This is a genomic window from Affinirhizobium straminoryzae, from assembly GCF_007004135.1.
In the GTDB taxonomy this organism is placed as follows: domain Bacteria; phylum Pseudomonadota; class Alphaproteobacteria; order Rhizobiales; family Rhizobiaceae; genus Neorhizobium; species Neorhizobium straminoryzae.
Window position 1 is genome coordinate 1 of record NZ_VJMG01000011.1, and the last position, 112,518, is coordinate 112,518.

Consider the following 112,518-nt stretch of genomic DNA (forward strand, 5'->3'; position numbering starts at 1 on the left):
ACGACGGCATAGGTGGTGGCAAGCGGCACGACGAGCGTGACGCGGGCCACCACCTATGCCGTCGTCGGCCTCATCGGCCGCCTGATCTTCAACCGCGATTTCGGCGTCGCCAACTGGTTCCTCGATCTGTTCGGGATCGGCGCGCTGGACTGGCTGGGCTCGCAGGCCGGCGCCTTCGCAGCGATCGTCATCATGGATGTCTGGCAGTGGACGCCGTTCTGCGCGCTGATCTTCCTCGCCGGCCTCTCCATGGTGCCGGGCGAGATCGAGGAGGCGGCCCGGCTGGAAACCTCGTCCAAATGGGCGCTGCTGAAGCATGTGCAGCTTCCCTATCTGATGCCGGGGTTGACCGCGCTTTTGATCCTGCGCTCCGCCGACGTGCTGAAGTTGTTCGACATGGTGTTCGTCATGACCCGCGGCGGCCCGGGTTCGGCGACCGATCTCGTCTCGGTCTATATCCAGCGCGTCGGCTTCCGCGTCTTCGATCTCGGCACGGCCTCGGCGCAGGCGATCCTGCTGCTCATCCTCACCATCCTGATCAGCCGTCTTTATATCCGCGTTCTCTACAAGGAAGTGAACTGATGCGCGTCTCGTCGGACAAGATCCTGCACGCCCTCGGCCTCACCGCCGTCATTCTTTTCACGCTGTTCCCGTTCTACTGGATGGTGTCGGCGAGCTTCAAGACGCAGGCCGATATTCTTGCCTCGCCGCCGGTCTGGCTGTTTACTCCGACGCTCGATCACTACCGCGAGATTTTTGCGGATTCGAAGGTGCTGGGCGCGGTCGGCAATTCGTTGATCATCGCCACCGCCACGACGGCGCTCGCCGTGCTGCTCGGCGCCCCCGCCGCCTTCGCACTGGCCCGCTATGACTTTCGCGGCAAGTCGGATCTCTGGTTCTGGTTCATCTCCAACCGGATGACGAGCCCGATCGTGCTGGCGCTTCCGGTCTATATCCTGGCGCTACAACTGAAGATGCTCGATACGCATCTGGTGCTGATCCTCATCTATCTCACCTTCAATCTGCCGATCGTGGTGTGGATCTGCACCGACCAGTTCAAGTCCATTCCGCCGGATCTGGAGCAGGCAGCGCGTCTGGATGGCGCCGACCAGTTCACCATCTTCCGCAAGATCTATCTGCCGCTCGGGGCGCCGGGCATCGCGGTCTCGGCGATCTTCTCCTTCATATTCTCGTGGAACGAGCTGCTCTATGCCCTTGTTCTGACACGCCGTGACGTTCAGACGGCGCCGGTCGTCGCCACCAGTTTCATGTCCGGCTACGAACTGCCCTGGGGCAAGATCATGGCCACCGGCACCGTTATCGTCCTGCCCGTCACCATCTTCGCGCTGATCGTCTCACGACACATGGTGCGCGGCCTGACCATGGGAGCGACCAAATGACCGCCTCTTCTCCGCTCGGCATCAATCTTTCCTTCTGCGTCAAGCGCTGGGTGACGCCTCAGCTTTGGGCACCGGTGGTGCGCGATCGCCTGGGCCTTGACCTTGTGCAATTCTCCTTCGATCTGGTCGATCCCATGTGGCCCGCCGCGATCCTGTCACGTCATGCGAAAGACGTGCGGCAGGCGGCCGATGATCATGGTATCGCCATCCACAGCGCCTTCATCGGACTGGCCCACTACACGTTCAACCAGTTGCTGCATCCCGACCCGGATGTGCGCAGTTATGCCGAACACTGGCTGGAACGCGCCTATGGCTTTGCCGCCGAAGCCGGCATTCCGGGCGTCGGCGGGCCGCTTGGCGCCATCGCGTCCCGGACGGATGGGACCGAGGCGGATACGCTTGATGACCGCGACTATGCGGATCTTATCGAGCGCATGCTGCGGCTTGGCGAAAAGGCCCGCGCGGCGGGACTTGATGCGCTGTATGTGGAGCCGACGCCGATGCGCCGCGAATGGCCCTGGACCATCGGTCAGGCGAGGCGGATGATGCAGGATGTCTCCGGCAGCGCAACACGCTGGCAGCTGTGCGTGGACTGGGGGCATGGCACCATCCTGCCGCTCTACGGCCCGGCGGCGGATACGATGGAGCCGTGGTTCTCGAGCCTCAGCGATGTGATCGGTGCGATCCACATCCAGCAGACCGATTTCCAGTTTGACCGCCACTGGGATTTCACCGAGCCTGGTCGTGTGGACCCGGCCGAGGCGAAGGCGCAGCTTGCTCGCACGGGGCTTGCACAATCTCCGGTGTTCCTTGAAGTGTTCTATCCTTTCGAACGGGATAGCGCATCCATTCTGGATGCCCTGACGGCATCGGCCTTGTCGCTCCGGCAGGCCTTTGCCTGAGCCAAGGAGACGAGCACGCAATGGCCACCAAGGGAACCGACACCGCAACGACCGGCATCGAGGATCTCGACGCGCAGCAGATCCGCGCGCGCGTTGCCTGGCTCTATTTCATCGGTGGCCTGACCCAGCAGGAAATCGCCGATCAGCTGGGCCTGACGCGCCTGCGGGTCAACAAGACCCTCGGCCAGTTGCGCACCGATGGTTCCGTGGTGGTGGATATCCGTCTGCCGATGGCCAATTGCATCGATCTCGAAAACCGCATGAAGGAGCGGTTCGGCCTGGATGACGTGTCGGTCATCCCGACGCTGCCCGATGATTCGGAAAACCAGCGGGCGGTCGGCGATGCGGCCGGCGGCATGCTGGACAGGCTGCTGGAAGATGGCATGGGCCTTGGCGTCGGCTGGGGCAAGACGCTGACGGCGGGGCTCAAGCGTCTCACGCCCCGCCCTCTTCCCGGCAGCTGGGTGACGTCCGTGATGGGCGGGCTGACGCGCGGCTCGGGATCGAGCACCTTCGAGGTTGCCACCGGTTATGCGCGGGCCATTTCGGCCGAATGCTATTATCTCACGGCGCCGCTCTATTTTCCCTCGGTGGAAAGCCGCGAGGCCCTGCTCTCCCACCACGGAATCCGCGAAACCATGCGGCGCGCACGGTCCGTCGATGTCGCGCTCGTGTCCTGCGGTGATATGACCGCCCGCTCGCTGCTCGTGCAGACGCCGACGGTGTCTGAAAATCTCGCGACCCTGCAGGCGGCCGGCGCCGTGGGCGACCTCCTCGGCGTCTTCCTCGACGAGGCCGGACGGCCGGTGGACCATCCGCTCAACGAGCGCGTGTTGTCGGTCACGCCGGAGCAGCTGAAATCCGTTCGCCATTCCATCCTCGCCTCGGGCGGCTGGTACAAGGTGAACATCATCCGCGCCATTCTGCGCGGCGGTTATGTCACGCGGCTCGTCACCGACGAGATGTGTGCCGCCGCCATCCTTGACGACACGGGCCAGACCCCAACCAACAGCCAACAGACATGACGTGACGCCGGCGGCCTGGCCGCGGCATCGCCGGATCGGGAGTAACGAGAGCATGACCTTCCTGCAGCTGGACAACATCAAGAAGACGTTCGGGGAACTCAGCGTCATCAAGGGTGTCGATATTTCCGCCTCGCGCGGCGAGTTCGTGGTGTTCGTCGGTCCGTCCGGCTGTGGCAAGTCCACGCTGCTGCGAATGATTGCCGGACTGGAGGATGTCTCTTCGGGCATGCTCTCGATCGACGGCAAGGACGTAACCTATGAAGAGCCCGCCAAGCGCGAGGTCTCCATGGTTTTCCAGTCCTATGCGCTCTATCCGCATATGAGCGTGTTCGAGAACATGGCCTTTGGCCTGCGCATGGCAAAGCTGCCGGAAGACGAGATCAAGCGCCGGGTCGCGGAAGCTGCCCGCATTCTGCAGATCGAAGCGCTTCTGGAGCGCAAGCCGCGGGCGCTGTCCGGTGGCCAGCGTCAACGCGTCGCCATCGGTCGCTCCATCGTGCGCAACCCGAAGATCTTCCTGTTCGACGAGCCGCTGTCGAACCTCGACGCTGAGCTGCGCAGCCAGATGCGTGTCGAGATCGCCAAGCTGCACCGCAATCTCGGCGCAACCATGGTCTATGTTACCCATGATCAGGTCGAGGCGATGACGCTGGCAGACCGGATCGTCGTGCTGCGCGCCGGGCTTGTCGAACAGATCGGCACGCCGACGGAGCTTTACGATCGCCCCGCCAACACCTTTGTCGCAGGCTTCATCGGCTCGCCCAAGATGAACTTCCTCACCGCCTCCGTCACCGCCACGGACGGCAGCAGCCTGACCTTGCGACACTCCGCTTTCACCGATGGAGCGATGACGCTCGCCCATGCCGCCGCGACCAAGGTCAAGGCGGGCGATGCCGTGACCGTTGGGTTGCGGCCGGAGCATCTGGATGTGGCAAGCGCTCGTCCGCTTCTGCGGCTGACACTGGATTTCGCCGAAAACCTCGGCGGGTCGACCCAGCTTTATGCCCGCACCGACACCGATACCGTAACCATTCTGGCGAATGGACGGCCGGAGATTCGCCCGGGCGACGCCATGGTCGCCGGCATCGACCCGCGCCATATCTATCTCTTCACCCCCGCAGGCGCAGCCCTCTGACCACAGGAAGACGAACATGAAAGCCCTCGTTCTGGAACGCAAAGGCGAACTCGCCATCCGCGACATCGAACTTCCCCGCGAGGTCGGGCCGGAAGATGTGAAGATCGCCATCCATACCGTCGGCGTCTGTGGCAGCGACGTTCATTATTACACCCATGGAGCGATCGGCTCCTTCATCTTGCGCGAACCCATGGTGCTGGGTCACGAGGCGGCGGGTGTCGTGCTGGAGGTGGGCGCGGCCGTCAAGAACCTGAAGGTCGGTGACCGGGTGTGCATGGAGCCTGGCATTCCCAACATGGCCTCGCGTGCCTCGAAACTCGGCATCTACAATGTGGATCCGGATGTGCGTTTCTGGGCAACGCCGCCGATCCACGGCGTGCTGACGCCGGAAGTGGTGCACCCGGCCGCCTTCACCTACAAGCTGCCGGACACTGTATCCTTTGCGGAGGGCGCGATGGTCGAGCCCTTTGCCGTCGGCATGCAGGCCGCCACGCGCGCCCGCATCACGCCCGGCGACGTGGCCGTCGTCATCGGCTGTGGCCCGATCGGCATCATGACGGCGCTGGCGGCACTGGCCGGCGGCTGCTCCCGCGTGTTCATCTCCGATCTCAGCGCCCCGAAGCTTGCGATTGCCGGCCAGTATGGCGGGATCACGCCGGTCAACATCACCGAAGCCTCGCTGCTGGAAACGGTCATGGCCGCCACGGATGGCTGGGGTGCGGATGTGATCTTCGAGGCGAGCGGCAGTCCGCGCGCCTATCAGGGTATCTTCGATCTCATGCGCCCGGGCGGCACGCTGGTGCTGGTCGGCCTTCCGGTCGAGCCCGTTGCTTTCGATGTGCCGGCCTCGATCTTCAAGGAGGCGCGCATCGAAACCGTGTTCCGCTATGCCAACAATTTTGATCGTGCCGTCAACCTGATCGCCGCCGGCAAGGTGGATCTGAAGCCGTTGATCGCCGAAACCTTCGCCTTCGAGGACAGCATTGCCGCTTTCGAACGAGCGGCAAAGGGCCTTCCGGACGATGTGAAGCTGCAGATCCGGATGCCCGGCTGAAACCGCCCTTCGTCTCATATTCGATTATGCAAGGAAGCGAGAACCATGACGAACACGCTGGAAGGAAAGGTGGCGGCCATTACAGGCGCCGCTTCCGGGATCGGGCTTGCCTGCGCCCGAAAGCTGATAGCCGAAGGTGCGACGGTGGTGCTGATTGACCGCGCGGAAGACCGGCTGGCTGCGCTCTGCCGGGAACTCGGTGAGCGGAGCCGAAGCCTCGTCGTTGATCTGCTGGATGGTCCGCAGGTCTCCGGCCTTCTGCCGCGCATCCTCGATGTGGCGGGCCGGCTCGACATCTTCCACGCCAATGCCGGCGCCTATGTCGGCGGTCCCGTGGCCGAAGGCGATCCCGATGCCTGGGACCGCATGCTGAACCTCAACATCAATGCCGCTTTCCGTAGCGTGCATGCCGTCCTGCCGCACATGATTGCGGAAAAGACCGGCGACATCCTGTTCACAAGCTCCGTAGCGGGCGTCGTTCCCGTGGTCTGGGAGCCGATCTACACGGCCTCGAAGTTTGCCGTGCAGGCCTTTGTCCACACCACCCGGCGGCAGGTGTCCCAGTACGGCGTGCGGGTGGGCGCAGTGCTGCCGGGCCCGGTGGTGACGGCACTGCTGGATGACTGGCCGAAGGAGAAAATGGACGAGGCGCTCGCCAATGGCAGCCTGATGCAGCCGCAGGAGGTGGCGGAAGCCGTGTTCTTCATGCTGTCGCGCCCGCGCAATGTCGTCATCCGTGACCTTGTCATTTTACCGAACAGCGTGGATCTGTAAGCGTATACAAGCAGGATCTGACGCAGCGGGAGGAAACGGCATGAGCGGTCGCAGGCATTTCATCGGCGTGGATGTGGGAACGGGCAGTGCCCGCGCCGGTGTTTTCAACGAGGCAGGCGAGTGCCTCGGAACCGGCAAGCGCGACATCGACATCTACCGCGATGGAGCGCACCGGGTGGAGCAGTCCAGCGCCAATATCTGGCAGGCGGTGTGCACGGCGGTTCGCACCGCTGTCTCCGCGGCCGGCATTACGCCGGAAAGCGTCACGGGGCTTGGCTTCGATGCCACCTGCTCGCTGGTCGTCCTCGGCGAAGGTGGTCAGTCGCTGCCCGTCGGCCCTGCCGGCATTGCCGAGCGCGACATCATCGTCTGGATGGATCACCGCGCGGTCGAACAGGCGGAACGCATCAACGCCCAGGGACATGAGGTGCTGCGCTATGTCGGCGGACGCATCTCTCCGGAAATGCAGACCCCGAAACTGCTCTGGCTGAAGGAGAACCTGCCGGAGATATTTGCGAAGGCCTGGCAGTTCTTCGATCTCGCGGATTTCCTTACCTGGCGCTCGACGGGAAGCCTTGCGCGCTCCACCTGCACGGTGGCCTGCAAGTGGACCTATCTCGCCCATGAGCAGCGCTGGGATCCCGGCTATTTCCATGAAATCGGGCTCGGCGCACTGGCGGACGAAGAGTTCCGTCGTATCGGTCAGCAGATCGTCGAGCCCGGCACGGCGCTCGGCGCTGGATTGACCGATGCTGCCGCACGCGACCTCGGCCTCGTGGCCGGAACGCCGGTCTCCGCCGGCATGATCGATGCCCATGCGGGCGGCATCGGCACGGTCGGCATCGGCGGCACGCCGGAACGCAACATGGGCTATGTGTTCGGCACTTCGTCCTGCACGCTGACCTCGACCGAAAGCCCGAAATTCGTCCCCGGCGTCTGGGGTCCCTATTTTTCCGCCATGGTGCCCGGTCTCTGGCTGAACGAAGGCGGCCAGAGCGCGGCAGGAGCCGCGATCGACCAGCTCATCAGCCTGCATCCGGCCTTTGCCATCGCCAGCGAACGCGCCCGTGCCGATGGAATATCGCTGCCGGTGCTGCTCGCCAATCTTGCTGTCGCGACACAGCCGAATGCATCCGCTGTCGTCTCGCTGGCCCGCGGTCTGCATGTGGTGCCGGAATTCCTCGGCAATCGCGCCCCCTTTGCCGATCCGGCCGCGCGCGCGGCGATCGCCGGGCTTGGCATGGAACGTGATCTCGACAATCTCGTCGCGCTCTATGTCGCCGGCCTCTGTGGCATCGGCTATGGCCTGCGGCAGATCATTGCCGTCCAGGAGGAGGAAGGCGCCGGTGTCGACCAGATCATCATCAGCGGCGGCGCCGGCCAGCACGATCTGACCCGCCAGATCCTGGCCGATGCCAGCGGCAAGACGGTGATTGCACCGGAAACGCCGGAGCCGGTGCTGCTGGGGGCGGCGCTGCTTGGCGCAACCGCCGCCCGCGCTTTTCCGGATCTGAAGGAGGCCATGCAGGCGCTGAGCCGCGCCGGACGCGTCTACGAACCGGCCGGCGGCGAAATCGCCAGCATTCATGCGCGCCGGTACGAAGCCTTCCGGACCCTGCAAGCCGACCTGCGCACGATGCGGGATTTCTGATCACGCCAGGGACTGAAGCGCGGCAACCTGTTCCATACGGGTTGCCGGGGTCCCGCCTGGCTATCGCGAGCTCTCGCGTACGATGAGTTGCGGCTGCAGCGTCACGTCGGCTATCGTCTGTTCGCCGTTGAGGAGATCGAGGATGAGCGCCCCGGTGCGTTCGCCGATCTGGCGGGCATGGGCGTTGACGGTGGTCAGTGCCGGCACGGAAATGCCGCCGATCTCATAATCCCCGAAGCCGCCGATGGCCATTTGGTCCGGCACCCGCACACCGCGCCGCTGGCATTCTGTCAGGGCGCCGAAGGCTGAGAGGTCGGACACGCAGATGACCGCCTCCGTATCGGGCAGTTCGGTCAGCAAGCGGCCCATGGCATTGGCCCCTTCTCGCATGGAAATCGGCGGCGCTCCGGCATCGATCAGCCGCGACGCATCGAGCCCGTGATCCTTCAGAGCCGCGATGAAGCCGTGACGGCGATCGGTGCCGCGCGTGTCCCGGCTGGCGTCACCGCCGATGAAGGCAATCCGGCGATAGCCGACGGCGACGAAATGATCGACCATGCCACGCACGGCCTTGGCATTGGAAAAGCCGACGAAATGGCCGATCGGTTCGGCCGGCACGTCCCAGGTCTCGATGACCGGAATTTTTGCGTTTTCGAGAAGCTTGCGGGCGCGCCGCGTGTGCTTGCCGCCAGTCACCGCGATCGCCTGCGGCTTGCGGCGCAGCAGATGCTCGATCAGCCGTTCTTCTTCCTCGACATCGTAATTGGTGTAGCCGAGCAGGATCTGGAAACCGCGGGCGCTGAGCACGGAGGACAGGCCGCCCACCGTATCGGCAAAGTTCGCATTGTTGATGGAGGGAATGGTGACGGCGATGAAATCCGTTTTCTTCGAGCGCAGGTTGGAGGCCGTGGAATCGAAGACGTAGCCCAGTTCCTCCGCCGCCTTCAGGATGGCGTCGCGCGTTTCCTTGTTGATGAGGCTGCCGGACTTGAAGGCACGCGACACCGTCATCGGGGACACGCCCGTCTTGCGCGCAATATCCGCCATGGTCGGCGTTCTGTCGTTCTCCATGTCCCGCCCCATTTCTGCTGCCGCCTATCTTTGCCAGCCGATATGGCCGCGAATGGCGAGCGATACCGCATAGACCGAGGTGGTGGCCGTGATAAAGAGCCGATGGCCGTGCCGCCCGCCGAAACAGACGTTGGACACGGTTTCCGGCACCAGGATCTTGCCGAGGCGATGCCCGTCCGGCGCGATGCAATGAACGCCATCTGCGGCGGAGGACCAGAGATTGCCCGCCGCATCCACCCGCATGCCATCCGCACAACCGGGTGCTATGGTGTGGAACAGCTCACCGCCGGTCAGCCGCCAGCCGTCGCCGACGTCGAACACGCGGATATGGCGCGGATCATCGGAAAACATCCGGCCGGTATCTGCGACATAGAGCTTCGTCTCATCCGGACTGAAGGCAAGCCCGTTCGGGCAGGCGAAATCCGTCAGGACCGCCTGGATCTCGCCGTTCAGGGGATCGACACGGTAAACATTGCAGGGCAGTTCCTGCTCGCTGCGCGTGCCTTCGTAGTCGGTGGAGATGCCGTAGTGGGGATCACTGAACCAGATCGCGCCGTCCGAGGCGACGATCACGTCGTTCGGTGAATTCAGACGCCTGCCCTGGTAGCGATCGGCAATCACCGTGATCGTCCCGTCATGCTCGGTGCGGGTCACGCGGCGACCGCCATGTTCGCAGCTCACCAGCCGGCCCTGACGGTCGCGCGTGTGACCGTTCGAAAAATTGGAGGGCTCGCGATGGATGCTGACGCCGGTCACCGGGCTCCAGCGCATGATGCGGTTGTTGGGAATGTCGGAAAACAGCAGACAGTCGTGGTCGCCGAACCAGACCGGCCCCTCCACCCAGTCAAACCCGCCGGCCAGCTTCTTGAGGGGCGCATTGCCCAGTACAAAGGTGGAAAAGACCGGATCTTCAGCGTCGAAAAACGACATGCGGCTGCCTCTTTCCTCGATAGGTTTCGGGCGCAAGATAGCGAAGGCGCGGGCCGCGGCAAGGTTCGCAAGCCCGCGCCGTTTCTGTCTTACTTGCCCCAGATCTTCTTGTATTCGTTGCGATAGCCGTTATCGGGGTCGAAAGTGTTCTTCGGTCCGCCATCGAACTCGACATTCTCTACCGTCACCACATGCAGCGGAGACACGTAGCCCGACCACTTTTCGCCGGAGAAGGCGCGGTTCAGTTCATCCACCAGCTGCCAGCCCTGCAGGTTGAGCGGTTCCGCCACCGTCACCGACTGGTACTGCTTGGCGCGGATGCGCTGATAGGCGCTTTCAGAACCGTCGCCAGCGGCAACGCTTTTCGGCGCGCCGTCGCCGGCAATGCCGGAGGCCGAAAGCGACGGGCCCATGAAGTCGAAATAGATGTCGTTGATCGCCAGAGAATGCGTCCATTTGGCGCCGTATTTCTGCAGCAGCGTGGTCGTCAGTTGCGGCATGCGCTGTGATGTCTCGGCAATCGGCGTATCGACATATTCGAGCACCTTGCCGCCGAGCGCCTCGATCTCGGCCTTCATCTTGTCGGCCTTGGCGATCGCGATCGCATAGGTGGAGTCGGTGAAGATCACCACGCCCGGCTTGCCGCCGGCATCGACGTAAGCATAGTCGGCGGCAGCCTTGGAGACCTGCATGGCATCGGTGGTGACGTTGGCGAACACGCCGACATCCTCGACCGGACCGACGGCCGGCGCCGCGTGCCAGGCAACCATGGGAATGCCGGCCTTCTTGGCTTCAGCCATCGAGGGCTTCTGCTCGACGGCATCGAAGCCGGCGATGATGATGCCGTTCGGCTTCAGCGTCAGCGCCTGACCGAAGGCGGCCGTGCGGCCTTCGATGGAGCCGGCGCTATCGAGAACATTGACCTTCCAGCCGATCGCCTTGGCAGCCTCCTGAATGCCATTGACGACGCCGAGAATGCCACCATTCTTCATGTCTGCTGCAACGATGACCACCGACTTGCCGGCAGCGGCCTTAGGCCCCGTGGTCGGGCCGTCCCATTTGTCGACCTTGGTCGCGTATTTGGCAACGACCGCCTTGGCGTCGGCCATGGCATCGGCCAGCGCGGGGCCGGCAATCATGATGGCAAGCGCGGCCGGTGCAACGGTTGCCAGGAAATGTCTGCGTTTCACGGTGTATCCTCCCTATGGACGTGAGACTTTCGACGATGATCAGGATGACTTTTCGGGCGTCTTCGGCGGCAGGCCGAGCGGCTTGATGGCACCGATGGCGCCACGGCGTCGCTGGGCGTAGCCGGCAATGCCGATGGCGACCAGCAGCGTGACCCCATTGAACAGCGGCTCGACGAAGAAGGAGCCACCGAACTGCTGGATGCCCGCAATGCCGACGGCGAGGATGATGACGCCGATCATGGTGCCCCAGACGTTGACGCGGCCGGGCTTGATGGTGGTGGAGCCTAGGAAGGCACCGACCAGCGCCGGCAGCAGATATTCTAGGCCCACGCTTGCCTGACCGATCCTGAGACGCGAGGCGAGCAGCACGCCGGCAAGAGCCGAGAGCAGGCCAGAGGTGATGAAGGCGCCGACGACGAAGCGCCGAACCGGAATGCCATTGAGGGCCGCCGCCTTCGGATTGGCACCGATGGCATAGACGTAGCGCCCGATCGGCAGGTATTCGAGCACGATCCACATCACGAGCGCCAACGCCAGAACGTAATAACCGGTGATCGGCAGGCCGAACAGCATTGTACCGTTGAGCGCGAGGAAACCCTCCGGCAGGACGCCGACAACCTGCCTGCCGCCGGTGTGCCACAGCGCAATCGCATAGATCACCGTTCCTGTGCCAAGCGTGGCGATAAAGCTGTCGATCCTGGCGATTTCGACCAGAACGCCATTGAGCAGGCCGGTCAGTGCCCCAAGCGCGAGCACGATGACGACGGCCACCGGCCACGGCAGGCCGAACATGGTCTGCAGGCTGATCGCGAGAATGTGCCAGAGAACAATGCCATAGCCGATGGTGAGGTCGATGCGGCCGCAGGCCATCGGGATCATCGCCGCCAGCGACAGAATGGCGATGATCGTCTTGTTGGCGATGATGGAGCGAAGGTTGAGGACGGTCGGGAACGTATCCGGCAGCAGCACGGAGAAGAACAGGATCAGCAGGACCGTCAGGATTACAAGACCGTAGACCGGCAGCAGACGCTTCAGCCTGTCGCCTGTCGAAAGGCCCCGCAGGTCCGACTTGGTCGGCTCAAGCGCATTGGACTGGATGGATTGCATCGTCTTTCTCCAGAGATCAGGCCGCTTCGGCGGCGGAGGCGGCAGCGATGACGGCAGGGGTGGTCAGCGCGTTGCCCGACAGTTCGCGAACAATGGCTCCGCGCGAAAACACAAGCGCGCGGTGGCAGATATGAGCGATTTCCTCGAAATCGGTTGAGATCACCACAACCGCGAGCCCCGCTTCGACGGCGGCGGCGATCAGGCGGTAGATGTCGGCCTTGGCTCCGACATCGACGCCGGCAGTCGGGTCCTCGGCGATCAGCAGCTTGCGGCCGGTGGCCAGCCAGCGGCCAACCACGACCTTCTGCTGGTTGCCTCCGGACAAGGCCTCGATGGCCAGAGACTGGTCGTTGGGGCGAAGCCCCACCTTTTCACCGAGCGCATGTGCCATTTCCGCCTCCTGCAAGGGCGACAGCATCTTGAACAGGCCGCGGCCGGAGGCGCCGGGATTGAGATAGGTGTTTTCCCGCAGGGTCAGCGACATGGCGACCGACTCTTCCGTGCGGTCGCGCGCGATCAACCCGATGCCGGAAGCAATTGCCGTTTCGGGGCTGCGGAGATCCGGCTGCGTGCCGCGTACCCGCACGTCACCAGTCGATGGTTCTGCGCCGAACAGCGCACGGCCGATCAGTTCCTGTCCCGCACCGCGCAGGCCGACAAGGCCCAGCAGTTCTCCCTGCCTGAGATCGAACGAGACGGGGCCGGCGCCACGGCATGCAAGGTTCTTCACCGACACCAGTGTGTCGCCGGGTATCGTATCCGCCTTGGCAAACAACTGGTCCGCCTTGCGCCCGACGATCATGCGGATCAGTTCGTCGGGATTTGTCTCCTTCACCGGCTTTTCGCCGACAAGCCGCCCGTCACGCAGCACGGCGACGCGGTCGGCGATGCGGAACACCTCATCCAGTCGATGCGAGACATAGATCATGGCGACACCGCGCTCCTTCAGCGGGCGGATGGCGGCGAACAGGCGTTCCACCTCGTCGGCGGGCAGGCTGGCGGTCGGCTCGTCCAGCACCAGAACGTCAGCTTCGACGGCGAGTGCGCGGGCAATTGCCACCAGCGATTTTTCCGTGCGGGTCAGGCTCTGGACGCGGGTCGAGGGATCAAAATCGCAGCCGACCAGTTTCAATGCATCGGCAGTACGACGCGCCGTCTCATTCCAGTCGATCAGCTTCCTGCGCATGGAAAAGCCCTGGGCCAGGCCGACATTTTCCGCCACCGTCATCCATTCGATGAGGCCGAGATCCTGATGGATGAAGGCCACCGGCTGGCGCTGGTTCGGCTTCGGCGGGCGATGATGATAAGGCGCGCCGCGAAACAGGATCTCTCCACCATCCGGCTTGAAAATGCCCGCCAGCGTCTTGATGAGGGTGGATTTGCCCGCGCCGTTCTCACCAAGAAGGGCCAGGATTTCGCCGCGCTTGAGGCTCAGCGAAACCTCCGTCAGGGCCTTGGTGCCGCCGAATTCCTTCGAGACGGACCGAAACTCCAGAAATGCATCCGATGCCATCCGCTCCTCCCAAAGTCAGATGCAATAGGCTTATGGTATCGATAACATATGTGTCAAGTTCATTTTCGGCGAACCCACAGAGGCGTGACCGGCGTCGCGATCCGTTGCGGCCGCATGCCAAAATCGACGCTGGACAAAGCCGGAGGCGACTCATATGTTATCGATAACAAAATCATTTCGGAGGAGATGTCTTGAGCAAAATCGAAATCCTTCAGGTCGGCCCCTACCCTGCTTGGGACGAGGAGCGCCTGAACGCCCGCTTCACCCTGCACCGCTATTTCGAGGCTGCCGACAAGGCGGCCTTTCTCGCTGAAAACGGCGCGGGCATTCGCGGCATCGCGACGCGCGGCGAACTGGGAGCCAGCCGCGCCATGATCGAAGCGCTGCCAAACCTGGAGGTCATCAGCGTCTACGGCGTCGGCTATGATGCCGTTGATCTGGAGGCGGCGCGCGCGCGCGGCATCCGCGTCACCAACACGCCGGATGTGCTGACGAAAGATGTTGCCGATCTCGGCGTTGCCATGATGCTGGCGCAGGCCCGCGGCATGGTGGGCGGCGAGGCATGGGTGCGAAGCGGTGACTGGGTGACACGAGGCCTCTATCCCCTCAAGTCGCGCGTTCATGGCAAGCGTGCCGGCATTCTTGGGCTTGGCCGCATCGGCTATGAGGTCGCCCGACGCCTTGCCGGCTTCGACATGGACATCGCCTATAGCGACACCGGCCCCAAGGATCATGCCGGAGACTGGAGCTTCGTGGCCGATCCTGTGGCGCTGGCCGAACGGTCCGATTTCCTTTTCGTCACGCTTGCAGCCTCCGCTGCCACGCGCCACATCGTCGGTCGCTCCGTTATCGAGGCGCTGGGGCCGGACGGCATGCTGATCAATATTTCGCGCGCCTCCAACATCGATGAAGAGGCCCTGCTCGAGGCGCTGGAGACGGGGCGGCTTGGTTCCGCGGCGCTCGATGTGTTCGAGGGGGAACCGAAGCTCAATCCGCGCTTCCTCGCGCTCGACAATGTGCTGCTGCAGCCGCACATGGCCTCGGGCACTGTCGAGACGCGCAAGGCCATGGGTGCCCTCGTCTTTGAAAACCTGTCGGCCCATTTCGAAGGCCGCCCCCTGCCGACGCCCGTTCTGTGAGGCCTGCCATGAAAGCGATTGTCATTCACGCGCCGAAAGATCTGCGCATCGAGGAGCGCGAAGCGGAGGCACCCGGCGCCGGCGAGGTGGAGATCCGCCTTGCCGCCGGCGGCATCTGCGGTTCGGACCTGCATTATTACGCGCATGGCGGCTTTGGCGCCGTGCGCCTGAAGGAGCCGATGATCCTCGGCCATGAAGTGTCCGGCCATGTCACGGCGCTGGGCGATGGCGTGTCCGGGCTTGCCATCGGCGATCTGGTCGCCGTATCGCCATCGCGTCCCTGCGGCGCTTGCGAATACTGCCACAAGGGCCTGCCAAATCACTGCTTCAACATGCGCTTCTATGGGTCGGCCATGCCCTTCCCGCACATCCAGGGCGCCTTCCGGGAGCGATTGGTGGCCAAAGCCAGTCAATGCGTGAAGGCGGAGGGCCTGAGCGCCGGGGAAGCGGCGATGGCAGAGCCCTTGTCGGTTACCCTGCATGCCACGCGGCGGGCCGGGGAAATGCTGGGCAAGCGCGTGCTGGTTACCGGCTGCGGTCCGATCGGCACCCTGTCGATCCTCTCCGCGCGCCGTGCCGGCGCAAGCGAGATCGTCGCGGCGGACCTTTCGGAACGCGCACTCGGTTTTGCCCGCATGGTCGGTGCGGATCGCACCATCAATCTCTCTGAAACGCCGGACGGCCTGGTGCCGTTTGCCGCGAACAAGGGCTATTTCGATGTGCTCTACGAATGCTCCGGCGCCCAGCCGGCGCTGGTTGCCGGCATCCAGGCGCTCAGGCCGCGCGGCGTGATCGTCCAGCTCGGGCTTGGCGGTGACATGAATCTGCCGATGATGGCGATCACATCCAAGGAACTCGATCTGCGCGGCTCCTTCCGCTTCCACGAGGAATTCGCCACCGCGATCCGGTTGATGCAGGGCGGGCTTATCGACGTGAAGCCGTTGATCACCCATGTCCTGCCCCTGTCGGACGCGCCGAAGGCCTTCGAGATCGCCCTCGACAAGGGGCAGTCGATGAAGACGCAGATCGCCTTCGGCTGACGCACACGGCCACATCCATTCTGGAGGACATTCATGAGCATTCACCTTTTCGACCTGACGGGCAAGCGCGCGCTCGTCACCGGCTCCTCGCAGGGCATCGGCTATGCGCTGGCCAGGGGACTGGCTGATGCCGGCGCCGAGGTCATTCTGAACGGCCGTGACGCGGTCAAGCTGAAGGCGGCGGCAGAAAGCCTCGGCGCCAGCCATGCGCTCGCCTTCGATGCCACCGACCATGCAGCGGTGCGCACGGCGATCGATACCTTCGAGGCCGAGACCGGGGCGATCGACATTCTCGTCAACAATGCCGGCATGCAGCACCGCACGCCGCTCGAGGATTTTCCGGCGGATGCGTTCGAGCGGCTGATGAAGACGAATGTCTCCACCGTCTTCAATGTCGGCCAGGCTGTGGCGCGCCACATGATCAAGCGCGGCGCCGGCAAGATCGTGAACATTGCAAGCGTCCAGACGGCATTGGCCCGCCCCGGTATCGCACCCTATACCGCCACCAAGGGCGCCGTTGCCAACCTCACCAAGGGCATGGCGACCGACTGGGCGAAATATGGCCTGCAGTGCAACGCCATCGCGCCCGGCTATTTCGACACGCCGCTGAACGCCGCACTCGTATCCGATCCCGCCTTTTCTGCATGGCTGGAAAAGCGTACGCCAGCGGGTCGCTGGGGCAATGTCGAGGAACTCGTCGGCGCCTGCATCTTTCTCTCCTCCGGTGCTTCCTCCTTCGTGAACGGCCACATTCTCTATGTGGACGGCGGCATCACGGCGTCGCTCTGATGGGTCATCGTATCGTACTGATGGGCGTTGCCGGCTGCGGCAAGTCCAGCGTCGGGGAAACCCTCGCAGCCAGGCTTGGCGCCGTCTATGTCGACGGCGACGAACTGCATCCACCTGAAAACATCACGAAGATGAGTCGTGGCGAACCGCTGACCGATGAGGATCGCTGGCCCTGGCTGACGCGCGTCGGCCGGAGCCTGGCTTCTGCCGAGGGGATCCGCATCATCGGTTGCTCGGCGCTGAAGCGCCGCTACCGGGACCTCATTCGCCACGAGGCGGTCTCGCCGGTCGTGTTCGTCCATCTGTCCGGCAGTCGTGATCTGATTGCTGGGCGGATGGCAGCACGCACCGGACATTTCATGCCGACCAGCCTGCTCGACAGCCAGTTCGCGGCTCTGGAGCTGCCGGAAGCGGACGAACAGGCCATTACCGTTGATATCGGCCAACCGCTCGAAGCGGTGGTGGCAAAGATCGCCACGTCATTGGAGGAGAGACAGTCATGAGCAACAGGGTCGCCCTGATTGGCGCGGGTGCCATGGGCAGTGCCATCGGCACGCGTCTGGCGGAAACCGGCAATCATCTCGTGGTGTTTGACCTCGATCCGGAAAAGGTCCAGGCGCTGGTCGACAAGGGAGCAAAGGCTGCGGCTACGGCAGCAGATGCCGCTTCCACCACCGATTATGTGATCCTCAGCCTGAATTCGCCGGCAATCGTGCGCAGGGCCGTGTTCGGCGAGGCTGGCGTGGCCGCGGGCGCCAAGCCCGGGACGCTGATCATCGACATGTCATCGATCGATCCGGATGCGACGAAGCAGCTTGCTGCCGATGCATCGGAGCGGGATCTGCGCTGGGTGGACAGCCCTCTTTCCGGCGGTGCGCCGAAGGCGCTGGTCGGGCAATTGACACTGATGGCGGGGGGCACGGCGGAAGATGTGGCGGATGCGCATGCGGTTCTGCAGCATGTTGCCAGCAACTATACGCATATGGGGCCGGTGGGGTCCGGTCAGACGACCAAGCTGATCAATCAGGTTCTCTGCGGACTCGGCTTCCTTGCTGTGGCCGAGGCGACCCAGCTTGCGCTTGATGCCGGCGTCGATGCGGCAAAGATCCCGCAGGCGCTGAAAGGTGGTCGCGCCGACAGCGCGATCCTGCAGGAATACATGCCGCGCTTCGTGGCGAAGGATTATCGCCGCACCGGCCGCATCGACAACATGGTGAAGGATCTGAACGGCGCGCAGGATCTTGCCCGCCGCACCAACACCGCCATGCCGTTGACGGCAATTTGCGCCGAGGTTCATCGCATGCTGACGGCTGCGGGCCTCGGTGGCGAGGACCAGGCGGCTTTGATGGAATTTTTCCGGGGACCGAACAAGGAGAATTTGCAATGATCACCCGTTTCGCGCTGTTCGAGGGCAAGGTGAAGGAGGGCCAGACCGAAGCCTTCCGTCAGGCGGTTATCGACCGTATCCTGCCGAAGTGGCGTCAGTTTCCACATGCCACTGATGTGCGCGTGTCCTTCGCCGAGGCGCGCGATGACGGCGCCCCGGAACTGCCGATGATCCTTGCCGTCAACTATCCGAGCCTTGCGGCTGTGGACGAGGCTCTGGCAAGCCCGGTCCGTGCCGAAGCGCGCGCCGCCACCGAGTCCGTGCTCGCGGAATTCTTCGAAGGCCGCATTCATCATCATGTGACGCTTGCCAACGAGTACAAGCTCTGACGGAAACGCAAAGCCGGTGCGGCACTTGTGTCGCACCGGCCAGACGGCCCGGCAGAGTGCCGTAGACCCGAAGATCGATCGTAAAATGCACGAATGCAGACCGATTGTTCAGATCTTTGCGGTTAAAATCCCCGCCAGACTTGCGGCATCAGGGTCTTCCGTCCTATATGCCGGGGGTGGTGGCGCCGGCAGAACAAGCAATCGGACATGTTGACGAAAAAAGGGAAGTACGGCCTCAAGGCGCTCATTCATCTGGCGCGCCTCGAGAGTGGCGAGACGGCATTCGTGGCGGATATTGCCGCGAAGAACAATATTTCCAAGAAGTTCCTTGATACGATCCTCCTTGAACTGCGCAATGGCGGTCTGCTGCGCTCCAAGAAGGGACCGGGCGGAGGCTACGCGCTGTCCAAGCCGGCCAACGAAATCTTCATCGGTCAGGCCATCCGCATTCTCGATGGTCCGCTTGCCCCCATCCGCTGTGCGAGCAAGACCGCCTTCGAGCCCTGCGAGGATTGCGATCATCCGCAGGACTGTCAGATCCGCGCGACCATGACCGATGTTCGTGATGCCATTGCCTCGATCCTGGACAACATGTCGCTTGAGGAACTGGTGAACAAGAGTTCCCCCTCCGCCTCGGCGGTGAGCAGCCTGACCCAAGTCTGAGGGTTATGAACCTTCAATAGGCGAATGGCCAGCGTGCCGGAATCGCGCCGCGGACATGGAGTTGTCCGAGCCTGCGTTTGGCCAGCTCATTTCGCACAGCCCAGGTGTCCGATTGCGATGGCAACCGGGCCGCGTCAAGGTCCTTCAGGATCTCCGCCGCCATCACGCAGGCCGAGCGGCACGACAGAGAGGCCTGCAATGCAAGCTGCGGGGTTGGGTCAACCTGCACCGAATCGACATGCTGCCCCGCCCGTTCGATAAGCGCGGACACGCCATCCAGGCGCGCAGCAAGCTCACCCAGCCTCACGAACTCCGCAGGGTATTCCGTCGGATTGCCCGCCTTTTCCTCAGCAGACAGGGCCAATTCGTTGAACACCCGCCGCGCCCGGCCCAGATCGACGGCAGCCTGCAACAGGCTTGCCAGACGTGTCAGCGTTGTCGTCTCGATGTCATCCTCTGCAAGCTCGACCAGGCTGCCTGCCGGAACCGCGATGCCCGAACCTGCGGCGTCGTCCTCTATCGGTGCAAGCAGAGCCAGGAGACGCCGTCCCGCCGGATCAATGCAGGGGACCGCCAACCAGACGGGCCCAGCCTCTTCCTGTCGCGGCAGCGCCTCCGCCGGAAGCAGGAAACCTGCCTTGCCGGCGACAAGTGCGGGCCAGGAGACGGTCTCCTCCGCAATGGGATCGGCCGCAAGCAGAAAGATATCGCCGGCAAGCGCGCGCGTCAGCCACTCGGATGTCTGCCGACCGCCATCGGCGGCGCGAATGGCTTCCACCACGAGAAAATGACCGACCAGTCGTTGCGCCAGAGACGTGTCGCTGGCGGCAGCCAGAGCGATCATTTCGGCGATAACCGCATTGGCGATGTCCGCACCACCAAGATCGGCGGGCACCGACGTCCCGAGAAGACCGGCCTTGCCGAAGGAAAGCAGCGAAGGCGGGAGAGCATGGACCATCCGGTCATCCCCGTTCTGGCCGCTGGTTCGCTCCAGCAGCTGCCGGGTGGTGGTAATCACCTCCAGCTCGGTCGAAGGGTGGGTCATGGGAAAGGCGCGCTGATCAGGCAAGCGGTACACGTTGTGCATGGATGACCTCCAGAGCTGACGGGAAATGCTGACATACCCCCGGTTTGCCCGGAAGGGCGAAATCCTGCACGCAACTGCGCCGCTGGAGCAAATTTTGCCCAAAGGCGCGCAGACCGCGAAACCACGACGGCGATGATCCCGTCAACGCGGGCTGAGCCGGTGATAGGCGCCACCCTGATAGACCAGGGATTGCTCCCCGATCAGCCGTATGCCCTGCACGGCACCGATGACGATGACGTGGCTATGGCGTTCGATGGCTTCCTCGACAAGGCAGTCGATGCCGGCGATGGCGTCTTCCAGCAAGGGAGCACCCGTCGCAAGCGAAGTCCATTCGTGACCATTGTAGCGATCTGCGCCCTTCAGTCCGCCAACGCCTGCGAACTGATTGGCCAGGCCTTCATGGCCCGGACCAACGATGTTGACGCCAAACCAGCCACTTTTCTGCAGGATGGGCCAGGTCGAAGAACTCCGGTTGAGAGCAACCATCATGCGTGGCGGATCGACGGAAAGCGCGGTCGCCGAGGTGACGGTCGCTCCGGTTCTCTCCTGGCCGCTGCCCGTGGTGATGATGCTCACGCCGCCGGCAAGCGTGCGGAGTGCGGCCTTCAGGCTTTCTGCATCGCCCGGACGTACGGCCGCGACGGGCTTCGCCGCATGCGTTTCGAAGACTTCGGGAGAAAACTGTTTCGTCATCTGTGGTGGATCCTGATAACAATCGCTGAAGATGCAAGCTTAGCCTCACGAACATGACGGCTCTAGACAGCGGTTTTCGTAATCTATAAACTTTGTAGAAATTTCCCCTACCGGAGCGGCCTCAACAAAGCCTGCGAAACCAGAGGTGAAAGTTGCGATGCTGAAGCTTACCCTGCCTTCCAGAGCGGCGGCATTGCCCGCCAGGAGCCGCCGCATCGCCATCGTCGGTGGTGGCTTCACCGGTGCTAGCCTTGCGCGCGTTCTGTCACGGCGTGCGCCTGACGATCGCGACGAAATCATCGTGTTCGAGCCGCGGGAACGGCTCGGTACAGGTCTTGCCTACGATACAACCGATCCGGATCTGCGTCTGCACGTGGCGGCCCATCGTATGAGGGCAATACCTGGCGATCCCGGCGCCTTCCTCGCCTGGCTGAAGCGCACGGGTCGCCTGGATGCCGACCCGCAGGCGCGCGATGGCGACGTGATCTATGCGCGGCGCGCGGATTTCGGTGCCTTCATGGAGGCAGAACTCGCTCCGCATCTCGAAAATGGCCGTGTCCGTCACATCAGGCGCCGTATCCAGGCGATAACCCGCGAAAACGGACACTGGCTGCTGACCGACGCAACCGGTGAAGAGCATGCTGCGGATGTTGTCGTCATCGCCACCTCGCATCCGCCGGCAGCACCCGTGCCCGCGGTCCAATCCTCAGGCACCGCGTTTCCCCTGACGCCACAGCCCGGCCTGCTGGCGGTCGATCACATCAGCCCCGAAGACAGCGTCATCATCGCAGGCAGTGGCCTGACTGCGCTCGATCTGGTGAGCCTGCTGGCCGCACGCGGCCATCGCGGTCACATTACCCTGGTGTCGCGTCGCGGTCTTCTGCCGCGTCGCCAACCGGATGGCAACTTCACGCCGCATGGGGAGGCCCTGTTCGGCGATCCGCATTCGGCGCTCGAGCTGTTGCGTCGCGTGCGGGCTGCCGTCGATCGCGTCACCGGGCAGGGACTGCCCTGGCAGAGCGTGATGGACGCTCTGCGCCATGAGGCTCCCCGGCTTTGGGCGGCGCTTCCGGTCGGCGAACGGCGACGTGTCCGCCGCCACCTCTCCCGATGGTATGATGTCCATCGGCATCGCATGACGCCAGCCATGGCCGATTTGATCAGCACCCTGCAGGCTGAGCACCGTCTGACCACCATGGCAGGGCATATCCTCGCTGTGGAGGCGGATGCGCGTGGTGTTGTGATGACGCTAAGGAGCCAGTCGTCGCCTCGCATCGTGCGGGCCGATCATCTGATGGTCGCCACGGGTCCGGATTGCGCGCATGTGATCGCACATCAACCCTACCTGCAGCATCTGCAGGCCGCCGGGTTCGTGGTGCCGGATGCCTTCGGGTTCGGCCTTGCCTGCGACAGTGACAGCCGGGCGCTTGCGCGCGACGGTCACCCGGTTACCGATCTCTACATTGCCGGACCTCTGGCGCGCGGCACGTTTGGCGAGTTGATGGCCGTGCCGGAAATCGCCGCGCAGACGGAGCAGGTCGCCCGTCACATCCTGCGGCCGGCCAGCCGCACCTCCCGCACCCTGTTCATTCGCAGCCTGCCCTCACCGGTTCCCGTCGCAGTGGCCAGCCCCTAGCGAAAGAAACGCGGCTTGCGGGAATGATCCCGCAAGCCGCCCATAAGATCCTCACGAGCCGGAGGCAACACGCACATTGCCGCCGTGACCGCCGCCGCCAAACACCTGGCGCTTGCCGAACGACGAGCGGATCTGGTTGCGCGGACCGGCGAGCCCGATTTCCGGGAACAGCAGTTCCGAGACGCGGTAGGCCTCTTCGAGATGCGGATAACCGGAGGCGATCACCGTATCGATACCGATCTCCTGATATTCGCGCAGCCGCGCGGCAATCGTTTTCGGCGAGCCGACCAGCGCTGTCCCTGCTCCGGAGCGCACCAGTCCGATGCCGGCCCAGAGATTGGGCGAAACCTCCAGCTTGTCGCGACGGCCCTGGTGGAGGGCAACCATGCGTGCCTGCCCGACGGAATCGGAATTCTTCGCAAAGACCTCCTGTGCAGCGGCAATCGTCTCGTCAGACAGGCGCGAGATCAGCCGGTCCGCTGCTGCCCAGGCCTCTTCATCCGTTTCGCGGACGATGAAATGCAGACGAATGCCGAAGCTCACCTGCCGGCCCTTCGCCGCCGCCGCCCTTTTCACCTTTTCAACCTTTTCGGCCACCTGTGCCGGCGGTTCGCCCCAGGTGAGATACTTGTCGATGATGCCTGCCGAGAAATCGATGGCTGCATCGGAGGAGCCGCCGAAGTAGATGGGCGGGCGCGGCGACTGGACCGGCGGCAGTCCCAGTTCGGCATTGTGGGCCTGGATGTATTTTCCATCGAGATGCGCCTTGCCGTTCTCAATGAGCCCGTTGAACACCTGGAAGAACTCGTCCGCATGGGCGTAGCGCTCGTCATGCGGCAAAAAGATGCCGTCGCCGGCCAGTTCCTGTGCACTGCCGCCCACGACGATGTTGAGCAGAAGCCTGCCATTGCTGACGCGGTCCAAGGTCGAGGTCAGCCGCGCATAGTAGGCGGGCGAGGCAACACCCGGACGGATCGCCACCAGAAACTTCAGCTGTTCTGTGTGGGCGGCCAGATCGGCGGCCAGAATGAAGGATTCCTCGCAGGCAACACCCGTCGGGATGAGAACGCCGGAATAGCCCAGGCGATCGACGGCCCTGGCAATCTCGCGAAAATAACCGGGATCGGCGGGACGGGCGAGTTCGTCGGAGCCGAGATAGGCTCCATCGCCAGACGAGGGTATGAACCACAGGAAATCGAGCGGTTTGTCGGCGGCTGCCATATTGAAAATCCTTGCTGAGGGAGAAGGGGCGCGGCGCACCTGGCTCGCGTCCGAGGAAAGCGAAACGAACTGATCCGGTTGCGACGGCGGTGGGTTCACGCTGCCGCTTCGGCGTTGGGCGACTGCTGCAAGAGTTTCTGCCACATGATCGGCCACGAAGACGGCATGCTCCGCCACCTGCGGCAGCCCCATGAGTTCGCCGAAGGTGCCGCGCGCCAGCGGTCCTGCAATGAGCAGGGACGGATCGGCCGTGCCATCGGCACGGATCGCGCGTGACGCAAGATCGCAGGCGATGCCAAGCCCCGTCGGGCAGAGCTGAAGATGTCCGGCCTGTGCGAGATCTCGGAGGAAAGGCTGGGAATTGAGGATGGTATCGTGGGCCGGCCCGGTCGTGACGACGATACGATCGACATCGACCTCAAGGTGCCCTTTGCCACGGATACGAAGATGCACCCGGAACCCTCTGTCGTTCGCCTCCACGTCCGTCACTGCAGCGGCGAGAATCCGAAGCTGGTCCGTGGCGAGAGCCGTCTCCACCACCTGCTCGACCTGGGGGGCGATGCGAAAGCGATGAACATCCCAGTAGGGACGTGCGTGGCGGGCCAGGCGGCGACGCTCGAGAACGGGCAGAGCTTGCCAGATGGTCAGAGCCTGCGCGCGCACAGCATCGATCACTGCATGCCAGCTGAGATTTGCGGCGTCTGCTGTACGTAGAGCCACACGGATATGGCGGAGAAGCTCCGAGGCCGTTTTCGCCGGTTGTGTCGAGAAATCGCCATGCGGATCCTGTGACACCGGCGCATGGCCGCGGGAGCGCAGACCCCTGCGGGAGATCGCAACGATGCTACCGCGATGACCGAAACGGCTCAGCGATGCTATGACATCGGCCGATGTGAGCCCGTTACCGACAATCAGCACGCGATCATCGGGTTCAATGCCGGAGATGGCCTCGACCTTCGAGGCATCCGCGACGAGATGTGGATGGTCGGCAACCGCGCGCAAGGGGGCAGGCAGCTTCGGCATCGGATGGGTTGTGGCAAGAACGAGAATATCGGCCGTCCAACTTGCGCCATGCTCGTCCGTAATGCGCCAGCTCTCAGCCTCGCGGAGAACGGATACAACAAGCGCGCGCCTGTGCTCGATAGCGCCTCCTGCTATATGCGGTTGCAATTCGGAGGCGACATAGGCGCCGAACACCGCCCGGCTCGGATAGAGTTCACCGTCCGTACCCACGACATCGGGGTCAGCGAGCACGGAGGCATCGCTGGCGGCAAAGCGCTGAAAGCTGTCGGGATCCGCCGGATCGATCGACATCCGGGATGCCGGTACATTGATCCGGTGTGCCGGGTCGCGCGCGCCATAAGCGAGGCCTGCGCCAAGCCGGGCGCTCGGTTCGAAGAGGATGATGCGGCCCACCTGTCCGTGACGCCGCAGCAAGTGCAGCGCCACAGCTGCGCCACTGAAACCGCCGCCGATCACGGCTACGGTCTTCCCCTTGCCACTGAACGTCATGCACCTCTCCACTGACGATTACGAATTGTGACGCTTCCCGTCACACGGCGAGAACCATCAGGAGAATGAAGGCAAAGGACGCTGCACATGCCACACCCGCCAGCAGATCTTGGAACTGGATCGGTGGGCGGGAGATGACGTCCACGGTGCGATGCGTGAAGCGGTCGGTAATATAGGCCATGATCGCTCTCCCTTCAGAGAACCGGGAAGGCGACGAGACCCCAGAAGGCCACGTCCTCGTTGATCCGACGGGTCCGCTCGTCATCAGTCTCGTCGGCACGATGCGATGGATCGACAAGCGGTGCTGCCGGACGGGGCTCCGTTACCGGATGCGGGCGGCGCAGGAATGCGAACAAGTCGAAGGAAAATCCATGAAATGCGTGCGGCATGACCCTTCTCCAAACCTGTTGTTTAACCTTCCTTAGTGTCGTTCGGACACATCGTGATCGTCAATATAGTCCATAAAATTAGTATTCTATAAGCGCGCCATCGCGTGGAAACTTTCCCTCTGCAAACCCCTATCTTCCGCAAAACTTAACTTTATCGCATTCCAATGCGCCATTCGGTGAAGGCCGAGGACGCCGGAGACTCGCATCACCGATGAACCATTCGAACAGCTGCACGGGGTGCCGCCACCCGGATGGAGGACATTGTTCCCCCGTCGCCATACCGCCCGCGCGATGCGGCTCACATTTACTACTTCTTATATAGAATTTAGCGTATTTTTCCTTCCTGCCTGCTGCGTCACAATTTACCTTGCCGCCAACATCTTTCGGAGGGCTTCGCGATGGCAACGACGCTGATTCTTCCCGGGCTGTATGGCTCCGGTGATAGCCACTGGCAGCGCATCTGGGCTGCGGATTGTCCCGACTGCGAGGTTGTCGAGCAGGAAAACTGGGCCTGCCCCGATCTCCTTCGCTGGGCCGATGTTCTGGAGCGGCGACTGGCGGATACGCAGGATGCGGTTCATCTCGTCGCGCACAGCCTTGGCTGCCTGCTGGTTGCACATCTGGCGGCTTCCCCGGTGGCGAGCCGGATCCGCTCGGCCTTTCTCGTTGCGCCGTGCGATATGGAGGCCGTCGAAACGCTGCACCCGTGTACCGTGCGCCTGCATCGGAAGCCGGATATCCCTCTGCCGTTTCACAGCCTCGTCATCGGCAGTGAAAATGATCCCTACATGACCAGGGAGAAGCTGCTGGCTCAGGCCGCCATCTGGGGCAGCGACGTGAAAATCCTTGGCCGTGTCGGTCACATCAATGTCGCCAGCGGTTTCGGTCGGTGGCGTGCCGGCTATGAATTGTTCAACGCGTTCACCCACCGCCTTGCCGAGCACACCCAAGGCAGCAACGCCTCCCCTTCCACGTCACAAAAGCCCCCGCGGATCGATCTGCTGGATGCGGTGGTGACATCCGGCCTTTCGGCCATTGCCCACTGACAAGCCCGTTCAGGCCTGTGCGCGAATCCGACGGGACGGCGGAGGCTTTTCTTTATGCCTTCGACCATCACGCGAGCGATTTTCGCGGTTGAAACAGCCTTCTCCCTCTCCTTTTCATCTCCCGAATGTTCCACGATCCCGCAGCAAGGTAGCGCGCCCGTTCTGCCGCTGCCCGCTTTTCCAGATCGTCCGTCTTCCCGTAAATGCCCAAAGTGAAACACTTTTCTGATTGCAACGGGGTTCGTTGACTTAGTCTACTGCGATAATAGACTGAACGCATCGAAACGGAGGAAGCCATCATGTCCAGATCCAAACGACTCCTGGGGCTTGCCGCAGCCGGCCTCTTTGCATCACTCCTGGTTGCGCCGCAGGTCTTGGCGGACACCAAGCTGCTGAACGTCTCCTACGACCCCACACGTGAATTCTACAAGGAATTCAACGCAGCCTTCGCCAAGGACTGGAAGACCAAGACCGGCGAGACGGTCACGATCCAGCAGTCGCACGGCGGTTCCGGTGCGCAGGCGCGCTCGGTCATCGACGGCTTGGATGCTGACGTCGTGACGCTCGGCCTGGAAAGCGATATTGACGCGATTGCTTCGAAGACCAAGAAAATCCCGGCCGACTGGCGCAAGCGCCTGCCGAACGCTTCCGCTCCCTACACCTCCACTGTGGTCTTCCTGGTCCGCAAGGGTAACCCGAAGGGCATCAAGGACTGGCCGGATCTGGTGAAGGACGGCGTGCAGATCATCACGCCGAACCCGAAGACCTCTGCCGGCGGCCGCTGGAACTATCTGGCTGCCTGGCTGTGGGCTGCCAAGCAGTACAATAACGACGATGCCAAGATTAAGGCCTATATCGCCGATATCTACAAGCATGCGCCGGTTCTCGACACCGGTGCGCGCGGCTCGACGGTAACCTTCGCGCAGCGCCAGCTGGGCGACGTGCTGCTGGCCTGGGAAAACGAGGCCTACCTTGCCAAGCAGGAATTCGGCGATGGCGATTTCGACATCGTGGTTCCGAAGCTTTCGATCCTGGCGGAGCCGCCGGTCTCCCTGGTGGACGGCAATGCCGATGCCAAGGGCACGCGGAAGGTTGCCGAAGCCTATCTGCAATATCTCTATTCCGCGGAAGGCCAGACGCTCGCCGCCAAGTGGTTCTATCGCCCCGCCAAGCCCGAACTCGTTCCTGCCGACAAGCTCACCCTGCCCAAGGTGGATGTTGTCTCCATCGACGATCCGATCTTCGGCGGCTGGAAGGTTGTGCAGGCGAAGCACTTCGACGATGGCGGCATCTTCGACCAGCTCTACAAGCCCGGCAAGTAACGCGTCTTCACCGCCTCCCAAGGCAAAAATGCGAGGAGCCCCGGCATCACGTCGGGGCTTGTCGCATCGTTGAAGACTGGCAATGATGGACCTCACGCGATTTCATGACGACAGGTAACCTGATGACACGCTGGCGCCAGCCGAGCATCCTTCCCGGCTTCGGCCTGACGCTCGGCTATACATTGCTCTATCTGACGCTGATCATTCTCGTGCCGCTTGCGGCGCTGGTCTGGCGTTCCACCGGGATTGGCTGGAGTGCCTTCTGGGCGCTGGCCTTCGACCAGCGCACGCTTCTGGCGTTGCGCGTGAGTTTTGGTGCAGCCCTCATTGCGGCGGCGGTCAACGTGGTGTTCGGCGTGGTTGTCGCCTGGGTGCTCGTGCGCTACGATTTTCCCGGCCGCCGTCTGGTCGATGCCATCATCGATCTTCCCTTTGCCCTGCCAACCGCCGTCGCGGGCATTTCGCTGGCCGCCCTTTATGCGCCTAAGGGCTGGATCGGCCAGATCTTTGCCCCGCTCGGCATCAAGATTGCCTTCACCCCGCTTGGTATCGTCATTGCATTGATCTTCGTCGGCCTGCCCTTCGTCGTGCGCACCGTGCAGCCGGTCATGGCCGAACTCGACCGCGAGGTGGAGGAAGCTGCGGCGACACTGGGGGCCAATCGCTTCCAGACGCTGGCACAGGTGGTGCTGCCGATGCTGGTGCCTGCCATCCTTACCGGTTTCGCGCTCGCCTTTGCCCGCGCGGTTGGCGAGTACGGCTCTGTCATCTTCATTGCCGGCAACGTGCCCTACGTGTCGGAAATCGCCCCGCTGCTGATCGTCATCCGGCTGGAAGAATTCAATTATGCAGGTGCAACCTCGATTGCCTGCATCATGCTGATCATCTCCTTCTGCATGCTGCTGATCATCAACATGCTGCAGATGTGGAGCCGCCGGAGGTATTCCAATGTCTGAGGCCGTCTCCCGTTACCGCGATCCTGCTGGCGAAAGCCCGACCTGGCGCGTGCTTCTGACGCTTGTTGCGGTCGCCTTTCTGGCGATTGTCGTGATCCTGCCGCTGATCACCGTGTTCTACGAGGCCTTCCGCAAGGGAGCGGCCGCCTTTTTCGAGGCCTTTCAGGAACCGGATGCGATTGCTGCCATCCGCCTGACGCTGACGGTCGCCGCCATTGCCGTGCCGCTCAACCTGGTTTTCGGGGTTGCTGCCGCCTGGGCGATTGCCAAATTCGATTTCCGGGGCAAGACCTTTCTCGTCACGCTGATCGACCTGCCCTTCTCGATCTCACCGGTGATTTCCGGTCTGGTCTATGTCCTGCTGTTTGGTGCCCAGAGCTATCTGGGGCCGATCCTGAAATCGCAGGGCATCCAGATCATCTTCGCCTTGCCGGGCATCGTGCTTGCCACGGTCTTCGTCACATTTCCCTTCATCGCGCGCGAACTTATCCCGTTGATGCAGGAACAGGGCACGGGTGACGAGGAGGCAGCCCTTTCGCTCGGCGCGACCGGATGGCAGACGTTCTGGTATGTGACGCTGCCGAACGTGAAATGGGGCCTGCTATACGGCGTGCTGCTCTGCAATGCGCGTGCCATGGGCGAATTCGGCGCCGTGTCGGTGGTGTCCGGCCATGTGCGCGGCCTGACCGAGACGATGCCGCTGCACATCGAAATTCTCTACAATGAGTATAATTTTGCCGCGGCCTTTGCCATTGCCACACTGCTTGCGCTGCTTGCGCTGGTTACCCTGGCGCTGAAGACACTTCTGGAACTGCGCTATGGCGACGAGATCGCCGCCGGTCGGAAACACTGAGGACCTTTCAGGACTATGGACGTTAGAATCAAGAACATCCGCAAGGAATTCGCCCGCTTTCCGGCCCTCAACGGCCTGTCGCTGGATATTGCCTCCAGTGAACTGATTGCATTGCTCGGACCATCCGGCTCGGGCAAGACCACACTGCTGCGACTGATTGCTGGCCTCGAGCAGCCGACGGAGGGGCAGATCTTTTTCGGCGATGAGGATGCGTCCCTGAAAAGCGTGCAGGAGCGCAATATCGGTTTCGTCTTCCAACATTATGCGCTGTTCCGCCATATGACGGTCGCCGAGAATATTGCCTTCGGCCTGAAGGTGCGCCCGGCCGACACTCGCCCGGCCAAATCGGAGATCCGCAAGCGCGTCAGCGATCTCCTCGACATGGTGCATCTCTCCGGTCTGGAAAAGCGGTATCCCAACCAGCTCTCGGGTGGTCAGCGGCAGCGTGTCGCTTTGGCGCGCGCCATGGCGATCGAACCGCGTGTGCTGTTGCTGGACGAGCCCTTTGGCGCGCTCGATGCCAAGGTGCGCAAGGAACTGCGCAAGTGGCTGCGTGAATTTCACGACCGCACGGGCCACACCACGGTCTTCGTGACCCATGACCAGGAAGAGGCACTGGAACTCGCTGATCGCGTTGTGGTGATGAGCCAGGGCCGTATCGAGCAGGTCGGCTCGGCAGACGATGTCTATGACCGTCCCGGTTCGCCCTTCGTGCACCGCTTCATCGGCGAAGCGTCGGAGGTGCCGGTGCGGATCGAAAATGGCGAGGTTTGGATCGATGATCGCACCGTCGGTCTGAAGGCCGAAGGCAACGGCCCGGCCACGCTGTTCTTCCGTCCGCATGATGTGGATTTTCTGGAAGGCTGCGGCGGGTGCTTTGAAGGCGTGGTTGTCGGCAGCCGACGTCTGGCGGGCGCGCGCCGGCTGGAGGTTGAACTCGGCGGGAGTCGTCATCGCATTGAGGTTGACGTACCCGTCGATCATCCGGCAGCCATGAAGTCCGGCCTTAACTTCCGACCGCGCCACTGGGCGGTCTTCCCGACAAACGGGTGATCAAGGCCGCCCCGCGTGCGGGGCGGCGAGCTTTGGTGCAGAGCCGGCGGTTCAGACCGCCTCGAGAATCTGACGCTGCAGATCAACTGCGCGGGGATCGGCAAGCTCCCGTCGCGGCCGCTCAATGTCGATCGTGATATCGAGGGCCGTTTCACCGTTCTTCAGCACGATGACACGGTCGGCAAGTGCTACGGCTTCGGCGACGTCATGGGTGATGAGAATGGTGGTGAAGCGTCGCTCCCGCCAGAGCCCTTCCAGCAGCCGGTGCATTTCAAGGCGGGTCAGAGCGTCGAGCGCGCCGAAGGGTTCGTCGAGCAGCAGCACGCCTGGACGCCCGACGAGCGCGCGGGCCAGCGCGACACGCTGCTTCTGGCCGCCTGAGAGCACGCTCGGCCACTCCTGACCGCGGCCTGCAAGGCCGACGTCGGCAAGCGTTGCCTCGGCACGCGCGCGCCAGTCCGGGCCGCGGGCGATCCCGACATTGTCCAGAACCGTCTGCCAGGGTACCAGCCGCGCCTCCTGAAACAGCAGGCGCAGATCCGGATGGAGACCGTTGACCGGCTGCCCGCCGATCGTCAGCCGCCCGCCGCTTGGCTGCTCCAGCCCGGCGATCAGGCGCATCAGCGTGGACTTGCCACCGCCGGACCGACCGACCACGGCGACGAATTGCGAGGCGGGAACCTCCAGATGAAAGCCCTGCAATACCGGAACCGCGCCGAACGATTTCTTCACACCGGCAAGCGAAAGCGACAGGCCGGCAGAGGCCGGATCTGCCGCAAGCGAGGAAAGTGCGACCTGTGCCATCAGTTGCGGTCTCCGTGGTTTGCCTGGTAGGCAGGGTGCCAGCGCAGAAGGCGACGTTCCAGCAGCCGGGTCGCGAGATCGGCGAGCTTGCCGAGCAGCGCGTAAAGAATGATGCCGAGCAGAACGACATCGGTCATGAAGAATTCGCGCGCATTCATCGTCATGTAGCCGATACCGGCATTGGCGGAGATGGTTTCCGCGACGATCAGCGTCAACCACATCAGGCCGAGCGAATAGCGCAGGCCGACGAGAATGGAGGGCAAGGCCCCAGGCAGGATGATCCGGCGGATCAGGGCGGCGCGATCGAGACCATAGACACGGGCCATCTCGATGACCTGCGGATCGACGGTGCGTACGCCATGGAAGGTGTTGATGTAGAGCGGAAAGAAAACGCCGATCGCCACGAGGAAGATCTTTGCGGTCTCATCGATGCCGAACCACAGGATGACGAGCGGGATCAGCGCCAGATGCGGAATGTTGCGCAGCATCTGCAGCGTGCTGTCGAGCAGGGTCTCGGCCGGTTTCCAAAGCCCGTTCAGCAGACCGAGCAGGAAGCCGAGACCGCCGCCGATCACAAGCCCCACCAGCGCGCGCTGCGTGGAGATCAACGTGTGGTGGACGAGCGTACCATCCAGCAGCGCTTTCCAACCGGCGAGCGCCACCGTCGACGGTGCCGGCATCAGGCGCGCGGTGACGAGGCCGAAACGGGCTGCCGCCTCCCAGAGGAGAAGCAGTACGAGCGGCACGATCCAGGGTGCGAAGGAAGCAAGCAGGGGCCGGATGCGCGAGGGACGAACCGCCTCCTCGCGCGCTTCGGAAACGACGGCGCTCCAGGCCATCAGGCCGCACCCTTGCGCACGACATCGGCGATGACGAGCTTGGTCGGGATCAGCCCCAGAGCAAAGAAGGTGTCGGCAATGGCCTGCTGCTGGGCAATGACCGTCTTGTCGAGCGCCTTGACGCCATAGGACTGCCGCTCCAGCGCGCGCACCAGGGTCGGTTCCGGAATGCCGACGGAGGGGGCAAGTTCGGCGGCCGCAGCGGCGGTGTTCGCCTTCGTCCAGTCATCGATCTCCGCAATGGCCTGGAGGGTCAGATCGAGTGCCTGGGCATTGCCCTCCACGAAGGGGCGCGCACCGAGATAGAACTGATGGTTCGGCACCAGCCCCTCGCCATTGCGCAGTTCGCGCGCCTCGATGGCAATCTCAGCCGCCGCCTGGAACGGGTCCCAGATCACCCAGGCATCGACGGCACCGCGTTCGAAGGCGGCACGGGCGTCGGCGGGGGGCAGAAAGGAGGTCTTGATATCGGTATAGGCAAGGCCGGCTTCTTCCAGCGCCTTGACGAGCAGATAATGGACGTTGGAGCCCTTGTTAAGCGCCACCGTCTTGCCCTTCAACTGGGCCACCGAGGTGATGGGACTCCCCTTCGGCACAAGGATCGCTTCGCCGCGCGGTGCTGGCGGCTCGTGCGCCACATAGACGAGCGGCGCGCCGGCTGCCTGGGCGAAGATCGGCGGCGTCTCGCCAGTCGACCCGAAATCGACGGCGCCCACGTTCAGGGCTTCGAGCAACTGCGGACCAGCCGGAAACTCGGTCCATTTGACCTGATAGCCGATCTTTTCAAGCTTCTTTTCGAGAAGCCCCTTGCCCTTCAAGAGCACGAGCGTGCCGTATTTCTGATAGCCGATGCGCAAAACCTTGTCGGCGGCGCGCGACGCCGTCGCTCCGGCAAACGGTGCGGCCATCGCACCGGCGAGGAGACCCGAAAATGTGCGGCGAGACAGTGTCATGATCTGCATTTTCCCCTGATCGGATGGCTGGCCATCGCTTGTCACTGGGACAGAAGCCTATCCGAATAGCCCATAGATTTAGAGGAATGTACCGCCATGCTGTCGCCGGCTGCGGAAATTCTCAGCCATTGAAAGAGCGCGTGACGCAAAGTTTTGCCTCGTTCGTTCGGAGAACAGAGGAGGTGGCAGCCCCCGTATCATCCCGGGCGTACGGTTGATCGCCACACCGGTGGTGCCGGAAAGAGGTGATGCGCTTCCGCAGGTTCGGTTTCTGCGGCTTGCTCCAGAAGGGTGATGATCGCATCCGCCATCTCGTGAAGCGGCTGGGCGAAAGTGGTCAGTTGATAGCTCGACCAGCCGGCCATCTCGATATCGTCGAAGCCGACAATGCAGAGATCGCGCGGAATGGAAAGCCCGAATTCCTGGCGTGCGCCATCCAGGAAGCCGCAGGCAATCAGGTCGGTGACGCAGAACACGCCGTCGGGGCGGTCGCGGGCCGCAAGCAATCGGCGCGCGGCTTCTCGACCGGTGGCATAACTGGTCGGGCCGGCGCGCAGCACGCGGCAGTCGTGCCCGGCGGCTTCCGCAGCATCACAGAACAGGCGTTCGCGGGCAGTCAAGCTTGGCGAACCGATGGTGGAGGAGACGACCGCCAGCCGTCGGCAACCGGCACGAGCCAGCATGTGATGCGCATCGGCCATGGCGGCGGGATGGTCCACCGCAATATGGTCGGCGCCGGCAAACTGGCCGGCGCGGTTGACCAGGATGACATGCTGGCCGCTCTTCACGCAGGTTTCCACCAGCGAGGCCGGCGGCGTGCCGGACAGGACGATCGTGGCGGAGGCGCGGTAGTTCAGCGTCTGGCGCAGGGCGGCGCTCGCCGTCGCCTCGCCGCCGGCGGTGTTGATCAGCATTACGGCGCGCCCGGCCTGTTGCAGGCGCTGTGTCAGAGCATCGAGAAGCCGCGCCTGATAGGGTGCGTTGAGGTCAGCGCCGAGAATGCAGACCGGCCGGCTGCGTTCGGTGGAAAGCCCGCGTGCCAGATGGTTGACGTGATAGTTCAGCTGTTCGGCGGCCGCGAGGACACGCTCCCGCGTCTCGTCCGACACGCTGGCACCCGGCGTGAAGGTGCGTGAGACGGCTGAACGGGAAACGCCGGCAAGGCGGGCCACCTCGGCGGCGCTGGCAATCGTCTTCGGCGTCTTCCCCGTCATCCGCATTCCGTTGTCAGAGGCCGTAGCCTGCCTGTTTCAGAAGCTTTGCCATGGCGGCGGCGCGTTCGGCAAGGTGTACGAGTTCCGGCTTCGGCGTCTCGTGCCATTCGTCCGGATGCAGCGACCGGGCCTGCCGCACATGGGCGATGGCATCGGAAAGCGCCGGATAGCGATCCGGGAATTCCAGATGCAGGAAGAGCGCCACCAGCGACACCGAGCGGCTGCGCCCGCCACGGCAATTGACCAGCACATGCCCCTTCTCCCGCAGGGGATAAGAGGGCTTGTCCGGCAGGTCCTGATCGAGCAGCGCGCGCAGCAGATGATAGCCGGCCAGTATCATCACTTCGGGATTGCCGGGTCCATCGACCAGCCCAAGTTTGTAATAGCGCACATGGGCGGCGCCATGCCGCAACAGGTGGGCGGAGACGCCGGTCTTCGCCACATCGACCAGATCGATATCGAGATTGACGGCGCAGTTCAGCACGACCTTGATGCCGTGTTCGGCAAGCAGGGCCGCATCGGCTGCGCCATCGGAGCCGCCGACATAGAGGTTGACGCCCCAGCCGGGCAGGTTTTCGGCAATCAGGCTGAGCGGCGGGCGGGGATAGTGTTTCGTGGCAGGTGCGGACATGGCGTTCTCGGCCTCTCGAAGGATCAGGCGGCGGACGGGGCAAGCGGGATTGCGACGGCGGCGGACAGGGCTTCCGCCACGGCGGGGGCGCTGGCGATGATCGGTCCGCCCTCGGCAATCTCCCCATGGGAGGCCGGGAAGAGGCCGATGCGGCCGCCGGCCTCGCGGACCATCAGCAGGCCTGCCAGACAATCCCAGGCATTCATATGGGCTTCGATATAGGCATCCGTACGCCCTTCGGCGACCCAGGCGAGCGCCAGGGCACCGGAGGCGCCGCGGCGGATGTTGGCGCCAGTCTCCAGAATGGCACCAAAGGTGTTCAGATAGGCAGCATTGCCGATGCGCGGCGACCAGCCGAGCTCGATGGTGGCCTGCGCAAGCTCCGGCGTCGCGGCGATGGAGAGCGGCCTGCCATTCTTGGTGGCGCCATGGCCGTGCCTTGCCAGGTAAAGCTCATCCGTCACCGGGTTGAAGGTGGCCCCAAGTTCCGTGACACCCTGGCGGACAAAGGCCATCGAAACACAGAAATGATCGATGCCGCGGGCGAAATTGGCGGTGCCATCGATCGGGTCGGCGACCCAGAGGTTCTGTGCATCCACAGTGCCGCCGGTTTCCTCGCCTAGCAACCCATCCTCCGGCAAAGCCATGGCCAGTTCGGCGCGGATATGCGCCTCCACCAGTCCATCGGCCTCGGTGAGAAAATCCTGCCGGCCCTTGAGGCTGAAATCGCCGGGCTTTCGGGCGCGATAACAGGAGAGCGCGAGCGCACCAGCCCTGCGGATGATGTCACGCAGCACGGTTTCGCGCCGGTCGATCTCGTGCTCGGTGCTGTGTGCGTGCACCGGGATGTCGGTCTTCGTATCGGTCAAGGGACTGTCTTTCCGGATTTTGTGAAGGGCCGTCCGGAACGGTCCGGCCGGCCCTGCTCGCAATTGGATTACTTCTTGTAGTTCAGGCTCCACAGATCCTGCCAGTCCTGGCGGCGCTGCCAGTCGTCACTGGCGGTCGAAGCGTCATAGCCCATGATCTGGCTGCTGATCTTGGCAATGCCGGAAGGTTCGTCGGCCGGCAGGGTCGCCTTGGCATTCGTCGACATCTTGCCGTCGTCGGCCTGGGGGGCGATGCCTTCGGCCGTCATCATGTAGCGGATGAACAGCTTTGCCGCATTCGGGCTCTTGGAGCCGGTGGCGATCAGGCCGAACGAAGGATAGTTCCAGCCGGCAAAGGGCTGCAGGCCGGCGCAGATGCCAAGCTTCATGCCATTCTTGTTCTCGCGGTATTTCGCGGTGCTGACGAGGCCGACAAAGGCGTTCTTCACATCGGGTGCGCCGACGGCATCAGCGGCAGCACCATCGGAATCGGTCAGCAGCGGGCCGTTGGCGGCCAGCGCCTTGACGAAGGCGGCGGTTGCGCTTTCCTCGCCGGCCGGCAGCGGCTTGCCGAATTCGGCCTCATAGGCCTTGGCCAGTTCCTTGTCGTGATGCTTGGCCATCTGGTTGAACCAGTCGGTATAGGAGGGCTTGCCGACCGGATCCTGCATTGAAACCTTGCCCTTCCACTTCGGCTCGGTCAGCTGCCAGATATTGGTGACCGGGCAGGAGGCGTTGAGCGCGGTGTTGTAGGTCCACACATTCGGGGCCAGCAGCACGGTGAGCGGGTTCTGGTAGGTGGCGGGAATATCGGCAGCGAGATCGCCCGGGACCCAGCTCACGGCATAGCCCTTGGCGATCAGCTGCTCCTGCGCGGCCGGCGCGTCGGAGATGATTGCGACATCAGCCTGCACGTTCCTGGCCTGGGCTTCGCGGCTGACGATTTCGAGAATGTCCGGCGCCTTGGCCTTGGTGCCAATCGCCTGCACGCCATACTTGGCTGAGAAGGCCTTGGCCTGCTCGACGATCTTGCCGGTGGAATCGTAGACGTGTATGGGCGCCTCCTTGCGGGCGGCCGCGATCAGCGCGTCGAGGTCGAAGGGTTCGGCGGCAAAGGCGCCGGAAACGGCGGAAAGGCAGGCCGCGCATGCCAGAAGGCTGGTCTTCATGGAAAAGGTCATGGTCGTCTTCCGTTAAGGGTGAAAATGCACCGGAGAGATATCCGGCAGAGTGGTGGCGACCGCAGCACTCCGCGGCTGCCCGTGTCAGGCGGCTTCGGAAAGGCCGAAGCCGGGAATGGTGAGACGCCGCCCCTCGGCGTTAAACAGATGCAGCGCCTCGTCGGGCAGCAGGCAACCGACCGTTTCGGCAGGCTTCAGCCGCGGCCGGCTCTGGGTGGAGAAAAACAGCCGGTCTTCGCCATGCGCCAGCTCGATCACCCAGCTGCCGCCGGTCGGCATGATGCCGGCGACCGTGACTGGCAGGGCATCGGGAGAGACGTCTGGCACCAGCCGGATTTCCTCCGGACGGATGCCGCAGGCGACAGCACCCGCGCCCGCTGGCAGACGGCGGATGAGATGGGCCGCAAGCCCCTGCCCTGCCCCTGCCGGCGTGTCTGCGAGATTCACCATGTTGATGCGCGGATTGCCGATGAATTCCGCGACGAAGCGGTTGGCGGGGCGTGCATAGATCTCGTCGGGCGTGCCGACCTGCTGCAACTGGCCGCGATCCATTACGGCAATCGTGGTGGCGAGCGTCATTGCCTCCCACTGGTCGTGGCTGACGAAGATGATCGTTGTGCCAAAGGTCTCGTGAATGCGCCGCAGTTCCGCCCGCATCTCCAGACGCAGGGCCGCGTCGAGATTGGAGAGCGGCTCGTCGAGCAGCAGCACATCCGGGTTCAGCGCCAGCATGCGGGCAAGCGCCACGCGCTGCTGCTGGCCGCCGGACAACTGGGCCGGATAACGCTTCGCATAGTCGGCGATTTTCAGCTTGGTCATCACGTCGCGGCAGCGCGCTTCGCGCTCGGCGGGCGAGACGTTCTGCAGGCGCAGGCCGAAATCCACGTTGCGCGCCACCGTCATGTGCGGCCAGAGCGCATAGTTCTGGAAGACGAGGCCGACACGGCGGCGTTCCGGCGGCACGAAGCGGGACTGCTCCACGCTGTCCACCGCCTCACCATCCATCAGGATGGTGCCGCCGCTCGCATGCTCGATGCCGGCGATCATCCGCAGGATCGTGGTCTTGCCACAGCCGGAAGGGCCGAGCAGGCAGAGGAATTCGCCATGCGGCACGGTGAGGCTTACCCGGTCGACGGCGGGGGTGGCACCCTTGGTATAGGTCTTGGTCAGGCCTTGAAGGATGATGTCGGGCATGTCAGCTCTCCAGTCCGCGCGCCAGCCCCGTGCCGCAGATCCGCTGGATCAGCACGGTTCCAAGCCAAGCAATCAGGGCGATCATCAGCACCACCGCATTGGCGGCCTGATCGTAATTGTAATCCAGGAGGCGCAGCGAATAGGTCGTCAGCACGTCGGTCGCCGGCACGGCGAGGATGACGAAGAGGCTGACGCCCTTGATGCCGGAGATGAAGGGCAGCAGGATCGCGGTTGCGAGCGGGCCTGCCTGGATGGGGATGATGATGCGGCGCATGCGGATGAAGAAGCCGGCGCCGGCCACGCGCGCCGCCTCTTCCGGCTCGCGTCCGAGCTGGGTCATCGCGGCAATGCCGGAGCGGCTGGCAAAGGGCATCTGTTCGGCGACCAGCGCGAGGATCAGGATGACGGGCGTGCCGTAGAGCGCCGGAATCGGGCCGCGGCTGACGGCAAACAGCGACAGGAAGGCGGCGGCAAAGGCAATGCCCGGCACCAGATAGGGCAGGAAGGTGATCTGCCGCAGCACCTGGCCGATCAGCCGCACGGGGCTTCTCAGCACCGCATAGCCGACCAGCAGGCCAAGCGTGCCGGAAAGGACGGCGGCGATACCGACGATGCGCACGGTGTTCCAGGCCGCCGCCCAGAAATCCGGCGTCAGCAGGATGCCGCTGCGCAGCGCCACCGTATGCAGATTGCTGCCGATCCAGTAATCGAGGGTGAAGTTTTCCGGCGTGAAGCGGCCGGGCAGGATCATCACGGTGGAAAGAAACAGCGTCAGCAGCGGCAGCGCCACGCCGATCAGCACGACGCCTGCCGGCAGCAGCGCCGCGATGTGCCGCAGCCGCCCGAGCGACTGGCGACGCTGCATACCGCCCTTGCCGCCGACGGTGACGAAACGCCGGGCCTCGCGCATCATCCTCAGATCGATCATCAGCGTGACGACACCCATGATCATGATCGCGCCGGCGAGCACGGCGGCGACGCCTGTCTGGCGCGAGGAGAGCGCGCGGTAGAGCCCGGTGGACAGGGTATCGTAATTGACCGGCAGGCCGAGAATATAGGGGACGGCGAATTCGCCGATGCAATCGGCAAAGATCAGCAGGGCCGCCGACAGAAGGGCCGGCCGCACCAGCGGCAGCACGATGGAAAAGGCGATGACACGCGGGCTTGCGCCGAGAATGCGGGCGCATTCCTCCATCTGCACGTCGAGCCGGTGCAGCGCATTGCCGACGATCAGCAGCACGAGCGGCGTGTAATGCAGGACCAGGATCACCACGATCGGCAGTGTGCCATAGGCGAGCCAGTTCGGCGTGGCAAAGCCCATGGCCTGCAACCAGCCCGGCTGGCCACCCACCACACCGTTCTTGAAGATTGTCGTCCAGGCGAGCGCAAAGGTCCAGGTGGGCAGCATGAACGGCACGATGAGCGCGGTCGCGAACCAGCTCCTGCCGAAAAGATCCGTGCGGTTCACCAGCCAGGCCAGCACCACGCCGAGGCTGACGGACACGGTGACCGTGGCCGCGGCAATCGAAAGCGTGTTGACGAGCGGCCCCCAGAGCAGGATGCCCGACATGCGCGAGGCAAAGGCACGGGCCAGATAATAGAGTGTGAGCGCCCCCTCCTCCTGCCGCAGTCGCGTCGAATCTCCGGCCTGCACGAGAATTGCCTGCAGCAGGATCGAGATCACCGGCGCGACAATCAGATAGGCAAAGACGAGGGTCAGGATGGCGCCGATGGCAAGCGCTGGCTCATGCCGCATCACGGCCATCATGCGCTGCAGGCGGCGAGAGAGGGTGGGCCTATGACCCGTCTCGGTCGGCAGATCAAGCGTCATCGCCATGGCCGCATCCCCGTCTGTCTTCCGGCCTGCCAAAGGCCCGGGCTTCCTCGTTGCGGCTCCCTGCTTAGGGCGCTCGAATGACAGGCGGATGACAGTTTGCACCTATGTGCAAATTTCTGTTGCCAGATTTTAAAGGATGAACGGTGCAAGACAGGACCATCCTCGCGGATGCCCGCCCCTGGGATGCAGATCAGACATTCGAATTTGCAAGTATGTGCAAACAGGCCCAGACTTCGCGGCGATGCCGGCCGGCGCGGTACAGCGGAGGCTCCCCTCGTCGCCGATGACGATGGCGCGGAAATCGTTGACATTGGTGCCGGTCGGGTAAAGGCAGGGTTGTCACCGGGAATGTCGCAGACGATCAGGCTGACGACACGGGCCTTCGTCGTCGCGGCGAGACATCCACCCTTGATGGTGGAGAGATGCTTGCGCACCGCGTTCATCGCGGAGATTGGCGGACTGGACGCCGGCTGCGCCTCGTTGAGTGCAATTTATCCCTTCCTCCCTGGCCGCAGAACGCAGCAAGCGGAAAGGTTCGCAAGTCCCTGCTCTCCTGCTCTTGTGACGCAGTCGGAGGCAATGCTATCGCTGGCGCAACACCTCATGAACCTGGGAATACAATGTGAAGACTCCCGCGCGGATCGGTCTTGGCACCATTGAAACGGTGCCGCTGCACGAACTGGTCTACCAACGGCTCAACCATGCCCTGATGGCGGGGCAGATCCGGCCCGGCCAGAAGCTCACGTCGCGGAAGCTTGCACAGGAACTCGGCACCAGCGACATGCCGGTGCGCGCGGCCCTTTCCAAGCTGCAGGCGCTGAAAGCGCTCGAGCAACTGCCGAACGGCTCGATGGTGCTGCCCGGTATGACGCGACAGCGCTTCGAGGACCTGACAAAAAGCCGACTGATCTGCGAGCCTGCGGCCACGCAGGCCGCGGCGGCGCTGGTCGGCAAGGTTGAGCTTCGCGCAATCCAGCGCGAATCCGTCGCGCTGACGGCGGCTGCGAAGAACGAGGATCTCGACGAATACCTGCTGCGCAACCACGCCTTCAAGTTCAGCATCTACCGGGCAAGCGGTTCGGACTCGCTGCAGTTTCTGATCGAAACGCTCTGGCTGCAGATCGGCCCCTTCCTGCGCCAGTTCGGCGCGGGCTTTGGCGGGCATCTGGCCGGCATCCTCGATCTCGATTACCACGAGGAAATCGTAGACGCCCTCGAAAAACGCGACGGGACGACCGCCGCGGAACTGATCCGCAAGGATATCTTCGAAGGCGCCGAATTTCTTCTCGATCATGGAGCCTTTGCGGCGGCGTGACCTTAGAGGCGGCGGCCAGAGCGAGGCCTATCGTCGTGGCATGCCGGCCGGTCGGGCGAGACGTCGCTGGGCCGCGATGCGGAACGGCGCGTTCATCGCACCATAGCCCGCATAGTCGCCGCGTCGCTCGACGATCTCAAAGAAGAAACCTTCGCCGAAGGTCCGGCTGTAGATCTGGAAATATTCTCCGCGCTCGTCCCGGTCATAGAGAATGCTGGCGGCCCGCAGGGCATCGGAAAAATCCGGCTCAAGCCCGAAGCGCGCTTCCAGATCATCGTAATAGTTGCGGGAGATCGGCAGCGCCTGGAAGCCGTTTGCCGCGAGCCGGACGGCGGTGGCAAAAATGTCGTCGGTGGCAAATGCGATGTGCTGAATGCTGGTGCCAAAGCCTTCCGCAAGGAACTTGCCGGCAAAGGTCTTGCGGTTGTCGGCGCCGTTCATCGTCACGCGGAACCTGCCCTCGCCTTCGCTTTCCAGCGCCTGGCTGCGGACCAGACCGCCGGGATCGACCACATCCACCATCGGCGCACGGCGAATGGCGAAGATCGAGCTGTAGAACAGCATCCAGGTCAGCATTTCCTCGTATTGGGTGGTCTGGGCAATATGGTCGACATGCTGCAGCAGGGCCGATTGACCCGCCACCGTCGGATCCACCGGCAGGAACTCTCTCTGCCAGATGCCGGCGAGATCCTCGCTGTCATCAAGCAGATAGACGACGCCGTGGCCGACGCCGCGAATGGCAGGCACGGCAGTTTCGCCGGGTTTGCGCGGTTCGGAAAAGGCGGCCGCATCCAGCGCTGTGGCACGCACCAGTGCATTCTGCGCATCGTCCACCTTGAGGCCGAAGGCATAGGCATTGGTCCCATGCACGGAATAGGAGGCACCGGCGAAGGTCTCACCATCCGTATCCGTGTTGAGCACGATGCGGATATCGCCTTGCGTGAAGAGGTCGACATCGCGGTTGCGGTGACGTCCGGTTCTCGCAAAGCCCAGGGTGCCAAGCAGCGCCTCCAGGACCGGCTTCTCCTCCGTAGAGGTGGTGAACTCGACAAACTCGATGCCGCGGGCCACGACGCGATCCGGCATGGCGGGAGCCTCGATGCGGATGTCCGGCTCCAGCCGCGCCACCCGGTCCATCAGGTTGACCAGCGAGCGGTGTCCGTCTTCGGCAATGGCCTTGGCCGAGCCGCCGCGGAACTGGTCGTTGAAGATTTCGAGCGAGAGCGGCCCTGTATAGCCGGTCGCCGCGACGGCGCGCATGAAGTCGATAACCGGCAGGTCCCCTTCGCCCGGCATGTTGCGGAAATGGCGGCTCCAGTAGAGCAGGTCCATGTCAAACAGCGGCGCATCGGCCAGTTGCACGATGAAGATCTTGTCACCCGGAATGGCGCGGATCGAATTCGGGTCGATCTTGCGCGACAGGGTGTGGAAACTGTCGAGGATGATGCCGATATGGCTGTGGTCTGCCCGGCGAACAATTTCCCAGGCATCGCGATGGTCGTTGATGTGGCGTCCCCAGGCAAGCGCTTCGTAACCGACGCGCACGCCATGACGACGGGCAAGGTCGCCAAGCGCATGAAAATCGGCTGCAGCGCGGTCGATACCGCCGAGAGACACTGGCGAAACGTTGGAGCAGATCAGCATCAGGTCGGTGCCAAGCTCGCCCATCACCTCGAACTTGCGCTCTGCACGCTCGAAAGCTCGGCTGCGATGCGGCTCCGGCATGCCTTCGAAATCGCGGAACGGCTGAAACAGGGTAATCGCCAGGCCATGATCGGCCGCCATGCGGGCCACTTCGCGCGGCGAAGCATCATAGGTCAGAAAATCGTTCTCGAAGATCTCGACCCCGGAAAATCCTGCCTTGGCAATGGCCGCCAGCTTTTCCGGAAATTCGCCGCTGATGGACACGGTCGCAATCGAGGTCTTGAGCGGCGTGCGCAGCCGTGGGGTGTCCGTGATTGCCATATTGCCATCCTTCCCGGTGTTCTGTACTGGTTGGTTAAATCGATACTATCGAATGACCGCCCCTTCGAGAAGAGACCCGATGAAGCGAACTGCCGCAGCGGTGAAGGCCAAGGATGCCAAGCCGGCGACCCGGGACCCGGAAGGCGTGCGTCGCGACATCCTGACGGTAGCCATGGAGGAGTTTTCGCAGAACGGCCTGTCGGGCGCACGCATCGACGAGATCGCGGCGCGCACGCGCACCTCCAAGCGGATGATTTACTATTATTTCGGCGACAAGGAAGGGCTTTACCGGCGGGTGCTGGAGGAGGCCTATGGCAAGGTGCGCGGCGGGGAGACCGAACTGGACCTGGAGGGGCTGGATCCTGTCGCGGCGCTGGAACGCCTCTGTCGCTTCACCTTCGAGCACCATCGGGCCAACCCCGCCTTCATCCGCATGGTGATGATCGAAAACATCCACCACGGTCGCCACATGCAGACCTCTGACGCCATTCGCGGCCTCAACCAGCCCGCAATCGAAGCACTTCAGGGTGTCTTGCGGCGCGGGCAGGCGCAGGATCTGTTCCGCAAGGGCATCGATCCGCTGGAACTGCACTGGCAGATCAGTGCTCTTTCCTTCTTCAATGTGTCGAACAGCGCCACATTCTCGCACATTTTCGGCGGCGATCTCTTTACCTCGGAGGGACAGGAGATCCTGTCCCGGCATGTGGCCGAGATGGTGCTGCGCTATGTGCTCCGCCCGGATCATCTCAGCGCGATCGGGAAAACCGATTGATGAGGTGGCGCAGCGCCAGTTCGTAACCTTCTGTCCCGAAGCCGGCCAGAACACCATCAGCCCGCGTCGATACGTAGGAGTGGTGCCGGAAGACCTCACGCTTGTGGATGTTGGAGATATGCACTTCGAAGACCGGACCCTCGAAGGTGTTGAGCGCATCGAGAATTGCGACCGACGTGTGCGTGAAGGCGCCCGGATTGATGATGATGCCGGCGGCCTCGATGCGCGCGGCATGGATCCAGTCGATCAGTTCGTATTCACGGTTGCTCTGGGCAAAGAAGAGGATATGCCCCGCCGCTTCGGCGAGTGTCCGGCAGCGCGCCTCGATATCGGCCAGCGTATCGCGGCCATAGATTTCCGGCTGACGTTGGCCCAGCAGGTTCAGGTTCGGGCCATTGAGAATGTAGACGAGGCTCATCGTGCCGTCTCCACGGCACAAAGTTCGTGGAAATGCCGCGTCATCCGCTCCGCGTCCGGTTCGCGACCGCAAAACAGACGGAAGGCGCCAACGGCCTGGTAAACGGTCATGCCCCCACCCGGCAGGGTTCGGCAGCCCTTTGCCGCAGCCGTTGCCAGGAGTTCGGTGATCAGCGGCACGTAGACGATATCGGCCACCCAGTGGCGCGGCTCAAGCAAGGCCGGCTCCACGGGAATGCCGGGATGGGCCAGCATGCCGACCGGCGTGGCATTGATGAAGCCGTCGGCCCATGGCAGCGATTGCGCCGGGTCGTCAACGGCAAAGGCGCGTTCCGCACCAAAGCGCAGGTTCAGTTCCGCGGCCAGGGCCTCGCCCCTACCGCGGTCCTGATCAAAGATGTCGAGATGGCCAACGCCAAGCTTCAGCGCCGCATGGGCAACGGCCACTCCTGCACCGCCGGCGCCGGCCAGAAGCACGCGCCCCTTCGCCACATTAGGAAGGCCTCGCGCCACGTTTTCATAGAAGCCGTACCAGTCTGTATTGTGGCCGATGCGACGCCCCTCTTGGAAGACGACGGTGTTGACGGCGCCCAGCATGCGGGCGTCATCAGACAGTTCATGCAGCAGCGGTATGACCGCCTGCTTGAAGGGATGCGTGATATTCGTGCCGCAGAAGCCTCGACCTTCCAGTTCGTCGAGAAGGTCCGGAAGCGCGCTGTCGGGCAGATTGCGGGCGGTCACGTCCACCAGTTCGTAGAGATAATCGAGGCCATGGGCTGCCCCTTCCTGCATGTGGAGCGCCGGCGATTTGGAAAGCTGGATCCCTGCGCCGATCAGGCCGACGCGAAACGAGGTTTGCTGTGTCATGGTCCCATGCCGTTCAGGCGGAGTGGATCGAAGGGGCGCGTGCGCGCTTCCTCAGTGGTGTGCGAGGATTTCACCCAGGAAGGCACGCGTGCGCTGATGCTGCGGATTGCGGAAAAACTCTTCGGGCGGGCCTTCCTCGATGATTTCGCCGGAGGCCATGAACACCACACGATCGGCCACCTGGCGGGCAAAGCCCATTTCATGGGTGACGCAGATCATCGTCATGCCGTCGCGCGCGAGACCGATCATGGTGTCGAGCACTTCCTTGACCATTTCCGGATCGAGCGCCGAGGTCGGTTCGTCGAACAGCATTGCCTTCGGCTCCATGCAGAGCGCCCGCGCGATCGCTGCCCGCTGCTGCTGCCCGCCGGAAAGCTGGGCCGGATATTTGTCCGCCTGGTCGAGAATGCGCACCCGTTCCAGATATTTGCGTGCGGTGGCTTCGGCCTCGGCCTTTGCCATCTTCTTCACCCGCATGGGCGCGAGGATGCAGTTTTCCAGAATGGTCATGTGCGGGAAGAGATTGAAACTCTGGAACACCATGCCCACCTCGCGCCGCACCGCATCGACGGTACTGGCGGAATGGTTGAGCACCGTGCCTTCCACGGTAATCTTCCCCTCCTGGATCTCCTCCAGGTGATTGATACACCGGATCAGGGTGGACTTTCCCGATCCGGACGGGCCGCAAAGGACGATTTTCTCGCCCTTCGCCACCGTCAGATTCACGCTCCTGAGCGCGTGATAGGCTCCATACCACTTGCCGACGCCCTCGAGCGCAATCAGTGGGACATGCTGGGAGACGGATTGCGGCATGGAAACCTCCGCTTACTTGACCGTGAAGGGGATGTCCGGCAGCGAGTCCGGGAAGGCCGGCACATCGCGCTTCATCCACTTGGCATAGATCTTGGCGAGCGTGCCATCGGCCTTGATCTTGTCGATGAAGGTGTTGACGGACTCGTTCCAGTCCTTCTCGCCCGGACGGGTGCCGGCGCCGTTGTAGAGCGTCGTGAGATCGAACTTGGATTCGTACTTGCCAGCGGCAGCCGCGTTCAGGCGGTCGCCGTAGAACTGGTTGCCGCCGACGGCTTCCACCTGACCGGCAATGAGGGCCTGGATGTTGGCGGCATCATCGTCGAAACGCAGGATATTGGCGGTTTTCGCGCCGGCGGTCAGCGAGGTGTCCATTGCGCTCGACTTCGGAACGCCGACATTCATCCCCTTCAGGTCGTCGTATCCGGCAATCTTCTTGTCCTTCGGGCCATAGACCGAGAGAACGTTACCGGCATAGGGCTTGGAATACTGGATGGTCTTGGCGCGCTCGGCCGTCATGCCCATCGTTGCGAAGAGCACATCGACCTTGCCTGTCAGCAGGGCCGGAATGCGGTTTGCGACCGCGAGCGGAACGAATTCCACCTTGACACCGAGGCTGTCGGCGAAGGCCTTGCCGATATCGGCATCGAGTCCGTCCTGTACGCCGCTCGAGTTGACGAAGCCCCAGGGGGAGTTGTCGCCCTGGATGCCGATGACAACCTTGCCCTTCGACTTGGCTTCGGCGACCGTGCCGGCGAAGGCGTCGGTTGCCTGGATCGCCGGCAGAGCGGCAACGCAGGCCGCCAGCGCAAGCAGGCTGCGGCGGGTGATCTTGCGGAATTCCTTCATCTTTTGCTCCTCCTTAACAAAGCTGATGAACGGTTAACGGGATGCTGTCTGCAGGCTGCGCTCGGCGCGGGCGCCCCAGAGCGACAGCGGCCAGCAGATCAGGAAATAGATAAGGCCGACGATGGCGAAGACGGTCAGCGGGCGGAATGTCTGGTTGGAGACGATCTGGCCAGCGCGTGACAGTTCCACGAAGCCGACGATGGCGGCGAGCGAGGTGCCCTTGATCAACTGCACGAGGAAGCCGATGGTCGCCGGCAGCGCGATCTTGAGCGCCTGCGGCAGGATGACGTCGCGGACGCGCGAGACATAGTGCAGGCCAAGCGCCTTGGCGGCTTCTGTCTGCCCCTTCGGCACGGCCTGGATGCCGCCCCGCCAGATCTCACCCAGAAAGGCGCTGGCATGCAGCGTAAAGGCAATGGCAACCGCGAGCCAGGCATCGACATCCAGCCCAACGAGTGCCACGCCGTAATAGACGACGAACAACTGCATCAGGAGCGGCGTACCCTGGAAGACTGCGATATAGCCGGCCGTGGCGCGCTGCAGAACCCGATTTTCCGCCGTGCGCGCGAGGGCCACCATGAGGCCGAACACGCCACCGCCGATGAAGCCGATCAGGGTCAGCGCCAGCGTCCACTTCAGACCCTGCAGGAGGAAGTACAATTCGTTGAAGCCGATCGACGCCATGTCTTGTCCTCACTTGACCGGATAGCTGAAGGAGAGGCGGTTGATGATGGCAAAAACGCCCATCATCAGCGAGGAAATCACCAGATAGAGCAGGGTGATCGAGAAATAGACCTCGAAGGAGCGGAAGGTATCCGCCTCGATCTTCTGGGCCACAGAGGTCAGTTCATAGGCGGCAATCGAGGTGCAGACTGAGGTCGTCAGCGTCAGCATGATGAACTGGCTGGTCAGTGATGGATAGACCGCCCTCAGCGCCGGCTTCAAAACGATGAAGCGGAAGATCTGCGCCTTGTGCAGGCCAAGCGCCAGCCCCGCCTCCACCTGCCCCTTCGGAATGGCATCCACCCCGCCGCGAATGATTTCGATGGCATAGGCGCCGCCGTTGAGGGCAAGCGCGATGATGGCCGTGACGGTCGGATTGAGGCGGATGCCGAACTGCGGCAGCGCGAAAAAGATGAAGAAGATCTGCACGAGGAAGGGCGTGTTGCGGATAACCTCGACAAACGCAATCACCGCAGCGCGCAGCGGCCGGATGGTCGAGCGCCGGGCTATGACGCCCAGGATGCCGATGATCGTCGCAAGCGACATGCCGGCGATCGCAAGGCCGATCGTGGACAGGCAGGCCAGCAGCAGTTCGGGAAGTCGCTCCACGACGGCCGAGAAATCCAGGCTGTATGACATCAATCCTCCCGGCCCGTCCGGGGATGCCGGCGATGAACGTCGCCTCCCCTCGGGTCCCCAATCCTCCCTGCGTCTCCGGCCGCACTCACGGCGGCATCTGAAGACAGGAATGTTTGTACCAGTTAGTTCATAATGTGGTCAACAGGTTTGACGTCTGTCAGGTCGGTGATTTTCGGTTCTTGCGGAAACAGATGGTGGAGGGTGACAGCGCCGGCATGCCGGCTCCCAGCTGTGAAAGCGCGGCTGCTGAATAAATGCAGGCGCGCATGGCCCCCCTTTGGCTTCTGTCGAGCCTCGGTGGGTACCGAAGGTCTCATGGGCACCCGCTTCGCATTGCGCGTCCTGAAAGACGTTCGCTGCTGCGTCAGGCGCCGACCATGCTCATCGATCGTCCCGTGCCCTATGTGGAGAGGCATATGATCGATGTGAAAAGAAATGGCGGCAACCGGGGTGCCGCCATGCTTCATCTCAGGCGCAAACCGTGCGCGGGTGGCGCCGGTCAGCTTCTGACCACGCCCTTTTTAAGGATGATGTTTCCATAAAGGCGGGTTTCCCCGGTCTGGACGATGGCGAAGCAGTCGCGGGCGCGGGCGTAGAAGGCGTGTCGCTCCAGCGTGCCGCAGGCGCCGCGCTCGCCAACCAGTGCACGCAGTTCGGCGACCGCCGGCGGTACCTCCTCGGGGCTGCCGACCACCTCCATCGTGAAGACGGGAACATCGACGAAATCGTCGAGTGGCAGCACGGTCAGGATTGCCCGCGTCGCCTCCGTCACGCTGATTCCGTCCAGACGCACCAGCCGACGCGCATTGGTCGTACCCGGAAAATTTGCGTCGACAATGGCGATTTCATCGCCATGCCCCATGGCGCGCAGCACATGCAGCAGGTCCGGAGACAGAAGCGGATCGATGTTGATAAGCATAAAGAAAATCCTCCCTGATGGCCTTCAGGCCAAAACGCGCGCACACTACCGCATTGTCTTAAAAACGGGAACGGCTGGCGCATAAAATATAAGGCGTCAATTCAATGGGTTAGGTGGTTGTCATCTCAGGCGCGCTGTTGTCTGCCAGGCCCAGGCGTAAGATAATCTCCCTGCTGGGGCTAAGCCTCAAACGGTCCCAAGCGAGCGGATCTTGCCAACGAGATCTGTTGCCAGACGCAGCGACGCGCCGCAGGCCACCGCCAAGGAGGGCAACAGCAGCCATTCCAGCGTCCAGGCAGCACCCGAACGCTCCTGCTCGTGGACCAGCGCATGATGCATGCCCGACATCTGCACGGCGTTGAAGCGCGCAAGGGACACGAGCGCTTCGGCGGCCACCGGGTTCTGCTTGTGGGCCATGGCAGACGAACCGCCGCCGCCGGACAGGCTGATCTCGCCGCCCATCTGCGCCAGCAGCGCGACGTCCTGTCCAAACTTGCCAAGACTGCCGGAAATGCGCGAAAAGAGATCGGCGACTTCGACCAGGCGGTCACGCTGGCTCTGCCATTGGGGAACATCGGCGAGCCCAAGTTCTGCGGCGAGCCCTGCCCTCACCGCTGCAGCCTTGTCCGCCAGCCTGTCCAGCGTCCCGGCAGCGCCGCCGAACTGCAACGGCAGGCGGGCCGCGAGGATCGACTGGGCCAGCACCGCATGGCGTTGCAGAGGATCGGACCAGGAGCGAATACGATCGGAGACCGTGATCGGGATCGCCGCCTGCATACGGGTATGCCCCATCAGCCGACGGTCGCCATGGGCCTGGTCGAGGGCGTGAAAGGCTGCAACCAGATCGTCAAGCCTTTGCCGGTGCAGGGACAGCACGGAGGAGAGCCGCAGCATCAGGCTGGTGTCTATGACATCCTGACTGGTGGCACCCACATGGACATGGGCGGCGTCCTCGCCGCCCACGGCCGATCGCAACTGCTTGACCAGTTCTGCAACCACCACCCCATCACGCGCGACGCCCTCGCGCAGACCGTCCATATCGGGCCAGAAACGGCCCATGTGATCGGCAATGCGGCGCGCTGCGTCTGCCGGAATGACGCCCGCCCGCCCTTCCGAAAGCGCCAGCGCGCGCTCGAAAGCCAGCATTGCCTTGATGTCGGCACCGGCGCGAAAGAAGGCACCGGTCTCCTCGTCACCGAGAAGACCGGACAGGAAGGGGTGGTCGAATGCGGAAATGGCCAAGGCTGCCTCAGATGTCGAAGAACACGGTTTCGTTTTCGCCCTGAAGATAGATATCGAAGGTTACCGTATTGCCTTCGCGCTTGCCGATAAGGGTCGGCACGCGTACGCGGTGCTCTATGCGGTTGAGCACCGGGTCCTCCGCATTGGCGGCCTCCTCGTCGGAGAAGTACATGCGCGTATGAAGGCCGATATTGATCCCGCGCGCAACGATCCACAGCGTGACATGCGGTGCCATCAACCTGCCGTCATTGAACGGTACGCGGCCCGGCTTGATCGTCTCGAACACGAATTCGCCTGTCGCCATGTCCGCCGGGCATCGCCCCCAGCCGAAGAAGTTCGGATCGGCCTTGCCGCGTGTTTCCGACGGGCTGTTGTAGTAACCATCGGCATCCGCCTGCCAGATTTCCACGAGCGCGTCGCGCAGCGGCGTGCCCGACCCGTCGATCACCCGCCCCCTGATGGTGATGCGCTCGCCACGGGTCTTGTCGTTGCACAGCGGTCCGGAACCGAGATCCGTCTCGTAGACGCCGTGGATGCCCGTGAAGTTCGGCGTGCAGCCGATATGGACATAGGGCCCTGCCGTCTGCGACGGGGATTCCTTGAGGTAGTTGAGCGGCTGAACCATGGTCAGTTGCCCTCCTTGCGGTTCTCGAAGAAGGTGGAGCGGCGACCACGCAGAACGATGTCGAACTTGTAGGCGCGCATATCCATCGGGATGGTGTTGTTCATGTCGAGCGGCGCGACGAGGCGCTTGATCGCCTCCTCGTCCGGGATCGTCTTGACGATCGGACAAATCCAGATCAGCGGATCACCTTCGAAATACATCTGCGTGATCAACCGCTGGGCAAAGCCGTGGCCGAAGATCGAGAAGTGGATATGCGCCGGGCGCCAGTCATTGACGCCATTCGGCCATGGATAGGGGCCGGGCTTGATCGTGCGGAACCAGTAATAGCCGTTCTCGTCAGTCACGCAGCGCCCGAAGCCGCCGAAATTCGGATCGAGGGCCGCGAGATAGGTTTCCTTCTTGTGGCGATAGCGACCGCCGGCATTGGCCTGCCAGAACTCCACCAGCGCGCCGGCCACGCCCACGCCACGCTCGTCCAGCACGCGGCCATGGACAAGGATGCGCTGGCCGATCGCCATCTCGCCGGGCTTGGCATAGTTGACGATCAGGTCGTTGTCGAACTCGTTGATCATGTTGTGGCCGAAGACCGGGCCGGTGACTTCGCTCTTGGTCCCTTCCAGCGAGATCAGGGCGCGCTGGGGCGAGCGCAGCACCGAGGTCTTGTAGCCGGGGGTCAAGGCTGGCGGATGCATGGCCCGGTCGCGGGCAAAGAAACCGCCTGTTTCAGGCAAGGCATTCTTCATTTCGTGTCCTCCTCAGTGTCCTGAGATGCTTCCATCTCGGCATAGACTGATTTTGCGATCTTGAACGCATGGTTGGCTGCCGGAACGCCGGCATAGATGGCGACGTGAAGAAGTGCTTCGCAGATGTCTTCCTTCGTCGCGCCCGTATTCGCCGTGGCACGAATATGCATCGCCACCTCCTCGTGCTGGCCGAGGGCGGCAAGAAGCGCGATGGTGACAATGGACCGCTCGCGTTTCGAAAAATGGGGGCGGGACCAGACGGTGCCCCAGGCCCCTTCCGTGATCATCTCCTGGAACGGGCGATCGAACGGCGTCTCGTTCGCAATCGCTCGGTTCACATGGGCATCGCCCAGCACCGAGCGGCGGGTCGTCATGCCCTGGCGGTAGCGTTCCGAGGCAACGGACTGGTCGGCCATGTCTAGTCTCCAGGCAGGTCTGCAATGAAGGTGCGCAGAAGGGTGATGAATTTTTCCGGCGTTTCCACGCAAGGGATATGTGCTGCCCCCGCAATCACGGCAAAGCGGGCGCCCGGCACGAGATCGGCGAGCGAACGTACGAGATCGGGCGGTGTCGAGCCATCCTGGTCTCCCACCACGCAGAGGGCGGGAACCGCAACATTGCGCGCCACCTCGGTGAAGTCTGCATCGCGGATCGCCGCACAGGTGCCCGCATAGCCAAGCTTCGGCTGGCGCACGAGCATGGTGCAGTAGCCCTGATAGGCGGCATTGTCCGCAGAGCGATAGGGGGGCGTGAACCAGCGCGACATGATTGGTTCGAGAATGCTCTCGATCCCGCCCTCCATCACCGCATCGATACGGGTCTTCCAGAATTCAGGCGTGCCGATCTTGTGCGCGGTATCGGCGAACAGGATGGCGCGCACGAGATCTGGCCGGCTCTGGTACAGACCGAGCGCAATCAGGCCGCCGACCGACAGGCCGCAGACGATCACGTTGGTGAGGCCATAGTGATCGAGAAGGCCGGCCAGATCCTGCGAAAACTCCTCGATCCGGTAGGGCGGCGAGCCGAGATCCGACAGGCCGTGGCCGCGCTTGTCGAAAGTGAGGATGGTAAAATCATCGCGCAGTCCAGCGACGACCGCATCCCAGATGCGCCGATCGGTGCCGAGCGAATTGATGAAACAGAGCGCCGGCTTGCCGCTGCCGAGACCATGAATGTCATGGCTCAGCACCACGTCGCCGATCCTGAGAAATTGCATGATGTGTTCCTCCGTTGCCTTTATTGCATCTCCAAAATGGTTAGGTAAAATGACATTTCAGCGCTTCATCGTTAACCGAAGGGTTATGTATTGATTGGCTCCCGCGTCAAATACCGGCATCTGCACACCTTCGTGGAGGTGGCGCGGCAGAAGAGCGTGGTGAAGGCTGCCGACGTTCTGCATATCAGCCAGCCGGCGGTGACGAAGACGATCCGCGAACTGGAAGACGCCCTCGGCGTATCGCTTTTTGAACGCGACGGTCGCGGCATCCGGCTGACGCGGCCCGGCGAGGTGTTTCTGCGCCATGCCGGCGCCTCGCTGACCGCCCTGCGGCAAGGTATTGATTCCGTCTCTCAGGAACTGCTCGACAATGTTCCGCCGGTACGCGTCGGCGCGCTTCCGACCGTCTCCACCCGTATCATGCCAAGGGCCATGGCGCTGTTCCTCGATGAGCAGACGCGCAGCCGCATCAAGATCGTTACCGGTGAAAATGCCGTTCTGCTGGAGCAGTTGCGGCTTGGGGAACTGGATCTTGTTGTCGGACGACTGGCAGCGCCTGAGAAAATGACCGGCTTCTCCTTCGAGCATCTGTATTCGGAGCAGGTGCTGTTCGTGGTCCGCGCCGGCCATCCGCTCTTGTCCGGCGGCTCGGTCTACGCGGGGCTGGCGCACTACCCGGTTCTGATGCCGACGCGGGGCTCGATCATCCGCCCGGTGGTGGAGCAGTTCCTGATCGCCAACGGCGTGGCCAGCCTGCCGACGCAGGTGGAGACCGTCTCCGACGCCTTCGGCCGCGCCTTCGTGCGCATGAGCGATGCGATCTGGATCATTTCGAGTGGTGTCGTCGCGGGCGACATTGTCGATGGAATGCTGGCGGCATTGCCGATCGATACCAGCGAAACCAAGGGGCCGGTGGGGCTGACGCTACGCACCGATATGCCTCCCTCGCTGCCGCTCTCGATTCTCATGCAGACCATCCGGCAGGCGGCGGCTGAGGTTGTGTCGTCCGGGTAACGCTCAGCCTGTCCGCCGTCCAGCCTGCTCCAGCGCAAACAGCACAACGCCCAGTACGCCGAGCCCGGCGCCGACACTGGCGGTGCCCGTCCAGCCACCCCAGTGATAGGTGAGTGTGCCGAGCGTCGAGCCGAAGGCGCCGCCGATGAAGGCGGAGGTCATGTAAATGGCGTTGAGGCGGCCGCGCTTTTCGGGGGCGATGGCGAAGATGATACGCTGGCTGACAATCTGGTTGGCCTGCACCGCAGCATCTATCAGCACGGCCGAAATCGCGAGCAGAACCAGCGCACCGGCCATCACCGCATAGCCGCTGACGGCGAAGAAGACGGCTAGCCCCACCATGGCCGTCGCGGACAGGACGAGCCCGAGGCCACGATCGGCCAGACGTCCGACGATGGGAGCGGCCAGCGCACCGCCGGCACCCGCCAGCGCGAACAGGCCAATCTGGTGCTGACTGAGGGCAAAGCGCTCGGTCAGCGCAAAAGGGATTGCCGTCCAGAACAGGTTGAAGGCGCAGAAGATGATCGCCTGATAGGCGGAGCGCCAGCGCAGCACCGGTGTTTCGCGCAGCAGCGTGCCCATCGAGGCGATCACCTGATGATAGCGCATGCGGCTTTCCGGCGCCTGTGTCGGCATCATGCGGAACAGCGCGAGGCCTATGGCAGCCATCAGGGCGGCAGAGAGGAAGAATATCGCCCGCCAGCCGAAGGTGCCTGCGACGAACAGTGACACGGGCCTTGCCAGCATGATGCCGGTCAGCACCGCCGCCATCACATTGCCGACGACGCGGCCGCGCTTTTCCACCGGCACCTTGTGCGCGATGAAGGGGATCAGTACCTGCGCACCGGTGGAGCAGACGCCGATGAGGAAGGAGAACAGAAAGAAGGGTACGACGGAGGTCGACAGCCCCATGCCGATCAGGCCGATCAGCGTGATGCTCAGCGTCACCAGCACCAGGCGGCGGTTTTCCACCAGATCCGCCAGAGAGACGAGGAAAAACAGCCCGATGCCATAGCCGATCTGGGTTGTCGAGGTGAGCGCGCCCGCCAGATCCGGATCGATGCCGAGTTCGCCGGCGATTTCCCGCACCAGGGGCTGCGCGTAATAGATATTGGCCACCAGCGAGCCGGCGGCCAGTCCGATCGTGGCAATGAGGGCCGTGGACGGTCCCTCCGTGGAACCGTCGGCCCCGGTACGATGCGGATCGGACATGAAAACTCCTGAACAAGACGGGACTGCAAGCGGCGACGGGATCTTGCGATGACGCCTGCTATGCAGGTTGATCTGCTGTCTGTCGATGGCTTTTCCACGGCAGGATCAGCGAAGACCGGAAGGGCAATCACCGGAGGCAAAACGCTGCATCGGGGCGGGACTTTCATCCCGCCCCGATGTTTCTGGGATGCGATCAGGCAGCGGGAAGCGTCGCCATGTCGATCACGAAGCGGTAGCGCACATCGCTTCTGATCACGCGCTCGTAGGCCTCGTTGATATCCTTGATGTCGATCCGTTCAATATCGGCGGTGATGTCGTGCTTGCCGCAGAAATCCAGCATTTCCTGGGTTTCCTTGATCGAGCCGATCATGGAGCCGGAGAGGCTGCGGCGACCGGGGATCAGCGCGAAGGCATGCACCGGTACCGGGTTTTCCGGAGCGCCGACCAGCACCATGGATCCGTCGACCTTGAGCAGGTTGAGATAGGCGTTCCAGTCGATCCCGGCACTGACCGTGCAGATGATGAGGTCGAAGGTGCCGGCGAGCTTGGTGAAGGTTTCGGCATCCGAGGTTGCGTAATAATCCTTGGCGCCGAACTTCAGGCCGTCGTCCTTCTTGGAGAGCGACTGGCTGAGTACCGTGATGTCTGCCCCCATGGCGGCGCCGATCTTGACGCCCATATGGCCGAGACCACCCATGCCGACGATCGCCACCTTCTTGCCGGGGCCGGCCTTCCAGTGGGCGAGCGGCGAATAGAGCGTGATGCCGGCGCAGAGCAGTGGCGCTGCCTTGTCCAGCGGCAGATTGTCCGGAATGGACAGCACATAGCCTTCCTTGACGACGATCGAATCCGAATAGCCGCCATAGGTCGGCGTTTCGCCATCGGCTTCCACGTCGTTATAGGTCTGGACGAGACCCGGCATGTAATGTTCGTTGTCGAGATCGCGCGTCTGGCAATGGATGCAGGAATCGACTAAGCAGCCGACGCCGACATGGTCGCCGACCTTGAACTTCGTCACATTGGCACCGACGGCGGTGACGACACCGGCAATCTCGTGGCCGGGAACCATGGGAAAACGCGAATTGCCCCACTCATTGCGGGCCTGGTGGATGTCCGAATGGCAGACGCCGGAATATTTGATGGAGATGACGACATCGTCCTCGCGCGGCTCCCGACGCTCGAACGTGAACGGTTCGAGGGGCTTGGACGCATCCGTTGCCGCATAGCCTCGTGCAATAGCCATGGTCATGACCTTCTGATCTGAGTGAAAATGGGGTGCTGCTTCGCGAGTGGAAGCAGCACGGACCATAACGCAGGAGAGGCCGGGCCGGTTTGTTTGATCCGCCGGATTTCTTGCACGATCCTCCGGCGGATCGCTCCTGCTCGTTTCAAAGTGGCAGGCCGACGTAGTTTTCCGCCATGGCTGTGGAAGCAGCTACGGAATGAGTGAGGTAATCGAGCTCGGCCTCCTGGATCTTCTGGCCGAAATCGCCCGTATCGGGGAAGCGGTGCATCAGCGTGGTCATCGACCAGGAAAAACGAACCGATTTCCAGACGCGTTTCAGGGCGCGCGCCGAATAGGTATCGATGCCTGCGCTTGAATGATCGCCATAATAGTCGCGCAGACCCTCAAACAGGTAGTGAACGTCGCTGGCTGCGAGATTGAGCCCCTTGGCGCCGGTTGGCGGCACGATATGCGCGGCATCGCCCACCAGGAACATCCGGCCGAAGCGCATGGGTTCGGCGACGAAGGAGCGCAGGGGCGCGATCGACTTTTCGAAAGAGGGGCCGACCACCATGGCTTCCGCGTGATGGGCCGGCAGGCGGCGGCGCAATTCGTCGAAGAAGCGTTCGTCCGACCAGTTCTCCACCTTGTCGTCCAGCGTGCACTGCACGTAGTAGCGGCTGCGTGTTTCCGACCGCATCGAGCAAAGCGCAAAGCCGCGCGGGTGGTTTGCATAGATCAGTTCGTGGCTGACGGGCGGAATTTCCGCCAGCACGCCAAGCCAGCCGAACGGATAGATCTTTTCGAAGTTCTGGATGGCCCCTTCCGGCACGGATTTGCGGCTGACCCCGTGGAACCCGTCGCAGCCCGCGATGAAATCGCAATCGATGCGGTGGGTTACGCCATCCTTCTCATAGGTGACATAAGGGTTCTCGCCATCGAAATCATGCGGCTGGACATGGCCTGCCTCGTAGATTGTTTGGGCACCGGATGCTTCGCGTGCATCCATCAGATCGCGGGTGACTTCCGTCTGACCGTAGACCATGACGCGCTTGCCCGTCAGGGCAAAGAGATCAATGCGGTGATCGCGCCCGTCGAAGGCGAGCGAATAGCCGTCATGCGGCAGTCCTTCGGCATGCATGCGGGCGCCCGCGCCAGCCTCGTCCAGCAGGCCGACGGAGCCCCATTCCAGCACGCCGGCGCGCACGCGGCCGAGGATGTAGTCCTTCGACACACGATCGAGGATGATGTTGTCGATGCCGGCCCGCGTCAGGAGCTGGCCAAGAAGAAGTCCGGCAGGGCCGGAGCCGATGATGGTGACCTGGGTGCGCATGTTCGTCCTCCCGAATTTGCATTTTGTCAGGCGGAGACTGCGGCAGAGAGGCATCCGGAACAATGGACATTTCGGCCAGCTTCTGGGACATTTTGACCATGTTCCGGAGGAGACGATATGGCGGCAGGCATACCCACCTACAGCCTTTATGGAGAGGAAGGTGGCGAACAACGCGAATTTTGGGTGCATTGCGAGACAATCGCGGCGCGCAGCAGCGGATATCGCTGGGAAATCGGCTTGCACCGCCATGAGAGCTTCCTGCAATTTTTGTACATTCGAACCGGATCGGGGGATGCAATCCTGCCGGCAGGAACGGTCGTGCTTCAGCCGCCTTGTGTAATTGCGGTACCGCCCGGGCCTGTGCATGGCTTCCGCTTTTCACCCGATATAGACGGGCTGGTGGTGACGCTGGTGCCGGATCGGCTGGGGCCCGGCGCAGACAATGCCGGGCCGCTGGCCGCCTTTGCCGATCCCGTGGTGCTGGCACTTGATGCAACGGCCGGCGACACGGCCTATCTGGAAACGACCTTCTTCCGCATCGCCGTCGAATATGCGGAGCAGCGGTCGGCACGCGAGCAAATGCTGGAGGCGCATGTGGCGACCGTGCTTGTGATGCTCGGCCGACTGCTCGCACCCGCTCTGCCCGAGGCGCTGCCGGATGTGAATTCTGCCCGCGTCAGATCACTGAATGACCTCATCCTGAAGCACCATCGCGCGCAATGGACGGTGGAGGATTACGCGCGACGACTGGGATTGTCTCCCACGCATCTCAGCCGCACGGTCCGGCAGGTGACAGGCCGTACCGTGCATGACCTGATCATGGAGCGCTCCATGGAGGAGGCCCGGCGCGCGCTGCTGTTTACCGGCCACAGCGTGCAGCACATTGCCGAAAACCTCGGCTATTCCGATCCCGCCTATTTTTCCCGCTGCTTTCGCCGGCAGATCGGCATGACGCCCCGTGCCTGGCGCGAGGAGGAACGCGCCCGAATGCGGAACAAACAACCGGATCCCGATGTTTAGAGAGCGTTCCGAAACGGTATGAACGTAACGGGACTGGGACATGGAAACGGCAGACGGAAACAGATCTCCCCCTCGGGCAGGTCTGTTTCCGGCACCCCATACGGCGGAGACGGCAATGAGCGAGCACCTGCAGGAAGCGTCAAGCAACGGCAAGCTGGAGGTTGGCGGCCGCCAGTCGGAGGTGGGCTACAAGCTGGTCGCCACCCGTGAGCACGACGAAGCCGTCCGCGTCCGCATCAGCGTCATGGCGCCGCGCGACTGGCTGCTGAAGCAGGGCTTTCGCCATGAGGGAATGCTAGTGCGCCAGAGCGGCGAACGGCTTCCCGTGACCTTCGACGGCGAACTGGACGTGTCCGACAACATCTCCGTCACGCTCGGCGCCAGCGACATCATCTGCCCTTCCATCGACGTCGCGCGGGAGAAATTTCCCGAACTGGGAACGGTGGCGGGGTAAGGTCGACCATTTCCAGTCAGAGCCCTCGCAGGCGAGGTACCGGCTCCTTGGTGAAATCGTCAAGCCGCATCGGATTGCTTGGAGTATCTTTCTCCCCGGCCCCTTTTTACCGAAAACGGGGGTGACGCTGCATCAGAATGTCCTAGGTTGACGAGGCAGATGCAGTCTCTCGAGGAGGAACCATGACCGACGCCGCCCGTCCGAACCCCGCGGTCAATCAGGAGCGCCACTGGTGGCATTCCTCGACCGTCTACCAGATCTATCCGCGCAGCTTCTCCGATTCGAACGGCGATGGCATCGGCGACATTCCGGGCATGATCGAGCGGCTGGATTATCTGGAAGAGCTTGGCATCGACGTGATCTGGCTGTCGCCGATCTACACCTCGCCGATGGACGACAACGGTTACGATATCGCCGATTATCAGGATATCGCGCCGGAATTCGGCACGCTTTCCGATTTCGACCGCCTGGTGGCTGAGGCGAAAGCGCGTGGCATCGGCATCGTGCTGGACCTTGTCGTCAACCACACCTCGGATGAACATCTCTGGTTTGCCGAAGCCTGCAAGGGGCGCGACAACCCGTTCCGCGACTTCTATGTGTGGCGCGATCCCGCCCCGGATGGGGGCGTGCCGAACGAGCTTGCCTCCTATTTTGGCGGCTCGGCCTGGGAATTCCATGCGCCCAGTGGCCAGTATTATCTGCACCTCTTCTCCCGCCGGCAGCCGGATCTCAACTGGGAAAATCCGAAGGTGCGCGCCGAAGTCCATCGGATGATGAACTGGTGGCTGGATCGCGGCATTGCCGGCTTTCGCATGGACGTGATCGACCTGATCGGCAAGCAGGTGGATGCGAAGATAACCAGCGATGGCCCGCATCTGCATGATTACCTTCAGGACATGCACCGCGAAACACTGGCAGGTCGCGACGTGCTGACGGTGGGCGAAACCTGGAGCGTCACCCCCTCCTCCGCGCTTCTCTATTCAGGCCGGGCACGCGGCGAACTCTCGATGGTCTTCCAGTTCGAGCATGTGACGCAGCGCTGGGACGAAACCTATGGCAAGTGGCGCTCGAAGCCCGCCGATCTGGTGGCGCTGAAGGCCGTATTTTCCAAGTGGCAGCAGGCGTTGTCGGAGGATGGCTGGAACTCGCTGTTCTGGGGAAATCACGATCTGCCACGCGCCGTTTCCCGTTATGGCGACGACACGGCGTTTCCGGTGGAGTCGGCCAAGACGCTGGCGACCGTTCTGCATCTGATGAAGGGCACGCCCTATATCTATCAGGGCGAGGAAATCGGCATGACCAATGTGCCATTCCAGTCGATCGACCAATACCGCGACATCGAGACGCTCAACATGTATCGGCTTCAGACGGAGACGGGCCTTTCGCCGGAGGCCTTCATTCGTGGCGCCAACGAGAACAGCCGTGACAATGCGCGTACGCCCATGCAGTGGACCGGCGGTGCCCACGGTGGCTTCACCACAGGCACGCCGTGGATCGAGGCGAACCCCAACCATGTGACAATCAACGCCGAAGCGGCGGTTGCCGAGGAAACCTCCGTCTTTCACCATTACCGCCGGCTGATTGCGCTGCGCAAAACCCATGACGTGATCGTCTATGGTCACTACCAGTCCTGGCTCGACCAGCATCCGCAGGCCTTCGTCTACACGCGCAGCCTCGGCGGGGAACGCCTGACAGTGATTGCCAACATGTCGTCCGAGCCGCTGTCGCTGGAACTGCCGGATGAAATTGTGGGCGAAGGTGAACCACTGATCTGGACGCATGAGCCGATCACGGCGATCGGTCAAAGCCTGCAATTGGCGCCCTGGGAATCCTTCGCGCTGCTGCGCCGCAGGTAAACGCGCTGTCGTCCAACCGTCGGAAAGCGTCAGCGGCGCACCGACAGCCAGGCCCGCCAGCCGCCATGTTCGCTGATGTCCTCGGCGGTCACGGTGGCCGCGGCTTCGACCAGAAAGCCCTTTGCTTCCGTTCCGTCGGCCAGCGAAATGACGCCCATCGAAAGCGGCGCGCCAAGCCCTGCCGCCAGCGCCCCAAAGGCATCGCGCTCCAGCGACCAGACCTCGGTTTCCACCGGAATTCCCTCTCCCCGCCCGACGCGCAGCAGGCCGGGACGTGCGGGGAGCGGCGAGGATAGCGCAAACAGGCGATAGTCAGGCACTGTCTGCGTGGTGCGCAGGAAGCTTGCACCCGCCGCCTTCAGTTCCCCATTCAGCGAGAGGCCGGAGAGGTGCGATCCGAATACCGCAAGTTCCACGCGTCCGCCCGTGGCGCGAAGCGGCGCAGCGGAGCGCATGCCGGCGCTGGCCATGCGGCCCATGGCCGATAACAGTCCGTCAGTGCCGCGAGGGCCGATCAGACAGAGGCTGGAGGGGAGCCCGTCGCTGCGCTGTCCCACCGGCACGCTGATTGCCGCAAGATCCAGCAGATTGACGAAGTTGCTGTAGGTGCCCATGTGCGAGTTGTAGCGCACCGGCTCGCGCGCCAGATCGGACATCGTATAGAAACGCGGTATGGTTGGTACGGCGACACAATCGAGCCCCTCCATCAGTCCCTCCACACGCCGCTTCAGTTCTGCAAGGCGATAGAAGGAGTCGAAGGCTTCGATGGCACCCATTTGCCGGGCTTCGCTGAGGATTCCGAGTGTCACCGGCAGAATGGTGGAGGGCCGCTCCTCGATCAGGGTGCGGAAACGCAGATAGCGCTCCGCAAGCCATGGCCCTTCGTAGAGCAGGCGGCCCGCTTCGATAAAGGCCATGAAATCAAGCTCCACGATCTCCGCGCCAAGATCGGCCAGCCGTTCAAGGTCTGCTTCATAGGCTGCCTCTGCGGCGGAATCACCAAAGAACTGCCGATGGTCGGGATAAGGCACGCCCACCCTTGGACGTGGCGGCACTGCCCCAAGTGACGGTTCTGGCATTCGGCTCGAATAGGGATCTTCCGGATCGAAGCCCGCGCAGACCTGCATGACCTTGAAGGCAAGCTCCACCTCCCGTGCAAAGACGGCAACCGTCTCCAGAGAGCGACAGGCCGTGACCACGCCTGTTGCTGGCAGCAGGCCGAAGGAGGGCTTCAGTCCGACAATGCCGTTCATCGCGGCAGGGATGCGGCCTGCCCCGGCCGTATCCGTGCCGAGCGCAAAATCGACGAAGCCGCGCGCGACCGCAACAGCCGAGCCCGAACTGGAACCACCCGGAATGAGATCGGCGCGCAAAGCATTCTGCGGGATGCCGAAGGGGGAGCGAACACCGACGAGTCCGGTGGCAAACTGGTCCATGTTCGTCTTGCCGACGAGGATGGCACCTGCGGCCTCCAGCCGCTCCACCACGGTGGCAGATCGCTCGGGTGTGTAGGAAAAGGCGGCACAGCCGGCAGTGGTCGGCATGCCTGCCACATCGATATTGTCCTTGACGGCAAACAGCATGCCGTAAAGCGGCTTGCCGGCAACATCGCCGCCTTCCAGGCATTCCGCCTCGGCCAGCGCCTCCTCCCTCTTTTTCAGTGAGATGAAGACGGATCGATCCCTCAGGGTCTCCAGCTCGCCATAAACACTGGCAACATCGCGGACGAGCGGGAAGAACGAAGACCGTACGGCTGAACGCATGGAAGGTTCCGTTGAATGCTGGCGAGCTGATTTGGAAAGAGTCTACCGGATTCCTAAAACAGTTGCAGTCATTTTAGCAATTACATGGGGATTTTTGCGCAAGTGATACTGCACAACCTGTCCCAGACGGAATCCCGGCATTGCCGATGTAAGGCGAGGGCCTGCTTCCATCCACTCTTGGCTTCCCGGCTGGCCCTGTCGGGGCAGAGGATCACGCGCCGTAGCGGGAGAGCGCCCCGGAAAAGATGTCCGGATCGACGTTGCCGCCGGATCCGACGGCGATCACCGCATCGCCCTTGATCTCATCTGGACGGAAAAGCGCTGCAGCAAGCGCCACCGCACCGCCTGGCTCCAGTACAATCTTGAGGCGGCTGAAGGCAAGTGCCACGGCACGCAGCGCCTCCTCATCGCTGACGGCAAGCCCCGGTCCGCACAGGCGGCTGGTGATCGGAAACGTCAATCGCCCGGGTTCCGGGGTGATGATCGCATCGCAGATGCTGCCGCCCAGTCGCACATTGCGTTCGATCTGTCCGCTTTTCAACGAGCGTGCCGTATCATCGAAGCCCTGTGGCTCCACCGGGCGGGCTCTGAGGCCGGGAGCCCGCGCCTCCAGCGCCAGTGCAATCCCGGCGGTCAACCCGCCACCGCCGCAGCAGACCAGCACGTCGGCCTGCTCTATGCCCTCTTCCCTGGCCTGTCCGGCAATTTCCAGCCCGACCGTTCCCTGCCCGGCAATCACCTGCGGTTCGTCGAAGGGCTTGATCAGCGTGAGGCCGCGTTGTTCGGCAAGGGCTGCACCCAGCGCGTCGCGATCTTCCCGCTCGCGGTCATACAGTACGACCTCGGCCCCATAGGCGCGGGTATTGTCGATCTTCAGCCGCGGTGCATCGGCCGGCATGACGATCACGGCGGCAATGCCATGCAATCTGGCTGCCAGCGCCACCCCTTGCGCGTGGTTGCCGGAGGAAAAGGCAATCACGCCGCGTTTGCGGACCTCCGGCTCCAGCGCGGAAATCGCCGACCAGGCGCCGCGAAACTTGAAGGAACCGGTACGCTGCAGGCATTCCGGCTTCACGAAGACGCGCCGGCCGGCGATCTCATCCAGAAAGGGAGAGGAGAGCAGCGGCGTGCGAAGTGCCCGGTTGCCGATGCGCGTCGCAGCCGCCTCGATCATCTGAATGGTGGTCATGCCTGTCTTGCCCTTCCTCATGCCTTGAAGCCGCGGCACGATAGGACGCATCCGGACGCTGAACAACGGAAATCCGGTCACAGCGGTCGACGGGAGGTGGACTGCGTGTCAGCCCGCTCCGCGCAGCATCTCGATGATGGCGGAAAAGTCGCGCCCGCCCTGCCCGGCCTTGTTGAACAGGCCGTAGAGCTGCGCCGCTGCTGCCCCGAGCGGCGTGGCAGCGCCGGTGGCCAGAGCCGCCTGTTGCGCAAGCTTGAGGTCCTTCAGCATCAGGCCGGCGGCAAAGCCCGGCACGTAATCCCTGTTAGCGGGCGAGGTCGGCACGGGACCGGGCACGGGGCAATAACTGGTGAGCGACCAGCACTGGCCCGAAGACGTCGAGGCGACGTCATAGAGGGCCTGATGCGAGAGGCCGAGCTTTTCGCCAAGCGCGAAGGCTTCGCAGACGGCGATCATCGAGATGCCAAGGATCATGTTGTTGCAGATTTTGGCGGCCTGCCCTGCACCTGTCGCGCCGCAATGCACGATCTTGCGGCCCATCGCCTCCAGCAGCGGAAGAGCGCGCGCAAAGGTATCGCCGGTGCCGCCCACCATGAAGGTCAAGCTCCCGGCACTGGCGCCCCCCGTGCCCCCGGACACCGGCGCGTCGAGGCTCGCAAGGCCGGCGCTCTCGGCAATCGCATGCGCCTTGCGAGCGCTTTCCACATCGATTGTGGAGCAATCGATCACCAGGCTGCCGGGTCTTGCCTTGCCGGCAATGTCCGTCCAGACGGTCACCACATGCACACCGGCCGGCAGCATGGTGATGATGACCTCGGCTGCCCGGATTGCGTCCAGAAGATCGGCGGCAAGTTCAAGGCCTGCATCGCTGGCCGCATCACGCGCAGAGGAAGACAGATCGAATCCCTTGACGGCGTGCCCGGCCTTCAGAAGGTTGGCGGCCATCGGCAGCCCCATATTGCCGAGGCCGATGAATGCGATACTGGCCATCTTTTCTCTCCTCCCTCTTGGAGTTCTTGTTGTCTATCTGTTGTCGGCGAGGATCATCTCGGCCGCCTTTTCGGCGATCATGATCGTTGGCGAATTGGTGTTGCCGGAGGTGATGGTCGGCATGACGGAGGCATCCGCGATGCGGAGCCGACCGAGTGCCCGCAGCCGCAGGCGCGGATCGACGACGCTGTCGGGATCTGTGCCCATCCGGCAGGTGCCGACGGGATGGAAGATGGTGGTGCCAATGTGACCTGCTGCCTCCACCAACTCCTCCTCCGTCTCGTAGGACGACCCCGGCTTGTATTCCTCGGGCTGGAATTTTGCGAAGGACGGTTGCCGCGCGATGGTGCGGGCAAGGCGGATCGCCTTCACGGCCACCTGCCGGTCGCTTGCGGCGGACAGATACTGCGGCGCGATGCGCGGCTGCTGCGCGAAATCGGGTGAACGGACATGAACGGAACCGCGGCTGTCCGGCCTCAGGTTGCACACGCTTGCGGTCACCGCCGGAAAACGGTGAACGGGATCGCCGAACTTGTCGAGCGATACGGGCTGGACGTGAAACTGCAGATCAGGCGTCTCCTTCTCAGGCCCGGACCGCGTGAAGATGCCAAGCTGGCTGGGCGCCATCGACATCGGTCCGGAGCGGCGCAAAAGATACTCAAGGCCGATCGCGGCCTTGCCGAGGAAGGCCGAGGCTTTTTCGTTGAGGGTCGGAACGCCCGTGACCTTGAAGACAACGCGGAGCTGGAGATGGTCCTGCAGGTTGGCGCCGACGGCCGGCATCTCCCGTACCACGTCGATGCCCGCCTCCTTCAGGACGACGGGATCACCGATGCCGGACAATTCCAGGAGATGCGGCGAGCCAATCGCGCCGGCCGACAAGACCGTCTCCCGACGAGCCCGGAAGCGCTTGCTCACGCCGTCATGACGTACCTGGACGCCCGCGACCGCGTCATCCTCGATGATCAGCCGCTCCGCATGTGCCTTGGTCAGCACCGTCAGATTGCCGCGGGCAAGGGCCGGTCGCAGGAAGGCCTTGGCGGTGTTCCAGCGCACACCGGACCGCTGGTTGACGTCGAAATAGCCGCTGCCTTCGTTGGTGCCGCGGTTGAAATCGGCGGTTTCGGGAATGCCTGCCTCCTTCGCCGCCTGCTGGAAGGCCTCGAGCACCGCCCAGCGTACGCGCGCTCGCTCCACCCGCCATTCGCCACCGGCGCCATGCATCTCGTCGGCGCCTTTGTAGAAATCCTCGGATTTGCGAAACAGCGGCAGTACGTCGTCCCAGCCCCATCCCTCGCAGCCCAGCTGTCGCCACTGGTCGTAGTCGCGCGCCTGGCCGCGCATGTAGATCATGCCGTTGATGGACGAGCAGCCGCCCAGCACCTTGCCGCGGGGGTAGTTCAGCGCGCGGCCGTTCAGTCCCTCTTCCTTCTCCGTGGTGAAACACCAGTCGGTGCGGGGATTGTTGATGCAGTAGAGATAGCCGACCGGAATATGGATCCAGTGATAGTTGTCATTGCCGCCAGCTTCCAGAAGAAGCACGCGCGTGTTGCGATCCGCGGCCAGCCGGTTGGCGAGCACGCAGCCGGCCGATCCGGCGCCGATCACGATAAAGTCGAAGGTCTCCATATCCTGTCTCCACAGGGCGCCATCCTCGCAGACCACAAGTCCGCAAAATGGCGTCTTTCAGCGATGGTTCGAAATGGGCCGGCGCCGCAATGACCCGGCCCGAGGGTCAGTGTCGGTGATCGAGCCCCAGCCGGCGGCCGAGCCGCGAGGCATTGAACTCGCCTATAATGCCGCGCCGGAAGAGCAGCACGCAGACCATGAACACCACTCCGGTGATGATGGTGACCGGGAATCCGGTCGTGGCGAGATAATTGCCGAGCCCGACGATGAAACCGGCCCCGACGACCGGCCCGAACATCGTGCCGATGCCGCCGAGCAGCGTCATCAGGATAACCTCGCCGGACATCTGCCAGCCGACATCGGTCAGCGTGGCGAACTGGAAGACGAGCGCCTTCAGTCCACCGGCAAGCCCTGCCATGGCGGCGGAAAAAACGAAGGCTCCGAGTTTGTAGCGCTGCACGGAATAGCCGAGCGAGGTGGCGCGCGCCTCGTTTTCCCGGATCGATTTCAGGATCATTCCGAAGGGCGAATGGACGAAGCGCCAGATCAAAAAAAGGCCGATCAGGAAGGTGCCGGCGACCGTGTAATACATGGCCAGCGGCTGGTTGAGATCGATCATGCCGAGCAGATGCCCGCGCGGGACGGACTGGATGCCGTCCTCGCCTTGCGTGAATTTCGCCTGGAGGCAGAAGAAGAAGAACATCTGCGACAGCGCCAGCGTGATCATGGCGAAGTAGATGCCCTGACGGCGGATGGCGAGCGCGCCCATCACGAACCCAAGGGCTGCGGCCCCGATGACGCCGGTCAGGATGCCGAGCTCCGGGGGAAAACCCCATTCCTTGACGGCATGGGCAGTGAAATAGGCGGCTCCCCCGAAGAAGGCCGCATGGCCGAAGGACAGGAGGCCGGTATAACCCAGCAGCACGTTGAAGGCACAGGCGAACAGGGCAAAGCACAGCACCTTCATCAGGAAGATCGGATAGACGAAAAAGGGTGCTGCGAGAAGCAGAGCGAGGGCGAGAAGCGCCAGCCCCAGTCTCAGGCCGGATGCGCCAGCCGGAACCACGCTGTCTGCGGCCGCGATGCTGGCGGGAGCGGTGGAATGCGTGCGTGCCATGATCAGGCCTCCCGTCCGAAGAGGCCTGCCGGCCGGATGAGCAGAACGATCGCCATGATGACGAAGACCACGATGTTGGATGCCTCCGGATAAAAGACCTTGGTGAGGCCCTCGGCGATGCCCAGCATGTAGCCGGTGATGATCGACCCCATGATCGAGCCCATGCCGCCGACGACGACCACGGCAAACACGACGATGATGATGTTGGATCCCATCAGCGGTGACACCTGGTAGACGGGTGCGGCCAGCACGCCGGCAAAGGCGGCAAGCGCGACGCCGAGGCCATAGGTGAAGGTGAGAAGGACAGGCACGTTGACGCCGAAGGCCTGCACCAGCGTTGCGTTTTCGGTCGCGGCGCGCAGATAGGCGCCAAGCTTCGTCCGCTCGATCAGGAACCACGTCGCAAGGCAGACGACGAGGGAGACGACGACCACCCAGCCACGATAGATCGGCAGGAACATGAAGCCGAGATTGGTGCCGCCCGCCAGGGCCGCCGGTGTGGCATAGGGCTGGCCCGAGGCACCATAGATATAGCGGAAGGTGCCTTCCAGCGTCAGCGCCAGACCGAAGGTGAACAGAAGGCCGTAAAGCGGATCAAGCGCATAGAGCCGCCGCAGGAAAAGGCGCTCAACGACGGTACCGAGCAGGCCGACGATGACGGGCGCCAGGATGAGCGCCGGCCAGTAGCCGATGCCGGCAAAGGTCAGCAGCAGATAGGCGGTAAAGGCCCCCAGCATGTACTGCGCGCCATGGGCGAAGTTGATCATGCGCAACAGGCCGAAGATGATGGCAAGCCCGAGCGACAGCAGCGCATAGAAGGACCCGTTGATCAGGCCGATCAGCAACTGTCCGAGCAGCGCCTGAAGCGGGACGCCGAAGATCATCGTCATGGCATCATACCCCCAGAACCTTGTGCAGCATGTCCATGCGCTCGGGCAGTTCCTTCACGGGGAACTCCGAGACCACCTGGCCATGGTCCATCAGATAGAAACGATCGGCGATCCGGGCGGCAAAACGGAAATTCTGTTCCACCAGCACCACGGTCATGCCGCGTTCCTTGAGCGTTTTCAGGACTTCGCCGATGCGCTGGACGATGACCGGGGCAAGCCCTTCCGTCGGCTCGTCCAGCAGCAGCACCTTGACGCCGGTGCGCAGGATGCGGGCAATCGCCAGCATCTGCTGCTCGCCTCCCGACAGGCGCGTGCCGGGGCTGTTACGCCGCTCGTAGAGATTGGGAAACAGCTCGAAGATTTCCTCGACTGACATGCCCTGCCCCACTGCCGGCGGCAGCATCAGGTTTTCGAGCACGTTCAGCGAAGCGAAGATGCCGCGCTCTTCCGGTACGTAGCCCAGCCCGCAATGGGCGGTGCGGTGCAGCGGCACCTGCATCAGATCGTGGCCGGCGAGCCGGATTTCGCCGCGCCGCTTGCGCAGGATGCCGACGATGCTGCGCAGCGTCGTCGTCTTGCCGACGCCGTTCCTGCCGAGAATGGTGACCATCTCGCCTTCGCCCACCTGCATGTCTACGCCGTGCAGCACGTGGCTTTCGCCATACCAGGCGTTCAGTCCCCTGATGTCGAGAAGTGCGGTCATCTCACGCCTCCTCCGTACCCATATAGGCGGTGCGCACGCGTGGATCGCGGCTCACCGTGTCGTAGTCTCCTTCTGCCAGGATCTCGCCCCTCTGCAGCACGGTCACGTGCTGGCAGAGATCGGCGACAACGGAGAGATTGTGCTCCACCATCAGCACCGCCCTGGTCTTTGCCACCTCGCGGATCAGATTGGCGATGGTGCCGATATCCTCCTGGCCCATGCCGGCCATCGGCTCGTCGAGCAGCAGCACCTTGGGATCGAGCGCCAGCGTGGTGGCAATCTCCAGAACCCGCTTTCGCCCATAGGAGAGATCGGCAGCAAGTGCATTGCGCTCGCGGGTCAGGCCGACCGAGGCAAGCAGCGCTTCGGCCTGTTCGTTCAGCCTGTTCAGCGCCGAAAGGGGTTGCCAGAACTGGTAGGACAGATGGTTGTTGCGCTGGAGGGCGACACGGACATTGTCCAGCACAGACAGATGCGGAAAAACGGCTGAAATCTGGAAGGACCGCACCAGGCCCATGCGCGCCACCTTGTCCGGTGGCGTGCGGGTGATGTCCTGTCCCATCAGCATGATCGAACCGGCAGTCGGCTGCAGGAACTTGGTCAGAAGGTTGAAGACGGTCGTCTTGCCTGCGCCATTCGGGCCTATGAGTGCATGGACCTCGGCATGACGGACGTCGATATCGACGTCGCGCACGGCGGTGAAGGCGCCGAAATCCCGGCGCAGGCCGCGGGCGGAGAGAACCGCCTGCGATTCCGGCTGCTGGTGTTGGACAGCGTTCGTCATCGGCGCCTTCCAGCCTTACTTCACGAGGTCGCAGCCACTCTTGGCCGGATCGATATAGGCATCCTTGCCGGGAATGGTGGCGAGAACCTTGTAGTAATCCCAGGGCTCCTTGCTTTCGGCCGGCTTCTTGACCTCAAGCAGATACATGTCGTGGATCATGCGGCCGTTCTTGCCAACGGTGCCGCCGCGACCGAACACGTCATCGACAGGCAGTTCATGCATGACCTTCGCCACAGCTTCTGTCTCGTCGGTGCCGGCCTTCTGCACGGCCTTCAGATATTGCAGCACTGCGGAATAGGTGCCGGCATGGATCATGTTCGGCATCTTGCCGGTGCGCTTCAGGAAGCGCTCGCCGAACTTGCGGCTTTCCTCATCGCGATTCCAGTAAAAACCTTCCGTCAGCGTGAGGCCCTGGGCGGCCTGCAGGCCAAGACCGTGCACTTCCGCGAGCGTGAAGAGAAGCGCTGCCAGACGCTGGCCGCCCTGGGTGATGCCGAATTCGGCGGCCTGCTTGATGGCGTTCTGCGTGTCGGCGCCGGCATTGGCGAGACCCACCACCTTGGCGCCGGAAGACTGGGCCTGCAGCAGGAAGGAGGAATAATCGGTGGAAGCCAGCGGATGGCGCACCGAGCCCAGCACCTTGCCGCCGTTTGATTTGACGAAATCGCTCGTCTGCTGCTCCAGCGAATAGCCGAAGGCATAGTCGGCGGTCAGGAAGAACCAGCTGTCGCCGCCCTGCTTCACAAGCGCGCCGCCTGTGCCGACGGCCAGCGCATGCGTATCATAGGCCCAGTGGAAACCGTAGGGGCTGCACTGCTTGCCGGTGAGTTCCGTCGTCGCCGCACCCGTGACAATGTCGATCTTCTTCTTTTCCTTGGCAATGGCCTGCACGGCAAGCGCCACCGACGAGGTCGTCAGTTCCATGATGGCATCGACCTGGTTGGTGTCGAACCACTGGCGGGCGATGTTCGAGGCAATATCCGGCTTGTTCTGGTGGTCGGCATCAACGATCTCGACCGGCACGCCGAGAACGCTGCCACCAAAATCCTCGACGGCCATCTTGGCGGCCTCGACGGACGACTTGCCGCCGAAATCGGCATAGACACCGGACTGGTCGTTCAGGATACCGATCTTGACCTTGCCATCGGAAGGTGCGGCCACGGCTGCGGCCGCGCCGGCCACGAAGAACGCGGCGGACGCCAGAAGCATTTTGCGCATTATCGATCTCCTCCCAGAGATTCTCAAACAGGACAGAACTGTTCAGATTTGGCGAGGGGTTCTCCTCAAAACCGCGCCAATGCAGTCATCATCCGGTATCGGTTCGATTGACGCAACCCGGCGTCGAGACTAATTGCAAACAGGTTCTGTTCATTTTTGGACAGATGGAGGCCGATGATGCGTACACCCTTCACCTGGGACGATCTTCAGTTCTTTCTTGCTGTCGCCCGCTCCGGACAATTGTCCACCGCCGCACGCCAGTTGCGCACGAGCCATGCCACCGTCTCTCGCCGGATCGACCGGCTTGAGTTTTCGCTGAAGGTGAAGCTGTTCGAGCGCAATCCGAGAGGATACGTGCTGACGCCGCTTGGCCACCGTTTCGTGGAGACGGCGGAGAAGGTGGAGCAGGAGGCGGAGCGGCTGCAGGAGGAAATTTCCGGCGGCTCCTCTCTGCAGCGCGGCGTGGTGCGCCTGTCGGCGCCGGAAGGCTTTTCGAATTTTTTTCTGGCGCAGAAGCTGCCGGACCTGACGACGCGCTACCCCAACATCTCGCTGGAGCTTGTGACCATCCAGCAGATCATGGCGCTGTCACGCAAGGAGGCGGATCTGGCCGTGGTGCTCGATCCGCCAAAGGCGGGCCCCTATTATTTCGAACAACTGACCGAGTACCAGCTCGGGATCTTTGGCAGCGAGGCCTATCTGGCCCAGCACGGGCCACCCGCTTCGGCCGAGGATCTGCTGTCGCATGCCTTCATCGGCTATATCCAGGACATGATCTTCGCGCCCGGCCTCGACTATCTCGGCGACATTCATCCGCGCATCCGCCCGGGGTTCCAGAGTTCCAGCATCTTTTCGCAGTTGACCGCCACCCGCAACGGGCTGGGCCTTTGCGTGCTGCCGATGTTCATCACCCGGCAGTATCCCGAGCTTCGGCCGGTGTTGCCGGATGTCTTGCTGCGGCGACATTACTGGATTGCCTGCCACCACGATCTTCTGCAGGTGGCCCGCGTGCGCTCGGTGATGGAGTTTTTGCGCAGCAGCATTGTCAGCAATGCCGAAGCCTTCCTGCCGCCCGCCAATCGCCAGGACGTCGCCGGCAAGGCTTAACCTTGAACGTTTCAGAGACTTCCGCGCGCAATCACCCGAGGCTGGATCAGCACATGTTCCGCCTCGCGTCGTCCTTCGATGCGACTGAGCAGCAGGTCACTGGCGCCACGGCCAATCCCCGACGGATCCTGGTCTATGCTGGCAAGGTCCACCAGCGGCAGGGCGGCGACCGGTGAATTGTCGTAGCCGATCACGGCAAGATCGGTCGGCACGCGCAGGCCGGCCTCGCAAGCGGCAGCGAGGATCGGGACCGCATCGAGATCCGACCAGACGAACAGCGCGCGGGGTCTGCCCGGATGGGCGAGGAGGGACTTGATTGCTTCATCGCGCGGTTCCTCCGGGGGCGGCAGGCGCAGAATGCGTTGCCGGTCTGCGAGATCGAGGTCCCGCATCGCCTCCTGATAGCCGACCTCACGCTGCAGGCTCACGACCGATGACGGGGAGCCCGTCCGATCATATCCCACCATGGCAATGTCCCGGTACCCTCTGTCATGCAGACACCGGACCGCCAGCATTGCGCCGATGCGGTCGTCGGAGTTGACGGTATCATAGCCGGTCGCTTCCGGTTCGTGGTGGCCGATCACGACAATCGGGATCTGTTCGGCAAAGCGCTCTACCATCCTGTCCGAAATGCGCGGCGCCACCAGGATCACGCCGTCCATGCGGTTGTCGATCATGGTTTCGATCATGCTGGCCTCGATCACGCTCGCGCCGCGGCCGACGCCGATCATGGTCTTGTAGCCGGATTGCGAGAGCGCCTCGTTCACCGCGTCGATGACGGGCGGCAGGAAAGGGTTGAACAGATCGATGACGAGGATGCCCACCGTATAGGTTCGTCCCCGCATGGCGCGCGCTGCCACGGAGGGGCGGTAGCGCAGCTTCTCGATGGAGGTCTCCACCTTCAGCCGGAGGGCCTCCGATACACCATAGGCATTGCGCAGGACCTTGGAGACGGCGGCGACCGAAACGCCGGCATCGTGGGCGACATGGCGGATGGTGATGCGCTCCACAGGTTCCTTAATCTCTTGTTTTTTCATGGAAGTTTCCAAGCCTGCGTCTGAATGCGCCAACTATAGGCAAAAAATGGTTGCGCGGCAAACGAAGATGTAGAATGATACACATAGAACGGTTTACACAATGGTGCGCGACGACCTTGGGAGAGGTCTGGCGCAGGAGGATCTTCATGGACAGACCCGTGGCATCCGGCATCCGGCCGGCACTTTCGCTTGCTCATTTTCAGGCCGCTGAGATGATCGCGCCGTCCTGTGATAAGGGGCAGGGAACGGCAGGAACATTCGTATCGCGGATCTTTGCGCTGCCATCGGTGCCGCAGTCTGCCAGCCTTCGCCTCTCTGCCCAGGGGCTCTATCGCGCCTTCATCAATGGCCGCCGGGTGGGCGATGACCTGCTGACGCCGGGCTGGACCTGTTATGATGATCGCATGGCCTATCAGACCTACGAGGTCGCACCGCTGTTGCAGGCTGGTGATAATCGCATCGAGATCTGGCTGGCCGATGGCTGGTACCGCAGCCAGATCCTCTGGGCCATGAATCCGATCTTCAACTGCTGGGGCGACCGGATCGGCGCGATTGGCGAACTGGAAGCCGATGGCGTGATCTGCCTCTCGACGGATGCTGGCTGGAAGAGCGGCTTTTCGCCGGTGACCCGCAGCGGCATCTATTACGGTGAGGATTTTGATGCGCGCATCGTGCCTGCTGACAGCGACGGCGTCGAAATTCTGGCTTTCGACAAGGCTCTGCTGGTGCCGCATGAGGTGGATGGCGTCAAGGAACTTGCACCGCTTGCGTCCGTCGAGGCCTGGACGGATCAGGAGGGACGCCTGCTTCATGATTTCGGTCAGAATGCCGGCGGCTATGTGCGCATTCGCGTGCGTGGCCCGGCCGGTGCGACGGCGCAGGTCGAGCATTCGGAAATTCTGGGGCCTGATCGCGACTTCGACAACCGCAATTATCGCAGCGCCCGGGCAGCGCTCCTCTACACGCTCAGCGGACAAGGTGAGGAAGTCTATGCGCCCTTTTTCAGCTTCATGGGGTTCCGTTATGCGCGCGTCACGCTGACGGGTGGTGCGGAGCTTCTCGGTATCGAGATGGTGCCGATCAGTTCGGTGCCGGTCGCGGCTGGCGGTTTCCGTTGTGGCGTCGATGCCGTCAACCGTCTGGTGGAGAACACCATCTGGTCGCAGCGTTCTAACTTCATCGAGGTTCCAACCGATTGCCCGCAGCGTGACGAGCGTCTGGGCTGGACGGGAGACGCGCAGGTCTTTGCCGGTACGGCCTGCTGGTTGGCCGACAGCGAGCGGTTTCTGGCAAAATACCTGCGCGACGTGATGCATGACCAGCGCGACAATGGCGCCGTCTCTCACTTCTCGCCCGACCCGACCCGGCTTCACCCGATCGACAAGCGCGGCGATTGGGCTGGCTCCACGGGCTGGGGAGATGCGATCGTCATCATCCCCTGGCAACTCTACCTGCATTATGGCAATCCAGCTGTTCTTGAGGAATGCTTCCCGGCCATGCAGGCCTGGCTGGATTATCTCTGGGGCATTTCCGACGGACCGATCATCCGCCCGCCGGCGGTCTGGGGCGAGCAAGGCTTCACCTTCGGAGACTGGCTGCAGCCGGTTGGCGACAACCGCAAGCCGCGACCGACCGTGGCCGACGACTGCGCGGCAACCCTTTATCATTTCATTTCGACCGATCTTGCCGCCCGCATTGCCCGTATTCTCGACCGCCCGCAGGACGCTGAAAGGCTTGCTGCCCGCGCGGCGGCCATCCGCGCGGCCTTCCGCCACGAATTCTTTGCGCCCTCCGGTCGCATTGCCCACAACGACCAGACCTCCTGGGCGCTTGCCTTCCTCTACGGTCTGGTGCCGGAAGAGTATGAAGAAGCGGGACGCGCCTATTTCCGTCGTGTCGTTGAAGAGACGGATGGCGTGATCGGCACAGGCTTCATTGGCACACCTGCCCTGCTTCCAGCAATCACCCGGCTCGGCATGCTGGATCTGGCGGAGAAGATCTTTCTCAACCGCAAGGTGCCGGGCTGGCTCTATCAGGTGGAGCGCGGGGCGACTTCGATCTGGGAGCGCTGGGATGCGATTGGCGAGGACGGCTCGGTCTATGATCCGGACATGAACAGCTACAACCATTATGCCTATGGCGCGGTCTGCCAGTGGCTGTTCGAAGATGTGGCGGGGATTAAGCCGCGCGCCGACGCACCGGGTTTCGCCGAGATCGAGCTTGATCCGGCCATCCTGCCCGCGTTGTCGCCGGTCAGTGCCTGGCATGATGTTCGCCAGGGACGCATCACCGCCGACTGGACGCTGGAGGGCGATCTGGTGCGTTACCGGGTCAATCTGCCGGAGGGTGTCAGCGGCCGCTTTGCGGCGCAGTCACGTCGGGATGTCTCAATCGATGGTGCTGCAGCCACGGATGGCCTGGCCATTCTGGGGGGTGGTGAGCACGTCATCACCTTCCGGGTGTGATGTCGGTGGCGCTCCGGGCGGTTTGCCGCCCGGAGATCACAAGTTGATCTATGGTCTGAAGAGGAGGAAACGACCATGCGAATGACAATGCGCACGACCCTTGCATCGGTCCTGGTGGCCCTTATGGCATCCGCGGCCCATGCGGATGTGACGTTGAGCGTGCTGCTCGACACCAATTCGGAAACGACAGCGCTGTTTGAGGCACTCAGCAAGTCCTACCAGCAAAAGCGGCCGGATGTATCGTTCGACGTGGAAAGCCGCCCCGGCGGTTCCGAAGGCGACAACCTGGTCAAGACGCGGCTGGCCACCGGTGAAATGGCAGACATCTTCCAGTACAATTCGGGTTCGCTGTTCCAGGCCTTGAAGCCGGAAAGAACGCTCGCCGATCTGTCCGGTCTCGGCAACGCAGGCAATGTCACGGATATCTTCCGCAAGGTGGTAACAGCGCCGGATGGCACGCTGCGCGGTATTCCCTTCGGCCCCGCCATGGGCGGTGGCATCTTCTACAATCGCAAGATCTATGCGGATCTCGGTCTCCAGGTGCCGAAGACCTGGGCCGAGTTCATGGCCAACAACGCCAAGATCAAGGCTGCCGGCAAGGTGGCCATCGCGCAGACCTATGGCGACACCTGGACCTCCCAGCTCTTCGTGCTGGCCGATTTCTACAATGTCAGCACGGCCCTGCCCGATTTTGCGACGAAGTACACCGCCAATCAGGTGAAATATGCCACCACACCGGTTGCGCTGAGGGGCTTCGAGCATATCGAGGAAGTGGCCAAAGCCGGTCTGTTCAATCCGGATTTCGGTGCCGCCCGCTTTGGCGACGGCATGCGCATGGTGGCGACCGGCCAGGCGGCGCATTTTCCCATGCTGACCTTCGGCATCGGCAATGTGAGCCAGAACAATCCCGAAGCCCTGCCGGATCTCGGCTTTTTTGCCCAGCCGGGCGATGATGCGACGAAGAACGGCCTGACGATCTGGATGCCGTCTGCACTCTATGCCCCCGCCAAGAGCGAGAATGCCGCGGAAGCAAAGAAATTTCTGGACTGGGCTGCCTCCCGTGAAGCTTGCGAGCAGATGGCGGCGGCCGTTCCGTCAGGCCCTTACCTGATCAAGGACTGCAGCTTGCCGAAGAGTATTCCGCAGGCCGTCAGTGACATGCTCCCCTACTTCGAGACGGCGGGGCGGACAGCGCCGGCCCTTGAGTTCCTGTCACCCATCAAGGGGCCGGCCCTCGAGCAGATCACGGTGGAAGTGGGGTCCGGCATCCGTTCGGCCAGGGATGCCGCTGCGCTTTACGACCAGGATGTGCAGAAGCAGGCCAAGCAGCTGGGCCTTCCCAACTGGTAAGCAAAAATCCTCCCAGGAAGCTCGTCCGGCATTCGTCCGGGCGAGTACTGTTTCGGAGATGGACGATGATCGTTCAAAAATCCCCCTATCCCTACTGGTTCGTGATGCCGGCCGCGGTGGTGTTCAGCGTGTTGTTCCTTGCCCCGACGCTCGCATCGCTCTGGTTCAGCCTGACGCGCTGGGACCTGTTTTCGGCGCAGTTCATCGGCCTTGAGAACTACCGGCAGTTCCTCAGGGAACCCTTTCTGATCCAGGGCCTGATCAACACGGTGATCTATGCCTTTGCGACCTCTGCCACGAAATCCGTGTTTGGCCTGCTGCTCGCGGTCCTGCTGACCTCCGGCATCTGGGCGCAGGGCTTTTTGCGCGCCGTGATCTTCTTTCCCGTGCTGGTCTCCACGATCGGTGTCGGCATCACCTTCTCCGTGCTGATGCACCCGACCAACGGCGTCATCAACGTGGCGCTTTCCGCAATCGGCATCCCCGGTCCGGGCTGGCTGACCGATCCGGCCCTCGCGCTCTATTCAATCATCCTCGTTGACTTCTGGAAGGGGCTCGGGCTTGCAACGCTCATCTATATCGCGGGCCTGGCCTCCATCAGCCCGGATTATTACGAGGCCGCTCGCATTGATGGCGCAACCCGCACGCAGATGTTTTTCCGCGTCACCGTTCCGCTTGTGCGCCCGGCAACCGTAACGGTCGTGACGCTGTCGCTGATCGGCGGCCTCAGAAGCTTCGACCTCATCTGGGCCATGACCCGTGGCGGCCCCGGCTTTTCCTCGGATGTGCTGGCAAGCGTCATCTACAAGCAGTATCAGGCAGGGTTTTACGGTCTATCGACGGCCGGCAACGTGATCCTGTTTCTTCTGATCGGCCTGATCATCCTGCCCATGACGGCCTGGTTCAATCGCAAGGAGGTGGATCTGTGACGCGGCGACAATTCTACACCGGCGTGATCTCGCTTGCGGTTGCAGGCGTGATCTTTATCCTGCCCTTCGTGTTTGTTCTTCTCACGGCCGTCAAGACGAAGCAGGACGCTGCGTTGCTGACCTTCAGCTGGCCGGTGGAATGGCACTTCCTGGACAACCTCACCGAAGTCCTCAGGACGCGCAACTACATGTTGTTGCTGGCCTATTTCAACTCCACCGTCATCACCGTCTGTTCCGTGACGCTGCTCGTCCTTTTCGGCGCGATGGTGGGCTATGTCTTGCAGCGACGCCCTTCCGGCTGGAACAAGGTGATCTATGCCTTCGTGCTGGCCGGTCTGATGATCCCGCCAGCCGTGGTTCCGACCATCTGGATCCTGCAGTCCGTTGGGTTGTTCAAGACGCTGACCGGCATGGTGTTCATCCAGGTAGCCTACGGGCTCGCCTTCTCGGTTCTGCTGTTCCGAAGCTTCATTGCCACGATCCCGCGCGATCTTGACGAGGCGGCAATCATCGACGGCGCAAAGCCCTGGCAGATCTTTTTCAGGGTCATCCTGCCGCTGCTGAAACCGGTGACCGTCACCGTCATCGTCGTCCAGTCGATCAGCATCTTCAACGATTTCACCAATCCGCTCTATTACCTGCCGGGGCGCGAAAACGTCACGGTGCAGCTGACCCTCTATAATTTCCAGGGTCAGTTCCAGACCCAGTTCAACCTGCTGTTCATGAACATTCTTCTGGTCACCATTCCGCCGCTGATCGTCTTTGTCTTCTTCAACAGGCAGATCGTGGCCGGCATGACGGCCGGTGCCGTGAAAGGATAATACCATGGCGAAAGTCGTGCTTGAAAACATCCGCAAGAGCTTCGGCAGCCTCGATGTCATCAAGGGCATCGACCTTGCGGTAGAAGACGGGGAGTTCTGCGTGTTTGTCGGCCCCTCCGGCTGCGGGAAATCCACCCTCCTGCGCATGATTTCCGGGTTGGAAACCTCCAGCGACGGCCGCATGCTGATCGGCGACAGGGATGTCACGCATGCAGAACCCTCGCAACGCGGGATCGCCATGGTCTTCCAGTCCTACGCGCTCTATCCGCATCTGACGGTGCGCGACAACATCGGTTTCGGTTTGTCTCTGGCCGGGCGCCCGAAGGCGGAAATCGCGGCGAAGGTGGAAAAGACCGCCGAGACGCTGCAACTTACCCATCTGCTGGATCGCAAGCCGAAGGCCCTTTCAGGCGGGCAGCGCCAGCGGGTGGCAATCGGCCGTGCCATCATTCGCGACCCCAAGGTTTTCCTGTTCGACGAGCCGCTCTCCAACCTCGATGCAGCGCTTCGCTCCCAGATGCGAATGGAACTGACCGACCTCCACGCACGGCTCGGTGCCACCATGATCTATGTTACCCATGATCAGGTGGAGGCGATGACCATGGCGGACAAGATCGTGGTGCTGAATGCTGGCCGGGTGGAACAGGTCGGCTCGCCCATGGAGCTCTACAACAGGCCGGCAAGCCCATTCGTTGCGGGCTTCATCGGCTCGCCGAAGATGAACCTCTATGAAGGGGCGATCGCCGCTGCAGAGGGATGCACCACCTACGGCATCCGCCCCGAGCATCTCAGCATGTCGACCAGTGAAGGCAAATGGAAAGGTACCATCCGGCATATCGAGCGGCTCGGTGCCGATACCGTGCTCTATCTTGATCAGCCGGACCTGATGTCCATCGTCGTGCGGGTTCCCGGAGATGCGGAGCTTGCCCTGCGGCAGGAGATCTTTGTCACCCCAGTGCCCGGCAAGGAACACCGCTTCTAAGCAAGGTCCCAACCCGCCCGCTCAGTTTCCATCGTCGTCGTCCTTCAGCCCGATCCGGTTTCCCTCCGACCGGTCGCGGTGAAGGGCAGCGCGTGCGAGCAGGATCAGCGTGATGGGGGTTGTCAGCGTCACGAAGATGCCGATCAGGATTTCGTGCAGGACGGGGCGCGAGCCGGCGACCGAGAAGTAGATGATCGAGGCGAGCATCACACCGCCGACACCCCAGCTGGTTCCGAGCGTCGGGGCATGCAGGCGCTCGTAAAAGGTCGGCAGACGCAGGAAACCGATCGCCCCGATCAGCGTCAGCATTGCCCCGACGATGAGCAGGACGGATACGATGATCGCCACCCATAGCGGCAGATCTGCAATGGACATCATCATTCGATCACCTCTCCGCGCATGAGGAACTTGGCCAGCGCCACGGTCGCGACGAAGCCGAGCAGGCCGATGACCAGAGCTGCCTCGAAATAGATCAGGCGTCCGCTGCCGATGCCGAAGGTGACGAGCAGCAGCATGGCGATGATATAGACGGTATCGAGCGCAATGATGCGATCCTGCGCGCGTGGACCGACGAAGATGCGCACGGCCGCCACCATCAGCGCGATGGCGAGCAGGATCTTGGCCAGAGAGACGGCGGTGAACAGAATGATTGCGCTCATTCGATGATCTCCAGCAACAGGCTTTCATATCGCTGCTTGATGGCCGCGACCCATGCCTCCTCATCGACAAGGTCGAGGACGTGGATCAGCACCGTCTTCTGGCGGCTGTCATAGGCAAGCCAGGCGGAACCCGGCGTGCTCGTCAGGATCACGGACATGGCGGCCAGCGCCACCGGATGCTCGATCTCGAGTGGGATGGTGATGAAGGCCGCGGTGTGCGGCCGCCGTTTTCCCCTGAGGATGAGCAGCGCCACGGCGGCATTGGAGCGAAGGATGTCGACCATGACCCGGAAGGCGAGAATGGGCAGGAGATGCCACTTGCGGATCTTCGGTTTCTCCGGCCTCAGTGCCGCCAGTGCCCAGCCCGCAAACACTGCAATCAAGGTTCCAAGCAAAAGGTGGCCGAGCGTGAAGGCGTTGAGCGTGAGCCACATCACGATCAGGCTGACGGTGAGAAGCGGATAGGGAATCATAACGAACCTCCCGCCTTCGCACCGGTTCCAGGTCCCCAGCCCTCGATCACCACTGCATTGCGCACCGCATCGATATAGGCGGCCGGATTGGCAAGGGTGCGGATTGTGGCGTCCATGTAGCGCATGACAGGCCCGGCCTCGATGGTCAGAAGCAGCGTCAGCGACAGCAGGAACATCACCGGCACCACCTCCACCACCAACACGCGGGGCACGGTGCCTTCGAGCGAGCCCCAGAAGGTGCGGATGCCGGCGCGCGTCATGGCAATCAGGGCGGCGATGCCGGAGAAGATCACCAGCACGATGAGCGTCCAGACGGCTGCTCCCGGCGTGGTGCCGATCGAGCCGGTGCCCATCATGGCAGACAGCATGGCAAACTTGGCGATGAAGCCGGAGAGCGGCGGCAGGCCCGAAAGCAGGATACCGCAGGCGGCAAAGCACACCCCGAGAATGGCCATGGTGCCGGGCATGGTGACCCCCTCGCCTTCCGCCATGTCATGCTCCTCACCGTCGCCATAGGCCTCCATGGTGACGGCCAGAACGTTGGCGCCGGCATCCTGACCCCGCTCGACCAGTTCGATCAGCATGAAAAAGGCGCCGATCGTCAGCGTGGAGCTGACGAGATAGAGCAGCGCACCGGAGGACACGATACCATCGTTGATGCCCAGCACCATCAGAAGCGTGCCGGAGGAGACCAGCACGGAATAGCCGGCGAGCCTGCCCAGCGCCTGCGAGGCAAGCACGCCGATGGTGCCGAAGACGAGCGTCGCAATGCCGCCGAAGAGAAGGACGTCCGCCCCGAAGCCGGCAGAGGGACCGCTGCCGAACAGCAGCATGGTGAGCCGCAGGATGACATAGATGCCGACCTTGCTGAGGATGGCAAACATGCCGGCAACCGGGGCAGAGGCGGCGCTATAGGCGCCCGGCAGCCAGAAGCAGAGCGGCCACATGCCGACCTTGATCAGGAAGGCAACCCCGAGCACGCCCGCGCCCGCCTCCATCAGCATCAGCCGGTCCGGCTCCATCTGCGGCATGCGCAGCGCAAGATCGGCCATGTTCAGCGTGCCGGCGGTGCCATAGATCAGGCTGACGCCGATCAGGAAGAACAGGGCGGCCACGAGGTTGACGGCAATATAGTGCATGCCGGCCTTGACGCGCAGCGTGCCGGTGCCGTGCAGCAGCAGACCATAGGATGCGGCCAGCATCACCTCGAAGAAGACGAAGAGATTGAACAGGTCGCCGGTCAGGAAGGCGCCGTTGACGCCGACCAGCAGCAGTTGGAACAGGCTGTGGTAATGGGCGCCCACCGCATGCCAGCGGGCGAGCGCGAAGACATGCGACGCGACGGCCAGCAGGGAAGCAAGGAGCAGCATCAGCGCCGACAGTCCGTCGATGACAAGCACGATGCCGAAGGGCGCCGCCCAGTTGCCGAGCAGGTAGACATTCTCGAAATCGTTCGGCCCGCTCTCGATGCGAAACAGCACGACGGCATTCATCGCAAGGAGCAGGATGGAGACGAGGCTGATCAGCGCTTTGGTGGTGCGGTTGCGCTCGTCGATCAACAGCAGCAGTGCTGCGGTTGCCATTGGCAGCAGGATCGGCGTGATGATGAGGTGATGGGACCATGACATCATGGCTTCTCGTTCCTCCCGTCGACATGGTCGTTGCCGGTCAGGCCGCGTGCGGCGAGAAGCACGACGAGAAAGAGCGCCGTCGTGGCAAAGCCGATGACGATGGCGGTCAGCACCAGTGCCTGCGGCACGGGATCGCTCAACGTGCTGGCGAGCACCCCGCCCTCCAGCACCGGCGGCCGGTTGCTCTTGACGCCGCCGACCCCGAAGATGAACAGATTTACCGCGTAGGACAGCAGTGAAAGCCCGACGATGACCTGATAGGTGCGTGGCCGCAGGATCAGCCAGACGCCGCAGGTGGTCATCACGCCGATTGCGATGGACAGAACGAGTTCCATTACGCCTCCTCCCGCCTGGCCGCTTCGATTGCGCGCAGACGATTGATGCGGATCGACTGGTGGGCAAGCGCGACGAGGATCAGAACCGTCGAGCCGACGACCAGCGCGAAGACGCCGAGATCGAACAGCAGCGCAGTTGCTGCCGGTATCTTTCCAATCAGCGGCAGTTCCAGATAGCGGAAATGCGAGGTGAGGAAGGGGTAGCCGAGCAGCCATGCGCCGGCGCCGGTGGCCGTTGCCGTCAGGATGCCGGCTCCCATCCAGCGCAGCGGCAGGATGCGGATGCGATCTTCCGCCCAGCGCGTGCCACCTGCGAGATATTGCAGCAGGAAGGCGATCGACAGCGTGAGGCCGGCCGAGAAGCCGCCGCCCGGCATGTCGTGGCCGCGAATGAACAGGTAGACCGCAAACATCAGGATGACCGGGAACATCCACTGCATCAGCACGGATGGAACGAGCAGGTAGTCGCGGACCATATCGCCCGGCGAACGCTCCGGCTGCTCCTCGTCGAAACGGTTCTGGATCTGCTGCTGCTCCGGCATTTCCATGCTGTCGGGCGCCGGGCGGAAACGGCGCAGGAGGGCATAGACGGTGAGGCCGACGATGCCGAGCACGACAATTTCGCCCAGCGTATCGAAGCCGCGGAAGTCCACGAGGATGACGTTGACGACGTTGCGGCCGCCGCCCTGCGCATAGGCGTTCTCGAGGAAATAGGTCGCAATGGCATCAGGCACGGGAATGGTCATCACGGTAAAGGCCACCACCGTCATGCCGACGCCGCAGGCGACCGCCAGCAGCAGGTCGCGGAACCGGCGGAACCGGCTGCGCAGCGTCATCACGTCGCCGAGGTCAGGGTTGCGCTTCGGCAGCCAGCGCAGGCCAAGCAGGATGAGAACCGTCGTGACGATCTCCACCAGAAGCTGGGTGATGGCCAGGTCCGGCGCCGATAGCCACACGAAAGTAAGGCAGACGACAAGTCCGACGCCGCCCAGCATCACTAGCGCCGCCAGTCGATGGTACTTGGCGTAGACGGCGGCGCCGATCGCCAATGCCATGCCGATCATCCAGATCAGCACGAAAGCCGGATCGATCTGCGAGAAGACGATGGGGCGACGTTCGAAGCCGGCGAGATAGAGGGGCAGCAGGCCAGCCGTAAACCCGATGGCGACGATCCAGCGCAACTGCGGCTGCAGGTTGCGGGTTCCGAGCCGGCTTTCTGCCAGCCTCGCCCAGCGCCAGGAGACGGTGACGAGCACGCGTTCGAAAATGCGCTGGCCGCGCAGGCGGCGGAAATAGGGGGGGCCATCCTCGGATGTCGCCAGATAGCGGCGGAGCGCCATGTAAAGCAGGGTGCCGCCGACGAGCGCAACGAGGCTCATGATCAACGGCACGTTGAAACCATGCCAGATGCTGAGGCTGTAGTCCGGCGTCCGGGCTCCGAGCACGCTGGCGACCGCTGTCTCCAGGAACGGGCCGATCGACAGGGCCGGAACGATGCCGACGATCAGGCAGACCACCACCAGGATTTCGATGGGAAAGCGCATCCAGCGGGGTGGTTCGTGCGGATGAGGCTTTGGCAGATCGACCGGCGGCGGGCCGAAGAAGACGGTATGGATGAAGCGCAGCGAGTAGGTGACGCTGAAGGCGCCGGCCAGCGTCGCCACATAGGGCAGGATACGGTCGAGCACCGAATCCGCATGGGTTTCCACGGCTTCCGCAAAGAACATTTCCTTGGAGAGGAAGCCGTTCAGCAGCGGCACGCCGGCCATGGCGGCACTTGCGACCATCGCAAGCGTCGCGGTCGCCGGCAGGAAGCGGAAAAGGCCGCTCAGCTTCTGCATATCGCGCGTGCCGGTCTCGTGATCGATGATGCCCGCGGCCATGAACAGCGACGCCTTGAAGGTGGCGTGGTTCAGCATGTGGAAGATGGCGGCGACGGTGGACAGCGGGCTGCCGAGGCTGAGCAGCGTGGTGATCAGTCCGAGATGGCTGATGGTGGAATAGGCAAGCAGGCCCTTCAGATCCCGCTGGAACATGGCGAAGAAGGCGCCGAGCAGCAGCGTCAGCATGCCGGCAAGCCCGACCAGAAAGAACCATTCATAGGTTCCGGACAGCACCGGCCAGAAGCGGACGAGCAGAAAGACGCCGGCCTTCACCATGGTTGCGGAATGCAGGAAGGCCGAGACCGGGGTCGGCGCCGCCATCGCGTTCGGCAGCCAGAAATGGAAGGGAAACTGCGCGCTCTTGGTCAGCGCCCCGAGCAGGATGAAGACGAGCGTCGGCAGATAGAGCGGATGGTTGCGGATCGCATCGCCCGACGCAAGGATCGTGTCGAGATCGTAGCTTCCGACGATGTGACCGAGCAGCAGCATGCCGATCAGCAGGCAGAAGCCGCCAATGCCGGTGACGGTGAGCGCCATGCGAGCTCCGTCACGCGCGGCTGCGCTGCTGTGCCAATAGCTGATCAGCAGGAAGGAGAAGATGCTGGTCAGCTCCCAGAAGATCGACAGCAGGATGATGTTGCCGGAGATGAGGATGCCGAGCATCGCGCCCATGAAGGCGAGCAGGAAGGAGAAGAAGCGCGGAATTGGATCGTCGTCGCCCATGTAATAGCGCGCATAGAGCACCACGAGAAATCCGATGGAGGTGACCAGCATGGAAAAGATCCAGGCAAAGCCATCCATCCGCAGGGAAAAGTCGAGGCCGAACTGCGGCAGCCATTCTGCATGGAAACGCAGCACGTTTCCGTCCGTCACATAGGGATAGGCAAGCGCTGACAGGCCTACGCTCGAAAGGGCCACCACACCGGCGAGAAAGACCGGCAACTGACGGGACGTGGTATTGAGGATGAAGGCGGATGCAAGGCTGCCCAGAAACGGCACCGCCAGAAGCAGAACGAGCAGAAAGGGGGCTGACGTTATCCCAAGCCATCATCCTCCATGATGAAATGCACAGGCCGCAGGCGAAAACACCGGCAGGCTGGAAATGCGTTGAAAAATGCCCTAAATGGCTAGCATTGATGTATATGGGCAGTTTGCAGACATGGGTCAACCCACGAGCGATGCAATTTTGTCACCCGCGCTGTGTCGGGCGGCGCGCGGTTATCTCGACTGGACTCAGGCGGATCTGGCCGAGCATTCGGGGGTGTCCCGCAGCACGATCCGTGACTTTGAAGGCGGTCGTCATCCGATCCATCGGTCGACGGAGGCACAGCTGCGTCTTGCCTTCGAACGTTCGGGCATCGCCTTCATGCGGGCGGATTGCGCCTGCGTCGGTGTCTATGCCGACAAGTGACGTCACGACGGGTGCCTCTGCCGCCCTTGCCCTTTGAAAGATAGAAGCCCCTCCGCGACGAGCGTGGAGAGGCTTTCGCTGTCATGACAGCCTGTCGCCGACGGCAAATAATGGATGTCAGTCGAAGATCGCGACCGCACGGCACCAGCCGGCGGAGCCACCCTTGATCTTGACCGGGAGGCAGGAGACGGTGAAACCGGTGGCTGGCAGATCGGCAAGACGCGTCAGCTTCTCCATATGCATGAAGATGCCCTCGCGGCCAGCCTTGTGCCCCTCCCAGATCAGCCCCGCATCCCTGGTTTCCGCAAAGCGATGGGCCGTCACGGGAAAGGGCGCATCCCAGGACCACGCATCGGTGCCGGCAATGTGGATACCCTGCTCCATCAGCCAGAGCGTCGCCTCGCGGCCGATGCCGCAGCCGCGACCGAGATAGTCCGGCCGGCCATAGGCGGCGCCGGCCGCCGTATTGACCAGCACGATATCGAAGGGCTGGAGCGTGTGTCCGGTCGCCTTCACTGCGGCCTCTACGTCGGCAGCCGTTGCGACATAACCATCCGGCAGATCGCGGAGGTCGAGCTTGACACCGGGCCGGATGCACCAGTCAAGCGGCACTTCATCAATGGTCCAGGCACGGGCGCCCTTGTTCATGGTGGAGGCGAAATGCCAGGGAGCATCGAGATGCGTTCCGGCATGGGCAGTAAGGCTCAGATGCTCGACTGCCCATCCTTCAGCGCCCGGCACTTCGGCAATGTCCAGACCGGGAAAGAAGCGCAGCACTTCCTCGGCCCCTTCCGTGTGGCTGGTATAGCGGATGGTTGGCCCCAGCCCTGGCGGGTCGGCGGGCACGTCGTTTTCAATCGCAACGGACAGGTCGATAATGGTCATGTGGGTCAGTCTCCGGAAAGGGCGGCCACGGCCAAGGCGTCGAGGTCGGCGTCGGCGCAAAAGCCGAGGGAAAGGGCGGGCGTCGCATCAAGCGGCGGCATGGCGCCGAAGATCTGCCTCAGGCGCTCGTCATGCCCCCAGCGGATCAGGAAGGGTTGCCCGGTGACGCGCGACACCGCCTCGGCGACAGCGGCAACGGTTGCACTGAGAACCGGCGGCTGGACGACGCTCTTGCTTTCTGTCCCGGTCCTCGCGGCATGCAGCAAAGCCGTCACTGCCGCCGATCGCGACATCCACCAGCAGGTGCTTTCTGCGGGAACCGGGCAGTCATAGGCCTCGCCCGCTGCCACGCGATGGAAGATCTGGCTCATGAAGGCCGAACCATGGCCGCTTTCGCTTGCCGGTCTTGCCACAATGCCTGGAAACCGCAGGCTGATGGCGGAAAGCTCACCCCGGCGTCGGAGGTCGGACAACAGGATTTCCGTCATCCGCTTGTGGGCGCCATAGGTCATGTCCGGTGACAGGGGCGTTTCCTCCGTCACCGTCCGGCCGCCAAGAGCGCCATAGACTGCAATCGACGACGCGAAGACGAAACGGCAGCCCGGCTTTCGCGCTGCCGCCTCCCGCGCGAGCGCCAGCGGCGCCAGCAGATTGGCGGCGAACCCGAGCTCTTGTTCCTTTTCGGCCAGGGCGCCTGGCACGCTTGCGAGATGGAATATCAGATCGAAGCCGGGCTCGAGCAGTTCCTCGAGAAAGGCAGCTGCGGAGAGGTCGCCGCTCCTTTGCTGCATCCCCGGCGAAGCGACGGTGGAAAAGGTCCGATCGGTCAGAACGATTGCCTTGGCATCGGGATAGACGTCGGGCAGCCGTGCGACGAGCCCGCGTCCGAGGAAACCCTCCGCCCCGGTGACGAGAATGCGCATCAGGCCTTCACCACACTCTGGTCGATGATTCCGAACGGCGCGGAGCCATCCGGCAGGCGGGCTTCCATGCGCACGCGATCGCCCCAGGTCAGGAAGGGCGTGCGCGCAGCCCCTTCGTCCAGCAGTTCGATCACCCGGATCTCGGAAATACAGGAGGAACCGGCTGCGCGATCGGCATTCGAAACCGTTCCCGATCCGAGGATGGTCCCGGCTGAAAGCTTTCTGGTATCGGCGCAGTGGGCAATCAGTTCGCCAAAGGAGAAGTGCATCTCGCGGCCATTGGCGCGGCCCACTTCGCGGCCATTGATTTCGACATGCAGCGCAATTCCGACGCGGCCATTGTGCCAGTAAGGTCCAAGTTCGTCCGGTGTGATGGCGACCGGGGCAAAGGCGGTCGAGGGTTTTGCCTGAAGAAAGCCAAAGCCCGCCCGCATTTCGCGCGGGCCGACGGCGCGCAGGGACCAGTCATTGATCTGCACGAGAAGGCGAATATGTGCTTCGGCCTGCTCGGCGCCCGTGCGCATCGGCACCTCCGACAGGACCACGCCGAATTCGCCCTCCATGTCGATCCACAGCGCGTCGTCCGGGAACTCGACATCTGCCAGGGGGCCGCGAAAATCATCGCTCGCACCCTGATAGACGAGCGGGATAGTCTCGAAATCCGGATTTTGCGGTGTCTTGAATGCCTCTTCCATCAGGCGGCCGTGGTTGAGGAAGGCCGAGGCATCCAGCCATTGCGGTGCGCGCGGCAGGGGCGCAAGGCAACGCTCCGGCTGGAAGCGTGTCGCAAAGGGCTCCTCGCCCGCATTCAGACGGGCGTAAAGTGCCTCCAGATCGGGCGATACCATATCCCAGTCATCGAGGGCTGCCTGGAGGGTTGGCGCGATGCCGGTTGCAGGAATGGCGATGGTGAGATCGCGCGATACAACCCAAAATTGCCCGTCGCGGCTTCCGTCGTGATAAGTGGCGAACTTCATGGAGACCTCGTTCGGCCCTTTGCGGGGCCTTGTCTGCTGGTTATTGGCGCTGCCGGGCGTCAGTGCCCGGCAAGCTGTTCTGCAAGGGCCGGATCGTATGTGCCGGACACCAGCACAAACAGCATCCGGCACGGCGCGCCGGAGCGATTGGCCCAGGCATGGTTGGTGCCGCGCTGGATGACGACCGAACCCGGCTTCAACAGCACTTCGTCATCATCCAGAATCAGTGTCATTTCACCATCGATCACGATGCCGTAGTCAATGGATTCCGTGCGATGCATCAGCGGATGCGGAGAATGTTCCCTGACCGTCGAGGCTGCACGGTCGCCAATCTCCTCGAAGGCATCGCCCATGCGTGCGCTGCCGTTCTGTAGAAAATCCTCGGTATCGGGAGGAATGTCCACGAAGCGGATCCGGGTGCCGCCCGCAGGCGGGGGAAGGACCAGGGGGCCCGTGGTCGGATCGGGCCCGTTGTCGACGCGCGCCGGGCTTTCGCCGGTTGCCCAGACCTCGTGGAAGACGGTGCCGGGGATGGCCGCCAGTTCCACGACGGTCGGCAAGGGGCCGACCTCGCTGAGGGCGGAGCGGCCATCTTTCGTGTGTCCGGTGATGATCCGGGTGATCGGGGGGAATTGACTCATGCGATCTTTGCCTTGGTGAAAAAGCCTATGGCGATAGCGGCGACGACGACAGCGGCCATGCCCAGCGCTTCGAAGCCCAGGTTTTCACCCAGTGCGCCGCCGACAATGGGGCCGAGGGCAGCACCGACCATCAGCGTCGCGGGGGTTGCTGCGGTTGCGCGTCCGGTGGGGTCCAGCGTGGCCAGTCGTCCGAAAGCGAAGGTATGGGTGAAGATCTGTACGGCCACGAAGACGGCGGCGGCCGGTGCCCACACCGCGAACAGCGTGGCGCTGGTCACGATCACGGCCAGAACGGCCTGGATCGCCGGGCCGATCTGGGTGACGAGCGGCGCCGACACGCGCGTCTGGAGCAGAGCTGCCAGCGGGGAAGGCACGAAAAAGTTCACGAAACCCAGCGCAATCAGCGCCGCCAGGACATGCTCCGGTTCGAAGCCGCGTCCCTTGCCGATGACCTCCACAAAGGAAAAGACCATGGACTGGTTGAAGGTCATGATGCTGATGCCGAAGATGGTGAGCCATGTGGCACGGCTGAAGGGGCTTTTGTCATGGCGGATGCGGCTGGTGGGATTGCTGAACAGAAAGCCGCAGGCAAGAGCCGCGATCACCATGATGCCGCCGAACACCTGAAACAGCACTGGACCGCCGCGAACGATCAGAAGCTGCGGGATTGCCGCCAGGAGAATGATGGCGAACAGGCCGATGGCAATGCCGGCAAAGGCAAACAGACGATGCGGATTGGCAGCCTGTCCCATGGTCCCGTGAATGATCGACAGGGCCGTGCCCGCCGAGATGCCTGCGATGAGATGCAGGAGGGCGAGCATCGCAAAGCCGGACTGGGTGGAGGCAATGAAGAAGGCGAGTGCGGTGATGGCAAAGCCCAGGGTCGAAAGCAGCTTGTGGTTCAACTGATTGAAGCGGGGGGCAATGCTGGCACTCGCTCCGACTGCTCCCAGCAGGAAGAGAGTGGCCAGTGCGCCAGCCTCCTGCGGGCTGAAGCCGTAGCGCTCGACCAGCGCCCCGACCCAGACGGGAAGTGCTACGAGATCGAGCATTCCCGCACAATGGCCGATGACGAGTGCGACCGATCCGGCCACACCGAATTTCTGTCCTGACATTCACGCTCCTCCGATGGTTCTGCGCCAGGGCAAGGGCGGGCGACCTCCTCAGTCGCCGCGCCGGCGCGATGTCTGTTTCAGATGGCTTCCGCAAGCGTCTTCATGGAAGCCTGCATGATGGCTGCGTGCTCTTCCCTGCTGCCGCCATGGATTTCGATATCGGCGAGACGACCGGAGTTCTCCACCACCATCCGGCACCGCTCCCAGCGGCGTGCCTCGAAACCGGAAAGCGCAGACAGGATATCCTCTGCTGCGGCCAGTTCTTCCGCGAGCACCATGGCATCCTCAATGCCGATGCAGGCGCCTGCGGCCAGATGTGGCGTGGTTGCATGCACGGCGTCGCCGATCAGCACGACGCGGCCGTTCGACCAGGGGCGCGGCAGAAGCATCTGCTCCAGCGGGCGATAGACGATCTGATGCTCCGACGAGAGTTCCGCTGCGATCGTACGGATGATGGGGGAGGAAAAGCGCTCCAGCAGGCCGCGCAGGGTTTCCACGAAGGTTTCCGGCGCCACGAAATCGTTGGTCGCGCGATCCTCCGTGAGAAACAGATAGGCCTGATCCTTGCCAACGCCGTTCAGGCCGACCTTGACGGTCGGTCCCATCCACATGGCAACCGTGTTGATACCGGCCGGCTTCGGCAGCACGGCCCGCCAGACCGACTGGCCGATGAAGCGGGGCTTCGGCGCGTGCGGAAACATTTTTGCCCGTACGGCGGAATAGAGCCCGTCCGCGCCGATCACCAGATCGTAGCGGCCTTCGGTGCCGTCGTTGAAGTGTACCGTCACGCCGTCTGCATCCTGATGCAAATCGGTGAAGGTGATGCCAAGCCTGACGCGCGTGCTGGACGCCCGCACGGCGTCGGACAGCATCTTGGCAAGCGCCGGGCGCATGATGCCGCCACCGCCGGGAATGTCGGGACCGGCGACGCGCGGCGTCGGTAGTGTCACGAGCACCCGGTCGTCCGGCCCGCGCATCTCCACACCGTCGCTGGCAAAACCCTCTTCGAAGAAGCGGTCGATCAGCCCGAGTTGCTTGAGCACGCGAAGCGTCGAGCCATGCAGGCTGATACCGGCACCATAGGAGCGCCAGCCCGCATCGATTTCCACCAGATCCACGGCAAAGCCGTTGCGGGAAAGCTGGAGCGCGGCCGTCATGCCGGCAAAGCCGCCGCCGATGATCAGCACGGTCTTGATATGCGAATTCATGTCAGATCTCCTCCGTGGGACCGGCGACGAAAACGTCCCCTTCATCTCCCACCACGATATTGACGCGTGTCAGTTGCTGCCCGAGGCATGGGCCAAGGATGCACTGCCCTGTTTCCATGTCGAACAGGGCATGGTGCGAGTGGCAGGTCAGGTGTGTCTTGTCGCCGTTCATATAGGCGTCGGTTTTCCACGCCATTGGTGTTCCGGTTGAGTAATGCGGGCAGGCGTCACGCCAGGCATGCAGAACGCCGTTGCGCCTGAGCACGATGATCTTGCGGCGGGAACCGGCGAGAGGCCCGAAGCCGCGCGCCTCCCCCTCGCCGATGTCCGAGGCACGACAGAGCAGATACCGGGTCTCCGTATGCTGCAGGAGTGCCGTCGGATCAGACATGCAGTTCCCTCAGCGACAGCGACATACGTTCTGCATCCGCCAGATAGTCCTTTTCCACCATGGACTGCAGCAGCCGCGTGCGATCAAACACCTGATCGCGCAACCAGGCGAGCGGCTTCGGCATCCGGTGGAAGACATTGCCAAGCTTGCGGGCAAACTCGACCTGATGGTTGCAATACGCGACCCGATCCGCTTCGAAGGTGCCGATGGCGCGATCGACGGCGGCGCGATCGGTCAGATCGGCCTGCCCCAGCGCGCGCGCCAGGAAATAACCGTCCTCGATGGCCATGCCCATGCCGTAGGCTGCATAGGGGGAAACGGGATGGACGGCATCGCCCAGACAAACCACTCTTCCGTTGGACCACTTGGAGAGCGACGGACGGTTGTAGACCTCCCAACGGAAGATCTGCCTGGCGAAATCCGTGCGGTCGGCAAACAGGTTCATCGGATAGGCAAAAGGTGCCAGAAGCTTGCGCACGTGCTGCTCCGGATCCACTGGTGGTGTGGCATCGGCCGAGGATTTCTCGACGATCCACCACTCGAAACCGGGCTTTCCGCCATGCTTCATCGGAAAGTAACTTGCCTGCACCTCACGACCGTGATGGAGAGCGCCGATGTCCTTCGGAAGTTCCGGAATGTCTTCGCACCATGCAAGCCAGACGCGCAGGCCGACATGGAACAGGTTCAGTGGTCCGAGAGCCTGTTCCGAAACCTTGGAGCGGATGCCATCCGCGCCGATCAGAAGGTCGACGGCAACCTGATTGCCATTGTCGAACTTCACGATGATTTCGTTGCCACGTTCTTCATAGGCGCTGAAGCGGTGGCCTGGCGTGATCACCGAGGGGTCGAGCGCATTGAGCGCCTCGAGCATCTTGGCATAGGCAGACGATCGCAGGATGCCGTAGTGCCATCCCTCGATGCCCATTGCCCTTTCGACGTCCCGGTTGAACGGCAGGTCGACGCGAACCTCGCCCTTCGGATTGCGAAACTGTACCCGCGTCTTGAGGCCGAAATTGTTGATGACGTCGATGCCGTAGTTCCGAAGCACCGCCAGAACCGGCACCGACAACAGTACGGCCCCGCCGAGTGGCTTCGGCTCCGGATTCTGCTCATAGAGCCTGACGTCGTAGCCGGCCTTTCGAAGGGCGATTGCTGCCGATACGCCCCCCGGCCCTGCGCCAACGATTGCGACACGTTTTCCGGTTCGCTGTTCCAAATTCCATCCTCCCAGTCTTTTCAATCCGTGCCGGTGCACTCCTCCCAGAGTGCGTCAGTGCTTGGCCCCTGGGGGTGGACCGCCGGGGGCCCACTTCTCGCGCATTTCGAAGAGAACGATCTGTGAGGCTTCCGCACCCATGGGCGCCTCCCGCGCCACCCAGGTGTCATCATGCTTGTCCATGTCGGCGTCGTATTCGAAGTGGCAGCCAAGCGGGCTGTTGAAATACCAGAACCAGTTCGATCCGAACTTGTGGCGACCGGGCCCCCAGAAGCTCTGGTAACCCTTCTTGACGAAGCGGGTGCCGGCAACCATCAGCTCGGTCGGCCCGCCCATGTGGAACGCCAGGTGCTCGCATCCCTTCATGTATTCCGGCGTGCGGATGAAGAAGAGCGTGTGGTGATCGTCATTGGCCCTTGGTCGCAGGAAAGGACCGGCGCCGGTCAGAACGTCGGTGATGACGAAGCCGAGGCGATCGCAATAGAAGCGGGCCGCGATTTCGATATCCGGGACGAAGAGCACGACGTGGCTCAGTGTTCGCGGCAGAGCGGGCATTTCTTCCCACACGCCGATCTCGTTCGGACGGCGCTGGGCGGGAGCGCCGGGAGCATTGATCTTTTCCGCGGGCATGTCGAGTTCACGGCGGATCGTGACCTGGAACTTCAATTCAAAGCCGTGGTCGTCCTTGAACTCGATCGAACCGTCCGAAAGGCGTGTGACGCGGCGGTCGCGACCGAGTTCCGCTTCAATCGCATCGAGATCCTCGGCGGCGCGAACGCCATAGACCTGCTGGCGCAGCATGTTGGACGTCGGCAGCGGGGGCGGCAGCGTCGGGTCTGCCTTGTGGCGGACGATGATGCCGGTACCATCCAGCGTCTCGAAAAGTCCGCCGCTCTCGGTGACATTCACCGGCTTCAGCCCCCAGGCCGTCAGATATTCCGTGCAGGCAGCGACATCGTCGACACCGAAGATGAGGTAGTCAGGACCGATGATGTTCATGATAGCAATCCTTGGGATCAGTGCCGGATCAGCCGGCGTTGAGAACATATTCGCGGGCAATCGCGATCGAGATGTTTCCCTGCCCGGCGGTCAGATGATGGCGGATGGCGTCACGACAGGCCTGCGCAAATCCGATCGCGGCCGTCTCGTCAGCCAGCAGGAAGATATCGATCGCCTTCACCGGTGAAGGCACCGCAGGGACGCAGCGGCTTTGGCCGAGAAGAGCGCTTGTGCTGTCACCCAGCGCCTCCGTCAGGGCCGCAATGACAGGTGCATCAGCATGCCAGAACAGGAACACTTTCACGCGGCCGGCCGCGGGGTGCTCCGGAGCATGCGTGATCTCTTCATGCACGGGGATGCCGACGACCCGCTCCGGATCGACCATGTTGGGCTCGTCCGGCAGGAGGTGCGTCCTGTAGTGGTCGGTTTCCCGTCCAGCCTTCAGCGTGGCAATATCTGGTGCCCAGATTTCCGTCACGAAATCGAGACCAAGGGCAAAGGGTTCCGCCTGTCCTTCCCCGCCGGGAAAAATGCCGTCGAAGACATGGTTCTGGACATAGCGTCGCGGCGCCTTCTCAGGCTCGGCAGCGATGTAGTCAAGGACCAGCTTGCCGTGCACCTCCTTCATGTGGTGGCGATGCTCCGCCAGCGTCTGGCCACGCTTGCGACGGCCGGCCATCAGGATCTTGAAACTCATGCCTTGCCTCCCCTGGCGGTACGTCCGCCAAGAATCTCGGCCACCCAGTCGGCGATGTAGGCGCCTGCATTGGCGGAATTGTCGAAGCTGGAATGCTGCACGCCGCCGGTGCGCTCGTCGAAGATCTTCAGCTCGCGCTTCGGGCTGTTGACCAGCTGGTCGTAGGTGGCATGTGCCCATTGCAGCGGGATCTGGCTGTCCTTTTCGCCGTGCGTGACGAGGAAAGGTACGCGGATGCGGTCGAGGATCCCGTTCAGATGAACCTTTTCGGCGATGGTCATGAAATCGTCCATGTCCTTGGCGCCCCAGACCCACATCACATGGCTCCAGTAATGCGGCACCGGGAAATTGCCTTCGCGGGCAAGACGCTTCTTCTGCACATCGCGCCAGTCGTGATTGGCGCCCCAGACCACTCCGCAGGCAAAGCGCGGCTCGAAGGCCACTGCGCGCGGGCAGTAGTAGCCGCCGAGAGACACACCTTCCATGCCGATGCGCTTCGGATCCACGTCGGGTCTGGTTTCCAGCCAATCGACCACGCGCGAGGCCCAGTGCTCGCTGTCGAAGCGGGCGGTCAGACCCTGCAGGCGCAGTGCTTCACCCGTGCCGGGCTGGTCGACGATGAGCGAGGCGACCCCGCGCTTGGCAAGCCAGGTTGGCAGGCCGACCAGAAACTTCATCTCCTTGGTGCTGTCGAGGCCATTCACCTGCACGAGCAGGGGGGCCGGGCCATCGACGCCTTCGGCCGGCACATAAAGCGCCGACAGATGCGTCCCCTCATAGGGGATTTCCACGCGGCGGCAGGGCGAGCCCGACAGATCCAGCCCCTTGGCGAAGGCCGCAAGGAAACGCTGATAGAGCGCAACGCGACCTTCGGAGCCGTGGGCAAGCAGGCGCTCGGCTGTCAGCATGTAATTGGCGGCGCGGATCAGCTTTTCACCGGCAGAGATCAGGCGGCCGCGTTCCTCGTCTTCTTGCGCGAGAGAGACGAGCTTGTCGGCCATGCGGATCCAGGTTTCACGAAATGCCTGCGTGCCTGCGGCGTCCGGCGCCTTCGCTGCGTCCTGCAGCGGCGCGCACATTTCCTCGATCTCTCCCATCCGGGCACCCATTTCGATCGACAGGTTGACCGAAAGGTTCCAGACGTAATTGGTGGGAAAGTACTTGAACATTGGGTCTCCTCGAACGCGCCACCCGGGCGATGCTGTCGACGGGAGAACCATCGCGCAGGACGTCCTGCGCCCTGCCTCGATATCTCCTCCCCGAACGGAGACTTAACGAACATCAATCTGTTTACAAAATTGCTTCGATGAATGATTTGTATTGATGGAGTGAATACAAAGGAGGGTGCAGGCATGCGCTTCAAGAATCTTGATCTCAATCTGCTCGTGGCGCTCGACACGCTGATCCGGATGCGCAATGTCAGTCGCGCCGCAGAAGAAATGTTCATCACGCAGTCGGCCATGAGCAATGCGCTGGGACGTTTGCGTGACTATTTCGATGATCCCCTGCTCATTCAGGTCGGCCGCTCGATGGAACTGTCGCCGCTCGCAGCCTCTCTCGAGGAGCCCCTGCGCGACATTATCGTGCGTATCGAGGCTGCAGTGGTCTCAACGCCGTCCTTCGATCCGGGGGAAGCGACTCGCAGCATCGGACTCGTGGTATCCGATTACATGCTGCATACGATCATGCCGCCGCTTCTCGAACTGGTGACCGCGCGCGCGCCCGGAATGCAGATCCATTTCCGTGCCCAGCAGAATTTCCCCCACATCCTGCTGGAGCGTGGCGAGGCGGATCTACTGGTGGCGCCAAGCCTGTTCTGTTCCACGAACCACCCGTCGGAGGTGCTGTGGGAAGACCCGCTCTGTTGCGTCATCGATGCCGCTTCCAAGCTTGAGGGTGATCGCCTTTCCATGGAGGATTTCCTTGCTTCGGGGCATGTGGTGATGCGGCCTCCGAACGGAGGAGAAAGCTATGCCGAGCGTATCTGTCGCGAGGTCGGCTTGCGGTTTCGGGTCGAGGTGACCACCTTCTCATTCTCTTCCCTGCCGTTGCTGGTACGCGGCACTCCACGAATCGCGGTTGTGCAGCGCAGCCTCGCCAGCCCTATCCTCCGGCTCGGAGGCGTGCGACTGATGGAGCCCCCTGTGGTGCTGCCGCCGCTTGAGCAATCCATACAGTGGCACAGTCACCGTGTGCGCGATCCAGCTTTGATGTGGATGCGCGAGCAGATGCATGAGGCGGTCCGTCTCGCTACCCGGCGAATGCAGGAGGCGGAGGCATTTGCGTGTGCTTCTGCGTAAATACAGCCTGGCGCTAGTATTTATGGTGTGAATGGCAAGCATTGCGAATGACGATTTTACATTCGTCAAATGCAGCCCTAGTGACGGGGAAAGGGCGTTCGCTGGGCATATCGGGAAAGAGGATACCAGCAGGACGGATCGGAGGGGTGGGGAGGTCGTTCCGGCAGGAGGTCGGGATCGACATATGCCCAGCAGAGGGCAAGACCACAGGACAATCAGGAATAACGGGCTTGCCGCTGCTGGCGGTGGCATGTGCTTTCCTTTGCCTTCCATCCGTCCGCACCGGCGATGAGCGGGGACGCAGGGGCTTTGCGGCTGGATCCACCGATGGTGGTGTCTCAGCCGTGTTCTTGAGGAGGATGGAATGAGCTTACGTAATGCTTTGAAATGTCTGCTGCTTGGCACCGGGCTTGCGGGAATGTGGCTGTGTGGCGCACAGGCGGCCGAAAACGGCAACACCCAATACTCACCGGGCGCGCCGCAGTTCTTTGCCGGTGGAATTCCTCCCTTCCCCGGTCTGTATTTCCTGTCTCAGACCAGCTATTTCACGGCCGATCGAACCAATGATTCCGACGGTGACCGTATACCGATCGATTTCAAGGTACGTGCCGCGGCCGAGACGTTGCGCTTCCTCTATGTGAGTGACGTCAAGGTCGGCGATGCCCAATTGTGGGGCCAGCTGGTGGTTCCGCTCGTGCACCTCGATCTTTCGCTCCCCTTCGGCGAGGACAAATCAACCGCTCTTGCCGACATTTCCTCCTCGATTGGCCTTGTCTGGCATCCGGACCAGAAGCAGGCGTTTATCGTGGGGGTCGATGTGGCTATGCCAACCGGCCAGTATGATACCTCCGACATTGCCAATATCGGAGTGAACCACTGGTCTTTCCAGCCCACGATCGGCTATCACTACACGGACCCCCAGGGGCTTGAGATCGGGACAACAGCGCGCCTGATCTTCAATACGAAGAACACCGATACGGACTACCGCTCTGGCACGGAACTGGTCATCGACTATGCTGTCGGCTGGAATTTCGGACCCTGGCGCCTCGGCGCGGTGGGCTATTATCTGCAGCAGTTGACGGATGATACCGGTCCGGGCGCGGCTGCCGACGGGCACCGCGGCAGGGGTTTTGCGATTGGCCCTTCCGTCACCTACACCTTCAACCCGGGCCTGCAGGTGAGCGCCTCGTGGCAGCACGATCTTGTCGCGGAAAATCGGGCCCAGGGCGATACGGTCTGGGTAAACTTCGCGACCAAGTTCTGACGGCGGGAAACACGCAAGAAACGCGCACGCGGCCTGTCGTGGTCGCGCGCGCTTTGCTGTGTCTGAAGTTCAGCCGTTACCGTTATCCATCGTCACCACACCAGTCCGCGGGCGGCGATCTCCTCGACGCGGGTTACCACACCGTTGCGGTGGAAGGTCATCACATCGAAGAGGTTGGAGACGACGCAGGTGTGGTTCGGTATGATGCGGATGCGTTCGCCGATCTCCGGGCGGATGCCCTCCACCTTCGACAGATCCACGGTCGCATGCTCTTCCGAGAGGCCGGTGATGATGGCCTCGGGATAATCGATGATATGGCCGTAATCGGCAAAGCCCAGAAGGTCCGAGGTCAGCGCCTTCGAGCCGGCGTCAAGAATGGCGCGCTCGGGCGTCGGGCGTGACACGACGGTTGCCAGGATATGCATGGCGCAGTCATCCAGCGTGCAATGGCCGGCGCGCGCCATCGAGCGGTCATTGTAGATATAGGTGCCGGCGCGGTGCTCGGTGGCGGACGGCACGAGATGGGCGGAGAACAGGCTTGGCGTGCCGCCGTTCGAGCGGATGCGGCAGTCGATGCCGTCTGCGGCCAGGTAGGCCATGGCAGCAATGAAGAAGTGTTCGACCGCCGCTTCCGTGTTGGCCTTCGGATAGGTCATCAGTCCGCCGAAGCGGAGACTGCGGCTGGCTGCGATGCCGCGCGCCAGGGCTGCCGCCTCGTCCGGCGTCTGCACGCCGCAGCGTCCGCCGCCGGTATCGCATTCCACCAGCACGGTCAGCGGCTTGCGGCCGGTGAAATAGGCGGCAAGGCCGGTCACCGTCACAATGCTGTCCGCAACCACCTTCAGGCCTGAAATCCGCTCGTTCAGCGCGGCAAGCCGCGCCAGCTTCTGTTCGCCGAGGATGTTGAAGGTGATGAGGATGTCCTCGAACCCGGCATCGGCAAAGACTTCCGCCTCGGTGATCTTCTGGCAGTTGATGCCGGCTGCACCGGCCTCCACCTGCTGGCGGGCAAGGGCCGGGATCTTGTGCGTCTTGATGTGCGGGCGGAAGGCAAGCTTGTGGCTGTCCATGTAGGACTGCACGCGCGCGATATTGGCCGCGAGCTTGTCCTCGTCGATGACCGGCAGCGGCGTCGAGAGCGTGTGCAGGCCATCCCCCGGCTTCGGGCGCGGCAGGTCGAGGGAGGAGGGTGCGGAAAGATCCATGTCAGGCGGCCTCGGTTCCATGCGGGTCGGCCGTCATCGGCCAGATGTCGCGGCGCACGCGCCGGTAGGGGTTCGTCGCCGGATTGTTGGGATAGGGCGTCCCGGCCGAGCAGTAAAGGATCTCGGAGGCGATCTTGGAAAAGGCGGCGTAGAAATGGTTGGTCGATTTGATGACCAGTATATGCCGGGTTAACGGGTCGAGATCGAGGGCGGTGAACAGCGACGGATCGTAGCTCTGTACCCTGACCGAGCTCAGGATGATGTCGATGCCGTTCAGATGGATGTGTGCTGCGTCGCCGAAGGGGGCGATGCTGTCACCGAAGCGCATCTCGGCATTCGGCTTCAGTTTGACGACCTTGACGATTCCGTCCACCGGGTTGCCGGTGCCAGGTGCCGATTTCGCCCCGAACCGCAGGGGAATTTCGGCCCCCTCGCCCGCCGCCATGCAGATCTGCACGGCGATCGGGTCCCAGATCATGCCGATCGCGACATTTTTCGCGCCGCGGGCCAGAAGTTCCTCGAGGATCACGGTGGCATCGCCCGCTGTGCCGCCGCCCGGATTGTCCCACATGTCGGCAATCACGACCGGCCCCTTCGGACTGGCAAGGGCCTGCGAAACGGCCTGCTTTTCATCGATCGACGGCATCATGAAGGTGCCGCGCTTGGCAAACAGATCGAGACCGAGGCTTCGGGCCAGTTGTTCGCCCTTTTCCCGCTGGCCATTGGTGACCACGATGGTCTTGGTGCCCATCTCCGGCACATCGCCCGCCATGAAGCCGTGGATGACCGAAAGCGACAGCACGTCGGCATCGCTGCGCTCGATCTCCATCAGCCGGTCGACGAAGGAGCGCATCGGTTCGCGCGAGGTGGGGAACACATCGATCATCCGGCAATCGAAGACGGACATCACGGGTGTGACGCGGCCTTCAAGAGTATCGACGGCAATGCGCCACAGATCTTCCGCCCGGTCCACGAAATCCGTGTGCGGAAACTCCTTGAAGACGACAAAGAAATTCACGGCCGCCACGCGCTTCGCCGTCAGGTGGCTGTGCGGATCGAGTTCCGCGCAGACGAGAATATCCGGCCCGACGATCTCGCGCACCCGGCTCAGCAGATCGCCTTCCGGGTCGAGATAACCATCCGCCACCATGGCGCCATGCAGGCCGAGCACCACCGCATCGACCGGCAGCGCGGCTTTCAACTGCTCGAGGATCTCGTCGCGCAGGCCTTCATAGGCCTGCCGGTTGATGAGGCCGGCGGGATCCGCCCAGGCAGCCGTGCCTTCGATCAGCGTCCAGCCCTTCTCGGCACAGACCTTGCGACCGACGGTGATCGGCGCCGTGCAGAGCGTCGGCGTTGCCGGATGCTGACCGGGCGGCGCGTAGAGGGATTCCTCGAAGGCGCGGCGATCGATGCAGATGGGCGCGAAGGTGTTGGTTTCCGTGGCAAGGGCAGCGGTGAAGATGCGCACGCGGTGTTGCTTTCGTTGCAGGACGAAGAAAGGTTGGATCAGCCCATCGGGTTCGGCAGATAGCCGGTAAAGCCAGAAATCTTCCAGCGCCCTTCGTGCAGGCGGCAGTAATAAAGGGTCTGCCAGCGCATCACGTCCAGCGTCCCATCGGTCTTGCGGATGCCGCCGTCGAACTTCTTGCGCACCAGCGCCGTCTCGCCCTCGACCTCGATCACTTCCAGCGTGGTGGTGGAGAAGATTGCCTGACGCGGATCCTCGCCATAGGTCTGGCCGCGGAAGTCTTCGGCCTGCCGCAGCCATTCGTCGCGATAGGCGGCGAGATTCGGAAAGGCCAGACGCCAGTTGTCCGGATTCGGATCGCGATTGCCCGAAATGCCGAGAAAGCCCTCTTCCACGAAATCGTCCGCCACCATCGACCAGTCGGCGGCCAGAAAGGCATCGATATCGCGGGGCACCAGCATCTCCCAGATGGCGTGGCGGGTGGTGTCGCTTTCAGGGAAGGGATTGCGGAAGGGATCGCGCATGGCTGGCCTTTTTCTAAATTCTTTTCATGATCTCAGAAAAACTCTGGTCAAAATCCCGCGATTATGGTCCAGTGTCAACGATTGAAGAAAATAATTTCCATGAGGTCTCATGTCGATCAAGCGTTATGGAGCCGAGAAGGCCGGTGCCGGTGGTCAGCGTCTTCCCTTTGCCAGAGCGGTCGAGGCCGATGGCTGGCTGCATGTGTCGGGTCAGGTCGCCATGCAAGATGGCGAGATCATTTCCGGCGGCATCGTGGAACAGAGCCACAAGGCGATCGAGAATCTGATCGCCATCCTGCACGAGGCGGGTTACGGCGTCGAGCATGTGGTGCGTTGTGGCGTGTGGCTGGACGATCCGCGCGATTTCTGGAGCTTCAACAAGATCTACCAGGGCTATTTCGGCGAGCATCCGCCGGCGCGCGCCTGCGTGCAGGCCAGCATGATGGTGGATTGCAAGGTGGAAATCGACTGCATCGCGTACAAACCGAAGGCCTGAGCGGGCACGCCGATGGATATCTTCGCCACGCTTCAGGAAGAGCGCAGCCAGTTTTCCCCTTCCGAGCAGCGGATCGCGGACCTGCTGCTCGGCGATTTCGATTTCGCGGTGAATGCCTCGATCATCGAGCTGGCGGAGCGGGCGGAAGTGTCGCCGCCCACGGTCACGCGCTTCTGCCGGCGTCTGGGGTGCCAGAGCTTTGCCGATTTCAAGGTGCGCCTCGCCAAGACCGCCTTTGTCGGCGTGCGTTACCTCAATCCGGAAGCCAAGAGTACGGAGCCCGCCGATGTGGCGGAGGATGTGATCACCAAGGCGCAGAACGCGCTCTTCCTGATCCACCGGGCGCTCGACCCCGTCCTGCTGGAAAAGGCGGCCGACCGTCTGTCGCGGGCGGAGATGATCTATGCCTTCGGTTCCGGCGGCAATTCCTCGATGATCGCCACCGAGATCCAGAACCGCTTCTTCCGGCTGGGCTCGCGGGTCACCGCAAGCAATGATCACAACATGCAACTGATGTTCACGGCGGCGGCCCATTCCAACGATGTGCTGATCGGCTCCTCGTTTTCCGGCCGCAACCACGAACTCATCCGTTGCTTCCGGCTAGCGAGCGACAATGGCATCAGTACGATTGCGCTCACCCAGAGCGGCAGTCCGGTCGCCGAGGCGGCGGAAACCGTGATCGGCATCGACCTGCCGGAAGGCGACAACATCTATCGCCCCACCTCTACGCGCTTTGCCTTCCTGGCTGTGGTGGATGTTCTGGCGAGCCTTGTCGCCTATCGCAACCGCAAGCGCTCCACCGTCACGCTTCGGCATATCAAGCAGCAACTGGTCGAGCACCGGGATGGTGACGACCGGCAGATTCTCGGAGATTGATCATGTCCCGTTCCGTTGCTGTCGTCACCGGCGCCGCCGGCGATATTGGCCGCGCCATCGCGCTCAGGCTCGCCGATGCGCATGACGTGGTGGCGCTCGTCGACATTGATGAGGAGGCGCTCGCAAAGGCGCAAGGTCGGCTGGGTGCGTCCGAACGTTTCGCAGTCCTCCCCTGCGACGTGACGAATGAGGCGAGCGTGGCGGCGATGGCAAGACGCGTGGCGCCGCTCGGCGACGTCAAGACACTCGTCAACAATGCCGGCGCGGCGCGTGCGGTATCCCTGCACGACACCACGGCGGAGATCTGGCGCAAGGATGCAGCGCTGAACGTCGAAGCGGCCTTCCTGACCTTCCGTGCGCTGGAAGAGCCGCTGAAGAAGACGTCCGGTTCCGTCGTCAACATTGCGTCCGTCAACGGCATGGCCGTGTTCGGCCATCCGGCCTATAGCACCGCCAAGGCGGGGCTGATCCATTTCACGCGGCTGGTCGCTGTGGAATATGGCAAATACGGCATCCGCTCGAATGCGGTCGCGCCCGGCACGGTGCGCACGCAGGCCTGGGAGGCGCGGGCTGCCGCCAACCCGCAGGTGTTCGAGGAAGCCAAGCGCTGGTACGCGCTGCGCCGCATCGCGACTGCCGAGGACGTGGCCAATGCCGTCTTCTTCCTGGCAAGCGAACAGGCTGCCGCCATCACCGGGACCTGCCTGCCCGTCGATTGCGGCCTGACGGCCGGACAGACGGAGCTTGCCCGCACCTTCTCGCAATCCGAACACTACTGAGCCATCCAGCCATAAAGAGCCGAAGGGGAACCACCATGGCCGATGCTGTTTTTCGTCTTGAAAATTCCTGGGAGCCGGTGGAGGGCGATCCCTGCGGTCGCTTCGTCTTCACCCTCGTCAACCTCTCCGGAAACGCGATCAGCGGTTTCAAGCTCGCCTATACCTCGCTGACGCGCATCAAGGATTCGGAAGAGGCCCGCTGTGAGAATGCGGTCTTCCTGCGCCGCAACGCCAATTTCCACCAGTACCAGCCGGCAGACGGTTTCGTTCTCGCTCCCGGCGAAGGCTGGCGCTTTACGGTGGCGCCGCTCTGGCGCCCGGCGCGCCACCGCACGGACGGCGCGAAATCCGCTTATCTGACGCTTGCGGATGGCACCCACGTGCCGGTCAGCGTCGATGATACGCTGCTCTGCGGCCGTCCGGCCGAACCCGCACCGGTGCTGATGCCGAAGGGGGAGGCTAAGGAGCCTTTCTCGCTGCTGCCCTGGCCGGTTTCGGCAAACCTGGTGGCTGGCGACACCGTTCCGGTGGCGCTTTATCCGGCAGACGGCGCGACGCTTTCGGACAAGCAGGCGCTTCTTGCCGTCGGCAGCCTCTATCGCCGGCTGTTCCAGATCGGTCACCAGCCCTTTTCGCTGGTGCCGGCGCATGCGGGCAAGGCCATTCGGTTCGCCGAAGACAAGAGCCTCGTCGCGGAGGGCTTTACCCTGTCCTTCGGCGAGGAAATTGTGCTCTCCTATGGCGATGCGGCCGGTCGCCAGTATGGCCTCACCGCACTTGCCCATCTGCTGCATGGTGCGCGGCTTGATCCCAAAACCTTTCGTTTCCCTGCCTCGGGCAGCATTACCGATCACCCGCGCTATGGCTGGCGCGGCTGCCATCTCGATGTGTCCCGCCAGTTCTACCCGGCGGCGGACATCGCCCGCCTCATCGACATCATGGCGTGGATGCGCCTCAACATCTTCCACTGGCACCTGAGCGATGACGAGGCCTGGCGGCTGGAGATCAAGGCCTATCCGACGCTGACCACGCTCGGCGTGCTGCGCGGCCCGGACGAGCCGATGCTGCCGCAACTCGGCAACGGCGCGGAGCCGGTCGGCGGTTTCTATACGCAGGAGGATGTGAAGGCGATCGTGGCGCATGCAGCCGCCCTCCATGTGGAGATCGTGCCGGAAGTCGATATTCCCGGTCACAGCACGGCCATGCTGGTGGCGCTGCCGGAGCTTGTCGACGGTCAGGAAGCGCCGGACAGCTATCGTTCCGTGCAGGGCTATCCGAACAATGCGCTGAACCCCGCAATCGACCTGACCTATCAGGTTCTCGGCAAGGTGTTCGATGAAATGGTGGCGCTTTTCCCCTCTAAGCTTATCCATATCGGCGGCGACGAAGTGGCGGCCAACACCTGGATGGCCTCGCCGCTGGCTCGCAAGCTGATGGAACGGGAAGGCATCGAGGGCACCTTCGGTCTGCAGAGCTATTTCATGAAGCGCATCCAGGCCATGCTGGCCGAGCGCGGCCGGAAGCTGGCCGGCTGGGACGAGGTGTCCCATGGCGGCGGCGTCGATCCCGACGGTACGCTGCTGATGGCCTGGCAGAAGCCGGAGGTTGGTGTCGAACTTGCAAAGCAGGGCTATGACGTGGTCATGACCCCCGGCCAAGCCTATTATCTCGACATGGTGCAGGACGAGGCCTTCCAGGAGCCCGGCGCCAGCTGGGCTGGCACGGTGCCGCCAAAGCACAGCTACACCTACGAGGCGGTCGGTGAGTTTTCGGAAGAGCTGAAGCCGCGCATGCGCGGCGTGCAGGCCTGCATCTGGTCCGAGCATTTCCTCAACCGCGATTACTTCAACCATCTCGTCTTTCCGCGTCTCGGTGCGATCGCCGAGGCGGCCTGGACGCCGAAGGACAACAAGGACTGGATGCGGTTCGCCGCGATCAGCCCGCTGATGCCGAAGCTTTGAGGAAAGACCCACCATGACCCTGCGTATTGCTGTCGGCGGAATCCACACCGAATGCTCCACCTCCTCGCCCGTGCTGATGCAGCCGGAGGATTTTCGCGTGCTGCGCGGCCAGCATCTGCTGGACGCCGAATACTTCAACTTTCTCGATGCAGAAGGCATCGTGCATCTGCCGCTGCTGCATGCGCGGGCCGTGCCGGGCGGCCCGGTGGCGCGCCACACCTACGAGGCCTTCAAGGCGGAGTTCCTGGCCCTGCTGCAGGACAGTCTGCCATTGGACGGTCTCTATCTCGCCATGCACGGCGCGATGAATGTGGAAGGGATGGACGATGCCGAGGGCGACTGGATTTCGGCGGCTCGCGCCGTCGTCGGTCCGGATGTGCCGGTGGCGGCGAGCTATGACCTGCATGGCAACGTGACGCAGAAGATCATCGACCAGCTGGATATCTTCGCGGCCTATCGCACCGCGCCGCATATCGATGTGCGCGAAACCATGGTGCGCGCCTGGTCGATGCTGGTGAAGACGCTGAAGACGGGGCAGCGTCCTGGCGTTGCCTGGGCGCCCGTCCCGGTTCTGCTTCCGGGCGAGCGCACCTCGACGGAGGACGAGCCGGCGAAAGGCCTTTATGCGAAACTGCCCGAACATGACGCCATCGAGGGCATCTGGGATGCCAATCTGATGGTCGGCTATGTTTGGGCCGACGAGCCGCGCGGCACGGCCTGCGCTGTGGTGACGGCAACCGACAAGGCGGCTGCGAAGGCGGCCGCCGAGGCCATTGCCCAATCCTATTGGGAGGCCCGCGCGGACTTCCGCTTCGGCCCGGTCACCGCACCGCTGGATGAGGTTCTGCAGATTGCCGAGCAGACGCTGACCCGCCCGGTCATCCTCGCCGATTCCGGCGACAACCCGACCGGCGGCGGGGTCGGCGACCGTGCGGATGTGCTGAAGGCGCTGATCGCGCGTGGCTTCGACGGCGCCGTGATCGGCGGCATCACCGACAAACCGGCCGTTGCCGCCTGCTTCGAGGCCGGCCTCGGCGCCCGGTTGACGTTGAAGATCGGCGCCTCGCTCGATCCGGCGAGCCCGAGCGTCGAAACCGAGGTGGAGGTTGTGCGCCTCGATGATCCGGGCGTCGATGCGGAACGGCAGGCCGTCGTGCGGATCGGCGGCATTACGCTGATCCTCGCCTCGCGCCGCAGGCCCTATCACAATATTGCGGATTTCACCCGCCATGGCATCGACCCGAAGATGGTGCGGCTGCTGGTCGTAAAGTCAGGCTATCTCTCGCCGGAACTGGCGCCGATCGCCAATCCGAACCTGATGGCGCTGACGGATGGCGTGATCAACCAGGACATCGAACGGTTGGTCAACCGGCGCCGCAGGAAGCCAAGCTATCCCTTTGAGAAGGATTTCGAATTTACAGCCGAAGCCGCCTTCTCGGCCCGTTGGACAGACGAGACGTGATGGCCGGAATGCAGCCATCTTTGCATGACACCGGGAGGGCCGCATGAGCGGCTCTCTTCGCGCATCGCTGTCCGATCCCTCGCTCCGGATCTCGGCGCTCGCCATCTTCCTGTTCGGCACCACGGGGGCGGCCACGTCGCCCTACCAGTCGCTGATCGGCATCCAGGAACTGGGCCTCAGCAATTCAGCCTATGCGGCGCTGATGTTCGCGGCGGCCGTGATCAACGTCACCGCCAGCGTGATGATGGGCATCGTGGCCGACCGGATGGGCGATTACCGGCGCTCGATCGTCATCGTCTCCGGCTTCGGCGTGGCAGGTTTCGGCATTGTCTATCTCGCGGCGAGCGCGCCGGCCTTCGTGATGTCGAAGCTGTTGCTGGTGCCGATTTTCGGGGCGCTGAATTCGCTGATCTTCGCCAATGTGCGCGCCAGTTCGCAAGGCCTCTCGGCGGCGCGGCTGGTGACGATCAATTCCACCATGCGTGCCACCATCTCGCTCTCCTGGGTGCTGATGCCGGGGCTGGTCGGCATCATGCTGGCGGGGGCAAGTTCCATGCTGCCGGCCTATCTGGTCGCGACGCTTGCAGCGCTCGCCTGCCTGCTGATCACCGCCGTCTGGCTGCCAGCCGCGCCGCCACGGACGAACACCGGCGGGGAGGAACGTTACCGCTTTCTCGCGTCGCTATCCGAAATCATCGAACCGCGCGTGGCGCTTCGCGTGTTGGCCATCGCACTGATCTGCTCCATGCTGCATGTCAGCGATGCCGTGCGCCCGCTGATCGTCACCGGTCAGGCTGGCGGCACGGTCAGCGATCTCGGCATCATCGTCGGCATCGTCGCGGCACTGGAGATCGTCTTCATCCTTGTCTGGGGCAGAGCGGAGCGTATCCTGAAGCCGGTGCCCGCGCTGGCGCTGGGCGCCGGGCTCTACACAGTCTATCTGGTGCTGCAAGGCCTGGCGACAGAGGTGTGGCACGTCTACGCCCAGACGCTGCTGAGCGGTATCGCGGCGGCGGCCATCATCAGCCTGCCGATCACCTATCTGCAGGATCTGATCGCCGACCGGCCCGGCCTTGGCAGTTCGCTGATTGCCGTCAATATCTTTCTGAGCGCCGGTCTCAGTGCGCTGATTTTTGCGATCGGCACGCGTCTCGGCAGCTATGCCATGGTGTCGATCCTCGGTGCGCTCGTCGGATGCGCCGGGATTGCGCTGCTCTTTCTTCTCGATGGCCGCAAGGTGCGTCAGGCATGACCATGCAACACAGGAGCCCATTGCGCATGCACGCCAAGCCTGTTCTCGAAATCTGCGTCGACAATGCCGAGGGGCTGTTTGCCGCCATCGAAGGCGGGGCTGACCGGATCGAGCTTTGTGCCGCGCTTTCCGTCGGCGGGTTGACGCCGCCGCGTGGCTTCATGGCGCTGGCCGGTCGCCAGTCAATCCCGGTCTATGCCATGATCCGCCCGCGCTCCGGTGGCTTCGTCTTCTCGCCGGAAGAGGTGGAGATGATGAAGTCTGACATCGATGCGGCGCGCGCCACCGGTCTTGCCGGCGTGGTGCTGGGTGCCAGCCTCCCGGACGGGCGCCTGGACACGGGAACGCTGGCTGTGCTTTGCCGTCATGCGACGGGCCTTGATCTCACCCTGCACCGGGCCTTCGACGTAACGCCCGACAAGCGCGAGGCGCTCGAAGCGGCAGTCGCTCTCGGCTTTTCCCGAATCCTCACTTCTGGCGGCCGCCCGACGGCGCTGGAAGGGATCGATCTGCTGGCGGATCTGGTGGAGCGGGCCGGCGAGCGGATCTCCATCATGCCGGGCGCGGGTGTGCGGCCGCAGAGCGCCCCTGCCCTGCTGGAGCGGCTGGCGGTGCACGAACTGCATGCCTCCTGCTCCGCCCGCTATGCCGAGGACGATCAGCAGCTAGTCGAGCTGAGCTTCGCCGCGCGCGAGATGCTGCGGACGGATGCCGCGTCCGTGCGGGCGCTGAAGGCGCTGCTGGCGCAATCGGTCTCCCGCCGCCGCAGCCGGTCAGCGGCGCTTCATTGAGAATGCCGGCGTCCGCGTGCCGTGAGCGCGTTGCGGATCGAGAAGCTGGAATGGATGCGCGTGACACCCGGCAGCTTTGACAGGATATTGGTATGGATCGCCTCGAACTCCTTGGGGCTTTCCACCTCGACGCGGAGAAAATAATCCCAGTCGCCGGTCATCAGGTAGCATTCGCGGATTTCCGGATGCTTGCGCACGGCATCCTCGAAGCGGTTCAGATAATCTTCCGTCTGCCGGTCCAGCGTGATGTTGATCATCACTGCAATCGTACTGCCTTCCTCGGCAGAGCCGATCAGCGCGGTATAACCACGGATGACGCCGCTTTCCTCCATCAGCCGGATGCGCCGCAGGCAGGCGGACGGCGACAGCCCCACATGCTCGGCCATTTGCGCGCTGCTCATGCGTGCATCGAGCCTCAGCAGCCGAATGATGTTGCGATCGATGGCGTCCAGTGTCGCGGCCATGCTTGTTTCCCGAATGAAGGTGCAAATTCCGTGACGGAATTGAGCATGTTCGCGCGTTTCGAGCAATATCTGCAAAAAACATGCAGGATTTCTCCGCTAAACTCTCTCCAATCATAAACTTGAGGGTTGGGCCATGGACATGGCGAGCGTGACGAACTGGGACAAGAGCGGCGCGCCGGGCGTGCTGACCATCGATCTTTCCGCCGTGCGCCGCAACTGGCGCCGGATTGCCTCTCTCGTGGCGCCGGCCAGGACGTCGGCTGTCGTCAAGGCCGATGCCTATGGCCTTGGGGCAGAGCGAGTGAGTGCTGCCCTTTACGAGGAAGGCTGCCGCGATTTCTTCGTGGCCCAATATGGCGAGGCCGTCACGCTGCGCTCGCTGCTTGCCGATGACGCCGCCCTCTACGTGCTGAACGGGCTGCAGCCCGGCGTGGAAAGTGATTGCGCGCTGCGCAATGTGATCCCTGTGCTCAATTCGCTGGAGCAGGTCGGCCGCTGGCGCAGCACCGCCAGCCTTCTCGGGCGCCGCCTGCCGGCACTGCTGCAGTTCGATACCGGCATGTCGAGGCTTGGCATGGCGCCGGAAGAGGCCGAGGCACTGTCGTGCGATCCCGCACTGCTGGCCGGCATCGACGTTCGCTACATCATGAGCCATCTCGCCTGCGCCGACGAGGCGGAAGATCCGCACAATGCCGCGCAGGCCAGAATGATGCAGAGCATTTCCGAATCCTTCCCCGGCATTCCGGTCTGCTTCGGCAATTCCGGCGGATCCTTCCTCGGCGAAGCCTATCGCGGCGCCATGGTCCGCCCCGGCATTGCGCTCTATGGCGCCCGCCCGACGGATATCCTGACCCAGCCGATGGAGCCGGTCGTCAGCATCGATGCGGCCGTCGTGCAGACCCGCACGGTCCCCGCCGGCACGAGCGTCGGCTATTCCGCCACCTATGTCACGGAGCGCGCGCAAAAGCTCGCCACAGTGGCGCTCGGCTATGCCGATGGCGTGCCCCGCTCGCTCAGCAATCGCGGTGCCTTCTTCCTCGGCAATGTTCGCCTGCCGATCGTCGGCCGCGTGTCGATGGACAGCACGATCATCGACATCACCGATGTGCCGGACGGCGCTCTTTCGCTCGGCGCGCGGGTGGAATGGATCGGCCCGCACCAGAGTATCGAGCAGGTGGCCGAGGATGCCGGCACCATCACCTGGGAGATCCTGACCGGGATCGGCAACCGCTATGCCCGGCACTATCGCTAAGACAAAGCAGAACAAGAAAACGGGGATATCACCATGAAGATCACCATTCTCGGCGCGGGCGTCATCGGCGTCACCTCCGCCTACTATCTTGCCAGGGCGGGTCACGAGGTGACTGTCATCGACCGTCAGGCCGGCCCGGCTCTGGAAACGAGCTTTGCCAATGCCGGAGAGGTGTCCTTCGGCTACTGCTCGCCCTGGGCGGCGCCCGGCATTCCGCAGAAGGCGATGAAGTGGATCTTCATGGAGCACGCGCCGCTGATCCTGCGCCCGAAGCTCGACGCGGCGATGCTGTCGTGGATGCTGAAGATGCTGATGAATTGCACCTCGGAGCGCTACGCCCTCAACAAGAGCCGCATGCTGCGGCTTGCCGATTACAGCCGCCTGGCGCTTGCCGAAGT

Annotated in this window: 110 protein-coding genes and 3 pseudogenes (1 of these 113 only partly in view); 45 read left to right on the forward strand and 68 right to left on the reverse strand. The window is 63.0% G+C overall.

Annotation, left to right across the window (positions count from 1 at the left end):
- The first annotated feature begins 15 nt into the window (after positions 1–15).
- Genes FNA46_RS05240 through FNA46_RS05275 form a run of 8 tightly spaced genes read left to right on the forward strand, consistent with a single transcriptional unit; the run spans position 16 to position 7,941 of the window.
- Positions 16–582, forward strand: coding sequence for a carbohydrate ABC transporter permease (locus tag FNA46_RS05240; protein ID WP_246102865.1), 567 nt, complete (start codon positions 16–18; stop codon positions 580–582).
- Entirely contained in the window at positions 582–1,400 is an 819-nt protein-coding gene (locus FNA46_RS05245; RefSeq protein ID WP_143124062.1) for a carbohydrate ABC transporter permease, read from the forward strand. Before FNA46_RS05240 ends, FNA46_RS05245 begins: the two co-directional genes overlap by 1 nt.
- Positions 1,397–2,302: a sugar phosphate isomerase/epimerase family protein gene (locus tag FNA46_RS05250; RefSeq protein WP_143124063.1), complete on the forward strand. Its 906-nt coding sequence runs from the start codon at positions 1,397–1,399 to the stop codon at positions 2,300–2,302. The genes FNA46_RS05245 and FNA46_RS05250 overlap by 4 nt, the downstream gene beginning before the upstream one ends.
- Before the next feature lie 20 nt (positions 2,303–2,322).
- Positions 2,323–3,327 (forward strand): sugar-binding transcriptional regulator, encoded by a 1,005-nt coding sequence (locus FNA46_RS05255; protein WP_143124064.1) that lies wholly within the window; start codon positions 2,323–2,325, stop codon positions 3,325–3,327.
- A gap of 52 nt (positions 3,328–3,379) precedes the next feature.
- Entirely contained in the window at positions 3,380–4,462 is a 1,083-nt protein-coding gene (locus tag FNA46_RS05260) for an ABC transporter ATP-binding protein (protein WP_143124065.1), read from the forward strand.
- Positions 4,463–4,478: 16 nt separating this feature from the next.
- The gene (locus tag FNA46_RS05265) at positions 4,479–5,516 is read left to right on the forward strand and encodes an NAD(P)-dependent alcohol dehydrogenase (RefSeq protein WP_143124066.1); all 1,038 of its coding nucleotides are present in this window, start codon (positions 4,479–4,481) and stop codon (positions 5,514–5,516) included.
- Between the two features lie 45 nt (positions 5,517–5,561).
- Positions 5,562–6,290 (forward strand): SDR family oxidoreductase, encoded by a 729-nt coding sequence (locus FNA46_RS05270; protein ID WP_143124067.1) that lies wholly within the window; start codon positions 5,562–5,564, stop codon positions 6,288–6,290.
- 40 nt (positions 6,291–6,330) lie between these two features.
- Positions 6,331–7,941 (forward strand): FGGY-family carbohydrate kinase, encoded by a 1,611-nt coding sequence (locus FNA46_RS05275; protein WP_143124068.1) that lies wholly within the window; start codon positions 6,331–6,333, stop codon positions 7,939–7,941.
- A gap of 60 nt (positions 7,942–8,001) precedes the next feature.
- On the opposite strand, the gene FNA46_RS05280 is transcribed toward FNA46_RS05275, so the two are convergent.
- The 5 genes from FNA46_RS05280 to FNA46_RS05300 all read right to left on the reverse strand — a co-directional run bounded on the left by FNA46_RS05280 (position 8,002) and on the right by FNA46_RS05300 (position 13,752).
- On the reverse strand, positions 8,002–9,012 hold the full coding sequence (locus tag FNA46_RS05280; RefSeq protein WP_246102867.1) for a LacI family DNA-binding transcriptional regulator: 1,011 nt from the start codon (positions 9,010–9,012) through the stop codon (positions 8,002–8,004).
- A 24-nt stretch (positions 9,013–9,036) separates the two neighbouring features.
- On the reverse strand, positions 9,037–9,942 hold the full coding sequence (locus tag FNA46_RS05285) for an SMP-30/gluconolactonase/LRE family protein (protein ID WP_143124069.1): 906 nt from the start codon (positions 9,940–9,942) through the stop codon (positions 9,037–9,039).
- A gap of 89 nt (positions 9,943–10,031) precedes the next feature.
- Positions 10,032–11,132, reverse strand: a complete 1,101-nt coding sequence (locus tag FNA46_RS05290; RefSeq protein ID WP_143124070.1) for a substrate-binding domain-containing protein — start codon at positions 11,130–11,132, stop codon at positions 10,032–10,034.
- Between the two features lie 39 nt (positions 11,133–11,171).
- Entirely contained in the window at positions 11,172–12,239 is a 1,068-nt protein-coding gene (locus FNA46_RS05295) for an ABC transporter permease (RefSeq protein WP_143124071.1), read from the reverse strand.
- A gap of 16 nt (positions 12,240–12,255) precedes the next feature.
- Positions 12,256–13,752: a sugar ABC transporter ATP-binding protein gene (locus FNA46_RS05300; RefSeq protein WP_143124072.1), complete on the reverse strand. Its 1,497-nt coding sequence runs from the start codon at positions 13,750–13,752 to the stop codon at positions 12,256–12,258.
- Between the two features lie 191 nt (positions 13,753–13,943).
- On the opposite strand from FNA46_RS05300, the gene FNA46_RS05305 reads away from it, so the two are divergent.
- The 7 genes from FNA46_RS05305 (at position 13,944) to FNA46_RS05335 (ending at position 19,099) form a co-directional block, all read left to right on the forward strand.
- Positions 13,944–14,891, forward strand: coding sequence for a 2-hydroxyacid dehydrogenase (locus tag FNA46_RS05305; RefSeq protein ID WP_143124073.1), 948 nt, complete (start codon positions 13,944–13,946; stop codon positions 14,889–14,891).
- A gap of 8 nt (positions 14,892–14,899) precedes the next feature.
- Positions 14,900–15,931 carry an L-idonate 5-dehydrogenase gene (locus FNA46_RS05310; RefSeq protein ID WP_143124074.1) on the forward strand — a complete coding sequence of 344 codons (1,032 nt, stop codon included), beginning with the start codon at positions 14,900–14,902 and terminating at the stop codon, positions 15,929–15,931.
- Between the two features lie 33 nt (positions 15,932–15,964).
- Positions 15,965–16,720, forward strand: a complete 756-nt coding sequence (locus FNA46_RS05315; RefSeq protein ID WP_143124075.1) for an SDR family oxidoreductase — start codon at positions 15,965–15,967, stop codon at positions 16,718–16,720.
- A complete protein-coding gene (locus FNA46_RS05320) occupies positions 16,720–17,223 on the forward strand; it encodes a gluconokinase (RefSeq protein WP_246102869.1) in 504 nt (167 codons plus the stop codon). The genes FNA46_RS05315 and FNA46_RS05320 overlap by 1 nt, the downstream gene beginning before the upstream one ends.
- Positions 17,220–18,107, forward strand: coding sequence for an NAD(P)-dependent oxidoreductase (locus FNA46_RS05325; RefSeq protein WP_143124076.1), 888 nt, complete (start codon positions 17,220–17,222; stop codon positions 18,105–18,107). The genes FNA46_RS05320 and FNA46_RS05325 overlap by 4 nt, the downstream gene beginning before the upstream one ends.
- Positions 18,104–18,436 carry a hypothetical protein gene (locus FNA46_RS05330; protein ID WP_143124077.1) on the forward strand — a complete coding sequence of 111 codons (333 nt, stop codon included), beginning with the start codon at positions 18,104–18,106 and terminating at the stop codon, positions 18,434–18,436. The genes FNA46_RS05325 and FNA46_RS05330 overlap by 4 nt, the downstream gene beginning before the upstream one ends.
- 207 nt (positions 18,437–18,643) lie before the next feature.
- Positions 18,644–19,099: an RrF2 family transcriptional regulator gene (locus FNA46_RS05335; RefSeq protein WP_143124078.1), complete on the forward strand. Its 456-nt coding sequence runs from the start codon at positions 18,644–18,646 to the stop codon at positions 19,097–19,099.
- Positions 19,100–19,112: 13 nt separating this feature from the next.
- Here the strand turns inward: FNA46_RS05335 and FNA46_RS05340 are convergent, their stop codons facing one another.
- Together FNA46_RS05340 and FNA46_RS05345 are read right to left on the reverse strand one after the other, a co-directional pair.
- Complete coding sequence (locus FNA46_RS05340) at positions 19,113–20,288, reverse strand: acyl-CoA dehydrogenase family protein (RefSeq protein ID WP_143124079.1); 1,176 nt, start codon at positions 20,286–20,288, stop codon at positions 19,113–19,115.
- A gap of 39 nt (positions 20,289–20,327) precedes the next feature.
- Positions 20,328–20,879: a flavin reductase family protein gene (locus tag FNA46_RS05345; RefSeq protein WP_143124080.1), complete on the reverse strand. Its 552-nt coding sequence runs from the start codon at positions 20,877–20,879 to the stop codon at positions 20,328–20,330.
- Positions 20,880–21,036: 157 nt separating this feature from the next.
- Here FNA46_RS05345 and FNA46_RS05350 point away from each other — a divergent pair, with 157 nt between their 5' ends.
- Positions 21,037–22,515 carry an FAD/NAD(P)-binding protein gene (locus tag FNA46_RS05350; RefSeq protein WP_143124081.1) on the forward strand — a complete coding sequence of 493 codons (1,479 nt, stop codon included), beginning with the start codon at positions 21,037–21,039 and terminating at the stop codon, positions 22,513–22,515.
- A gap of 51 nt (positions 22,516–22,566) precedes the next feature.
- Here FNA46_RS05350 and ssuD read toward each other — a convergent pair whose 3' ends face one another.
- The 4 genes and pseudogenes from ssuD to FNA46_RS05365 all read right to left on the reverse strand — a co-directional run bounded on the left by ssuD (position 22,567) and on the right by FNA46_RS05365 (position 25,637).
- Entirely contained in the window at positions 22,567–23,736 is a 1,170-nt protein-coding gene (gene ssuD, locus FNA46_RS05355) for an FMNH2-dependent alkanesulfonate monooxygenase (protein WP_143124200.1), read from the reverse strand.
- 828 nt (positions 23,737–24,564) lie between these two features.
- Positions 24,565–25,248: pseudogene (locus FNA46_RS26320) on the reverse strand (FAD/NAD(P)-binding protein); the annotation flags it as partial.
- A gap of 40 nt (positions 25,249–25,288) precedes the next feature.
- Positions 25,289–25,429 (reverse strand): hypothetical protein, encoded by a 141-nt coding sequence (locus FNA46_RS25940; RefSeq protein ID WP_185969741.1) that lies wholly within the window; start codon positions 25,427–25,429, stop codon positions 25,289–25,291.
- Between the two features lie 13 nt (positions 25,430–25,442).
- Complete coding sequence (locus tag FNA46_RS05365) at positions 25,443–25,637, reverse strand: hypothetical protein (protein ID WP_143124082.1); 195 nt, start codon at positions 25,635–25,637, stop codon at positions 25,443–25,445.
- A 398-nt stretch (positions 25,638–26,035) separates the two neighbouring features.
- Between FNA46_RS05365 and FNA46_RS05370 the strand changes: the two genes are divergently transcribed.
- The 5 genes from FNA46_RS05370 (at position 26,036) to FNA46_RS05390 (ending at position 30,867) form a co-directional block, all read left to right on the forward strand.
- Positions 26,036–26,683, forward strand: coding sequence for an RBBP9/YdeN family alpha/beta hydrolase (locus FNA46_RS05370; protein WP_143124083.1), 648 nt, complete (start codon positions 26,036–26,038; stop codon positions 26,681–26,683).
- A 299-nt stretch (positions 26,684–26,982) separates the two neighbouring features.
- Complete coding sequence (locus FNA46_RS05375) at positions 26,983–28,005, forward strand: sulfate ABC transporter substrate-binding protein (protein WP_143124084.1); 1,023 nt, start codon at positions 26,983–26,985, stop codon at positions 28,003–28,005.
- Between the two features lie 104 nt (positions 28,006–28,109).
- Positions 28,110–28,961, forward strand: a complete 852-nt coding sequence (cysT, locus tag FNA46_RS05380; protein ID WP_244617948.1) for a sulfate ABC transporter permease subunit CysT — start codon at positions 28,110–28,112, stop codon at positions 28,959–28,961.
- On the forward strand, positions 28,954–29,814 hold the full coding sequence (gene cysW, locus FNA46_RS05385) for a sulfate ABC transporter permease subunit CysW (protein WP_143124085.1): 861 nt from the start codon (positions 28,954–28,956) through the stop codon (positions 29,812–29,814). The genes cysT and cysW overlap by 8 nt, the downstream gene beginning before the upstream one ends.
- A gap of 15 nt (positions 29,815–29,829) precedes the next feature.
- Complete coding sequence (locus FNA46_RS05390) at positions 29,830–30,867, forward strand: sulfate/molybdate ABC transporter ATP-binding protein (RefSeq protein WP_143124086.1); 1,038 nt, start codon at positions 29,830–29,832, stop codon at positions 30,865–30,867.
- A gap of 51 nt (positions 30,868–30,918) precedes the next feature.
- Here the strand turns inward: FNA46_RS05390 and FNA46_RS05395 are convergent, their stop codons facing one another.
- The 10 genes and pseudogenes from FNA46_RS05395 to FNA46_RS26620 all read right to left on the reverse strand — a co-directional run.
- Complete coding sequence (locus FNA46_RS05395) at positions 30,919–31,671, reverse strand: ABC transporter ATP-binding protein (protein ID WP_143124087.1); 753 nt, start codon at positions 31,669–31,671, stop codon at positions 30,919–30,921.
- The gene (ssuC, locus tag FNA46_RS05400) at positions 31,671–32,510 is read right to left on the reverse strand and encodes an aliphatic sulfonate ABC transporter permease SsuC (RefSeq protein WP_143124088.1); all 840 of its coding nucleotides are present in this window, start codon (positions 32,508–32,510) and stop codon (positions 31,671–31,673) included. The genes FNA46_RS05395 and ssuC overlap by 1 nt, the downstream gene beginning before the upstream one ends.
- Complete coding sequence (locus FNA46_RS05405) at positions 32,510–33,463, reverse strand: sulfonate ABC transporter substrate-binding protein (protein ID WP_143124089.1); 954 nt, start codon at positions 33,461–33,463, stop codon at positions 32,510–32,512. The genes ssuC and FNA46_RS05405 overlap by 1 nt, the downstream gene beginning before the upstream one ends.
- 197 nt (positions 33,464–33,660) lie before the next feature.
- Positions 33,661–34,677: a LacI family DNA-binding transcriptional regulator gene (locus tag FNA46_RS05410; protein ID WP_143124090.1), complete on the reverse strand. Its 1,017-nt coding sequence runs from the start codon at positions 34,675–34,677 to the stop codon at positions 33,661–33,663.
- Between the two features lie 13 nt (positions 34,678–34,690).
- Positions 34,691–35,308, reverse strand: coding sequence for a protein-tyrosine phosphatase family protein (locus FNA46_RS26275; protein WP_210245857.1), 618 nt, complete (start codon positions 35,306–35,308; stop codon positions 34,691–34,693).
- 23 nt (positions 35,309–35,331) lie between these two features.
- Entirely contained in the window at positions 35,332–36,177 is an 846-nt protein-coding gene (locus FNA46_RS26280) for an inositol monophosphatase family protein (protein WP_246102871.1), read from the reverse strand.
- Positions 36,178–36,245: 68 nt separating this feature from the next.
- Entirely contained in the window at positions 36,246–37,358 is a 1,113-nt protein-coding gene (locus FNA46_RS05420; RefSeq protein WP_425468672.1) for an ABC transporter substrate-binding protein, read from the reverse strand.
- Positions 37,359–37,442: 84 nt separating this feature from the next.
- On the reverse strand, positions 37,443–38,552 hold the full coding sequence (locus tag FNA46_RS05425; protein WP_143124091.1) for an ABC transporter ATP-binding protein: 1,110 nt from the start codon (positions 38,550–38,552) through the stop codon (positions 37,443–37,445).
- 1 nt (position 38,553) lies between these two features.
- Entirely contained in the window at positions 38,554–40,320 is a 1,767-nt protein-coding gene (locus FNA46_RS05430; protein ID WP_246102882.1) for an ABC transporter permease, read from the reverse strand.
- 394 nt (positions 40,321–40,714) lie between these two features.
- Positions 40,715–40,880: pseudogene (locus tag FNA46_RS26620) on the reverse strand (DUF4147 domain-containing protein); the annotation flags it as partial.
- Between the two features lie 131 nt (positions 40,881–41,011).
- Between FNA46_RS26620 and FNA46_RS05440 the strand changes: the two are divergent.
- Complete coding sequence (locus FNA46_RS05440) at positions 41,012–41,704, forward strand: GntR family transcriptional regulator (RefSeq protein WP_246102873.1); 693 nt, start codon at positions 41,012–41,014, stop codon at positions 41,702–41,704.
- Positions 41,705–41,731: 27 nt separating this feature from the next.
- Here the strand turns inward: FNA46_RS05440 and FNA46_RS05445 are convergent, their stop codons facing one another.
- Positions 41,732–43,669: a bifunctional sugar phosphate isomerase/epimerase/4-hydroxyphenylpyruvate dioxygenase family protein gene (locus tag FNA46_RS05445; RefSeq protein WP_143124092.1), complete on the reverse strand. Its 1,938-nt coding sequence runs from the start codon at positions 43,667–43,669 to the stop codon at positions 41,732–41,734.
- 79 nt (positions 43,670–43,748) lie between these two features.
- Here FNA46_RS05445 and FNA46_RS05450 point away from each other — a divergent pair, with 79 nt between their 5' ends.
- Positions 43,749–44,441, forward strand: coding sequence for a TetR/AcrR family transcriptional regulator (locus FNA46_RS05450; RefSeq protein WP_143124093.1), 693 nt, complete (start codon positions 43,749–43,751; stop codon positions 44,439–44,441).
- Here the strand turns inward: FNA46_RS05450 and aroQ are convergent.
- From aroQ to pcaD, 12 genes are all read right to left on the reverse strand, one after another.
- On the reverse strand, positions 44,416–44,859 hold the full coding sequence (gene aroQ / locus FNA46_RS05455; protein WP_143124094.1) for a type II 3-dehydroquinate dehydratase: 444 nt from the start codon (positions 44,857–44,859) through the stop codon (positions 44,416–44,418). The genes FNA46_RS05450 and aroQ overlap by 26 nt on opposite strands.
- Positions 44,856–45,725 carry a shikimate dehydrogenase gene (locus FNA46_RS05460; RefSeq protein ID WP_143124095.1) on the reverse strand — a complete coding sequence of 290 codons (870 nt, stop codon included), beginning with the start codon at positions 45,723–45,725 and terminating at the stop codon, positions 44,856–44,858. The genes aroQ and FNA46_RS05460 overlap by 4 nt, the downstream gene beginning before the upstream one ends.
- A gap of 51 nt (positions 45,726–45,776) precedes the next feature.
- Positions 45,777–46,538 carry an amino acid ABC transporter ATP-binding protein gene (locus tag FNA46_RS05465; RefSeq protein WP_143124096.1) on the reverse strand — a complete coding sequence of 254 codons (762 nt, stop codon included), beginning with the start codon at positions 46,536–46,538 and terminating at the stop codon, positions 45,777–45,779.
- Positions 46,539–46,550: 12 nt separating this feature from the next.
- Entirely contained in the window at positions 46,551–47,384 is an 834-nt protein-coding gene (locus FNA46_RS05470) for a transporter substrate-binding domain-containing protein (protein ID WP_143124097.1), read from the reverse strand.
- A gap of 33 nt (positions 47,385–47,417) precedes the next feature.
- A complete protein-coding gene (locus tag FNA46_RS05475; protein WP_143124098.1) occupies positions 47,418–48,068 on the reverse strand; it encodes an amino acid ABC transporter permease in 651 nt (216 codons plus the stop codon).
- A gap of 9 nt (positions 48,069–48,077) precedes the next feature.
- A complete protein-coding gene (locus tag FNA46_RS05480) occupies positions 48,078–48,746 on the reverse strand; it encodes an amino acid ABC transporter permease (RefSeq protein WP_143124099.1) in 669 nt (222 codons plus the stop codon).
- A 499-nt stretch (positions 48,747–49,245) separates the two neighbouring features.
- Positions 49,246–49,665, reverse strand: coding sequence for an RbsD/FucU family protein (locus tag FNA46_RS05485; protein WP_143124100.1), 420 nt, complete (start codon positions 49,663–49,665; stop codon positions 49,246–49,248).
- 186 nt (positions 49,666–49,851) lie between these two features.
- Positions 49,852–50,907 (reverse strand): 3-carboxy-cis,cis-muconate cycloisomerase, encoded by a 1,056-nt coding sequence (locus tag FNA46_RS05490; protein ID WP_143124101.1) that lies wholly within the window; start codon positions 50,905–50,907, stop codon positions 49,852–49,854.
- Positions 50,908–50,914: 7 nt separating this feature from the next.
- Positions 50,915–51,532, reverse strand: coding sequence for a protocatechuate 3,4-dioxygenase subunit alpha (gene pcaG / locus FNA46_RS05495; protein WP_143124102.1), 618 nt, complete (start codon positions 51,530–51,532; stop codon positions 50,915–50,917).
- A gap of 2 nt (positions 51,533–51,534) precedes the next feature.
- A complete protein-coding gene (gene pcaH, locus FNA46_RS05500) occupies positions 51,535–52,275 on the reverse strand; it encodes a protocatechuate 3,4-dioxygenase subunit beta (protein ID WP_143124103.1) in 741 nt (246 codons plus the stop codon).
- A complete protein-coding gene (pcaC, locus tag FNA46_RS05505) occupies positions 52,272–52,691 on the reverse strand; it encodes a 4-carboxymuconolactone decarboxylase (protein ID WP_143124104.1) in 420 nt (139 codons plus the stop codon). The genes pcaH and pcaC overlap by 4 nt, the downstream gene beginning before the upstream one ends.
- 2 nt (positions 52,692–52,693) lie before the next feature.
- Positions 52,694–53,491 carry a 3-oxoadipate enol-lactonase gene (gene pcaD / locus FNA46_RS05510; RefSeq protein WP_143124105.1) on the reverse strand — a complete coding sequence of 266 codons (798 nt, stop codon included), beginning with the start codon at positions 53,489–53,491 and terminating at the stop codon, positions 52,694–52,696.
- A 90-nt stretch (positions 53,492–53,581) separates the two neighbouring features.
- On the opposite strand from pcaD, the gene pcaQ reads away from it, so the two are divergent.
- Positions 53,582–54,505, forward strand: a complete 924-nt coding sequence (pcaQ, locus tag FNA46_RS05515; protein ID WP_143124106.1) for a pca operon transcription factor PcaQ — start codon at positions 53,582–53,584, stop codon at positions 54,503–54,505.
- A 3-nt stretch (positions 54,506–54,508) separates the two neighbouring features.
- On the opposite strand, the gene FNA46_RS05520 is transcribed toward pcaQ, so the two are convergent.
- From FNA46_RS05520 to pobA, 3 genes are all read right to left on the reverse strand, one after another.
- On the reverse strand, positions 54,509–55,717 hold the full coding sequence (locus tag FNA46_RS05520) for an MFS transporter (RefSeq protein ID WP_143124107.1): 1,209 nt from the start codon (positions 55,715–55,717) through the stop codon (positions 54,509–54,511).
- Between the two features lie 193 nt (positions 55,718–55,910).
- Positions 55,911–56,960 carry an NAD(P)-dependent alcohol dehydrogenase gene (locus tag FNA46_RS05525; protein ID WP_143124108.1) on the reverse strand — a complete coding sequence of 350 codons (1,050 nt, stop codon included), beginning with the start codon at positions 56,958–56,960 and terminating at the stop codon, positions 55,911–55,913.
- Positions 56,961–57,105: 145 nt separating this feature from the next.
- A complete protein-coding gene (gene pobA / locus FNA46_RS05530) occupies positions 57,106–58,275 on the reverse strand; it encodes a 4-hydroxybenzoate 3-monooxygenase (RefSeq protein WP_143124109.1) in 1,170 nt (389 codons plus the stop codon).
- 117 nt (positions 58,276–58,392) lie between these two features.
- On the opposite strand from pobA, the gene FNA46_RS05535 reads away from it, so the two are divergent.
- The 3 genes from FNA46_RS05535 (at position 58,393) to FNA46_RS05545 (ending at position 61,605) form a co-directional block, all read left to right on the forward strand.
- Positions 58,393–59,295: a helix-turn-helix domain-containing protein gene (locus tag FNA46_RS05535; protein WP_143124110.1), complete on the forward strand. Its 903-nt coding sequence runs from the start codon at positions 58,393–58,395 to the stop codon at positions 59,293–59,295.
- A 115-nt stretch (positions 59,296–59,410) separates the two neighbouring features.
- Entirely contained in the window at positions 59,411–59,749 is a 339-nt protein-coding gene (locus FNA46_RS05540) for a hypothetical protein (RefSeq protein WP_143124111.1), read from the forward strand.
- 182 nt (positions 59,750–59,931) lie between these two features.
- A complete protein-coding gene (locus tag FNA46_RS05545; protein ID WP_143124112.1) occupies positions 59,932–61,605 on the forward strand; it encodes an alpha-glucosidase in 1,674 nt (557 codons plus the stop codon).
- A 29-nt stretch (positions 61,606–61,634) separates the two neighbouring features.
- Here the strand turns inward: FNA46_RS05545 and atzF are convergent, their stop codons facing one another.
- From atzF to FNA46_RS05590, 9 genes and pseudogenes are all read right to left on the reverse strand, one after another.
- Positions 61,635–63,368, reverse strand: coding sequence for an allophanate hydrolase (atzF, locus tag FNA46_RS05550; RefSeq protein ID WP_143124113.1), 1,734 nt, complete (start codon positions 63,366–63,368; stop codon positions 61,635–61,637).
- A gap of 211 nt (positions 63,369–63,579) precedes the next feature.
- On the reverse strand, positions 63,580–64,557 hold the full coding sequence (locus FNA46_RS05555) for a threonine ammonia-lyase (protein ID WP_143124114.1): 978 nt from the start codon (positions 64,555–64,557) through the stop codon (positions 63,580–63,582).
- 108 nt (positions 64,558–64,665) lie between these two features.
- Entirely contained in the window at positions 64,666–65,547 is an 882-nt protein-coding gene (gene mmsB, locus FNA46_RS05560) for a 3-hydroxyisobutyrate dehydrogenase (protein ID WP_143124115.1), read from the reverse strand.
- Between the two features lie 33 nt (positions 65,548–65,580).
- Positions 65,581–67,176, reverse strand: a complete 1,596-nt coding sequence (locus FNA46_RS05565; protein ID WP_143124116.1) for a GMC family oxidoreductase — start codon at positions 67,174–67,176, stop codon at positions 65,581–65,583.
- A 106-nt stretch (positions 67,177–67,282) separates the two neighbouring features.
- Positions 67,283–68,194, reverse strand: a pseudogene (locus FNA46_RS05570) (branched-chain amino acid ABC transporter permease); the annotation flags it as partial.
- Positions 68,195–68,295: 101 nt separating this feature from the next.
- Positions 68,296–69,183 carry a branched-chain amino acid ABC transporter permease gene (locus FNA46_RS05575; RefSeq protein WP_143124118.1) on the reverse strand — a complete coding sequence of 296 codons (888 nt, stop codon included), beginning with the start codon at positions 69,181–69,183 and terminating at the stop codon, positions 68,296–68,298.
- Positions 69,184–69,187: 4 nt separating this feature from the next.
- Positions 69,188–69,886: an ABC transporter ATP-binding protein gene (locus FNA46_RS05580; RefSeq protein WP_143124119.1), complete on the reverse strand. Its 699-nt coding sequence runs from the start codon at positions 69,884–69,886 to the stop codon at positions 69,188–69,190.
- A gap of 1 nt (position 69,887) precedes the next feature.
- Positions 69,888–70,670 (reverse strand): ABC transporter ATP-binding protein, encoded by a 783-nt coding sequence (locus FNA46_RS05585; RefSeq protein WP_143124120.1) that lies wholly within the window; start codon positions 70,668–70,670, stop codon positions 69,888–69,890.
- A 15-nt stretch (positions 70,671–70,685) separates the two neighbouring features.
- Positions 70,686–71,888 (reverse strand): ABC transporter substrate-binding protein, encoded by a 1,203-nt coding sequence (locus FNA46_RS05590; protein WP_143124121.1) that lies wholly within the window; start codon positions 71,886–71,888, stop codon positions 70,686–70,688.
- Between the two features lie 174 nt (positions 71,889–72,062).
- Between FNA46_RS05590 and FNA46_RS05595 the strand changes: the two genes are divergently transcribed.
- On the forward strand, positions 72,063–72,995 hold the full coding sequence (locus FNA46_RS05595; protein ID WP_143124122.1) for a LysR family transcriptional regulator: 933 nt from the start codon (positions 72,063–72,065) through the stop codon (positions 72,993–72,995).
- 11 nt (positions 72,996–73,006) lie between these two features.
- On the opposite strand, the gene FNA46_RS05600 is transcribed toward FNA46_RS05595, so the two are convergent.
- Positions 73,007–74,032, reverse strand: coding sequence for a LacI family DNA-binding transcriptional regulator (locus tag FNA46_RS05600; protein ID WP_143124123.1), 1,026 nt, complete (start codon positions 74,030–74,032; stop codon positions 73,007–73,009).
- Between the two features lie 146 nt (positions 74,033–74,178).
- Between FNA46_RS05600 and FNA46_RS05605 the strand changes: the two genes are divergently transcribed.
- The 5 genes from FNA46_RS05605 (at position 74,179) to FNA46_RS05625 (ending at position 80,579) form a co-directional block, all read left to right on the forward strand.
- On the forward strand, positions 74,179–76,497 hold the full coding sequence (locus FNA46_RS05605) for an alpha-L-rhamnosidase (protein ID WP_246102875.1): 2,319 nt from the start codon (positions 74,179–74,181) through the stop codon (positions 76,495–76,497).
- Between the two features lie 75 nt (positions 76,498–76,572).
- Positions 76,573–77,847 (forward strand): ABC transporter substrate-binding protein, encoded by a 1,275-nt coding sequence (locus FNA46_RS05610; RefSeq protein ID WP_143124124.1) that lies wholly within the window; start codon positions 76,573–76,575, stop codon positions 77,845–77,847.
- Between the two features lie 65 nt (positions 77,848–77,912).
- Positions 77,913–78,776, forward strand: a complete 864-nt coding sequence (locus FNA46_RS05615) for a carbohydrate ABC transporter permease (protein WP_143124125.1) — start codon at positions 77,913–77,915, stop codon at positions 78,774–78,776.
- Complete coding sequence (locus tag FNA46_RS05620) at positions 78,773–79,597, forward strand: carbohydrate ABC transporter permease (protein ID WP_143124126.1); 825 nt, start codon at positions 78,773–78,775, stop codon at positions 79,595–79,597. Before FNA46_RS05615 ends, FNA46_RS05620 begins: the two co-directional genes overlap by 4 nt.
- A 4-nt stretch (positions 79,598–79,601) precedes the next feature.
- On the forward strand, positions 79,602–80,579 hold the full coding sequence (locus FNA46_RS05625) for an ABC transporter ATP-binding protein (RefSeq protein WP_143124127.1): 978 nt from the start codon (positions 79,602–79,604) through the stop codon (positions 80,577–80,579).
- A gap of 21 nt (positions 80,580–80,600) precedes the next feature.
- Here FNA46_RS05625 and mnhG read toward each other — a convergent pair whose 3' ends face one another.
- From mnhG to FNA46_RS05655, 6 genes are read right to left on the reverse strand one after another with little or no spacing between them, the layout of a single operon-like run.
- Positions 80,601–80,960, reverse strand: a complete 360-nt coding sequence (gene mnhG, locus FNA46_RS05630; protein WP_425468673.1) for a monovalent cation/H(+) antiporter subunit G — start codon at positions 80,958–80,960, stop codon at positions 80,601–80,603.
- Complete coding sequence (locus tag FNA46_RS05635) at positions 80,957–81,238, reverse strand: K+/H+ antiporter subunit F (RefSeq protein ID WP_143124128.1); 282 nt, start codon at positions 81,236–81,238, stop codon at positions 80,957–80,959. The genes mnhG and FNA46_RS05635 overlap by 4 nt, the downstream gene beginning before the upstream one ends.
- A complete protein-coding gene (locus FNA46_RS05640; protein ID WP_143124129.1) occupies positions 81,235–81,711 on the reverse strand; it encodes a Na+/H+ antiporter subunit E in 477 nt (158 codons plus the stop codon). Before FNA46_RS05640 ends, FNA46_RS05635 begins: the two co-directional genes overlap by 4 nt.
- Positions 81,708–83,342: a monovalent cation/H+ antiporter subunit D gene (locus tag FNA46_RS05645; protein ID WP_143124130.1), complete on the reverse strand. Its 1,635-nt coding sequence runs from the start codon at positions 83,340–83,342 to the stop codon at positions 81,708–81,710. The genes FNA46_RS05640 and FNA46_RS05645 overlap by 4 nt, the downstream gene beginning before the upstream one ends.
- Positions 83,339–83,677, reverse strand: coding sequence for a Na+/H+ antiporter subunit C (locus FNA46_RS05650; RefSeq protein WP_143124131.1), 339 nt, complete (start codon positions 83,675–83,677; stop codon positions 83,339–83,341). Before FNA46_RS05650 ends, FNA46_RS05645 begins: the two co-directional genes overlap by 4 nt.
- Positions 83,677–86,598 (reverse strand): monovalent cation/H+ antiporter subunit A, encoded by a 2,922-nt coding sequence (locus FNA46_RS05655; protein WP_143124132.1) that lies wholly within the window; start codon positions 86,596–86,598, stop codon positions 83,677–83,679. The genes FNA46_RS05650 and FNA46_RS05655 overlap by 1 nt, the downstream gene beginning before the upstream one ends.
- A gap of 121 nt (positions 86,599–86,719) precedes the next feature.
- On the opposite strand from FNA46_RS05655, the gene FNA46_RS05660 reads away from it, so the two are divergent.
- The gene (locus tag FNA46_RS05660) at positions 86,720–86,971 is read left to right on the forward strand and encodes a helix-turn-helix domain-containing protein (RefSeq protein WP_425468674.1); all 252 of its coding nucleotides are present in this window, start codon (positions 86,720–86,722) and stop codon (positions 86,969–86,971) included.
- Positions 86,972–87,088: 117 nt separating this feature from the next.
- Here FNA46_RS05660 and FNA46_RS05665 read toward each other — a convergent pair whose 3' ends face one another.
- The 11 genes from FNA46_RS05665 to FNA46_RS05715 form a co-directional block, all read right to left on the reverse strand.
- A complete protein-coding gene (locus FNA46_RS05665) occupies positions 87,089–87,856 on the reverse strand; it encodes a cyclase family protein (protein WP_143124134.1) in 768 nt (255 codons plus the stop codon).
- 5 nt (positions 87,857–87,861) lie between these two features.
- Entirely contained in the window at positions 87,862–88,779 is a 918-nt protein-coding gene (locus FNA46_RS05670) for an NAD-dependent epimerase/dehydratase family protein (RefSeq protein ID WP_143124135.1), read from the reverse strand.
- Complete coding sequence (locus FNA46_RS05675) at positions 88,779–89,756, reverse strand: fumarylacetoacetate hydrolase family protein (RefSeq protein ID WP_143124136.1); 978 nt, start codon at positions 89,754–89,756, stop codon at positions 88,779–88,781. The genes FNA46_RS05670 and FNA46_RS05675 overlap by 1 nt, the downstream gene beginning before the upstream one ends.
- 59 nt (positions 89,757–89,815) lie before the next feature.
- A complete protein-coding gene (locus FNA46_RS05680; protein WP_143124137.1) occupies positions 89,816–90,397 on the reverse strand; it encodes a cupin domain-containing protein in 582 nt (193 codons plus the stop codon).
- Entirely contained in the window at positions 90,394–91,512 is a 1,119-nt protein-coding gene (locus FNA46_RS05685; RefSeq protein ID WP_143124138.1) for an MFS transporter, read from the reverse strand. Before FNA46_RS05685 ends, FNA46_RS05680 begins: the two co-directional genes overlap by 4 nt.
- Positions 91,513–91,589: 77 nt before the next feature.
- Positions 91,590–92,720, reverse strand: coding sequence for an FAD-dependent oxidoreductase (locus FNA46_RS05690; protein WP_143124139.1), 1,131 nt, complete (start codon positions 92,718–92,720; stop codon positions 91,590–91,592).
- Between the two features lies 1 nt (position 92,721).
- Positions 92,722–93,111: a Rieske (2Fe-2S) protein gene (locus FNA46_RS05695; protein ID WP_143124140.1), complete on the reverse strand. Its 390-nt coding sequence runs from the start codon at positions 93,109–93,111 to the stop codon at positions 92,722–92,724.
- Complete coding sequence (locus tag FNA46_RS05700; protein ID WP_210245859.1) at positions 93,104–94,327, reverse strand: FAD-dependent oxidoreductase; 1,224 nt, start codon at positions 94,325–94,327, stop codon at positions 93,104–93,106. The genes FNA46_RS05695 and FNA46_RS05700 overlap by 8 nt, the downstream gene beginning before the upstream one ends.
- Before the next feature lie 54 nt (positions 94,328–94,381).
- Positions 94,382–95,326 carry a VOC family protein gene (locus FNA46_RS05705; protein ID WP_143124141.1) on the reverse strand — a complete coding sequence of 315 codons (945 nt, stop codon included), beginning with the start codon at positions 95,324–95,326 and terminating at the stop codon, positions 94,382–94,384.
- Between the two features lie 28 nt (positions 95,327–95,354).
- Positions 95,355–96,023 (reverse strand): EthD domain-containing protein, encoded by a 669-nt coding sequence (locus FNA46_RS05710; protein ID WP_210245860.1) that lies wholly within the window; start codon positions 96,021–96,023, stop codon positions 95,355–95,357.
- The gene (locus tag FNA46_RS05715; RefSeq protein WP_143124142.1) at positions 96,020–97,192 is read right to left on the reverse strand and encodes an alpha/beta hydrolase family protein; all 1,173 of its coding nucleotides are present in this window, start codon (positions 97,190–97,192) and stop codon (positions 96,020–96,022) included. The genes FNA46_RS05710 and FNA46_RS05715 overlap by 4 nt, the downstream gene beginning before the upstream one ends.
- A gap of 183 nt (positions 97,193–97,375) precedes the next feature.
- Between FNA46_RS05715 and FNA46_RS05720 the strand changes: the two genes are divergently transcribed.
- Both FNA46_RS05720 and FNA46_RS05725 read left to right on the forward strand, forming a co-directional pair.
- Positions 97,376–98,323, forward strand: a complete 948-nt coding sequence (locus tag FNA46_RS05720) for a LysR substrate-binding domain-containing protein (protein ID WP_185969742.1) — start codon at positions 97,376–97,378, stop codon at positions 98,321–98,323.
- 364 nt (positions 98,324–98,687) lie between these two features.
- The gene (locus FNA46_RS05725; RefSeq protein ID WP_143124144.1) at positions 98,688–99,587 is read left to right on the forward strand and encodes a SphA family protein; all 900 of its coding nucleotides are present in this window, start codon (positions 98,688–98,690) and stop codon (positions 99,585–99,587) included.
- Between the two features lie 92 nt (positions 99,588–99,679).
- Here FNA46_RS05725 and FNA46_RS05730 read toward each other — a convergent pair whose 3' ends face one another.
- The 3 genes from FNA46_RS05730 to FNA46_RS05740 are packed head-to-tail and all read right to left on the reverse strand — an operon-like array spanning position 99,680 to position 102,787.
- Positions 99,680–100,792: a D-TA family PLP-dependent enzyme gene (locus FNA46_RS05730; protein ID WP_143124145.1), complete on the reverse strand. Its 1,113-nt coding sequence runs from the start codon at positions 100,790–100,792 to the stop codon at positions 99,680–99,682.
- Between the two features lies 1 nt (position 100,793).
- Entirely contained in the window at positions 100,794–102,263 is a 1,470-nt protein-coding gene (locus tag FNA46_RS05735) for a M81 family metallopeptidase (RefSeq protein ID WP_143124146.1), read from the reverse strand.
- A gap of 38 nt (positions 102,264–102,301) precedes the next feature.
- Positions 102,302–102,787, reverse strand: coding sequence for a hypothetical protein (locus tag FNA46_RS05740; RefSeq protein ID WP_143124147.1), 486 nt, complete (start codon positions 102,785–102,787; stop codon positions 102,302–102,304).
- 109 nt (positions 102,788–102,896) lie between these two features.
- Here FNA46_RS05740 and FNA46_RS05745 point away from each other — a divergent pair, with 109 nt between their 5' ends.
- Genes FNA46_RS05745 through FNA46_RS05775 form a run of 7 tightly spaced genes read left to right on the forward strand, consistent with a single transcriptional unit; the run spans position 102,897 to position 110,404 of the window.
- Positions 102,897–103,283, forward strand: a complete 387-nt coding sequence (locus tag FNA46_RS05745) for a RidA family protein (protein ID WP_143124148.1) — start codon at positions 102,897–102,899, stop codon at positions 103,281–103,283.
- 12 nt (positions 103,284–103,295) lie between these two features.
- Positions 103,296–104,159 (forward strand): MurR/RpiR family transcriptional regulator, encoded by an 864-nt coding sequence (locus FNA46_RS05750; protein ID WP_143124149.1) that lies wholly within the window; start codon positions 103,296–103,298, stop codon positions 104,157–104,159.
- Between the two features lie 2 nt (positions 104,160–104,161).
- Positions 104,162–104,938 (forward strand): SDR family oxidoreductase, encoded by a 777-nt coding sequence (locus FNA46_RS05755; RefSeq protein WP_143124150.1) that lies wholly within the window; start codon positions 104,162–104,164, stop codon positions 104,936–104,938.
- 35 nt (positions 104,939–104,973) lie between these two features.
- Positions 104,974–106,899 (forward strand): beta-N-acetylhexosaminidase, encoded by a 1,926-nt coding sequence (locus FNA46_RS05760; RefSeq protein ID WP_143124151.1) that lies wholly within the window; start codon positions 104,974–104,976, stop codon positions 106,897–106,899.
- 19 nt (positions 106,900–106,918) lie between these two features.
- The gene (locus FNA46_RS05765; protein ID WP_143124209.1) at positions 106,919–108,361 is read left to right on the forward strand and encodes a M81 family metallopeptidase; all 1,443 of its coding nucleotides are present in this window, start codon (positions 106,919–106,921) and stop codon (positions 108,359–108,361) included.
- A 43-nt stretch (positions 108,362–108,404) separates the two neighbouring features.
- Positions 108,405–109,613 carry an MFS transporter gene (locus FNA46_RS05770; protein WP_143124152.1) on the forward strand — a complete coding sequence of 403 codons (1,209 nt, stop codon included), beginning with the start codon at positions 108,405–108,407 and terminating at the stop codon, positions 109,611–109,613.
- 26 nt (positions 109,614–109,639) lie between these two features.
- The gene (locus tag FNA46_RS05775; protein ID WP_143124153.1) at positions 109,640–110,404 is read left to right on the forward strand and encodes a copper homeostasis protein CutC; all 765 of its coding nucleotides are present in this window, start codon (positions 109,640–109,642) and stop codon (positions 110,402–110,404) included.
- On the opposite strand, the gene FNA46_RS05780 is transcribed toward FNA46_RS05775, so the two are convergent.
- A complete protein-coding gene (locus FNA46_RS05780) occupies positions 110,398–110,868 on the reverse strand; it encodes an Lrp/AsnC family transcriptional regulator (protein ID WP_143124154.1) in 471 nt (156 codons plus the stop codon). The two genes, FNA46_RS05775 and FNA46_RS05780, sit on opposite strands and share 7 nt — an antisense overlap.
- Positions 110,869–111,001: 133 nt before the next feature.
- Between FNA46_RS05780 and alr the strand changes: the two genes are divergently transcribed.
- Both alr and FNA46_RS05790 read left to right on the forward strand, forming a co-directional pair.
- Positions 111,002–112,120: an alanine racemase gene (gene alr / locus FNA46_RS05785; RefSeq protein ID WP_143124155.1), complete on the forward strand. Its 1,119-nt coding sequence runs from the start codon at positions 111,002–111,004 to the stop codon at positions 112,118–112,120.
- 33 nt (positions 112,121–112,153) lie between these two features.
- On the forward strand, positions 112,154–112,518 hold the 5' portion of the coding sequence (locus FNA46_RS05790; RefSeq protein WP_143124156.1) for a D-amino acid dehydrogenase. Its footprint extends 889 nt past the window's final position; the window shows 365 of its 1,254 coding nt (coding positions 1–365); it begins with the start codon at positions 112,154–112,156; its stop codon lies off the right edge, out of view.

Excerpts from the sequence above, each read along its gene's own strand:
- FNA46_RS05780 (WP_143124154.1), bottom strand. The coding sequence starts at position 110,868 with ATGGCCGCGACACTGGACGCCATCGATCGCAACATCATTCGGCTGCTG.
- FNA46_RS05470 (WP_143124097.1), bottom strand. The coding sequence starts at position 47,384 with ATGAAGGAATTCCGCAAGATCACCCGCCGCAGCCTGCTTGCGCTGGCG.
- FNA46_RS05350 (WP_143124081.1), top strand. The coding sequence starts at position 21,037 with ATGCTGAAGCTTACCCTGCCTTCCAGAGCGGCGGCATTGCCCGCCAGG.
- FNA46_RS05320 (WP_246102869.1), top strand. The coding sequence starts at position 16,720 with ATGGGTCATCGTATCGTACTGATGGGCGTTGCCGGCTGCGGCAAGTCC.
- FNA46_RS05335 (WP_143124078.1), top strand. The coding sequence starts at position 18,644 with ATGTTGACGAAAAAAGGGAAGTACGGCCTCAAGGCGCTCATTCATCTG.
- mnhG (WP_425468673.1), bottom strand. The coding sequence starts at position 80,960 with ATGATGATGTCCATTGCAGATCTGCCGCTATGGGTGGCGATCATCGTA.
- FNA46_RS05315 (WP_143124075.1), top strand. The coding sequence starts at position 15,965 with ATGAGCATTCACCTTTTCGACCTGACGGGCAAGCGCGCGCTCGTCACC.
- FNA46_RS05610 (WP_143124124.1), top strand. The coding sequence starts at position 76,573 with ATGCGAATGACAATGCGCACGACCCTTGCATCGGTCCTGGTGGCCCTT.
- FNA46_RS05390 (WP_143124086.1), top strand. The coding sequence starts at position 29,830 with ATGGACGTTAGAATCAAGAACATCCGCAAGGAATTCGCCCGCTTTCCG.
- pcaC (WP_143124104.1), bottom strand. The coding sequence starts at position 52,691 with ATGGCCGACCAGTCCGTTGCCTCGGAACGCTACCGCCAGGGCATGACG.
- FNA46_RS05485 (WP_143124100.1), bottom strand. The coding sequence starts at position 49,665 with ATGCTTATCAACATCGATCCGCTTCTGTCTCCGGACCTGCTGCATGTG.
- FNA46_RS05660 (WP_425468674.1), top strand. The coding sequence starts at position 86,720 with ATGGGTCAACCCACGAGCGATGCAATTTTGTCACCCGCGCTGTGTCGG.
- FNA46_RS05640 (WP_143124129.1), bottom strand. The coding sequence starts at position 81,711 with ATGATTCCCTATCCGCTTCTCACCGTCAGCCTGATCGTGATGTGGCTC.
- FNA46_RS05410 (WP_143124090.1), bottom strand. The coding sequence starts at position 34,677 with ATGACGGGGAAGACGCCGAAGACGATTGCCAGCGCCGCCGAGGTGGCC.
- FNA46_RS05605 (WP_246102875.1), top strand. The coding sequence starts at position 74,179 with ATGGACAGACCCGTGGCATCCGGCATCCGGCCGGCACTTTCGCTTGCT.
- FNA46_RS05535 (WP_143124110.1), top strand. The coding sequence starts at position 58,393 with ATGGCGGCAGGCATACCCACCTACAGCCTTTATGGAGAGGAAGGTGGC.
- FNA46_RS05450 (WP_143124093.1), top strand. The coding sequence starts at position 43,749 with ATGAAGCGAACTGCCGCAGCGGTGAAGGCCAAGGATGCCAAGCCGGCG.
- FNA46_RS05545 (WP_143124112.1), top strand. The coding sequence starts at position 59,932 with ATGACCGACGCCGCCCGTCCGAACCCCGCGGTCAATCAGGAGCGCCAC.
- FNA46_RS05585 (WP_143124120.1), bottom strand. The coding sequence starts at position 70,670 with ATGACGAACGCTGTCCAACACCAGCAGCCGGAATCGCAGGCGGTTCTC.
- FNA46_RS05695 (WP_143124140.1), bottom strand. The coding sequence starts at position 93,111 with ATGTCTGATCCGACGGCACTCCTGCAGCATACGGAGACCCGGTATCTG.
- FNA46_RS05540 (WP_143124111.1), top strand. The coding sequence starts at position 59,411 with ATGAGCGAGCACCTGCAGGAAGCGTCAAGCAACGGCAAGCTGGAGGTT.
- ssuC (WP_143124088.1), bottom strand. The coding sequence starts at position 32,510 with ATGGCCTGGAGCGCCGTCGTTTCCGAAGCGCGCGAGGAGGCGGTTCGT.
- FNA46_RS05575 (WP_143124118.1), bottom strand. The coding sequence starts at position 69,183 with ATGACGATGATCTTCGGCGTCCCGCTTCAGGCGCTGCTCGGACAGTTG.
- FNA46_RS05685 (WP_143124138.1), bottom strand. The coding sequence starts at position 91,512 with ATGTCAGGACAGAAATTCGGTGTGGCCGGATCGGTCGCACTCGTCATC.
- FNA46_RS05255 (WP_143124064.1), top strand. The coding sequence starts at position 2,323 with ATGGCCACCAAGGGAACCGACACCGCAACGACCGGCATCGAGGATCTC.
- FNA46_RS05445 (WP_143124092.1), bottom strand. The coding sequence starts at position 43,669 with ATGGCAATCACGGACACCCCACGGCTGCGCACGCCGCTCAAGACCTCG.
- FNA46_RS05670 (WP_143124135.1), bottom strand. The coding sequence starts at position 88,779 with ATGCGCATTCTCGTCACCGGGGCGGAGGGTTTCCTCGGACGCGGGCTC.
- FNA46_RS05745 (WP_143124148.1), top strand. The coding sequence starts at position 102,897 with ATGTCGATCAAGCGTTATGGAGCCGAGAAGGCCGGTGCCGGTGGTCAG.
- pcaH (WP_143124103.1), bottom strand. The coding sequence starts at position 52,275 with ATGAAGAATGCCTTGCCTGAAACAGGCGGTTTCTTTGCCCGCGACCGG.
- cysW (WP_143124085.1), top strand. The coding sequence starts at position 28,954 with ATGTCTGAGGCCGTCTCCCGTTACCGCGATCCTGCTGGCGAAAGCCCG.
- FNA46_RS05635 (WP_143124128.1), bottom strand. The coding sequence starts at position 81,238 with ATGAGCGCAATCATTCTGTTCACCGCCGTCTCTCTGGCCAAGATCCTG.
- FNA46_RS05330 (WP_143124077.1), top strand. The coding sequence starts at position 18,104 with ATGATCACCCGTTTCGCGCTGTTCGAGGGCAAGGTGAAGGAGGGCCAG.
- mmsB (WP_143124115.1), bottom strand. The coding sequence starts at position 65,547 with ATGGCCAGTATCGCATTCATCGGCCTCGGCAATATGGGGCTGCCGATG.
- FNA46_RS05370 (WP_143124083.1), top strand. The coding sequence starts at position 26,036 with ATGGCAACGACGCTGATTCTTCCCGGGCTGTATGGCTCCGGTGATAGC.
- FNA46_RS05280 (WP_246102867.1), bottom strand. The coding sequence starts at position 9,012 with ATGGAGAACGACAGAACGCCGACCATGGCGGATATTGCGCGCAAGACG.
- FNA46_RS05770 (WP_143124152.1), top strand. The coding sequence starts at position 108,405 with ATGAGCGGCTCTCTTCGCGCATCGCTGTCCGATCCCTCGCTCCGGATC.
- FNA46_RS05265 (WP_143124066.1), top strand. The coding sequence starts at position 4,479 with ATGAAAGCCCTCGTTCTGGAACGCAAAGGCGAACTCGCCATCCGCGAC.
- FNA46_RS05615 (WP_143124125.1), top strand. The coding sequence starts at position 77,913 with ATGATCGTTCAAAAATCCCCCTATCCCTACTGGTTCGTGATGCCGGCC.
- ssuD (WP_143124200.1), bottom strand. The coding sequence starts at position 23,736 with ATGGCAGCCGCCGACAAACCGCTCGATTTCCTGTGGTTCATACCCTCG.
- FNA46_RS05345 (WP_143124080.1), bottom strand. The coding sequence starts at position 20,879 with ATGACGAAACAGTTTTCTCCCGAAGTCTTCGAAACGCATGCGGCGAAG.
- FNA46_RS05300 (WP_143124072.1), bottom strand. The coding sequence starts at position 13,752 with ATGGCATCGGATGCATTTCTGGAGTTTCGGTCCGTCTCGAAGGAATTC.
- atzF (WP_143124113.1), bottom strand. The coding sequence starts at position 63,368 with ATGCGTTCAGCCGTACGGTCTTCGTTCTTCCCGCTCGTCCGCGATGTT.
- FNA46_RS05705 (WP_143124141.1), bottom strand. The coding sequence starts at position 95,326 with ATGAACATCATCGGTCCTGACTACCTCATCTTCGGTGTCGACGATGTC.
- FNA46_RS05650 (WP_143124131.1), bottom strand. The coding sequence starts at position 83,677 with ATGGAACTCGTTCTGTCCATCGCAATCGGCGTGATGACCACCTGCGGC.
- FNA46_RS05725 (WP_143124144.1), top strand. The coding sequence starts at position 98,688 with ATGAGCTTACGTAATGCTTTGAAATGTCTGCTGCTTGGCACCGGGCTT.
- FNA46_RS05250 (WP_143124063.1), top strand. The coding sequence starts at position 1,397 with ATGACCGCCTCTTCTCCGCTCGGCATCAATCTTTCCTTCTGCGTCAAG.
- FNA46_RS05690 (WP_143124139.1), bottom strand. The coding sequence starts at position 92,720 with ATGAATTCGCATATCAAGACCGTGCTGATCATCGGCGGCGGCTTTGCC.
- FNA46_RS05520 (WP_143124107.1), bottom strand. The coding sequence starts at position 55,717 with ATGTCCGATCCGCATCGTACCGGGGCCGACGGTTCCACGGAGGGACCG.
- FNA46_RS05420 (WP_425468672.1), bottom strand. The coding sequence starts at position 37,358 with ATGACCTTTTCCATGAAGACCAGCCTTCTGGCATGCGCGGCCTGCCTT.
- FNA46_RS25940 (WP_185969741.1), bottom strand. The coding sequence starts at position 25,429 with ATGGCCTATATTACCGACCGCTTCACGCATCGCACCGTGGACGTCATC.
- FNA46_RS05645 (WP_143124130.1), bottom strand. The coding sequence starts at position 83,342 with ATGATGTCATGGTCCCATCACCTCATCATCACGCCGATCCTGCTGCCA.
- FNA46_RS05665 (WP_143124134.1), bottom strand. The coding sequence starts at position 87,856 with ATGACCATTATCGACCTGTCCGTTGCGATTGAAAACGACGTGCCCGCC.
- FNA46_RS05595 (WP_143124122.1), top strand. The coding sequence starts at position 72,063 with ATGATGCGTACACCCTTCACCTGGGACGATCTTCAGTTCTTTCTTGCT.
- FNA46_RS05580 (WP_143124119.1), bottom strand. The coding sequence starts at position 69,886 with ATGACCGCACTTCTCGACATCAGGGGACTGAACGCCTGGTATGGCGAA.
- FNA46_RS05260 (WP_143124065.1), top strand. The coding sequence starts at position 3,380 with ATGACCTTCCTGCAGCTGGACAACATCAAGAAGACGTTCGGGGAACTC.
- alr (WP_143124155.1), top strand. The coding sequence starts at position 111,002 with ATGGACATGGCGAGCGTGACGAACTGGGACAAGAGCGGCGCGCCGGGC.
- pcaD (WP_143124105.1), bottom strand. The coding sequence starts at position 53,491 with ATGCAATTTCTCAGGATCGGCGACGTGGTGCTGAGCCATGACATTCAT.
- FNA46_RS05270 (WP_143124067.1), top strand. The coding sequence starts at position 5,562 with ATGACGAACACGCTGGAAGGAAAGGTGGCGGCCATTACAGGCGCCGCT.
- FNA46_RS05755 (WP_143124150.1), top strand. The coding sequence starts at position 104,162 with ATGTCCCGTTCCGTTGCTGTCGTCACCGGCGCCGCCGGCGATATTGGC.
- FNA46_RS05245 (WP_143124062.1), top strand. The coding sequence starts at position 582 with ATGCGCGTCTCGTCGGACAAGATCCTGCACGCCCTCGGCCTCACCGCC.
- FNA46_RS05375 (WP_143124084.1), top strand. The coding sequence starts at position 26,983 with ATGTCCAGATCCAAACGACTCCTGGGGCTTGCCGCAGCCGGCCTCTTT.
- FNA46_RS05525 (WP_143124108.1), bottom strand. The coding sequence starts at position 56,960 with ATGGCTATTGCACGAGGCTATGCGGCAACGGATGCGTCCAAGCCCCTC.
- pobA (WP_143124109.1), bottom strand. The coding sequence starts at position 58,275 with ATGCGCACCCAGGTCACCATCATCGGCTCCGGCCCTGCCGGACTTCTT.
- FNA46_RS05425 (WP_143124091.1), bottom strand. The coding sequence starts at position 38,552 with ATGCCCGACATCATCCTTCAAGGCCTGACCAAGACCTATACCAAGGGT.
- FNA46_RS05760 (WP_143124151.1), top strand. The coding sequence starts at position 104,974 with ATGGCCGATGCTGTTTTTCGTCTTGAAAATTCCTGGGAGCCGGTGGAG.
- pcaG (WP_143124102.1), bottom strand. The coding sequence starts at position 51,532 with ATGGTTCAGCCGCTCAACTACCTCAAGGAATCCCCGTCGCAGACGGCA.
- FNA46_RS05285 (WP_143124069.1), bottom strand. The coding sequence starts at position 9,942 with ATGTCGTTTTTCGACGCTGAAGATCCGGTCTTTTCCACCTTTGTACTG.
- FNA46_RS05730 (WP_143124145.1), bottom strand. The coding sequence starts at position 100,792 with ATGGATCTTTCCGCACCCTCCTCCCTCGACCTGCCGCGCCCGAAGCCG.
- FNA46_RS26275 (WP_210245857.1), bottom strand. The coding sequence starts at position 35,308 with ATGTCCGCACCTGCCACGAAACACTATCCCCGCCCGCCGCTCAGCCTG.
- FNA46_RS05600 (WP_143124123.1), bottom strand. The coding sequence starts at position 74,032 with ATGAAAAAACAAGAGATTAAGGAACCTGTGGAGCGCATCACCATCCGC.
- FNA46_RS05275 (WP_143124068.1), top strand. The coding sequence starts at position 6,331 with ATGAGCGGTCGCAGGCATTTCATCGGCGTGGATGTGGGAACGGGCAGT.
- FNA46_RS05675 (WP_143124136.1), bottom strand. The coding sequence starts at position 89,756 with ATGAAGTTCGCCACTTATCACGACGGAAGCCGCGACGGGCAATTTTGG.
- FNA46_RS05740 (WP_143124147.1), bottom strand. The coding sequence starts at position 102,787 with ATGCGCGATCCCTTCCGCAATCCCTTCCCTGAAAGCGACACCACCCGC.
- cysT (WP_244617948.1), top strand. The coding sequence starts at position 28,110 with ATGACGACAGGTAACCTGATGACACGCTGGCGCCAGCCGAGCATCCTT.
- FNA46_RS05395 (WP_143124087.1), bottom strand. The coding sequence starts at position 31,671 with ATGGCACAGGTCGCACTTTCCTCGCTTGCGGCAGATCCGGCCTCTGCC.
- FNA46_RS05710 (WP_210245860.1), bottom strand. The coding sequence starts at position 96,023 with ATGAGTTTCAAGATCCTGATGGCCGGCCGTCGCAAGCGTGGCCAGACG.
- FNA46_RS05405 (WP_143124089.1), bottom strand. The coding sequence starts at position 33,463 with ATGACACTGTCTCGCCGCACATTTTCGGGTCTCCTCGCCGGTGCGATG.
- FNA46_RS05430 (WP_246102882.1), bottom strand. The coding sequence starts at position 40,320 with ATGATGGCCGTGATGCGGCATGAGCCAGCGCTTGCCATCGGCGCCATC.
- FNA46_RS05310 (WP_143124074.1), top strand. The coding sequence starts at position 14,900 with ATGAAAGCGATTGTCATTCACGCGCCGAAAGATCTGCGCATCGAGGAG.
- FNA46_RS05295 (WP_143124071.1), bottom strand. The coding sequence starts at position 12,239 with ATGCAATCCATCCAGTCCAATGCGCTTGAGCCGACCAAGTCGGACCTG.
- FNA46_RS05720 (WP_185969742.1), top strand. The coding sequence starts at position 97,376 with ATGCGCTTCAAGAATCTTGATCTCAATCTGCTCGTGGCGCTCGACACG.
- FNA46_RS05480 (WP_143124099.1), bottom strand. The coding sequence starts at position 48,746 with ATGTCATACAGCCTGGATTTCTCGGCCGTCGTGGAGCGACTTCCCGAA.
- FNA46_RS05325 (WP_143124076.1), top strand. The coding sequence starts at position 17,220 with ATGAGCAACAGGGTCGCCCTGATTGGCGCGGGTGCCATGGGCAGTGCC.
- FNA46_RS05475 (WP_143124098.1), bottom strand. The coding sequence starts at position 48,068 with ATGGCGTCGATCGGCTTCAACGAATTGTACTTCCTCCTGCAGGGTCTG.
- FNA46_RS05460 (WP_143124095.1), bottom strand. The coding sequence starts at position 45,725 with ATGACACAGCAAACCTCGTTTCGCGTCGGCCTGATCGGCGCAGGGATC.
- FNA46_RS05365 (WP_143124082.1), bottom strand. The coding sequence starts at position 25,637 with ATGCCGCACGCATTTCATGGATTTTCCTTCGACTTGTTCGCATTCCTG.
- FNA46_RS05465 (WP_143124096.1), bottom strand. The coding sequence starts at position 46,538 with ATGCCGCAATCCGTCTCCCAGCATGTCCCACTGATTGCGCTCGAGGGC.
- FNA46_RS05590 (WP_143124121.1), bottom strand. The coding sequence starts at position 71,888 with ATGCGCAAAATGCTTCTGGCGTCCGCCGCGTTCTTCGTGGCCGGCGCG.
- aroQ (WP_143124094.1), bottom strand. The coding sequence starts at position 44,859 with ATGAGCCTCGTCTACATTCTCAATGGCCCGAACCTGAACCTGCTGGGC.
- FNA46_RS05565 (WP_143124116.1), bottom strand. The coding sequence starts at position 67,176 with ATGGAGACCTTCGACTTTATCGTGATCGGCGCCGGATCGGCCGGCTGC.
- FNA46_RS05775 (WP_143124153.1), top strand. The coding sequence starts at position 109,640 with ATGCACGCCAAGCCTGTTCTCGAAATCTGCGTCGACAATGCCGAGGGG.
- FNA46_RS05625 (WP_143124127.1), top strand. The coding sequence starts at position 79,602 with ATGGCGAAAGTCGTGCTTGAAAACATCCGCAAGAGCTTCGGCAGCCTC.
- FNA46_RS05750 (WP_143124149.1), top strand. The coding sequence starts at position 103,296 with ATGGATATCTTCGCCACGCTTCAGGAAGAGCGCAGCCAGTTTTCCCCT.
- FNA46_RS05715 (WP_143124142.1), bottom strand. The coding sequence starts at position 97,192 with ATGTTCAAGTACTTTCCCACCAATTACGTCTGGAACCTTTCGGTCAAC.
- FNA46_RS05555 (WP_143124114.1), bottom strand. The coding sequence starts at position 64,557 with ATGACCACCATTCAGATGATCGAGGCGGCTGCGACGCGCATCGGCAAC.
- FNA46_RS05680 (WP_143124137.1), bottom strand. The coding sequence starts at position 90,397 with ATGAGTCAATTCCCCCCGATCACCCGGATCATCACCGGACACACGAAA.